This is a genomic window from Massilia yuzhufengensis (assembly GCF_900112225.1).
Taxonomy (GTDB): domain Bacteria; phylum Pseudomonadota; class Gammaproteobacteria; order Burkholderiales; family Burkholderiaceae_D; genus Telluria; species Telluria yuzhufengensis.
This window is the reverse complement of record NZ_FOLD01000008.1, coordinates 1-114491: the sequence shown is the minus strand read 5'-3', so window position 1 is coordinate 114491 and position 114491 is coordinate 1. Positions and strand designations below refer to the sequence as shown.

General features: G+C 65.8%; 100 protein-coding genes, 1 rRNA gene and 1 pseudogene (1 of these 102 running past the window's edge). 40 read left to right on the top strand and 62 right to left on the bottom strand.

The genetic code is table 11. The annotated features are described in order from the left end of the window. From BM031_RS09380 to BM031_RS25480, 3 genes are all read left to right on the top strand, one after another. On the top strand, positions 1-873 hold the 3' portion of the coding sequence (locus BM031_RS09380) for an acetate/propionate family kinase (protein WP_091874141.1). Its footprint begins 318 nt before the window's first position; 873 of the gene's 1191 nt are visible here — the last part of the coding sequence; the start codon falls outside the window, past its left edge; its stop codon occupies positions 871-873. Positions 874-1077: 204 nt separating this feature from the next. Next, positions 1078-3156 carry an ATP-binding protein gene (locus BM031_RS09375; protein ID WP_229408731.1) on the top strand — a complete coding sequence of 693 codons (2079 nt, stop codon included), beginning with the start codon at positions 1078-1080 and terminating at the stop codon, positions 3154-3156. Continuing rightward, on the top strand, positions 3156-3329 hold the full coding sequence (locus BM031_RS25480; protein WP_177207697.1) for a glycine zipper domain-containing protein: 174 nt from the start codon (positions 3156-3158) through the stop codon (positions 3327-3329). Before BM031_RS09375 ends, BM031_RS25480 begins: the two co-directional genes overlap by 1 nt. A 28-nt stretch (positions 3330-3357) precedes the next feature. On the opposite strand, the gene ruvB is transcribed toward BM031_RS25480, so the two are convergent. The 10 genes from ruvB to tyrS form a co-directional block, all read right to left on the bottom strand. Then, positions 3358-4425, bottom strand: a complete 1068-nt coding sequence (ruvB, locus tag BM031_RS09370) for a Holliday junction branch migration DNA helicase RuvB (protein ID WP_091874139.1) — start codon at positions 4423-4425, stop codon at positions 3358-3360. Positions 4426-4432: 7 nt separating this feature from the next. Beyond that, entirely contained in the window at positions 4433-5011 is a 579-nt protein-coding gene (gene ruvA / locus BM031_RS09365) for a Holliday junction branch migration protein RuvA (RefSeq protein WP_091874137.1), read from the bottom strand. Between the two features lie 20 nt (positions 5012-5031). Continuing rightward, the gene (gene ruvC, locus BM031_RS09360; RefSeq protein WP_091874136.1) at positions 5032-5568 is read right to left on the bottom strand and encodes a crossover junction endodeoxyribonuclease RuvC; all 537 of its coding nucleotides are present in this window, start codon (positions 5566-5568) and stop codon (positions 5032-5034) included. 202 nt (positions 5569-5770) lie between these two features. Beyond that, positions 5771-7357, bottom strand: a complete 1587-nt coding sequence (gene purH / locus BM031_RS09355; protein WP_091874134.1) for a bifunctional phosphoribosylaminoimidazolecarboxamide formyltransferase/IMP cyclohydrolase — start codon at positions 7355-7357, stop codon at positions 5771-5773. Between the two features lie 88 nt (positions 7358-7445). Next, entirely contained in the window at positions 7446-7679 is a 234-nt protein-coding gene (locus BM031_RS09350; RefSeq protein WP_027865797.1) for a helix-turn-helix domain-containing protein, read from the bottom strand. Positions 7680-7798: 119 nt separating this feature from the next. After that, entirely contained in the window at positions 7799-8824 is a 1026-nt protein-coding gene (gene dusB, locus BM031_RS09345; RefSeq protein WP_091874133.1) for a tRNA dihydrouridine synthase DusB, read from the bottom strand. Positions 8825-9117: 293 nt separating this feature from the next. Further along, positions 9118-9786 (bottom strand): histidine phosphatase family protein, encoded by a 669-nt coding sequence (locus tag BM031_RS09340; protein WP_091874131.1) that lies wholly within the window; start codon positions 9784-9786, stop codon positions 9118-9120. Positions 9787-9822: 36 nt separating this feature from the next. Then, positions 9823-10479: a YbhB/YbcL family Raf kinase inhibitor-like protein gene (locus BM031_RS09335; protein ID WP_091874129.1), complete on the bottom strand. Its 657-nt coding sequence runs from the start codon at positions 10477-10479 to the stop codon at positions 9823-9825. Positions 10480-10539: 60 nt separating this feature from the next. Continuing rightward, positions 10540-10998 carry a D-aminoacyl-tRNA deacylase gene (gene dtd, locus BM031_RS09330; protein WP_091874128.1) on the bottom strand — a complete coding sequence of 153 codons (459 nt, stop codon included), beginning with the start codon at positions 10996-10998 and terminating at the stop codon, positions 10540-10542. Further along, positions 10995-12260: a tyrosine--tRNA ligase gene (gene tyrS / locus BM031_RS09325; RefSeq protein ID WP_091874126.1), complete on the bottom strand. Its 1266-nt coding sequence runs from the start codon at positions 12258-12260 to the stop codon at positions 10995-10997. Before tyrS ends, dtd begins: the two co-directional genes overlap by 4 nt. 149 nt (positions 12261-12409) lie before the next feature. Between tyrS and BM031_RS09320 the strand changes: the two genes are divergently transcribed. Next, positions 12410-13774, top strand: coding sequence for a M23 family metallopeptidase (locus BM031_RS09320; RefSeq protein WP_091874125.1), 1365 nt, complete (start codon positions 12410-12412; stop codon positions 13772-13774). An 87-nt stretch (positions 13775-13861) separates the two neighbouring features. On the opposite strand, the gene BM031_RS25475 is transcribed toward BM031_RS09320, so the two are convergent. The 6 genes from BM031_RS25475 to BM031_RS09295 form a co-directional block, all read right to left on the bottom strand. Next, positions 13862-14029, bottom strand: a complete 168-nt coding sequence (locus BM031_RS25475) for a hypothetical protein (protein WP_177207696.1) — start codon at positions 14027-14029, stop codon at positions 13862-13864. Between the two features lie 134 nt (positions 14030-14163). Further along, the gene (locus BM031_RS09315; protein WP_091874123.1) at positions 14164-15789 is read right to left on the bottom strand and encodes a di-heme oxidoredictase family protein; all 1626 of its coding nucleotides are present in this window, start codon (positions 15787-15789) and stop codon (positions 14164-14166) included. Next, positions 15786-19418, bottom strand: coding sequence for an NIDO-like domain-containing protein (locus BM031_RS09310; RefSeq protein WP_177207695.1), 3633 nt, complete (start codon positions 19416-19418; stop codon positions 15786-15788). The genes BM031_RS09315 and BM031_RS09310 overlap by 4 nt, the downstream gene beginning before the upstream one ends. A 77-nt stretch (positions 19419-19495) precedes the next feature. After that, positions 19496-20710: a hypothetical protein gene (locus BM031_RS09305; RefSeq protein ID WP_091874119.1), complete on the bottom strand. Its 1215-nt coding sequence runs from the start codon at positions 20708-20710 to the stop codon at positions 19496-19498. Continuing rightward, positions 20710-24294 carry a choice-of-anchor X domain-containing protein gene (locus BM031_RS09300; RefSeq protein WP_143084543.1) on the bottom strand — a complete coding sequence of 1195 codons (3585 nt, stop codon included), beginning with the start codon at positions 24292-24294 and terminating at the stop codon, positions 20710-20712. The genes BM031_RS09305 and BM031_RS09300 overlap by 1 nt, the downstream gene beginning before the upstream one ends. Before the next feature lie 100 nt (positions 24295-24394). After that, entirely contained in the window at positions 24395-25015 is a 621-nt protein-coding gene (locus tag BM031_RS09295) for a PEP-CTERM sorting domain-containing protein (protein WP_091874115.1), read from the bottom strand. Positions 25016-25318: 303 nt separating this feature from the next. On the opposite strand from BM031_RS09295, the gene BM031_RS09290 reads away from it, so the two are divergent. Then, positions 25319-26416 carry an anhydro-N-acetylmuramic acid kinase gene (locus BM031_RS09290; RefSeq protein ID WP_091874114.1) on the top strand — a complete coding sequence of 366 codons (1098 nt, stop codon included), beginning with the start codon at positions 25319-25321 and terminating at the stop codon, positions 26414-26416. An 81-nt stretch (positions 26417-26497) separates the two neighbouring features. On the opposite strand, the gene erpA is transcribed toward BM031_RS09290, so the two are convergent. The 7 genes from erpA to rplM form a co-directional block, all read right to left on the bottom strand. Then, positions 26498-26866 carry an iron-sulfur cluster insertion protein ErpA gene (erpA, locus tag BM031_RS09285; protein WP_091874112.1) on the bottom strand — a complete coding sequence of 123 codons (369 nt, stop codon included), beginning with the start codon at positions 26864-26866 and terminating at the stop codon, positions 26498-26500. Positions 26867-26928: 62 nt separating this feature from the next. Further along, complete coding sequence (locus BM031_RS09280; protein ID WP_091874110.1) at positions 26929-27330, bottom strand: bactofilin family protein; 402 nt, start codon at positions 27328-27330, stop codon at positions 26929-26931. A gap of 189 nt (positions 27331-27519) precedes the next feature. Continuing rightward, positions 27520-28557 (bottom strand): N-acetyl-gamma-glutamyl-phosphate reductase, encoded by a 1038-nt coding sequence (gene argC, locus BM031_RS09275; RefSeq protein ID WP_091874286.1) that lies wholly within the window; start codon positions 28555-28557, stop codon positions 27520-27522. Between the two features lie 356 nt (positions 28558-28913). Continuing rightward, positions 28914-29648 carry a hypothetical protein gene (locus BM031_RS09270; RefSeq protein WP_091874109.1) on the bottom strand — a complete coding sequence of 245 codons (735 nt, stop codon included), beginning with the start codon at positions 29646-29648 and terminating at the stop codon, positions 28914-28916. 14 nt (positions 29649-29662) lie between these two features. Continuing rightward, a complete protein-coding gene (locus BM031_RS09265; protein ID WP_091874107.1) occupies positions 29663-30409 on the bottom strand; it encodes a helix-turn-helix domain-containing protein in 747 nt (248 codons plus the stop codon). 179 nt (positions 30410-30588) lie between these two features. After that, a complete protein-coding gene (gene rpsI / locus BM031_RS09260; protein ID WP_027865814.1) occupies positions 30589-30981 on the bottom strand; it encodes a 30S ribosomal protein S9 in 393 nt (130 codons plus the stop codon). Positions 30982-30990: 9 nt separating this feature from the next. After that, on the bottom strand, positions 30991-31419 hold the full coding sequence (gene rplM / locus BM031_RS09255; protein WP_091874105.1) for a 50S ribosomal protein L13: 429 nt from the start codon (positions 31417-31419) through the stop codon (positions 30991-30993). Positions 31420-31690: 271 nt separating this feature from the next. On the opposite strand from rplM, the gene BM031_RS09250 reads away from it, so the two are divergent. From BM031_RS09250 to BM031_RS09235, 4 genes are all read left to right on the top strand, one after another. Then, positions 31691-33151 carry an alpha/beta fold hydrolase gene (locus tag BM031_RS09250; RefSeq protein ID WP_091874103.1) on the top strand — a complete coding sequence of 487 codons (1461 nt, stop codon included), beginning with the start codon at positions 31691-31693 and terminating at the stop codon, positions 33149-33151. 10 nt (positions 33152-33161) lie between these two features. Then, positions 33162-33893 carry an ABC transporter ATP-binding protein gene (locus BM031_RS09245; RefSeq protein WP_091874101.1) on the top strand — a complete coding sequence of 244 codons (732 nt, stop codon included), beginning with the start codon at positions 33162-33164 and terminating at the stop codon, positions 33891-33893. After that, positions 33890-35074, top strand: coding sequence for an ABC transporter permease (locus tag BM031_RS09240; protein WP_091874100.1), 1185 nt, complete (start codon positions 33890-33892; stop codon positions 35072-35074). The genes BM031_RS09245 and BM031_RS09240 overlap by 4 nt, the downstream gene beginning before the upstream one ends. Positions 35075-35148: 74 nt before the next feature. Next, the gene (locus tag BM031_RS09235) at positions 35149-35571 is read left to right on the top strand and encodes an OsmC family protein (RefSeq protein WP_091874098.1); all 423 of its coding nucleotides are present in this window, start codon (positions 35149-35151) and stop codon (positions 35569-35571) included. A gap of 305 nt (positions 35572-35876) precedes the next feature. Here the strand turns inward: BM031_RS09235 and coq7 are convergent, their stop codons facing one another. Beyond that, positions 35877-36521 carry a 2-polyprenyl-3-methyl-6-methoxy-1,4-benzoquinone monooxygenase gene (gene coq7, locus BM031_RS09230; protein ID WP_091874284.1) on the bottom strand — a complete coding sequence of 215 codons (645 nt, stop codon included), beginning with the start codon at positions 36519-36521 and terminating at the stop codon, positions 35877-35879. Between the two features lie 45 nt (positions 36522-36566). Further along, on the bottom strand, positions 36567-36992 hold the full coding sequence (locus BM031_RS09225) for a hypothetical protein (RefSeq protein ID WP_091874097.1): 426 nt from the start codon (positions 36990-36992) through the stop codon (positions 36567-36569). 209 nt (positions 36993-37201) lie between these two features. On the opposite strand from BM031_RS09225, the gene BM031_RS09220 reads away from it, so the two are divergent. From BM031_RS09220 to BM031_RS09210, 3 genes are read left to right on the top strand one after another with little or no spacing between them, the layout of a single operon-like run. Further along, complete coding sequence (locus tag BM031_RS09220) at positions 37202-38095, top strand: ABC transporter ATP-binding protein (RefSeq protein ID WP_091874095.1); 894 nt, start codon at positions 37202-37204, stop codon at positions 38093-38095. Positions 38096-38098: 3 nt separating this feature from the next. After that, positions 38099-41677 carry a M1 family aminopeptidase gene (locus tag BM031_RS09215; RefSeq protein WP_091874093.1) on the top strand — a complete coding sequence of 1193 codons (3579 nt, stop codon included), beginning with the start codon at positions 38099-38101 and terminating at the stop codon, positions 41675-41677. Positions 41678-41720: 43 nt separating this feature from the next. Continuing rightward, positions 41721-41927, top strand: coding sequence for an addiction module protein (locus tag BM031_RS09210; protein ID WP_091874092.1), 207 nt, complete (start codon positions 41721-41723; stop codon positions 41925-41927). Between the two features lie 65 nt (positions 41928-41992). Here the strand turns inward: BM031_RS09210 and BM031_RS09205 are convergent, their stop codons facing one another. The 6 genes from BM031_RS09205 to BM031_RS09180 all read right to left on the bottom strand — a co-directional run bounded on the left by BM031_RS09205 (position 41993) and on the right by BM031_RS09180 (position 50551). After that, positions 41993-42547: a hypothetical protein gene (locus tag BM031_RS09205; RefSeq protein WP_091874090.1), complete on the bottom strand. Its 555-nt coding sequence runs from the start codon at positions 42545-42547 to the stop codon at positions 41993-41995. Between the two features lie 90 nt (positions 42548-42637). Further along, positions 42638-44341, bottom strand: coding sequence for a methyl-accepting chemotaxis protein (locus BM031_RS09200; protein WP_091874088.1), 1704 nt, complete (start codon positions 44339-44341; stop codon positions 42638-42640). A 392-nt stretch (positions 44342-44733) separates the two neighbouring features. Beyond that, complete coding sequence (locus BM031_RS09195) at positions 44734-47394, bottom strand: DNA topoisomerase III (protein ID WP_091874086.1); 2661 nt, start codon at positions 47392-47394, stop codon at positions 44734-44736. A 244-nt stretch (positions 47395-47638) separates the two neighbouring features. Next, a complete protein-coding gene (locus tag BM031_RS09190) occupies positions 47639-48097 on the bottom strand; it encodes a Smg family protein (RefSeq protein WP_091874084.1) in 459 nt (152 codons plus the stop codon). A gap of 223 nt (positions 48098-48320) precedes the next feature. After that, positions 48321-49445, bottom strand: a complete 1125-nt coding sequence (gene dprA / locus BM031_RS09185; RefSeq protein ID WP_091874083.1) for a DNA-processing protein DprA — start codon at positions 49443-49445, stop codon at positions 48321-48323. An 8-nt stretch (positions 49446-49453) separates the two neighbouring features. Further along, positions 49454-50551: a LysM peptidoglycan-binding domain-containing protein gene (locus tag BM031_RS09180; RefSeq protein WP_091874081.1), complete on the bottom strand. Its 1098-nt coding sequence runs from the start codon at positions 50549-50551 to the stop codon at positions 49454-49456. Positions 50552-50831: 280 nt separating this feature from the next. Between BM031_RS09180 and def the strand changes: the two genes are divergently transcribed. Next, positions 50832-51377: a peptide deformylase gene (def, locus tag BM031_RS09175; protein WP_091874079.1), complete on the top strand. Its 546-nt coding sequence runs from the start codon at positions 50832-50834 to the stop codon at positions 51375-51377. 11 nt (positions 51378-51388) lie between these two features. After that, complete coding sequence (gene fmt / locus BM031_RS09170) at positions 51389-52336, top strand: methionyl-tRNA formyltransferase (RefSeq protein ID WP_091874077.1); 948 nt, start codon at positions 51389-51391, stop codon at positions 52334-52336. Between the two features lie 40 nt (positions 52337-52376). Here fmt and BM031_RS09165 read toward each other — a convergent pair whose 3' ends face one another. Beyond that, positions 52377-52607, bottom strand: coding sequence for a BrnA antitoxin family protein (locus BM031_RS09165; protein WP_091874075.1), 231 nt, complete (start codon positions 52605-52607; stop codon positions 52377-52379). A 251-nt stretch (positions 52608-52858) separates the two neighbouring features. On the opposite strand from BM031_RS09165, the gene metH reads away from it, so the two are divergent. Continuing rightward, positions 52859-56629, top strand: coding sequence for a methionine synthase (gene metH, locus BM031_RS09160; RefSeq protein WP_091874073.1), 3771 nt, complete (start codon positions 52859-52861; stop codon positions 56627-56629). 107 nt (positions 56630-56736) lie between these two features. Here metH and BM031_RS09155 read toward each other — a convergent pair whose 3' ends face one another. The 8 genes from BM031_RS09155 to rsmB all read right to left on the bottom strand — a co-directional run bounded on the left by BM031_RS09155 (position 56737) and on the right by rsmB (position 65054). Continuing rightward, positions 56737-58014: an EAL and HDOD domain-containing protein gene (locus tag BM031_RS09155; protein ID WP_091874072.1), complete on the bottom strand. Its 1278-nt coding sequence runs from the start codon at positions 58012-58014 to the stop codon at positions 56737-56739. Positions 58015-58126: 112 nt separating this feature from the next. Further along, positions 58127-58903: a class II glutamine amidotransferase gene (locus BM031_RS09150; RefSeq protein WP_091874070.1), complete on the bottom strand. Its 777-nt coding sequence runs from the start codon at positions 58901-58903 to the stop codon at positions 58127-58129. Between the two features lie 100 nt (positions 58904-59003). After that, positions 59004-59261, bottom strand: a complete 258-nt coding sequence (locus BM031_RS09145) for a BTH_I0359 family protein (protein ID WP_091874068.1) — start codon at positions 59259-59261, stop codon at positions 59004-59006. Positions 59262-59393: 132 nt separating this feature from the next. Then, complete coding sequence (locus tag BM031_RS09140; RefSeq protein ID WP_091874066.1) at positions 59394-59771, bottom strand: GTPase; 378 nt, start codon at positions 59769-59771, stop codon at positions 59394-59396. Then, positions 59772-60512 (bottom strand): response regulator, encoded by a 741-nt coding sequence (locus BM031_RS09135; protein WP_091874064.1) that lies wholly within the window; start codon positions 60510-60512, stop codon positions 59772-59774. It abuts the gene before it with no gap. A gap of 54 nt (positions 60513-60566) precedes the next feature. After that, complete coding sequence (locus BM031_RS09130; protein WP_091874282.1) at positions 60567-62861, bottom strand: sensor histidine kinase; 2295 nt, start codon at positions 62859-62861, stop codon at positions 60567-60569. A gap of 4 nt (positions 62862-62865) precedes the next feature. After that, positions 62866-63429, bottom strand: a complete 564-nt coding sequence (locus BM031_RS09125) for a DUF4390 domain-containing protein (RefSeq protein ID WP_091874063.1) — start codon at positions 63427-63429, stop codon at positions 62866-62868. A 53-nt stretch (positions 63430-63482) separates the two neighbouring features. Beyond that, positions 63483-65054, bottom strand: a complete 1572-nt coding sequence (rsmB, locus tag BM031_RS09120) for a 16S rRNA (cytosine(967)-C(5))-methyltransferase RsmB (protein ID WP_091874061.1) — start codon at positions 65052-65054, stop codon at positions 63483-63485. A 177-nt stretch (positions 65055-65231) separates the two neighbouring features. Here rsmB and argS point away from each other — a divergent pair, with 177 nt between their 5' ends. The 9 genes from argS to BM031_RS09075 all read left to right on the top strand — a co-directional run bounded on the left by argS (position 65232) and on the right by BM031_RS09075 (position 72504). Next, complete coding sequence (gene argS / locus BM031_RS09115; protein WP_091874059.1) at positions 65232-66971, top strand: arginine--tRNA ligase; 1740 nt, start codon at positions 65232-65234, stop codon at positions 66969-66971. 30 nt (positions 66972-67001) lie between these two features. Beyond that, complete coding sequence (locus BM031_RS09110; RefSeq protein WP_091874058.1) at positions 67002-67682, top strand: SPOR domain-containing protein; 681 nt, start codon at positions 67002-67004, stop codon at positions 67680-67682. 16 nt (positions 67683-67698) lie between these two features. Continuing rightward, on the top strand, positions 67699-68361 hold the full coding sequence (locus BM031_RS09105; RefSeq protein WP_091874056.1) for a thiol:disulfide interchange protein DsbA/DsbL: 663 nt from the start codon (positions 67699-67701) through the stop codon (positions 68359-68361). Further along, positions 68358-69152 (top strand): SDR family oxidoreductase, encoded by a 795-nt coding sequence (locus BM031_RS09100; RefSeq protein ID WP_091874054.1) that lies wholly within the window; start codon positions 68358-68360, stop codon positions 69150-69152. Before BM031_RS09105 ends, BM031_RS09100 begins: the two co-directional genes overlap by 4 nt. Further along, positions 69149-69913, top strand: a complete 765-nt coding sequence (locus BM031_RS09095; protein WP_091874052.1) for a biotin--[acetyl-CoA-carboxylase] ligase — start codon at positions 69149-69151, stop codon at positions 69911-69913. The genes BM031_RS09100 and BM031_RS09095 overlap by 4 nt, the downstream gene beginning before the upstream one ends. Further along, the gene (locus tag BM031_RS09090; protein WP_091874050.1) at positions 69910-70641 is read left to right on the top strand and encodes a type III pantothenate kinase; all 732 of its coding nucleotides are present in this window, start codon (positions 69910-69912) and stop codon (positions 70639-70641) included. The genes BM031_RS09095 and BM031_RS09090 overlap by 4 nt, the downstream gene beginning before the upstream one ends. Before the next feature lie 14 nt (positions 70642-70655). After that, positions 70656-71351, top strand: coding sequence for an SPOR domain-containing protein (locus tag BM031_RS09085; RefSeq protein ID WP_177207693.1), 696 nt, complete (start codon positions 70656-70658; stop codon positions 71349-71351). 160 nt (positions 71352-71511) lie between these two features. Beyond that, positions 71512-71940 (top strand): hypothetical protein, encoded by a 429-nt coding sequence (locus BM031_RS09080; protein ID WP_091874048.1) that lies wholly within the window; start codon positions 71512-71514, stop codon positions 71938-71940. A 12-nt stretch (positions 71941-71952) separates the two neighbouring features. Further along, on the top strand, positions 71953-72504 hold the full coding sequence (locus BM031_RS09075) for a hypothetical protein (RefSeq protein WP_143084541.1): 552 nt from the start codon (positions 71953-71955) through the stop codon (positions 72502-72504). A 12-nt stretch (positions 72505-72516) separates the two neighbouring features. On the opposite strand, the gene BM031_RS09070 is transcribed toward BM031_RS09075, so the two are convergent. The 6 genes from BM031_RS09070 to BM031_RS09045 form a co-directional block, all read right to left on the bottom strand. Further along, on the bottom strand, positions 72517-73527 hold the full coding sequence (locus BM031_RS09070) for a septal ring lytic transglycosylase RlpA family protein (RefSeq protein ID WP_091874043.1): 1011 nt from the start codon (positions 73525-73527) through the stop codon (positions 72517-72519). A 16-nt stretch (positions 73528-73543) separates the two neighbouring features. Then, positions 73544-74659, bottom strand: coding sequence for a rod shape-determining protein RodA (gene rodA / locus BM031_RS09065; RefSeq protein ID WP_091874042.1), 1116 nt, complete (start codon positions 74657-74659; stop codon positions 73544-73546). A 3-nt stretch (positions 74660-74662) separates the two neighbouring features. Continuing rightward, positions 74663-76648, bottom strand: a complete 1986-nt coding sequence (gene mrdA, locus BM031_RS09060; protein ID WP_091874040.1) for a penicillin-binding protein 2 — start codon at positions 76646-76648, stop codon at positions 74663-74665. 16 nt (positions 76649-76664) lie between these two features. Next, on the bottom strand, positions 76665-77183 hold the full coding sequence (gene mreD, locus BM031_RS09055; protein ID WP_091874038.1) for a rod shape-determining protein MreD: 519 nt from the start codon (positions 77181-77183) through the stop codon (positions 76665-76667). After that, complete coding sequence (gene mreC, locus BM031_RS09050) at positions 77173-78393, bottom strand: rod shape-determining protein MreC (protein WP_091874037.1); 1221 nt, start codon at positions 78391-78393, stop codon at positions 77173-77175. Before mreC ends, mreD begins: the two co-directional genes overlap by 11 nt. Before the next feature lie 119 nt (positions 78394-78512). Then, the gene (locus BM031_RS09045) at positions 78513-79556 is read right to left on the bottom strand and encodes a rod shape-determining protein (protein WP_091874035.1); all 1044 of its coding nucleotides are present in this window, start codon (positions 79554-79556) and stop codon (positions 78513-78515) included. A 325-nt stretch (positions 79557-79881) separates the two neighbouring features. Here BM031_RS09045 and gatC point away from each other — a divergent pair, with 325 nt between their 5' ends. Genes gatC through gatB form a run of 3 tightly spaced genes read left to right on the top strand, consistent with a single transcriptional unit; the run spans position 79882 to position 83177 of the window. Then, complete coding sequence (gatC, locus tag BM031_RS09040; protein ID WP_091874034.1) at positions 79882-80181, top strand: Asp-tRNA(Asn)/Glu-tRNA(Gln) amidotransferase subunit GatC; 300 nt, start codon at positions 79882-79884, stop codon at positions 80179-80181. A 30-nt stretch (positions 80182-80211) separates the two neighbouring features. Next, complete coding sequence (gene gatA, locus BM031_RS09035; protein ID WP_091874032.1) at positions 80212-81687, top strand: Asp-tRNA(Asn)/Glu-tRNA(Gln) amidotransferase subunit GatA; 1476 nt, start codon at positions 80212-80214, stop codon at positions 81685-81687. A gap of 29 nt (positions 81688-81716) precedes the next feature. Continuing rightward, positions 81717-83177: an Asp-tRNA(Asn)/Glu-tRNA(Gln) amidotransferase subunit GatB gene (gatB, locus tag BM031_RS09030; RefSeq protein WP_091874031.1), complete on the top strand. Its 1461-nt coding sequence runs from the start codon at positions 81717-81719 to the stop codon at positions 83175-83177. 137 nt (positions 83178-83314) lie between these two features. On the opposite strand, the gene pyrE is transcribed toward gatB, so the two are convergent. Further along, positions 83315-83974 carry an orotate phosphoribosyltransferase gene (gene pyrE, locus BM031_RS09025; RefSeq protein WP_091874279.1) on the bottom strand — a complete coding sequence of 220 codons (660 nt, stop codon included), beginning with the start codon at positions 83972-83974 and terminating at the stop codon, positions 83315-83317. Between the two features lie 161 nt (positions 83975-84135). Here pyrE and BM031_RS09020 point away from each other — a divergent pair, with 161 nt between their 5' ends. After that, on the top strand, positions 84136-84906 hold the full coding sequence (locus tag BM031_RS09020; protein WP_091874028.1) for an exodeoxyribonuclease III: 771 nt from the start codon (positions 84136-84138) through the stop codon (positions 84904-84906). A 194-nt stretch (positions 84907-85100) separates the two neighbouring features. Further along, positions 85101-88085: an Ig-like domain-containing protein gene (locus BM031_RS09015; protein ID WP_091874026.1), complete on the top strand. Its 2985-nt coding sequence runs from the start codon at positions 85101-85103 to the stop codon at positions 88083-88085. Here BM031_RS09015 and BM031_RS09010 read toward each other — a convergent pair. From BM031_RS09010 to gshB, 8 genes are all read right to left on the bottom strand, one after another. After that, positions 88082-89032 (bottom strand): pseudouridine synthase, encoded by a 951-nt coding sequence (locus BM031_RS09010; protein WP_091874024.1) that lies wholly within the window; start codon positions 89030-89032, stop codon positions 88082-88084. The two genes, BM031_RS09015 and BM031_RS09010, sit on opposite strands and share 4 nt — an antisense overlap. After that, complete coding sequence (locus BM031_RS09005; RefSeq protein WP_307186353.1) at positions 89032-89913, bottom strand: M48 family metallopeptidase; 882 nt, start codon at positions 89911-89913, stop codon at positions 89032-89034. Before BM031_RS09005 ends, BM031_RS09010 begins: the two co-directional genes overlap by 1 nt. A 154-nt stretch (positions 89914-90067) precedes the next feature. Then, positions 90068-90685: a methionine biosynthesis protein MetW gene (metW, locus tag BM031_RS09000; protein WP_091874021.1), complete on the bottom strand. Its 618-nt coding sequence runs from the start codon at positions 90683-90685 to the stop codon at positions 90068-90070. Beyond that, positions 90682-91833, bottom strand: coding sequence for a homoserine O-succinyltransferase MetX (metX, locus tag BM031_RS08995; RefSeq protein ID WP_091874020.1), 1152 nt, complete (start codon positions 91831-91833; stop codon positions 90682-90684). Before metX ends, metW begins: the two co-directional genes overlap by 4 nt. Positions 91834-91889: 56 nt before the next feature. Continuing rightward, positions 91890-93668 (bottom strand): phosphoenolpyruvate--protein phosphotransferase, encoded by a 1779-nt coding sequence (ptsP, locus tag BM031_RS08990; protein ID WP_091874277.1) that lies wholly within the window; start codon positions 93666-93668, stop codon positions 91890-91892. A gap of 41 nt (positions 93669-93709) precedes the next feature. Further along, positions 93710-93979, bottom strand: a complete 270-nt coding sequence (locus tag BM031_RS08985) for an HPr family phosphocarrier protein (RefSeq protein WP_091874018.1) — start codon at positions 93977-93979, stop codon at positions 93710-93712. 33 nt (positions 93980-94012) lie between these two features. Next, positions 94013-94420 carry a PTS sugar transporter subunit IIA gene (locus tag BM031_RS08980; RefSeq protein WP_091874016.1) on the bottom strand — a complete coding sequence of 136 codons (408 nt, stop codon included), beginning with the start codon at positions 94418-94420 and terminating at the stop codon, positions 94013-94015. A gap of 1 nt (position 94421) precedes the next feature. Beyond that, positions 94422-95393, bottom strand: a complete 972-nt coding sequence (gshB, locus tag BM031_RS08975; RefSeq protein WP_091874014.1) for a glutathione synthase — start codon at positions 95391-95393, stop codon at positions 94422-94424. A gap of 194 nt (positions 95394-95587) precedes the next feature. Here gshB and BM031_RS08970 point away from each other — a divergent pair, with 194 nt between their 5' ends. Together BM031_RS08970 and BM031_RS08965 are read left to right on the top strand one after the other, a co-directional pair. After that, positions 95588-96301 (top strand): class I SAM-dependent methyltransferase, encoded by a 714-nt coding sequence (locus tag BM031_RS08970; RefSeq protein ID WP_091874276.1) that lies wholly within the window; start codon positions 95588-95590, stop codon positions 96299-96301. Positions 96302-96367: 66 nt separating this feature from the next. Continuing rightward, on the top strand, positions 96368-97012 hold the full coding sequence (locus BM031_RS08965) for a DUF4272 domain-containing protein (protein WP_091874013.1): 645 nt from the start codon (positions 96368-96370) through the stop codon (positions 97010-97012). Between the two features lie 7 nt (positions 97013-97019). Here the strand turns inward: BM031_RS08965 and gshA are convergent, their stop codons facing one another. From gshA to BM031_RS08945, 4 genes are all read right to left on the bottom strand, one after another. After that, positions 97020-98321 (bottom strand): glutamate--cysteine ligase, encoded by a 1302-nt coding sequence (gshA, locus tag BM031_RS08960; RefSeq protein WP_091874011.1) that lies wholly within the window; start codon positions 98319-98321, stop codon positions 97020-97022. Between the two features lie 256 nt (positions 98322-98577). Continuing rightward, positions 98578-99978, bottom strand: coding sequence for an ammonium transporter (amt, locus tag BM031_RS08955; RefSeq protein ID WP_091874009.1), 1401 nt, complete (start codon positions 99976-99978; stop codon positions 98578-98580). A 10-nt stretch (positions 99979-99988) separates the two neighbouring features. Next, positions 99989-100327 (bottom strand): P-II family nitrogen regulator, encoded by a 339-nt coding sequence (gene glnK, locus BM031_RS08950; RefSeq protein ID WP_005667790.1) that lies wholly within the window; start codon positions 100325-100327, stop codon positions 99989-99991. A 20-nt stretch (positions 100328-100347) separates the two neighbouring features. After that, entirely contained in the window at positions 100348-101085 is a 738-nt protein-coding gene (locus tag BM031_RS08945; RefSeq protein ID WP_091874007.1) for a TorF family putative porin, read from the bottom strand. Between the two features lie 265 nt (positions 101086-101350). Between BM031_RS08945 and BM031_RS08940 the strand changes: the two are divergent. The 4 genes and pseudogenes from BM031_RS08940 to BM031_RS08925 all read left to right on the top strand — a co-directional run. After that, positions 101351-101578, top strand: a pseudogene (locus BM031_RS08940) (accessory factor UbiK family protein); the annotation flags it as partial. A 135-nt stretch (positions 101579-101713) separates the two neighbouring features. Next, a complete protein-coding gene (locus tag BM031_RS08935) occupies positions 101714-104173 on the top strand; it encodes an adenosylcobalamin-dependent ribonucleoside-diphosphate reductase (RefSeq protein ID WP_091874004.1) in 2460 nt (819 codons plus the stop codon). A gap of 238 nt (positions 104174-104411) precedes the next feature. After that, a complete protein-coding gene (locus BM031_RS08930) occupies positions 104412-106655 on the top strand; it encodes a DUF4214 domain-containing protein (protein ID WP_177207692.1) in 2244 nt (747 codons plus the stop codon). 35 nt (positions 106656-106690) lie between these two features. Further along, entirely contained in the window at positions 106691-107071 is a 381-nt protein-coding gene (locus BM031_RS08925; RefSeq protein ID WP_091874000.1) for a SirB2 family protein, read from the top strand. 1 nt (position 107072) lies between these two features. Here BM031_RS08925 and BM031_RS08920 read toward each other — a convergent pair whose 3' ends face one another. After that, positions 107073-108212, bottom strand: a complete 1140-nt coding sequence (locus tag BM031_RS08920; RefSeq protein WP_218147579.1) for an acyltransferase family protein — start codon at positions 108210-108212, stop codon at positions 107073-107075. A gap of 30 nt (positions 108213-108242) precedes the next feature. After that, positions 108243-108941, bottom strand: coding sequence for a hypothetical protein (locus tag BM031_RS08915; protein ID WP_091873998.1), 699 nt, complete (start codon positions 108939-108941; stop codon positions 108243-108245). A 207-nt stretch (positions 108942-109148) separates the two neighbouring features. Between BM031_RS08915 and BM031_RS08910 the strand changes: the two genes are divergently transcribed. From BM031_RS08910 to BM031_RS08890, 5 genes are all read left to right on the top strand, one after another. Next, positions 109149-110666: a YifB family Mg chelatase-like AAA ATPase gene (locus BM031_RS08910; protein WP_091874272.1), complete on the top strand. Its 1518-nt coding sequence runs from the start codon at positions 109149-109151 to the stop codon at positions 110664-110666. A 54-nt stretch (positions 110667-110720) separates the two neighbouring features. After that, positions 110721-111215 carry a hypothetical protein gene (locus BM031_RS08905; RefSeq protein WP_177207691.1) on the top strand — a complete coding sequence of 165 codons (495 nt, stop codon included), beginning with the start codon at positions 110721-110723 and terminating at the stop codon, positions 111213-111215. After that, complete coding sequence (locus BM031_RS08900; protein ID WP_229408727.1) at positions 111212-111952, top strand: ABC transporter ATP-binding protein; 741 nt, start codon at positions 111212-111214, stop codon at positions 111950-111952. Before BM031_RS08905 ends, BM031_RS08900 begins: the two co-directional genes overlap by 4 nt. Further along, the gene (locus BM031_RS08895; protein WP_091873994.1) at positions 111949-113508 is read left to right on the top strand and encodes a hypothetical protein; all 1560 of its coding nucleotides are present in this window, start codon (positions 111949-111951) and stop codon (positions 113506-113508) included. The genes BM031_RS08900 and BM031_RS08895 overlap by 4 nt, the downstream gene beginning before the upstream one ends. A gap of 72 nt (positions 113509-113580) precedes the next feature. Continuing rightward, entirely contained in the window at positions 113581-113922 is a 342-nt protein-coding gene (locus tag BM031_RS08890; RefSeq protein ID WP_091873992.1) for a DUF1840 domain-containing protein, read from the top strand. Positions 113923-114254: 332 nt separating this feature from the next. On the opposite strand, the gene rrf is transcribed toward BM031_RS08890, so the two are convergent. Then, a 5S ribosomal RNA gene (gene rrf / locus BM031_RS08885) occupies positions 114255-114367 on the bottom strand. Positions 114368-114491 lie beyond the last annotated feature (124 nt).

Here is a 114491-nt window from a genome sequence, read left to right as displayed (position 1 = left end):
GACGAGACGGTACTGGCCGAGCTGGAAACACTGGTGCCGCTGGCGCCCTTGCACCTGCCCCACAACCTGGCGGCGGTGCGGGCGGCGATGCAGATGGCGCCGGGCGTGCTGCAGGTTGCCTGCTTCGACACTGCCTTCCACCGCTCCCAGCCCGCGCTGGCGCAAGCCTTTGCGCTGCCGCCCGCGATCACGGACCGGGGTATCCGCCGGTATGGCTTCCACGGCCTGTCCTACGAATACATTGCCAGCCGCTTGCCGGATGCGGAACCGGCGCTGGCCGGCGCCAGGGTGGTGGCCGCGCACCTCGGCAATGGCGCCAGCATGTGCGCCATGCATGCGGGACGCAGCATCGCCAGCTCGATGGGATTTACCGCCATCGACGGCTTGCCGATGGGGACCCGCTGCGGCGCGGTCGATCCGGGCGTGGTGCTGTACCTGATTGACCAGCTCGGGATGGATGTGGCGGCAGTCCAGGACCTGCTTTACTTGAAATCGGGCTTGCTGGGGGTGTCCGGGATCTCGGCCGACATGCGCGAGCTCGAAGCGAGCGACGCGCCGCGCGCGCGGCTGGCGATCGACCTGATGGTGTACCGGATCGGCCGCGAGCTCGGTTCGATGGCGGCCGCGCTCGGTGGCATCGACGCACTGGTGTTCTCCGGCGGCATCGGCGAAAACAGCGTCGCCCTGCGCGCCGCCGTATGCCGCGACGCACGCTGGCTGGGGGTGGAGATCGACAAGGATGCGAATGCCGCCCCGGGCACGGGCGTCGCGCGCATCAGCGCGGCAGCGAGTCCGGTATCGGTGTGGGTGGTGCCCGCGAACGAAGAGCTGATGATCGCCCGCCACACCATGGATCTGCTGCACAAGCGTTGACACGCCCGATGGCAATCCTGCAGCAAACGCTGAACGAATCGACGGTGCAACCTGGCCGGATCCGGATCCACGAAGGAGCCGACAAGATGCTATTGTCTTGCTATTTCCAATCCAGGCAGGCTACCTGTCTACTCTGCGATGCAAGATTCAGCCCCAGCCAGCCTTCTTCCTCCAAGCCCTGGCTTCGTTTCCGGCGGCGGCGGCATGGGCGTGGTATTCCGCAGCTTCGACTGGGCGTCCACGGCGCTGGGCGCCCTGGACACATGGCCGCAATCGCTGCGCACCGCGGTCAGCATGATGCTCAGCGCGCGCCACCCCATGTATATCGCGTGGGGGCCCGACCTGCTGCTGCTCTACAACGACGGCTATCGCGAGATCCTGGGCGCCAAGTCTGCGGATCCGCGGCAGGTGCTGGGCCGGCCTTTCTGCGAAGTCTGGCATGAAGTATGGGATGTCGTCGGTCCCATGCTGGCCGCAACGCTGCAAGGCGACACGCTCTGGTTCGAGGACCAGGAATTCACGTTGACGCGCAATGGCTTCGCGGAGCAGGTGTTCGCGAGTTTTTCGACCAGCCCGATTCGCGCCGAGGCCGGCGAGATCGCCGGGGTGCTGTGTGTCTGCAGCGAGACCACCGGGAAGATCCGTTCGCAGCAGGAGCGCCTGCGCCTTCTCGATGCGATCGGCGAAGCGACCCGCCTGGCCGACGAGCCGAAAGCCATCATGGACCACAGCACCCGGCTGCTCGGCGAGTACCTGGGCGCGACCCGGGTCGCCTACGCCGACCTGGAAGAGGACAACGACCGCTTCACGATCCGCCACGACTGGCGGGTCGAAGGGGCGATCAGCACCGTTGGCGAGTACTCGCTCGACCTGTTCGGCTCGCGCGCCACCTCCAACCTGCGGGTCGGCCGCACGCTCCTGATCAATGACGTCGACCGCGAACTGGCGGCGCAGGACGGCGCCGACATGTTCAACCAGATCGGCATCAAGGCGATCATCTGCTGCCCCCTGGTCAAGCAGGGCCGGCTGGTGGCCATGATGGCGGTGCACCAGCAGCAGCCACGCAACTGGAGCGCGGACGAGGTGGCGCTGGTCGAGGCGGTCGTCGACCGCTGCTGGGCCCACATCGAACGGGTGCGCTCGATGGAAGCGCTGCGCGAAGCCGACCGGCGCAAGTCCGAATTCCTCGCCACCCTCGCGCATGAACTACGCAATCCGCTGGCGCCGATCCGCACTGCGCTCGAACTGCTGCGCCTGAGCGGCGACAAGCCACAGATGCTGGAGCGGGTGCGCGGGACGATGGAACGCCAGGTCGACCAGATGGTCCATCTCATCAACGACTTGCTGGACATCGCGCGCATCTCCAGCGGCAAGATGGACTTGCAGGTCAAGCGGGTCGACCTGCAATCGGTGATTGCGAGCGCCGTCGAAACCAGCCTGCCGCTGATCGAGGCCGGCCGCCACGCGCTGGCGCTGGATGTGCCGCCCGAACCGCTGTGGATCGATGTCGACACGGTGCGCCTGAGCCAGGTGCTCAGCAACCTGCTGTCGAATGCGAGCAAGTACACCACCGAGCCAGGCCGGATCACGGTGAGCGCAGGCACGCGCGGCGACAGCGTGGTGATCGAGGTGGCCGACACCGGGATCGGGATCGCCAAACAGGACCTCGGCCGCGTGTTCGAGATGTTCTCGCAGGCGCCGCACAGCATCGTGATATCGAAGGGTGGCCTGGGTATCGGCCTGTCGCTGGTGCGCCACCTGGTGACGCTGCATGGCGGGACCGTGACCGCATCGAGTGCGGGTCCCGGTCAGGGCAGCAGCTTTACCATTCGCCTGCCGCGCGCGCTGGAGACCGCGACGGAGGCGCCTGCCCCGGCCGGCATGGCGGGCAACGCCGCGCCTTCGGGCCAGCCCGGGCTGCGGGTACTGGTCGCCGACGACAACGTCGACGCCGCCGATACCCTGGCCTTCCTGCTGCGCGAAAAAGGCCATGAAGTACGTGTGGCCTACGACGGCGAAGAAGCCGTGCAGGCCGGCGCCGTCTTCATACCGGAGCTGGCCTTCCTCGACCTTGGCATGCCGCGCATGGATGGATACGGGGCGGCCCGTGCCCTGCGTGCGCTGCCGGGGCTGGGAAACCTCGGCCTGGTCGCCTTGACCGGTTGGGGCGCGCAGGAAGACCGGGCGCGCACCCACGCTGCCGGCTTCGATCACCACCTGCTCAAACCCGCCTCGCCGGAGGGGCTCGATGCCGTCCTGGCATCCGTTACCAAGGAGAAGTAATGTCGGCTGATGACGATGCGAAGAAACGCAAATATATTGGCATGGGCCTGTGCTTCGGCGTCGCGATTGGATGCGGCATCGGTGTCGCCATGGGCAATCTTGCGCTGGGCATTGGTCCCGGCATTGCGATTGGTATTGGAATCGGCGCCTTGCTGTCGAAGCGCCGGGGCTAAGCGGCCTGGTCCAGCGCTGGCGCAAAGTTCACGCCGGCGGCAGGTTATCCCACAAATCGCCCGTCGGGCTGATGCGCGGCGCAGCCACGCCGAAGTGGTGGTAGGCCAGCGGCGTGGCGATGCGCCCGCGCGGAGTGCGCTGCAAATAGCCCTGCTGGATCAGGAAGGGTTCGAGCACGTCTTCGATGGTGTCGGCCGCCTCGCCGATCGCCGCCGCCAGGTTGCCGATGCCGACCGGGCCGCCACTGAACTTGAACAGCACCGCTTCGAGCAGCTTGCGGTCCATGACGTCGAAGCCGACCGAGTCGACGTCGAGCATCTTGAGCGCGAGGTCGGCGATGGCCTTGGTGATGTCGCCGTTGCCTTTCACTTCCGCATAGTCGCGCACGCGGCGCAGCAGGCGGTTGGCGATCCGCGGGGTGCCGCGGGCGCGGCGCGCCACTTCGCGGGCGCCGTCCTGGTCGATCGGCGCCCCCAGCAGCGCGGCGCTGCGGGTGACGATCTTGGTCAGCTCTTCGACGTTGTAGAACTCCAGGCGCGCAACGATGCCGAAGCGGTCGCGCAGCGGGTTGGTCAGCATGCCGGCGCGGGTGGTGGCCCCGACCAGCGTGAACGGCTGCAGGTCGAGCTTTACGGAACGCGCGGCCGGGCCCTCGCCGATCATGATGTCGATCTGGTAGTCCTCGAGCGCCGGATACAAAATCTCTTCGACCACCGGCGACAGGCGGTGGATCTCGTCGATGAACAAGACGTCGTTCGGTTCCAGGTTGGTCAGCAGCGCGGCCAGGTCGCCCGGGCGCTCCAGCACCGGGCCGGAAGTCTGGCGCAGGTTGACGCCCATCTCGCGCGCGATGATGTGGGCCAGGGTGGTCTTGCCCAGGCCCGGCGGGCCGAACAGCAGCGTGTGGTCGAGCGCTTCCTTGCGCTTGCGGGCCGCGTGGATGAAGATTTCCAGCTGGTCGCGGATCTTTTCCTGGCCGACGTACTCTTCCAGCTGCTTCGGACGCAAGGCGCGTTCGATCGCCTCCTCGTTGGGCGAGGCCGGGGCCGCGTCGATGACGCGGTGCTCGGTGAAATTGTCGGTCTGGATGCTCATCTTTTAATTACGCTTTGGACAGGGCCTTGAGGGCGAACTTGATACCGTCGGACACGGTCGCGCCGGCCGGCATGTTCTTGATGGCCAGCAGCGCCTCCTTGTCAGAATACCCCAAAGCGGCCAGCGCATTGAGGACGTCGACCTGCGCATCGTCGCGCGCCACGCCGCCCACCACGCCGATGTCGGCGCCCAGCTTGCCCTTGAGTTCCAGCAGCAAGCGCTCGGCGGTCTTCTTGCCGATGCCCGGGACCTTCACGAGGCGCCCGGTTTCCTGCAGCGTGACGGCCTGCGACAGGTCGGCTACCGTCATGCCCGACAGGATCGACAGCGCCATGCGCGCGCCGATGCCGGTGATCTTGATCAGCTGGCGGAACAGCGCCCGCTCCGACGCGCTGCCGAAGCCGAACAGCAGGTGCGCGTCTTCGCGCACCACCAGGTGGGTGAACAGCACCACCCGTTCGCCCGTATGCGGCAGGTTGTAGAAGGTACTCATCGGCACGTCGACTTCATAGCCGACGCCATTGCAGTCCACCAGCACGTGGGGTGGCGCTTTTTCGAGCAGGGTTCCGGACAGACGACCGATCATCGAGGTTTCCTTGGTTGTTCTTAAACGAGGCGGCTGCGTTTCATGCTCAGCGTGCCGGACGCCGGCGCCAGCGCGCCGATCAGCGCCAGCGCATCCATGCTGTGCGCGTGGCAAATGGCCACCCCGAGCGCATCGGCGGCATCGGTGCCGGGCAGGCCCGGGAGTTTCAGCAACCGCGCGACCATGTCCTGCACCTGCGCCTTGGCCGCCTTGCCGGTGCCGACCACGGCCTGCTTGACCTGCACGGCCGTGTATTCGGCCACATCAAGGTCGGCGCCCACCAGCGCGGTGATGGCCGCGCCCCGGGCCTGGCCGAGCAGCAGCGTGGAATGCGGGTTGACGTTGACGAAGACTTTTTCGATGGCCGCGCAGCCGGGCTGGTAGGCGGCGACGATGTCGCTCACGCCTTTCAGGATCACCTTCAGGCGCGGCGGCAAGGCGCCTTCCAGGCCGGTCTTGATGGTGCCGGAGGCGATGTAGCGCAGTGTGTTGCCGTGTTTTTCAATGACGCCGAAGCCGGTGGTGCGCAGGCCCGGGTCGATGCCGAGAATAATCATTGTGGAATGATATACGGCTGGTGGGTGTTCGTGGGAAAAATACTGGGTAAAAACACAGGTGATGCGGTGGTCGTGTTGCTTGCAGAGCTTTGAGGTGTGCGACGAACTTGGGTTCCGGCCTTCGCCGGAACGACGCTGTTTGAGTTTACCTTTAGCCCAAAGACCGTCGTCCCGGCGCAGGCCGGGACCCAATTTTGCGTGATCAGTGACGGAAGTGGCGCGTCCCCGTATACAGCATCACCACCCCCCGCTCATCCGCCGCATCGATCACTTCCTGGTCCCGCATCGACCCACCCGGATGAATCACGCAAGTCGCCCCCGCATCCACCACCACGTCCAGCCCGTCACGGAAGGGGAAGAACGCATCCGACGCGACGGCCGAACCGGCCAGCGACAAACCAGCATTCTGCGCCTTGATCGACGCGATGCGCGCCGAGTCGATGCGGCTCATCTGCCCTGCCCCGACGCCGAGGGTCATGCCATTGGCGCAGAACACGATCGCATTCGATTTCACGAACTTGGCCACGCGCCAGGCGAACATCATGTCTTGCAGCTGCTGCTGGGTCGGCTGCTTCTTGCTGACCACGCGCAGTTCGCCCAGGCCAACGTTCTTGGCATCCGGCGCCTGCACCAGCACGCCGCCGCCGACGCGCTTGACGTCGTAGGCGTTCTGGGCGTCGCCCAGCGGGATTTCCAGCAGGCGCACGTTCTGCTTGGCCGACATGATCTGGCGCGCTTCAGCGGTGAACGATGGCGCGATCAGCACTTCGACGAACAGTTTCGACACCGCTTCCGCGGCGCGCGCATCGACTTCCACGTTGAAGGCGATGATGCCGCCGAAGGCCGAGGTTGGGTCAGTCTGCAGCGCGCGCGCGTAAGCGTCCAGCGCATCGACGCCGATCGCCACGCCGCACGGATTGGCGTGCTTGACGATGACGCAGCCGGCCGGCTGGCCGAGGCCGCCGAGCGACTTGACGCATTCCCATGCCGCGTCGGCATCGGCGATGTTGTTGTACGAGAGTTCCTTGCCCTGCAGCTGAGTATAGGCGGCCAGCGCGCCGCTGGCGGCGCTCAGGTCGCGGTAGAAAGCGGCGCTCTGGTGCGGGTTCTCGCCGTAGCGCATGTCCTGGACTTTTTCGAACGTCATGTTCAGGGTCTGCGGATAGCTGGCGCGGGTTGCGTGCGCGCGGTCTTCGCCCAGGCTGGTCAGGTAGTTGGTGATGGCGCCGTCGTATTGCGCGGTGTGCGCGAACACTTTCTTGGCCAGGCGGAACTTGGTCTCGTAGCTGACCGGGCCGGCGGCTGCGCCCGTGCCCTTCATTTCCGCCAGCACCACGCCATAGTCGGCCGGATCGACGATCACGACCACGTCGCGGTGGTTCTTGGCTGCCGAACGCAGCATGGTCGGGCCGCCGATGTCGATGTTCTCGATCGCGTCTTCCAGCGAGCACTGTTCCTTGGCGACGGTCTGCTGGAACGGGTACAGGTTGACCACGACCATGTCGATCTGCGGGATGCCGTGCTCGTCCAGCTTGGCGACGTGCTCAGGCAGGTCGCGGCGCGCCAGGATGCCGCCGTGCACCTTTGGGTGCAGGGTCTTGACGCGGCCATCGAGCATTTCCGGGAAGCCGGTGTAGTCCGCGACTTCAGTGACTTGCACGCCATTTTCCTGCAGCAGCTTAGCGGTGCCGCCGGTGGACAGGATGTTGACGCCGAGGCCAGCCAGGGCCTTCGCAAAATCGAGGACGCCGGTTTTATCGGAAACGGAAATCAGTGCTTGTTTGATCATGGTGGGGCCTGTTGTTGAGAATTCTTGCGTCCGGGCGCACGGACCTTGATCGGCCGCGCCCAGACGCACGGCCACGCCATGCGGATGCTTAGAGCAGTCCGTGCTCCTGGAGTTTCTTGCGCAGGGTATTGCGGTTAATACCCAGCATCTGCGCGGCATGCGACTGGTTGCCGTCGGCGCGCGTCATGACCACTTCAAGGACCGGCTTTTCCACCGTGAGCACCATCATGTCGTAGATGTTCGTCGGTTTTTGTTCGCCCAGATCATTGAAATAGTCCTCTAGGCTCTTCTGGACGACTTCCTGGATACTTTCTTTGCTCATGTTCTCTGCTGCTCATCCTGGTTAATGATTGCTCGCTGCTGGCGCAGCGTGTCCCCGGTTTGTTCTCGTTCTTATGCACTGCTTTTATATACTGCTGGCTATACTTGTATTACCTGTACTTATGCCGCCAAGGCGTCATCGGCCGCAAGCGCGGGCCGGTATTGTAACCGCTCGCCATGCCGGTGTTGTGATTTGAAAAATTGGTCCACGGCGTGCAGCTGCTCGGCCGTCGACTCCAGCAAGTTCATGCGCTGGCGGAATTCCTCACCGCCAGGCAGGTCCTGTACATACCAGCCGATGTGCTTGCGCGCCGAGCGCACGCCAATAAAATCACCATAGAAGGCGTAGTGGGCCGGCAGGTGTTCGTTCATCAGGGCGCGTACCTCTTCGACCATCGGCGCCGGCAGATGCTCGCCGGTGCGCAGGAAATGGTCGATTTCGCGGCAGATCCACGGGCGGCCCTGGGCGGCGCGGCCGATCATCACGGCGTCGGCGCCGGTGTAGTCGAGCACGAACCTGGCTTTTTCCGGCGTGGTGATGTCGCCGTTGGCGACTACCGGGATGCCCACCGATGCCTTGACGGCGCGGATGGTGTCGTATTCGGCGTCGCCCTTGTAGCCGTCGGCGCGGGTGCGGCCGTGCAGGGTCAGCATCTGGATGCCGGCCTGCTCGGCCAGGCGCGCGATGCGCAGGGCGTTCTTGTTCTGGCGATCCCAGCCGGTGCGGAATTTCAGGGTGACGGGCACGTCCACCGCGTCCACCACCGCGTGCAGGATGCGCTCGACCAGGTCTTCATGCTGCAGCAGCGCGGAACCGCACCAGCTGTTGCAGACTTTCTTCACCGGGCAGCCCATGTTGATGTCGATGATCTGGGCGCCACGCTCGACATTGAACTTCGCACAGTCGGCGAGGTCTTTGGGGTCGGCGCCGGCGATCTGCACGGCTTTCGGTTCCATCTCGCCGGAATGATCGATGCGGCGCGAGGTCTTCTCGCTGGCCCACAGGCGCGGGTTCGACGCCGCCATTTCGGACACGGCGTAACCGGCGCCGAGCTGCTTGCACAGCTGGCGGAACGGACGGTCCGTTACCCCGGCCATGGGGGCGACGAAGACGTTATTACGCAGGATATAGGGACCGATTTGCACAGCAGAAAGTCTCAGAAGTTTCTCGGGGAACCTATTATTTTACCTCAATCGCTGCTCAAAATATCGGCAGAATTTTTGGGGTGTGTTGTTTGTGTGATATTGGCAGGGGGTGGGAGAGGGGGTAAGCGGTGCGCTTGGGTGCAAGCTTGCGTTATCGCTGCGTGACGAACTTGGGTTCCGGCCTTCGCCGGAACGACGGTCTTGAGATGAGCAGTTAGAGATACGCAGGGGGCTTTCAATCGTTAGCAGTAGAACCGTCGCAGGCCGGAACCCAATTTCCCCAACCAAATTCCCTACATCAAATCATCCAGCACCGCCGGCCGAAGGTGTCCCACCTCCCCCCAACTCAACAGCCGCAAGCGCCCCTCCTTCACCACAAACCGGTTCACACTCGCATTGAGCACCTTGAAATCCCGCGGCGTCTCCAGCGATAGCCCCAGCGCGGAACGATACGCACACTCCAGCACCCCGCCATGCGCCACCAGCGCCACCGTCTTGCCCGGATGCGCGGCCGCGTAAACCGCGATCGCGCTGGTTACCCGGTCATAAAACTCCCGAAACGTTTCGCCCCGGTTCGCTCCCGGCGGCAGCACCCCGTCCACGTCGCGCGCCTGCCAGGCCGCGAATTGCAAGGGAAAGCGCGCCGCGATCTCGCTGTACAGCAAACCTTCGAAGCCGCCGTAGCAGCGCTCGCGCAGCCCGGCGTCGACACCCACCTTCGTACTGCGCACGGCAGCAATGGCCTCCGCAGTCTGGCGGGCCCGCTGCAGGTCGCTGGAAACGATGTGGTCGATGCGTTCGCCGGCCAGGGCGGCGCCGAGCAGCGCGGCCTGGCGTTCGCCTTCGGCATTGAGGGGGATGTCGAGGTGGCCCTGCAGCCGTTTTTCGGCGTTCCAGGCGGTCTCGCCGTGGCGGATCAGGAGGATGGTGGTGGGGTGCGCTGCGTTGTCGTTCGAAAGCATGAGGTCCGTTCGCCCGAACCTCGGGGCGTGTATCAATTAAGTGAGTGCAAGTTGCGGGTTGAGCGAATACACGCCGAAGGTAAGCGCTTCGTCCAGGATATGGCCGCGGATGGCCAGCCGCAGCTCGGGGCCGGTGAAGCGGCCAACCAGCGGCAGGCGCGGGATGTCGAGCGCGTACAGCGTGAAGACGTAAGTATGCACCCGTTCGTCATTCCAGGGCGGACAAGGGCCGTCATAGCCGTAGTATTCGCCCACCATGTCCGGGTTGCCCGCGAACCGGCCGGTGTAGTCGTTGATGCCCTGGCGCAACTGGTGTTCGGTCCCGTTCCGGATGGCGTAGGGCACCAGCGGGCCCGGCTTGCCGTGCGGGGTGACCATGTCGGAGAACCTGCCTTCGCCCAGGGACTGGATAACCACGGGGATATCGACCAGTATCCAGTGAAAGAAATCCCGACGCGGCAGGGAATCGGGAACGGTACGGCCTTCCTGGTCGACGTCGCCGCCGCTGGCGGGCACATCGGGATGGTGGCAGATCAGCACCAGGGATTTGGTGCCGGCAGGCACGTCGTCCCAGGCGATATGCGGGTTGCGGTTGCTTGACAATTTGATGTGCGCGCCGGGATCGACAACCCCGAACGCGTAGTCGGGCGGAATCGCCTCGCCTTCGATGAATGAATCGCTCCAGACTCGCATACGGCCTCCCTGCCACCTACTGCTATTGACCTGCGGCGGCGGCACGGGTTTCAGCCTCGATTAGCGCGGGACACCGACGGGATCAACCCGAAGCCAGAATGTCACGGGACCATCGTTAACGAGCGCCACTTTCATGTCCGCGCCGAAACTGCCGGTCTCGACAATGCGATGGCGTTCGCGGGCTTGTCGCACGACATGATCGAACAGGCGGCGGCCGTCTTCGGGCGCGGCGGCCGGCGAAAACGACGGGCGGGTGCCCGATTTGGTATCGGCCGCCAGGGTGAACTGCGGCACCAGCAGCAGGCCGCCGGCCGTGTCCGTGATGCTGCGGTTCATCTTGCCGGCCTCGTCCGAAAAAACCCGGTAGCCCAGCAGCTTGGCCAGCAACGCGTCGGCTTCGCGCTCGGTATCGCCTTTTTCGGCGCAGACCAGCACCATCAAGCCGGCCCCAATCGCGCCAACGACCTCGCCTTCGACGCGGACACTGGCCTCGCTGACCCGTTGCAGCAGCCCGATCATGCGCCGAGCGTGACGCGGGCGAACTTGCGCTTGCCCACTTGCATGACGAAGGTGCCAGCTTGTAGCTGCAGGCCCTTGTCGCTGACCACGGCGCCATCGATGCGCACGCCGCCCTGGTCGACCATGCGCATGGCTTCCGAGGTGGACGCGCACAGGTTCGCCTGTTTCAGCAGCTGGGCTACGCCCAGCGGCGCGCCGGACAAGGCCACTTCCGGCACCTCGTCCGGGATCCCGCCCTTGGAGCGGTTGACGAAATCGGCCAGCGCATCGTCGGCAGCCTGGGCCGAGTGGAAACGGGCGACGATTTCCTTGCCCAGTGCCACTTTTGCATCGCGCGGGTTGGCGCCACCGGCCACTGCCGCCCTCAATTGTTCGATGTCGGCGATCGAGCGGAAGGACAGCAAATTAAAATACTTCCACATCATATCGTCCGAAATGCTCATCAGCTTGCCGAACATGGTGTTCGGGGCTTCGGTGATGCCAATATAGTTATTCTTGGACTTCGACATCTTCTCGACACCGTCCAGGCCCTCGAGCAGGGGCATGGTCAGGATACACTGCGGCTCTTGCCCGTAATCTTTTTGTAGCTCGCGGCCCACCAGGAGGTTGAATTTCTGGTCGGTGCCCCCAAGTTCGAGATCCGCCTTTAAAGCGACCGAGTCGTAGCCCTGCATCAAAGGGTAAAGGAACTCATGCACCGCAATCGGTGTCCCACTCTTGTAGCGTTTGGTGAAGTCATCACGCTCCATCATCCGGGCCACGGTGTAGCGCGAAGCAAGCTGAATCATGCCGCGCGCACCCAGCGGGTCGCACCACTCCGAGTTGTAACGGATTTCCGTGCGCGCCGCATCCAGCACCAGTGAAGCCTGGCGGAAATAAGTATTCGCGTTGTCTTCCACCTGCTCGCGCGTCAGCGGCGGACGGGTTGCATTGCGGCCAGACGGGTCGCCAATCATCGAAGTGAAGTCGCCAATCAGGAAAATCACCTGGTGGCCCAGGTCTTGCAATTGACGCATCTTGTTGAGCACCACCGTATGGCCCAGGTGCAGGTCGGGCGCGGTCGGGTCCAGGCCCAGCTTGATGCGCAGTGGCGTGCCGGTGTGCTCGGAACGCGACAGTTTTTTGGCGAAATCGCTCTCGACCAGCAGTTCATCGGCACCGCGCTTGGCGATGGCCAGCGCCTCGAGCACCTTGTCCGTCAACGGCAGTGGGGCGGATGAGTTTACCGGGGCGCCGTCACCGGACGAAACAATTGAAGTCATAAAATTCGTGTAGGAAAATAGCCAAAGCGGTTGTAGGACCACTTCTTTTGATATAATGCCCGATCCGGTTCTAGTTGCCTGCAGATAACTTTGCAAGGTGATAAGAAGCTGGGGTCCTGATAGTTCAGCCGCAAATTTTAACTGATTGCATGAATCCTATACAGAAAATCACCCGTCATAGCCTGCTCCAGCTGGTGCCATCAACCCGCAAGGCGCGCATTGTCAGCGCCGGCGCTGTGTTCATGAGCATGTGCGCCTTTGGCGCCATCGGCGTGGCACCGATCGCAAATGACCCGGCAGACCTGCCGGTCACTTCGGTCGAGCAAAATCTGGAACTGCCAAACCTGGCCGACCAGATTGCCGCCCTTCAGCAAGACGAGCAGCAGTTCATCCGCGAGGAGCGCATTCGCCCAGGCGATTCGCTCGGCTCCCTCTTCAACCGCCTTGGCGTCGACGACGCCGATGCTCAAAAGTTCGTCCGTACCGATAAAACCGCCCGCCGCCTGCTGTCGCTCAAGAACGGCAAGCGCGTCCAGGCCGAAACCGATGAAAATGGCCTGCTGCTGTCGATGCGCGCCACCATCGTCGACGGCAAGGGTGGCGATGCACGCCAGGTCTCGGTCGAGCGCAAGGGCGACAAGTTCGTCTCCCTCGATACCCCGGCCAAGCTGGAACGCCGCGTCGAGATGCGTTCGCGCGACATCCAGAGCTCGCTCTATTCGGCGACCGACTCCAACATCGACGGCGGCAGCATGCCTGATTCGGTGGTGGGGCAGATCATCGAGATGTTCTCGACCAACATCGACTTCCGCTCGGACATCAAGCGCGGCGACCGTTTCAGCGTCGTGTACGAAACCTACTGGCTGGACGGCGAACTGGTGAAAACCGGCCGCATCCTGGCGGGCGAGTTCGTCAACCGCGGCGTGAGCTACCAGTCGGTCTGGTACGAAGACCCGCTCACCAAGCAGGGCGGCTACTACAGCCTGGACGGCAAGGCGCTGAAAAAGGCCTTCCTCAAGTCGCCACTGGAATTCTCGCGCATTTCGTCGGGCTTCTCGATGCGCGTGCACCCGCTGTCGGGCAAGTGGAAGGCGCACAAGGGCGTCGACTACGCGGCCACCTCGGGCACCCCGATCCGCGCAGCTGCCGACGGCACCGTCGATTTCGCCGGCAACAGCGGCGGCTACGGCAACCAGGTGGTCCTGAAGCACTGGTCGAACTACAGCACCGCCTATGCCCACATGAGCCGTTTCGCTCCAGGCGTGCGCAAGGGCAGCAAGGTCAGCCAGGGCCAGGTCATCGGCTACGTCGGCTCGACCGGCTGGTCGACCGGCCCTCACCTGCACTATGAATTCCGCGTTGCAGGCGACGCCAAGGATCCGAACAAGTTCAAGTCGCTGGCCCAGCAACCGCTGAGCCAGGCCGAACTGTCGCGCTTCCGCATGGCAGCTGCCGAGATGAACCACCGCTTCTCGCTGCTGGCACCGAGCGGCAACGCCATGGCTGCCCGCTAAGCAGGCTTCCCTATATAAAACGCCCCGCGGCAAGCAATTGCCGCGGGGCGTTTTGTTTTTGGGGCGCGCTGGCGCGACGCGGCGTGTTCAGCAATCCTGCAGCTCCTGTTCGCGGGCCCGGAATGCCAGCGCCGCATAGGCCGTGGCCAGCGCGCCGAGTCCACCGCCGAGTCCGAGGTGGTGTGCCATCAAAAAACCGGCGCTGCTGATGCCAAAGGCAATCGCGGCGAATGCGAAGTGCTTCGATTTTTTCATTATGTGTCCTGAAAAGCAGGCGCGTGCGCATGGTCGGGAATACGGCAAAACCAGTCTAGCACCCGGCTGCATCAAAAAATTCACACATTGCCACAAGACAGAAAGATGTACGTACAGCGCGCTTGACCGTGCCATCAGTCTGCGCCACCCTTCCCGGCGACGGTCTTTTCACCCCAGCGCTTCGGGCGGAAATGTTCATCGACCACCAGCGCGGGCGTACCAGGCGGAAGCACTTGCAGCGATTTGAGGAATTCGATCAGGGCATCCTGGTCGCCTTTGGGCGCGGCCTGAAAAGCCTTGCGCGACGCCAGCGCTTCACCCGCATGCCCCAGCACGGCCTGGCGCATGGTGGAGAACATGCCGTGATGGAAATACGGACCAGAGTTGGCGATTCCCCACAGGCGGCGTGTCAGGAAGCGCTTATTGCCGGCTGGGAACTTCGCCGCCCACACCGGCCAGTTCATGTCGAGCGCCTCGGCCGGCATGTCGTCGGCTTCGCCGGACACGTCGTGCAGCTTGAAGTCGGTATAGGCGGGAATCATCATCACGTCGTCGCGCGCGTCGCGCGGCGCCAAGCGCGGCAAGGGCAGGCTGCGGTCGTTCAGGTCCACCCGCAGGGTGCGCGTATCGCCGGTCCGCAGGTTGCCCATCGGGTTGAACGGTCCAGGTTCGGTGAAGGTCCAGCCCTGGCGGCTCAGGGGCAGTTCCGGCACATGGCAGGTGGCGCACTGCATCTTGTTGAACATCTGCTGGCCGCGCAGGATGGCGCGCTCCACCACCGGGTCGTTCGGAATGACCTGTCCCGGGACTGCCATGACCGCCTGGAACACCGTCGCCGCTGTCACGTCGGCACGCGTCATTTCATTGCTGTAGCCGTCGCCATCCGGGTCGACGTTGGCGCCGAAGCGCTCGATCGCCTGGATGCCGTGGTGGTGGTGATAGGAAGTATTGGTGAAGTCGCGCAGGGACACCGAGTTGCCGGCCTGGTGCCATGGCCGCACGATCAGGCTGGGCGGGTCGAGCGGCGTGGCGGTGATCAGGCTCTGGCGTGGGATGCCGGTCACTTCGCGCACGTCCCACAAGCCGTCCTCGCGCCGGGTGATGCGCCCGAAGTCGATGCCCTTGGCCAGCAGCACGCGGGTCTCGCCGCGCCGCATCCCGTCGCGGATGCGCTGCAGGTCCATGGTGATCTCGCGCGCCAGCATTTCGATGTAGCCCGCGCCGAACATGCCCGGCGTGTGGCGCGAATTACCGATGCTGGTCAGGGTCACCGGCTTGCCGCGCTCGTCGACCGCGCCCCGGGTCGGCACCATGTCGGCGCGTTCGAAGGTGGCGAAATCGAAGCGCTGGCCCTGCACGAACACATTGGCGACGAAATCGCCGCTGCCCCCGGCCACCCCATAGGGCTGGCTGTGGCAACCCATGCAGGAATTGGCGTCCGGACCCGAGATGCGGTTGAACGAACGGGCGCCTTTCAGGGGCGTCGCGATGTCCGACAGCGTACGTCCGTTGCCTTTGGCGAGGGGCCGCCCTCCTCCCTCGCTGACGGTCCAGTTGGCCGAAAACACCTTGCGTCCATGTTCGACCAGCTCGGCCAGCGGGATCACGAATTCCTGGTCGTCTGCCAGGTGCCGGTTCAGCCCGAACTCATCGCCTACGCCCATCTTCTGCAGCGATGCGTCGACCTGGGCCAGCGCCCAGCCCGCGACGCCCAGGGCCATTGCACCGGCGACGGCGCTCCATGCAAGCCTGCGTGTCATTTCTTCCCTCCCGATTTTGGCTGCAGCTGCGGTGCGCGCAGTTCGATATTGAGCAGGTCCGCGCTGCTGCCGCCGCGCGTGATGCCCGCTCCCCTCCCGATCAGCTGGCCGTCGCGCCAGACCTCGACCGTGACGCCGCCGGCCGGAACGCCCGCCAGGCTGAAGCGGCCCTGGCCGTCGGTATTGGCCATGCCCAGGTAGTGTGGATTGCCCGACGAACGGACCCTGACCTCGGCGTTCGCCATGCCCGCCTGGCCGTCGCTGCCGCTGGCCTGCTGCACGCTGGCGCTGCGCAGCTGGGCCGGCGCGCTCATCGCCTGCAGCGGGCCCGCGCCGACCACCGTGGCCGCCGGCGCCGCCACCGGCGGCAGGATGGTGCGAACCTGGTAGCCGCCGCCAGAAGCTGGCGTGAACAGGATGAATGCCCCGTCCAGGTCGAACGGACTGCCGCCGGTGAAGTATTCGTATACCGCCTGGGCCGGCGCGACCGCCAGCACCGGGGTGGCGCTGAAGTCGACCTGCTGGAAGGGCGAGCCTGGCCCCGGGCTCAGGCCGGTGATCGAACCCGTATTGAGCGCGGTGATGCCCTTGTAGGCAAACGCGATGCGGCCATCCCGGAACAGCTGGATCTGCAAGGTGTTGCTGCCCCCGAAGGAAAAATGCGCCGTGCGGTCGTAGGTGACGATGAAACGGTCGGGCAGGCTGTCGTTGATGAACACGCCGCCACCGCCAATCAGGTCGTCGAAGAAGGCCGAGATGCGCTTGCGGTTGTTGAAGGCATTGACGTTTTCGGTGAAGGTGGTGTCGCCCGACACGAAGGTAATGTAGCCATTGGTGCCGATCCAGGCGCTGGCGTGGTTTTCGCCGTAGAACGGGAAGCTGAACGGCAGGTTGCGCTGGACAGCGCAGTCGTCGCAGGCGGTCCAGAAGCTGCCGTAGTCCGTTTCGAAGCGCACCTCGATCACGGTGATGGTCCCGGCCTGGGTTTCGCCACCTGGCACCGGCGCCACCGCCGCCGACGTGCCGTTGCGCGCGCCCCCGCCCGGCGGCGTGTACTGGGCCTGCACCACCAGGTTGCCCAGCACGGTCGGCACGCCGACGATCTGGAAGCGGCCGGCATCGTCGGTCGTGGCCGAGCGGCCGCCGGCCGCGGTAACGAGCGCGCCGGCCAGCGCTGCGCCATTGCCATCGACCACCATCCCGACCACCGTGGTGAGCGGATCGGGAACCACCGACACCGACACCGTGGCGGCGCTGCCTTCATTGCCGCCCAGGTCGCGCGCCACAGCCCCCAGCGCCAGCGAGCTGACGCCGGACGGCACCGTGAACGTGTACTGGTAGGGGGCGACGGTGCTGGTGAACACGCCCTGGCCATCGACCGTGAAGCGGACCGATGCCACCGCCACGTCGTCGACCGCGTCCACCGCGACGGTCAGCGGCGCGCCCTCGAACACCTGGTTGCCATCCACCGGCAGCGTGATGGCCGCGGTCGGCGCCACGCCGGCCAGGTCGGCGCGCGGCTGGTACTGGCCGATGTACAGGCGGCTGTTGCCGCTGCTGCCGCCACGCTGCAGGCCGGTCCAGTCGGCAGCCAGGTAGATGTAGCCCTCGTCGGCGGCGATTCCCATGCCGTTGTCGTCGCGGGCGGGGAAGCTCAACACCGCACGCGGCTGCAAGGCCGCGGGGTTGGTGATGTCGACGATCGGTACGCCATTGACGAACAGCACGTCGGCGCCCAGCGCGAAGTTACCCTGCAAGACCACGTTGTTCAGCAGGCCGCCCAGCGACTGCTGGGTGCGCGACAGGATGGCGGGGCTGGCCAGGCTGGCGATGTCGACCGCGGTCATGCTGTTGACGTAGTCGGCCACGATCGCGGTATTGCCGCGCAGTGCGACGCCGCGTGCATCGCCAGTGGAGGCGGTCCCCCGCAACAGGGGCGCCGACAGGTTGCTAACGTCCACCAGCTTCAGTCCGGCGCTGCCGGCCGCCACCGCAGCCAGGTTGCGGGTCGGGTCAAGGTCGAGGTTCCATGCGGTGCCGCCCAGGTTGACCGAGCCGGCCAGGATCATCGCACCCGGGTTCGCCACGCTGACGATATAGAGGCTGGAGCCTGCGGCGACATAGGCGGTGGTACCGCGCACCTTGACGCCCATCGCGTTACCGGTGCCGGCGAAGGTACCGAGCAGGCGCGGCGCGGTGGGCGCGGATACGTCCACTACTTTCAGGCCGCCACTGGTGGCCAGGTAAGCGATATTCCCGGCCAGCGTGATGTCGTTGGCATTTGCGCCCAGGTTCAACGCAGCGACGACCGCCGGCGAGCGCCTGTCGCTGCTCAGCCTGACCACCTGCATGCCGGTACTGCCGGAGGCCACGAAGGCGTAGTCGCTGTTGACCGCCACGCCGTTGGCATAACCGGGAATGGCGACGAAGGACAACTGGGTCGGGGCGAAATCCTGCACCGTGCCGGCCACCGACGCGCGCTTGCCATTATTGGATACCGTGATCAGGCAAACCCCGGCCTGGCTCGCATACACGCGGCCATCCGGTGCACCAAAGTTACACGAGGCCAGGTTGTCGCTGGCATAGGTGGTCTGGCGCTGGGCGCCGGTCAGGTTGATTTCCTGGCCGTCGACCAGGGTACCGGTGACGGTCAGCTGCACGCTGGCGGTGCCGGTCAGCGCATTGACGATCAGCGTGAAATTGCCCGGGGTGACGCGCAGGAACACCAGCGCCGCCGCCAGGTTGAAGCTGGCCGGATTGCCAGGATCGCTGCCGGTCGCGATCTCGGTGCCGTCGCGGATCCCGTCGCCATCGGTATCGGCCAACATCGGATTACTGCAGGGCCCGCGCGTGCAGCGCGCTTCTTCGCCGTCGCTCAAGCCGTCGCCGTCGCTGTCGGCATTGCGCGGGTCGGTCCCGGCCAGGAATTCGTCGCGCGCGGTCAGTCCGTCGTGGTCGCTGTCGAGCAGCGCATCGGCCGGGTTCGACGGGTCCATGCCGAGCCGCAGCTCGTCGTCGTCGGAGATGCCGTCGTTGTCACTGTCGGCACCGGTGAGCGCGACGCGCAACTGCGCGATGCCCTGGGTTCCCTCGTTGATGGCCTGGACCACCACGGTGCCGCTGCGCAGCGCCGTGACCACGCCCGCCGGCGTGATGGTAGCGATAGCGGGGTTGCTGACGCTGTAGCTGGTGCCGGTGGCGCTGACGTCGACCTGCGCCGGGCTGCCGGTGAAGGTGGCCAGCGCCTGCACCTGGGTGGTGGCGCCGGCCGTGGTCAGCACCGGGGTCGGGACGCTGACCCGCAGCGAGGTCGGGATCCGGGTGGTCGGGCCCAGCACGATCGGCGGCAGCGTGACCGAGCCGTTGGTCGGGATCGTGAAGGGCGCCGACTCACCGTAAGTCGTGACCCCGGCTTCCACGCAGGTGGCGCGGGCGCGCAGGCTGCCGAAGTTGGCGGGGATATTCGGCAGCACCCAGGTGCCGTCGGGCTTGGCCTGGACGTTGCGGTTGAGGACGCTGACGACGCAGTTTTCGTTGAGCTGGGCGTGGGCTGGCGCGCTGGTAGCCGCAACGCCTGACAGGGTCACGGCCAGCGCCATCCTGACGAGCCTGTTGTAGAGTGATTTCATGTCAAGTGCCCCTTGATTGACTGCCATGTCCACGTTAAAACCAGGGAATGCCCACTGCCTGGAGAGTGCGCGTGCGCTTACTTTGTCTTTGCCAAGGCATTAACGATGGTCGGGGCAACGACTTGCCTTATAAACAATTCACGGCTTTTCAGGAAATCCGAGAGAAAATCCTCGGCGTAAAAATTGGCCAATTTTGGCGCCTGTTCCGGCGTGGTCAGTACATATTCGATCCGATATTGCAATGCAGCCAGTGCGGCACCAGCTTCAGCACCGGTCAATTCACCACGACTGATCGATGCAGCGATTTCGCGATAGCGTTGTGCCTGCTGGTTTTCCAGATAAAAAATCACGCGTACTGGATCGGCGAACAATTGATATGCGACTTGTCGGTCTTCCAAGCTCTTGCGGAACGCTTCGGCCTCGGCAGGAGTACGACCGTTCCACCATTTGTTGAATTTCACTTGGCCGGGCAAGGTCAACACCGCAGCAAAAGCCGCAGCATCACCCGCCTTCAGGCGGGCATAGGCTGTATCAAACAGGGTCAGTAAGGGGTCGGTGCGCTGAGGCCGGGAAAGCGCATTGACGCTGGCGGTGACTGCAACCCCATGCACCCGCACCGCCAAGTCCATGCCCGCAGCGGCGGCCATCGGCAGCTTCAGCGCTACCTCAGTCATGTCGGCCGCAAGCGCAGGCGAGCGAGGCTTCACGGCACCATTTGCAAGTACCTGGAATGCCGAACGCAACAAGCGCCCTACCATCGTGACTGAGCTGGCATCATTCCGCGCTGCTTCGGTGGAAGGCTGAACGGTGAACTGGCGAACGTACGGGCCACGAGGAGTATCAACCTGCCAGTAAAACAAGGAATGTCCGCCAAGGCATACTTTAGCCAACACACTTACTGTCTGCAAATTCAAGGACTTGCTCCACAAGTCCAGGAAAGCGGCTGGCTGGCCGGACTCCTCAAGCTCGGCCAAGCGCCCGCCGTGCGCAGCCAAGGCGGCGAGATCGCGCCTGCGCAAGGCATCCATGACACCGGCGAACACGATATCGTCGGAGGCTTTGGCAGCGGTACGGAAGCGTTCAAACGGCTGGTCAAAGGTGACACTCGAAACACGTAAGTCGCCGGACATTTGCATAGGGACCATGTCGACATCTCCCACCAGCGGTAGCGCGCGCATGTTGGTGGAGGGACATGCTGCGATCGCACCAAATGGGGCGAGGCAGACTCCAAGCAAGGTCAGGGTCCCGATATGGCGCAGGCCGGACTCAAAAGTAGTAATAAGATTTAGCATTAGAATATCCCACCCGCATAGACTTCGACACTGAACCTGTATCCGGCTGATCCTGGGATGCCAAGCTGGAAATGGGAAAATGCTTCGATCTTGCCCAGCGTGACTGACCCCTTGAAACCATCAGTACATTTGCTTTCGTTGTAAGACACGCCTGACCTGAAATTGACATCAAAACCCAGCGGCGTGAAGGTGATCCCGGCGCAATGCTGGTCCGTCCACAGTGTCACCTCGCAGGCGATTGCTTCAAGCGTCGCCTTTGGCGTCACGGTGATTCCAGCATTGATCGCGCCGAAGAAGCAGTTATCTCCGGCGCAGGCATCAGCGCGCTGTCCTGCAGACGCGGCGAGTACAGCATTGTTGTCAACTTTGACGCCGACCTGGACATCTACAGTAATTTCGACGATCTTAAAGTCCATTTTGCGGTGGATGTTCGGCGGCCCCCAAATCGTCAAGCCTCTCATTTCGATGTTAATGGCCCCCTCCCCCTGGGTCTCGGACATGCCGTCTTTCTGTACATTGCCGGTGGTAGGGTTACAGCAGTCCTTCGTCCTGCGAGAAGCGGTGAACGTAGATGTCTTGATCGCGACAGCGCCCATGCCGAGAGCGTTGAATCCAGCCTGGATTTTGTCCGTGATCCCGCGCAGCCCCGCCGTAGAATCGAAGGTGACCGAGTGAGTCGGCCCCCATTCTTTTGGCGCTTTTTCAGTCGGCACCCCGTTCTTGCACATCATGCATTTGTCGGTAGGCTGTTCGCTGTCCTTGAACCGGTTGGCGATTGCGCCGCCGCTGCAGAACTGTTCCTTACAATCTCCTGTCGACTCCTGCTGCGGGACCATCGAATTGTCGGCCACGCAACTGGCGCCCTCACATTTCTTGCAAGTCGGGCAGGTCCCCGCCGACCCCGTCGTATTCGGATTCCCCCCGCAATGCCACCCCGCCTTGATCACGCCCGATCCAAGGTCCGACGTAATGGTCGACCCATCCGCACTGACCGTCGCGCTGCCGATCGCCACGAAGCTGGCCAGGTCATGGTCATAGGAATACATCTCGGTCACCGCACGCGGCGCCAGGCCGTCGACGTTGGGCATGGTCATGCGCGCCGCCGGGCTGAAATGGGTGCCGGCCGGCTGGATGGTGACGACGAAGCGCGGCTGCTGGCCGAAGCCCGGCGACATCGGGACCTTGTCGATATTGACCGGGGTGACCGACACGCAGCCGCTGCGCGAGCCGCCGGGGAAAGTGGCTGAACCGGGGGCGATGGTCAGGGCAAAGCCCGGCACCTCGGGAATGGTCACGGTGCCGCCGGTGGTCTCGTTGACGCACACGCGGTTGGCGGGGTTGACCTCGGGGAGGAAGATCGGCATCCCCACCGTGTTGTCGCGGCCGGAGACGGTGATCATGTCGAAGTCGAGCGTCGGCCAGACCCCGGCGCGCTGCGCGGTGCCGCCGTCGGCCATCAGCTTGAAGATCCCGACCGGGACCCCGGTCATGACAAACTGCCCCTGCGCATTGGTGCGCACGGCAGGCGCCATCTCTTGCGGGATGTTGCTGGCATTGCCCTGGTTGATCTGCAGCAGGCGCATCGTCACGCCCGGCAGCGGCTGGTTGCTGTTGTCGAGCACGACGCCACTGATGCGGGTCTCGTTCGCGGGCCCCGGCACCATCGCGGTGGCGCTGAATGCGGCCGCGGCGCCGGTATTGCCGGTGAAGCTGACCTCGACCACATTATTGTTCACGCCCGGCTCCGGCCCCAGGAACAGGTTGGTCGCCACCCGGCCATCGCTGTCGCTGGTTGCCTGCATTGTCGGGCTGCGCGCTGCGCCAAAGCCTCCGCCCCCGCCGATGACCTTGAACGTCACCGGGATGCCGCGCAGGCGGTTATTGCTGGCATCGGTCACGATGGCGATGAAGGGCAGCGGCAGGGCCTGGCCGACCACCCCATACTGGTTGTTGCCCGAGTCGACCACCACCAGCTGGGCGCCGCCGGGACTGCCGCTGGCAACGAAGTCGGCGGTGCTGGCCACGCCGGCCGCGCTGGCCTCGACCAGGTTGTTGCCGGCGCCGGCGCGGCTGCCCAGCTTGAAGTAAGCCTTCGCCTGCCCTTGCGCGTCGGTGTTCACCGCAATGGCGCTGGTGCCGGCGCCAGCCGCGCTGGCGGCACTCAGCGTGCCGTCGAGGCCGATCACGCGGAACACGATCGGCTTGTTCACTTCCGGTGCGCCCTGGTTGTTGGTCAGTTTCGCCACCAGGGGCGCAGGCAGTGCGCTGCCGACCCGCGCGGCCTGGTTGTTACCGGACAGGGCCGCCAGCGACAGCAGGCCGGGCGCGGCGCGGCTGACGCTGGCCGTGGTCGTGGCGCGGTTGCCGGCGCGGTCGGTGGCGACCGCCTGGATCGTGTTGGCGCCCACCGCCAGCGGCACGTCGCGCGCCATGAACGTCCGGTTCACCACCTCGGCCGCGATGCCGTTGACGGTGACCGTCGCCTGCTGCGGGTTGACGGTGCCGACCACGATGTCGTTCACCACGCCGGTCACGGTGACGGTGGCGGCGCCAGTACTGCCGCCGGCCGCCGGCGAATAGATCTCCACCTTGGGCGGGGTGGTGTCGAGCGTGACGAGGATGCTGGTGGTGCTGGTGCTGCCGTTGCTGTTGGCCGCCACCGCGGTGAGGATGTTCGGGCCTTCGTTGAGCGGTACCGACGCGGCGAAGCTCTTGTTGCTCAGCGGTGTGGCGATGCCATTGATCTTGACCTGGGCCGCGCTGTCGCCGACGTTGCCGTGCAGGGTCAGCACCGGCGTGTTCAGATAGGAGCCATTGCCCGGCGAGGTGATCGTGATGCCGGTCGCCGTGCCGGTGATGGCGATCGACAGCGGCGCCGAATAGACTGGCGACGAGGTGCCCGGGAAGGTCGCTGCTACCCGGTAGTGCACGGTGCCGGCCTGGTTTTCCAGCACGGTGGTGCGCAGGGTATAGGTCTTGTCGCCGGCGGCGCTGTCGCCCTCGGCGCCGTCGTCGTGCAGCTGGCCCAGCGTGGCCAGCACCGCGCCGTTGGCGTCGAGTTTTTGCAGCGCCACGCTGGAGGCGACCGTCGCGCCGTTGTCGATCTGCGCGGTGACGGTGGCGAGCAGGCCGACGCCGGCCGGCGTCGCGGCCGGCGCCAGCTGGACCGCGCCGATCACCGGCGTCTGGGCACTGGAGACGGTCAGCGCCAGCGGTCCGGCAAAGCTGCGTTTGAGCTCGCCCTTGAAGCCGGCCGAGACCTGGAACATCATCGTTCCCGGATCGGCCTGCTGCAGGGTGGTGCGCAGCGTATAGATCCTGTCGCCGGCCTGCGCGTCGCCCTGCGTGCCGTCGTCGCGCAGGTTGCCGACCACGGAGGCGATGCCGCCCGCCGCAGTGAGGCGCTGCACGTTGGCGGTCCCGGCGGTGTAATTGGGATCGGTAATACTGACGGTAAACGTGATCTCGCTCGCCGTGCGCGCCGGGATGCTGGCCGGGCTCATGGACGGCGCGCCGAGCGTGCCGGCGGCGGCCGTCCCGCATGCCAGCGCACCAATCAGACAGACGACAACGACCGACCTCATGCTGCGAAGGCTCGCCACTATGTTCATCATCGCCTCTCTAGTTGCGATTGAACTGCGCTGGAATGGGCACGCCTGCGCCCGGATCAGGAAGTAGGGGAATTCAGGATCGGCGCGGCCTGCGGCGGCGCGCCAGTGCGGCGCCGAGGGCGCCAGCCATCAGGGCGATGGTGGAGGGTTCGGGAATCGCGGCGCCGGCATCGACGACCAGGTCGTCCAGCACGAAGGAGCCGCCACCCAGCTCGGAACTGAAGGTGACCCGCGAAATCAGGCCGCCGACACTGGAGAATTGCAGGAATTCGTTGGGGCTGCTGCCGAAGTCGCCGCTGCCGTCGGCCAGGTTGATCGTGAAGGCCGAGGCTACCGTCCCCAGCAGGTTGCCATCGATGTCGTAGGCCGACAATGTCAGCCCATTCAGATAGGTGAAGTAGCCGCCGACGCTGAACACCGGACCGGAGAAGTCGATGCTGATCGGCCCGCCGTCGTCGAACACGACGCCGTCCAGCGAGCGCGGGGGAAACGCGGACTCGTTGAGCGACAGGCCTGCCTTGAGCACAGTGGCCTGGCTAAACTGCAGCCCGGCATACTGCCCGGTGACCGACACGCTGTCGCCGAGGTCATCGAAGCCGACCATGATCGGCGCCGCCAGGGCAGCCGTCGGCATGGCGACCGTGCACAGTGCCGTGACGATAAAACGGGCCAGCTTCTCTTTTCCGTTCGACATGTCTGCTCCCTGGTATTGGTAGAGTTATGCCGGAGCCAGAAGCAGTTTTCGTACCAGAGATGTAAATACATGATTCTTATACAGATTGAATTCCGAGAACATTACTACTGTAAAAATTACCGACAGTTACACGATGATGTTGAATTGCAGTGCGGATTCTAGAGTTGCATTTGGGCACGAAAGCGGCGTCCACAGCCTTTACTTTTCCCGGCAAACATTTAGTATGGAGCGCCGGCCGGAGCCCCGGCCTGCATCCTGCGGCTGCGGCGCGCATTGCGCCCGCCACTTACCAGTCAATAAGTCATGAGCGATACCTCTTCCCTGTACATCGGCCTGATGTCCGGCACCAGCCTCGACGGCGTGGACGGCGTGCTGGCCGATTTCGCCGATGGCGCCATCCGCAGCATCGCCGCCGCCTTCACGCCCTTCCCCGCCGGCCTGCGCAGCGAGCTGATGGCGCTGCAGGCCGCCAGCGAAAACGAGCTCGAGCGCGAGGCGCTGGCGGCCAACGGCCTGGCCCTGTGCTACGCGGAGTGCGTGCGCCAGCTGCTGCCCTCGGCCGGCGCGCCGGTGGCCGCGGTCGCCGTGCATGGCCAGACCATCCGCCACCGCCCGGAACTGGGCTTCACGCGCCAGACCAACAACCCCGCCCTGCTGGCCGAGCTGACCGGGGTGGACGTCATCGCCGACTTCCGCAGCCGCGACATCGCGGCCGGCGGCCAGGGCGCGCCGCTGGTGCCGGCCTTCCATGAAGCGGCCTTCGGCAAGCCCGGCACCGCGCGGGTCGTGGTGAATATCGGCGGCATCGGCAACATCAGCATGCTGCATGGCGACGGCCGCGTGACCGGCTTCGATACCGGCCCGGGCAATGTGCTGATGGACTTGTGGATCGGCCGCCATCTGGGCAAGCCCTACGATGAAGACGGCGCCTGGGCCGCGGGCGGCAGCGTCCACCAGCCGCTGCTGCAGGCCCTGCTGGACGAGCCCTACTTCCGCCAGCCGGCGCCCAAGAGCACCGGGCGCGACTTGTTCCATGACCAATGGTTAAACAGCAAGCTGGCGGACTTCGGCGACGTGGCGCCGCAGGACGTGATGGCCACGCTGACGCGCCTGACGGCCGTCACCATCGCCGATGCGATCCGCGCCGACAACGCGGCGGTGGACGCGATCTACGTGTGCGGCGGCGGCGCCTACAATGCGACCCTGCTGGGCGAGATCGGCACGGCACTGGGGGGCGTGAAAGTGGAATCGACGGCGGCGCTCGGCGTGGCGCCGAACCGGGTCGAGGCGCTGGCCTTCGCCTGGCTGGGTTATCGATTTGTCCAGCGTGAGCCGGGCAATTTGCCGGCGGTCACAGGCGCGCGCGGCCCGCGCATCCTCGGCGCGCTGTATCCGGCGTAAACCGGCGCCGCAAAAAGGAACGGCCCGGATCAACCGGGCCGTCGACTGCCCGGGCTAGCCGGGCGGCCTGGGGGAACTGGCTCAGGCGGAGAACGAGGAACCGCAGCCGCAGGTCGACTGGGCGTTCGGGTTCTTGATGACGAACTGGGCGCCTTCGAGGTCGTCCTTGTAGTCGATCTCGGCGCCGACCAGGTACTGGTAGCTCATCGAGTCGATCAGCAGCTGGACGCCGTTCTTTTCCATCGTGGTGTCGTCTTCGTTGACGATTTCGTCAAACGTGAAGCCGTACTGGAAGCCGGAGCAGCCGCCGCCCTGCACGAAGACGCGCAGCTTGAGGTCGGGATTGCCCTCTTCCTCGATCAGCTGTGCAACTTTCTCTGCGGCGCTGTCGGTGAAGTTGATCGGAACTGGGATCGTGTCGTGCTCTAGCACTTCGGCGACTGCGGTCATTGACTACTCCTGTTGAATTGCGCGAATTACGCTACATGCCCATTATAGACCGTTGGCGCAAGTCATGCTGCCGTTCCAGCCTCGACGTCGGCCAGATGAAACACCGGTTCGCCCGCTGCTTCGTGGGTCAGTTTCCCCGTCACCAGGGCGCCGCCGTGCATTTCGAGCAAACGGTAATGGACATCACCATGTATGCGGCCTTTCGGCTGTAATTCAAGCAGTTCTGACGAATATACCGATCCGGCGATATACCCGTTCACCACCAGGCTGGCGCAGCGCACTTCGCCTTCGATCCGCGCATGTTCCGACACGATCAGCATGCTGTCGGCGCCGTCGGCCGCCACCACGTTGCCGTGAACCTCGCCATCGATGCGCAGGCCGCCGGTAAAGCACAGGTCGCCCTCGATCCGGGCCGAGATACCGACCAGGCTGTCAATCTCGCTTTTTACTTGTCGACCGAACATGATCCACCTCTCCTGTAGGGCGCCGGCATCGTTGTGGCGGCGGTCGCCGCGACGCAGAATTCGACCTGTGCATTGGTCAATTTACCGTGCTCAACAAGAGCGGCCTTGATCTAGATCGGGTAGGACGGAGTGTTGCCAGAATGCAGCGAGAGGCAGCCGCGCGGAGGCCCCGCGCGGCTTGTAAGAATATTACGGCAGCAGCGCGATGTGCTTCAGGCCGGTGGCTTCGTCGAAGCCGAACATGAGGTTCATGCACTGCACGGCCTGGCCGGAAGCGCCCTTCACCAGGTTGTCCTGCACTACCAGGATGACGACGGTGTTGCCGCCTTCTGGACGGTGCAGCGCCAGGCGCAGCATGTTCGAGCCGCGGGTCGAGCGGGTTTCCGGGTGCGAGCCGAACGGCATGACGTCGACGAACGCGCTGTCCTTGTAGGCGTCCTCGAACAGGGCCTGCAGGGCCGCGTCGTCGATGTCCTTGGTCAGGCGCGCGTACAGGGTCGCGTGCATGCCGCGGATCATGGGCACCAGGTGCGGGGTGAAGATCAGGCCGACCTTCTGGTCGGTGTAGCGCGCCAGCTGGGCCGCGGTTTCCGGCGTGTGGCGGTGGCCGTGCACGCCGTAGGCCTTGAAGTTGTCGCTCGACTCCGAGAACAGCGTGCCGATCTCGGCCTTGCGGCCGGCGCCCGAGACACCCGACTTGGCGTCGGCGATCAGGCTGCCCGCGTCGATGATGCCGGCTTTTAGCAGCGGGTAGAAGCCCAGTTGCATCGTGGTCGGGTAGCAGCCCGGATTGGCGATCAGGCGCGCCTGTTTGATGTCGTCGCGGTTCAGTTCCGGCAGGCCGTATACGGCTTCCTCGATCAGCTCGGGGGCGGTGTGCGGGATCTTGTACCATTTCTCGAAGGTGGCCTGGTCCTTCAGGCGGAAGTCCGCCGCCAGGTCGATCACCTTGACGCCGGCCGCCAGCAGCGCCGGCGCTTGCGCCATGGCGACGCCGTGCGGGGTGGCGAAGAACACCACGTCGCACTGGGTCAGGTCGGCCTTGTCCGGGCTGGTGAAGGCCAGGTCGACGACGCCGCGCAGCGACGGGAACATGTCGGCCACCGGCAGGCCGTCTTCCTTGCGCGACGTGATCGCAGTCAGCTCCACGCCGGGGTGCACGGCCAACAGCCGCAGCAATTCCACGCCCGTGTATCCGGTTCCGCCAACGATGCCAACTTTGATCATGTTCTGTTCCTTAATGATGTGCAAAAGACCTTTCCAGGACGAGGCTGCATTTTAACAGCCATGAAAAATGCGTGCGTTTGGAGGGGGGTGGAATGAGGCGGGAATTGCAGGGGGTGCAAAGGAAATTTGCAGTTTTACCGCTGGATGCAAATATTGTTTGCACGCCTTCTGGTGCGCGTTACCGCGCCTTTCCCTCTCACCACTCCCCTATGCTCCGTCGTGCCGGCGAAGGCCGGCACCCAATTCTGTGTGAGCACCCACTACGCTCGCGTGCAGCGCTGCGCGACGACATTGGGTCCCGGCCTGCGCCGGGACGACGATGCTTCTGCTAACGATGGAACGGCTGCGGCAGCGACCTACTCCTTCGACCCCGGCGTAATCGACTTGCTCACCTTCCCCGTCTCATCGAGCATCTGGATCTCCGCCTTCCCATCCGCCGTCACCAGCAGCATCATGCGCGTGCGCCCCCTGGCATCTTTCAACTGCAGCGCCGAGCCCTTCGCGCCGGTATTGCCGAGCCAGATCCGGTTCTGGCTCAGGCGCCCCGCCTCCGCCAGTTTCTGCCGGTAAGCCCGCTGCTCCGCCTCCGGCAGCTTGCCGGCCTCTTCCCCGAAGCGCTCGATGTCTGCCATCGACGTCAGCGCGAAATGCGGCACGTCGTTGATCTTGATCCCCGTCATCTGGTAGGTGGCGCTGTCGTTGTTCATCAGCTGCAGCGCCTGGTCCTGCCTGAAGCGGTCGAAGGTCAGCGACAGCCCCGAATCGATCTTGCCGTCGGCGCCCACGCTTCCCTTCTGGATCAGCCCGCCATTCTCCGTCCCTTCTTCGTTGATGAACAACATGCCGGCGAACGCGCGCCGGTCCGGGCGCGCGCCCTCTTTCCCCTGCATGAAGTCACCCGGGAACTGGGCCTTGTTGGACAGGATGATGCGCTTGGTGCCATCCGGTTCGACGATATTGATGCGCCCGACGGTGATCTCGTCGAAGCTGGCGCGGCGGCCGGGATCGGCAGCGCCGCTCAAGGCCGCGATGGCGGCAAGCAGCGCGGCCATGGTGGTGGCGCCGGCGAGAAAGGTGCGAAGTTGCGACATGAAGTACTCCTCGATTAGCGAAGTTTGTGTTTGAGGCGGCGCAGGCGCCACTCGATGAACAGCCCGACAAAGCCCGACAGCAGCACGATCGCACCCAGGTATTGCAGGATGCGGTTGCCCGGCGCCTGCACGTGGGTGGTGCGCTGCAGGTCGAACTGGCGGTAGCCCTGGCCTTCCGGCGCCTGGTAGGTGGTCCCGCGGCTGTGTGGCGTTTCGACCGTGACAAGCCTGATCCGCTTGTCGCGGAACGCCGCGACCTGCTGTTCCATGTCCTGGGGCGTGATGAGCTTGGCGTCGCGCTGCCGGGTAAACCACCCGACATAGCTGTCGAGGATGTCCTGCGACTCGCCGGCGTACAGCACGCCCTGCGACACGTAGCGGTACAGCTTATTCGAGAAGAAGATGCCGTCGTTCGCCGCCAGCATCATGGCGAAGCCGAGGATCCAGGCCGCCGCCGATCCGAACAGCCAGCGCTTCGTGTGCTGAACCTGGGCCGCCACTTCGCCGTTTGAAAACTGCGTGACCTGCGGGATATGGCGCAGGATCGACGCCAGCACCTCGCGGTCGATGCCGGCCAGGAAGGCTGCCGCGTCCATCTCGAGCGCGGCCACGATGGTGCCGAACATCTCGCTTGAAGGCACCGATTTGTCGTTTTCCAGCTTCGAGAGGTAGGACTGGTCGATGCCCGCCATCGCCGCGAACTGCGGCTGGGTCAGGCCCTTGTCGGTCCTGATCTGCTTGAGTCTTTCGCCAAAATTCATAGCAACCTTTCCTGAACATCAATGGAATGGTCGTATTCTTGGCTATTCATGCAAGACTTGGAAGATGAATATCAGCGAATAAGCATGAATAATCCGGGCGCATAAAACAAAAAGCCGCCCGAGCTTGCGCTGGACGGCTTTCGCAGCAGCGGCGTGACGCCGCTGCCAGATGAAACGAATTAACGCTTCGAGAACTGCTTTGCGCGACGTGCTTTACGCAGGCCGACTTTCTTACGCTCGACTTCACGGGCGTCACGGGTGACGAAACCGGCACGTGCCAGGTCGCCCTTGAGGCCTGCGTCGTAGTCGATCAGTGCGCGGGTGATGCCGTGGCGCACTGCACCAGCTTGGCCGGACTCGCCGCCGCCGTGCACGTTGACCTTGATGTCGAAACGCTCGACGTTGCCGGTCAGTTCCAGCGGCTGGCGGATGACCATCAGGCCGGTTTCGCGCGAGAAGTATTCGTTCGCAGGCTTGCCGTTCACGACGATCAGGCCGGTGCCGGCTTTGATGAACACGCGAGCGACTGCACTCTTGCGACGGCCGGTGCCGTAGTTGTAGTTACCGATCATGTCAGTTCCTTAGAGGGTCAGTGCTTGTGGTTGCTGAGCTGCGTGCGGGTGCGAACCTTCCGCGTACACTTTCAGCTTCTTGATCATTGCATAGCCCAGTGGGCCCTTCGGCAGCATGCCTTTGACAGCTTTTTCCAGGGCGCGGCCCGGGAAGCGCTGTTGCATTTTCAGGAAGTTGGTTTCGTAGATGCCGCCCGGGTAGCCCGAGTGACGGTAGTACGTCTTGTTGGTGGCCTTGGTGCCGGTCACGCGCAGCTTGCCTGCGTTGATGACGACGATAAAGTCACCGGTGTCGACGTGCGGAGTGAATTCTGGCTTGTGTTTGCCGCGCAGTCGGAGTGCCACTTCGCTGGCAACACGTCCGAGGACCAAGTCCGTCGCGTCAATCACAAACCAGTCGCGCTGGACTTCATGGCCCTTAGCGGAAAAAGTTTTCATGTTGACTTCCTAAATAGGTAAATGCTCACTGTGGTGGTTCCGCCCTTGCTGCAACGGACTCTGCCTTATTATCTTCCCCGAGCAAAGGGAAAGCCCACGATGATAGCCGAACAGGAGCCATCGCGTCAATCCGCGTGGCGCCTCCTGTCGCATTTTCCGCGCCGGCGCCGGCGCCCTTCCCCGCTCGCATAATTTCGTGCGATGGCGCAACTAATCCATTGACCGCCAAAACGATGCCAATCTACTATGCAGCATCCTTTGAGGAGACTGTGTGAAGACAAGAACGATTTTCCCCGCTGCCGCCCTCTGGCTGGCAGCATCGGCGGCCAGCGCCGCGGCGCCCGGCGCCGCCGCACCCGCCGCCGGCGCCAAGCCCACCGTCGCGACCCGCAGCTGCCACTTGCCCGGCGTCGTCGATGCCCTGCGCTGCGTCACCATCAACGTCCCGCTCGACCACGCCAAGCCCGGCGCCGGCAGCATCAAGCTGCACGTCACGGTCGCCCCGGCGCACCGCGAAGGCACGCGCGGCGACCCGGTGTTCGTGCTGGCCGGCGGTCCCGGCCAGGCCGGCAGCGACGTGATCCAGGTGCTGCCGCTGGTATTCGGCCGGGTGCGCGCCACCCGCGACATCGTGTTCATCGACCAGCGCGGCACCGGCCTGTCGGGCAAGCTCGATTGTGCGAGCAAGCCGGAACATGAGCGCATGACCGAAGAGCAGCTCAAAGCCGAACTGCTGGCCTGCATCGGCACCAGCAAGGCGCCGTTCGGCGCCTACACCACCGACGCCTCGGCGCGCGACCTCGAGGCGGTGCGCCGCGCGCTCGGCTACGGCGCCGTGAACGTCTGGGGCGGCTCCTACGGCACCCGCCTGGGCCAGGCCTATGCGCGCATGTACCCGTCCAGCGTGCGCACCCTGGTGCTCGACGGCGTGGCCGCACCCGACCAGGTGATCCCGGCCGGCGCCCGCGACGCCCAGGCCGCGCTCGACAAGCTGTTCGAGCTGTGCGCCAAGGACGCCGGCTGCAACAAGGCCTTCCCGACCGTGCGCGCCGACTTCAACGCGCTGGTGGCCAAGCTGGAAGCGGGCGGCATCAAGCTGTCGCTGCCCGATCCGCGCACCGCCAAACAGGTCGACTTCACGATGACCGCGCCGCGTTTCCTCGGCACGGTGCACAACATCCTGTACTCGCCGGCCGACGCGCGCCGCCTGCCCTTCCTGATCCATAACGCCGCCCAGGGCCGCTGGCAGCCTTTCATCGCGCGCCAGAACCTGGCCACCGATTTCGGCGCCGAAGGCAATATGGCGGTCCTGATGCACCTCGCCGTGGTGTGCGCCGAAGACGTGCCGCGCCTGACGCCGGAGCTGCGCAAGCTCGATGTCGGCCAGCTGACCAAGACCCTGGCCGAGGAAATGCCGGCCATGTGCCAGGCCATGAAGGTGCCGGTCGCCGCGTTCCAGGCCCCGACCCGGATCGAGGCGCCGGCGCTGCTGTTCTCGGGCGCGCTCGACCCGGTCACGCCGCCGCACCGCGCCGCCACCGCCGCCAAATACATGGCGCGCGCCCAGCATATCGTGGTCGATAACGCCGGGCACGGCGTGTCGCAGCTCGGCTGCGCCCCGCGCCTGCTGCGCGAATTCCTCGACAAGCCGCAAGCCACGCTCGACGTGGCCTGCATGAAGTCGATTCCGGCTCCGACCTTCCAGCTCGGCAGCGCCGGCCCGCAACCTTAAGGCGACAGACATGATTGAAGTCCACGATGTACGCAAACAGTTCGGCGCCGTCAAGGCGCTGGGCGGCGTCAGCTTCACCGCGCGCGATGGCCAGATCACCGCGCTGCTCGGCCCCAACGGCGCCGGCAAGACCACCCTGCTGCGCACCCTGGTCGGGCTGCTCAAGCGCGACCACGGCACGATCTCGATCGACGGCGTCGATCCCGAGAAGGACCCGATGGCGGTACGCCGCAGCATCGGCTTCCTGACCGACCAGTTCGGGCTCTACGAGCGCCTCACCACGCGCGAATACCTGGTGTATTTCGGCGAACTCAATGGCATGGCGCGCGCCGGCCTGCACCAGCGGATCGACGAAGTGTCCGAGCTGCTCGGCATGGAAGACATCCTGGCGCGCCGCACCAAGGGCTTCTCGCAGGGCCAGCGCATCAAGGTGGCGCTTGCGCGCACCCTGCTGCACCGCCCGCGCCACCTGCTTCTCGATGAACCGAGCCGCGGCCTGGACGTGATGAGCACGCGCGCGCTGCGCACCGCGCTCGGCGCGCTGCGCGCCGACGGCTGCTGCGTGATCATGGCCACCCACGTGATGCAGGAAGTGACCGCCCTGTGCGAGGACGTGATCGTCATCGCCGGCGGCCACACCGTGGCCCAGGGCTCGCCCGATGAACTGTGCCGGCGCACCGGCATCGCCAACCTGGAAGACGCGTTCGTGAGCCTGGTCGGTACCGAAGAAGGAATCGCATGAAATCCAAGCTCCTGATTATTTTCCTCAAAGAGCTGCGCGAGACGCTGCGCGACAAGCGCACGCTCGGCATGCTGGCCATGTTCACGCTGCTGTACCCGGCGATGATCGGCTTCATGCTGCACCAGGGGATCGACCGCAGCACCAAGACCGAGCGCGAAGGCATCGAGCTGGCCGTGATCGGCGCTGCCCGCGCGCCGACCCTGATGGCGCAGCTGGGCCAGAAGAACATCACGGTCAAGGACACGCCGGCGATGGACGAAGACGCGATCGCCGACCTGCTGCGCGAGAAGAAGTTCGTGGCGGTGCTGCGCCTGCCGGACGACTTCACCGAGAACTACTACGCGATGCGCCCGGCGCGGATCGAGGTCTGGTTCGACTCGGCCACCGACCGCGACCGCCAGCGCGGCGACGTCGAGGACGTGCTCAAGCTGTACGGCGCCAACATCGCCAGCGCGCGCCTGCTGGCGCATGGCGTGTCGCCGGCGGCGCTGTCGCCGATCCAGGTGCAGCGCTACGACACCGGCACCAACGCCGCCCGTTCGGCGGTGGTGGTGGGCAGCATCATGGGCATCCTGTTCTTCCCGGCCTTCATGCTGAGCATGTCGGCGGCGGTCGACAGCACCGCGGGCGAGCGCGAACGCCGCTCGCTCGAAGTGCTGATGGCGCAGCCGGCGCGCACCTGGGAACTGGTCGGCGGCAAATGGCTCGCCGCCAGCATGCTGGGCATCGTCGGCGTGACCCTGGAGCTGATCCTGGCCCACATCATCCTCAAGTGGCTGCCGCTGGAAGAACTGGGCATGTCCTGGAGCCTGGGCTGGGGCGAGCTGATGCTGGTGTGCCTGGTGACGGTGCCGCTGTCGCTGCTGGCCGGCGCCATCCACATCGCACTGGCGATGAACGCCAAGACCTTCAAGGAAGCGCAGACCATCCTGAGCATCGTGCTGATCGTGCCCTTCATCCCCGGCTTCATCGTGTCCTTCCTTGAGCTGAAAACAGCCGACTGGATGTACCTGGTGCCGATGATGTCGAACCAGACCCTGGTGAAAGAACTGTCCAAGGGCGGCGACATCGGCTCCCTGCCCTTCCTGCTGACCTTCCTGTGCTCGGCGATTCCCGCGCTCCTGCTCATCGCGTTTGCGAGCTGGCGCATGAAGAGCGAGCGCTACGTGCTGGCGGTGTAAAAAAACGGGGCGCCGGCAAAGGCGCCCCGGCTGCCTTACAATCCACGGCACAGCATCCTCAGCGGAGAAATCGAATGGAAGTGAAAGTCAGCTGGAATGGCCCGTCGGGCATGAGTTTTCGCGCCGAAACCGGCACCGGCCACATGGTGGCCATGGACGGCGCCCCGGAAGCCGGCGGCCACAACCTGGCCCCGCGCCCGATGGAGATGGTGCTGGTCGGCACCGGCGGCTGCACCGCCTACGACGTGGTCCTGATCCTCAAGCGCGGCCGCGAAGACGTGCGCGGCTGCGACGTGACGCTGCAGGCCGAGCGCGCGGAGAGCGATCCGAAGGTGTTCACCAAGATTAACTTCCACTTCGTCGTCACCGGCCGCAACCTCAAGCCGGCCGCAGTGGAACGGGCCGTCACCCTGTCACACGACAAGTACTGCTCGGCGTCGATCATGCTGGCCAAGACGGCGGAGATCACGCATACGGTGGAGATTGTGGAGGTTTAACGCCAGGCGTCAGGTAATCATGCCGTCACGCGGCGTGCACTGTGACCACCACCCTCAAGACCGTCGTTCCGGCGAAGGCCGGAACCCAATTTTTGTGAGCAGCGGTAACGCACGCAAATTGGGGGTGGCAATGCCAGTGGCATTGCCACCCCTGCGCGGGAACGACGTGCCGAAGTTGCGGAATCAATCGATACGGCGCCGGGACGTACACACACTTGGGTTCCGGCCTGCGCCGGAACGACGTTGTTCTAGTGTGTAGCGGTTAGAAGTGTGCGGCGCCTTCAAGTGCGCCGTCTTTCGAAAAGCTAAATGTGATACGCCGTCGTCGTCATCACCTTCGACATCGCCTGCATCACCATCCGCACCGGCGCCGGCATTTCGGCCGCGCCCAGCGCCTGCGCCGAGGCGCCGTGGGCGATTTCGTCTACCCGCATCTGCTCCACGATCGCGCGCGAGCGCGCGTCCTGGGGCGGGAGCTGTTCGAGGTGCTCGTTCAGATGCGCCTCCACCTGGCGCTCGGTCTCCACCACGAAGCCCAGGCTCTTCGGATCGCCCAGCTTGGCCGCGATGCTGCCCAAGACGTAGGAACCCGCATACCACAAGGGGTTGAGCAGGCTAGGCTGCGAGCCCAGTTCCGACAGGCGCTCGGCCGTCCAGGCCAGGTGGTCTTCTTCCTCGCGCGCCGATTTCTTGAACTGGGCACGGATCGTCTCGCTCTTGCCGAAGCGCGCCTGGGCGTCGTACAGGGCCTGGGCGCAGACTTCGCCGACGTGGTTCACGCGCATCAGGCCGGCGCTGTGGCGGCGCTCGTCGTCGCTCAGTTCGTAGTCGTTGGCGTGGGCGCCGGGATTGGGGCGCGACGATGACGCCACGCCGCCGACCACGCGCAAGGCCTTGTCGAAACCGGTGATCAAGTCGTCGAAGGGGGAGCTGGAACGGTTTGCACTCATGATGTGGTCGATGCAGGTGGCCAAAACGTCATTATAGGCCTTGTGCTAACTGCCCGGCGCCGACGCCTTCGTGCGCGCGATCCAGTCGGCCAGGGGGCCGGCCGGGTCCAGCCCCGAGATGTTCTTCGCCACGCCCAGGTTCAGGTCGAGGAGGAAGGGAATCGAATCGACCGGCACCTCCGGGCAGTGGCGCCGGAAGGCGTCCATGAAGCGCGCCGATTCCACCGTCGGCATCACCTTCTCGCCGCTCATGTACTGCAGCACGCTGGCGATGCTGTGGCCCTGGCCCAGCGTGTGGTAGAGGAAGCGGTTGAATTCGCGGTCGACCTTCTTGAAGTCGATCGCCTCCTCCGTCATCAGCGCAGCCAGGTAGAACAGCCCCAGCCCGACCCGGAACCAGTCGGTCGCCTCCGCCCGGCCGCGGCCTTCGTGCATCAGCGCCAGCAGCTTGTCCTGGATGAGCTTGTTCATTCGTCCATTATCCACGTTTTGGGGCCCAAGGCGAGCAATGTTTATATAGGGAAAGTTTTGGTGCGCCCTATCACCGGATTATGCAGTCTGGGCCAGCAAACTGACCGTGCGTCGCAGAGATACCACAAGGGGGCACGCAATTTAATACAATGCAAGTGTTGAGGATGGTTTACACGCGCAGCGTCATGACTGCGACATGGGAGCATGGCATGGAATTACGTATCAGGAATTTGTCGAAGACCTACGCCAATGGCGTGGTCGCGCTCGACCGGGTCACGCTGACCATCCCCGCCGGGATGTTCGGCCTGCTCGGCCCGAACGGCGCCGGCAAATCCACGCTGATGCGCATCCTCGCCACCCTGCAGGAATGCGATTCCGGTTCGGTGTTCCTGGATGATATCGATGTGCTGGACGAAAAGGATGCGGTGCGCCGCATGCTCGGCTACCTGCCGCAGGATTTCGGCGTGTACCCGAAGGTCACCGCCTACGACATGCTCGACCATTTCGCCCAGCTCAAGGGCCTGTCGCACAAGCACCGCCGGCGCGAAGTGGTGGACGGCCTGCTGCAGCAGACCAACCTCTGGGAAGTACGCAACCAGCGCCTCGGCACCTTCTCGGGCGGCATGCGCCAGCGCTTCGGCATCGCCCAGGCGCTGCTGGGCGACCCGCGCCTGATCATCGTCGACGAGCCCACCGCCGGCCTCGACCCGCAGGAACGGGTGCGCTTCCACAACCTGCTGTCCGAGATCGGCGAAGACAAAACCGTCATCCTGTCGACCCACATCGTGTCCGACGTGGCCGACCTGTGCGCCAACATGGCGATCATCAACAAGGGCCATGTGCTGCTGTGCGGCGACCCGCAGGACCTGGTCTACGAGATCGAAGACTACATCTGGGCGCGCTTCGTCACCAAGCAGGAGCTGCCGGTATTCCAGAAGCGCCACCAGGTCATCTCGACCCGCCTGCTCACCGGCCGCACCCTGATCCACGTGTATGCCGAAAAAGACCCGGGCGACGGTTTCGAGCCGGCCCGCGCCAGCCTGGAAGACGTGTATTTCGCCACCATCGCGGGCCGCCACAACGCCGCTGCGGGGAACTGTTAAGCAATGCGCACCCTGCTTGCCATCGCCGGCTTCGAAGCGCGGCAGCGGCTGCGGCTGCTGTCCACCTGGATCTACTTCGGCATGTTCCTGGCGCTGGCGATGCTGTGGATGGCGGCGGCCGGCGGCGTGTTCCGCGACGCCCTCGTCACCTTCGGCGGCCGGGTCCTGATCAACGCCCCGCGCCAGGTGGCGCTCACCGCTTCCTTCCTCGGCTGCTTCGGCGTGGTGGTGGTGGCGGCCGTGATGGGCCGCTCGGTGCAGCAGGACTTCGAATACGAGATGCAGCACTTCTTCTTCAGTGCGCCGATCCGCAAGCACCACTACGTGCTGGGCCGCTTCCTCGGCGCCTTCCTGACGCTGGCGGTGATCCTGTCGAGCATCGTGCTGGGCGCCTGGCTCGGCTGCTTCATTCCCGGCGTGGAGCCGGACCGGCTGGGACCGAACACGCTCTCGAACTACCTGCTCCCCTACCTGTTCACGCTGCTGCCCAACACCTTCATCTTCGGCTCCCTGTTCTTCGTGCTGGCCGCGCTGTCGCGCCGCATGCTGCCGGTGTACGTGGCCAGCATCATCATGATGGTCGGCTACATCATCGCGCCTTCGCTGGCACGTGACCTCGACTACAAGACCCTGGCCGCGCTGATCGACCCGTTCGGCACCACCGCGCTGATCCGCCTTACCGAGTACTGGCCGATCGCCGAGCGCAATACGCGCGTCGTGACGCTGGAAGGCGTGTACCTGGTCAACCGCCTGCTCTGGGTGGGCTTCGGGCTGGTGGTGCTGCTGCTCGGCTACTGGCGCTTCCACACCACCGTCAGCGTCGACACGCGCCAGCGCAAGGGCCAGCAACTGGTCGAAGCGCCGGCCCCGCTGACGCACGCCGCCATCGACACCGTCGAGGCGCCCGACTTCGAGCGCCGCAGCCTGGCCATCCTGCTGGGCAAATCGGTCTGGTACAACCTGCGCGAGTCGAGCAAGAACGTGTACTTCCTGGCGCTGGCGGTCGCGGGCGTCCTGATCCTGGCGGCCAGCGCGCTCGACCTCGGTTCGATGTACGGGACCAGCACCTACCCGGTCACCTACATGGTGCTCGACCTGATCCGCGACGTATTCGAACTCTACATGCTGGTGGTGACCACCCTGTTCGCCGGCGAGATGGTGTGGCGCGAGCGCGAAGCGCGCATGTCGCAGATGCTCGACGCCCTGCCCGCGCCGACCTGGCTGCCGCTGGCCGGCAAGACCCTGGCGCTGGTCGGCCTGCAGGCCCTGCTGCTGGCGATGGCGATGGTGGTCGGCATGCTCATTCAACTGTTCAAGGGCTGGTTCGGGCTGGAGCCGGGGCTGTACATCCGCTTCCTGTTCACGGTGCTGCTGCCGCAGTACGCGCTGCTGGCGGTGATGGCGATCGCGATGCAGGTGATCGTCAACAACCGCTACACGGCCTACTTCATCCTGATCGCCCTGTACCTGGTCGCCGGCACCGCGCAAGGCTATGGCCTGGACCACCCGATGCTGGTGTTCGGCTTCACGCCGCCGTTCACGTATTCCGCCATGAACGGCTTCGGCCACTACCTGCTGCGCGAGCACTTGTTCCAGCTGTACTGGGGCGGCATGGCCATGATGCTGATGGTGGCGGCGCGCGTGCTGTGGGCGCGCGGCGTCGACACCGGCTGGCGCGAACGCCTGCGCCTGGCGCGCCGCAACCTGTCGGCGCCGGTGCTGGCCGGCTTCGGCGCCGGCCTGGCCATCTTCGCCGGCACCGGCGCGCTGCTGGCCTGGGAACTGCACGCCGGCGACTACCAGACCACCGGACAGCAGGAACAACAGCGCGCCGAGTACGAGCTGCGCTACCGCCGCTACGCCGCGCTGCCGCAGCCGCGCATCGCCGACGTCAAGCTGCAGGTCGACATCCGGCCCGCGCAGCGCGCGCTGGCGGTCAAGGGCAGCTACCAGCTCGAGAACCGCAACGCAACGCCGCTGCGCGACATCATCCTGTACCAGCAGCGCGGCGCCAAGCTGGAGGTGCGCTTCTCGCAGGCGGCGCGCCAGGTCGCGGCCGATCCGGAGCGCGGCTTCTACCACTACCGCCTGGCCAGCCCGATGCAGCCGGGCCAGCGCATGGCGCTCGATTTCACCGTGAAGTACGCCCCCGGCGGCCTGCTGGGACTGGGGCGCGACACGCCGGTGGTGGGCAACGGCAGCTTCTTCACCAACGACGTCATGCCCCGCATTGGCTACCAGCCGGCGGTGGAGCTGCTGGACGACCGCGACCGCAAGAGCCGCGGCCTGGGTCCGAAGGCCCCGATGGCCGCGCGCGACGACCCGGCCGGGCGCGCCAACAATGGCGTGGGCGTGGACGCCGACTGGATCGGTTTCGATGCGGTGGTCAGCACCAGCCCGGACCAGGTCGCGATCGCGCCGGGCACGCTGGAAAAGGAATGGATGCAGGGCGGCCGCCGCTACTTCCACTACCGCATGGACAAGCCGATCCTGAACTTCTACGCCTTCCAGTCGGCGCGCTACGAAGTGCGGCACGACCGCTGGCAGGACGTGACCATCGACGTGTTCTACCATCCGGGCCACGAGTACAACGTCGAGCGCATGATTCGCGGCGCCCAGGCGGGCCTGGACTACGCGGCGAGGCGTTTTGGCCCCTATCAGTTCCGAGAGTTGCGCATCGTCGAATTCCCGCGCTACGCTAGTTATGCACAGGCCTTCCCGGGCACCATCCCGTTCTCGGAAAGCATGGGCTTCATCGCCCGCATCGACAACGATTCGCCGAAGGACATCGATTATCCGTTCTACGTCAGCGCCCACGAAGCCGCGCACCAGTGGTGGGGCCACCAGCTGGTGGGGGCCAGGACGCGCGGCGCAACCGCGCTGTCGGAGAGCCTGTCGGAGTACACTGCGCTGATGGTCATGAAGCGCACGGTGGGAAGCCAGAAGATGCGCCGTTTCCTGCGCTATAACCTCGACGCCTACCTGATGGGCCGCGCCACCGAGCGCCGCAAGGAACTGCCGCTGGCGCTGAACGAAAACCAGGACTACGTCCACTATCGCAAGGGCAGCCTGGCGCTCTACCTGTTGCAGGACCTGCTGGGTGAGGACGCCGTCAACGGCGTGCTGCGCGGTCTGCTGAAGGAACACGGCTTCCAGGGCGCGCCCTACCCGAGCGTGTCGGTGCTGGTCGACGGCCTGCGCGCGGTGACGCCGCCGGACAAGGCCTACCTGATCGACGACCTGTTCGAATCGATCGTGCTGTACGAGAACCGCGCCGCCAGCGCCAGCGCGCGCCAGCGCCCGGACGGCAAGTTCGACGTGACGATCAAGGCCCATGCAGGCAAGGTACGCGCGGGCGAACTGGGCGACGAGAAGCCGGCGCCCTTGAAGGACTACATCGAATTCGGTGTCGACGACCGCAACGGCAACCCGCTGGCGCGCGAACGGCGCCTGGTGGACAAGGCCGAACAAAGCGTCACGCTGGTGGTCGACGGACGCCCTGGAAGGGCCGGTATCGACCCGGATAACAAATTAATCGATCGAAAACCGACCGACAATATGGTTCCGGTCGACAACCTTTGAAACTAGAGCTATTATTTCAAAAATATTACTGGAAGGAAGCATCATGTCGAACCTGGTTGCCGAGATCGCAGAACAGATTCAGCTGCTGAGCGCAGGTGAAAAGAATTCGCTGTTGCGTATGCTCCTCGAGGACATCGACGGCGCCGACGAGGACGCCGACGAAGCATGGCGCAACGAAGTCGTGCGGCGCGTGAAGGCGATCCGCAACGGCGAAGCCGCGATCCGGGCACTGCAGGAGTGGCAGGAGTAGGAACGGGAACGCGCCTTGTGCGCATCCATTTAAAAAAACCGCGGTCATGCCGCGGTTTTTGCATTTCACGGCTGGGTGGATGGCGCGGGCCGGATAGCGCCGGCCTTGCCGGCGTAGGCCGCCGCTGCGATGAACACATCGCTGATCGCCTTTACCGCTTCGGCGGGCAGCGTGGCGCTGCGCCGCTTCATCAGCATGTCCGGCGGTTTCGGGCCTTTGCACGCCAGGGTGGCCGAAGCACCGTCGTAACGGCAGGCGACCCGTATTTCCTCGGGCGGTGGCATCCTGTCGCCGGGCATCCCGAACGGCTGCGCGCTCAGTACATCGCCCTCCAGCGTCGCGCGCAAGGGCACACCCAGGACGACGCGCATTGTCGGGTCGGGCTTGCCCTTGTCGGCGCCGGTGGCATGCAGCGCCGGCGCAGATGACCCGACCAGCATGCCGGTGCCGTCCGCCTGCAGGTACAGTTCGGCCTGGGCGGTGGTGCCGGCATACAGGGATTCGGCCGTGCCCCACACGCCCACCAGATGGGCGGGAATGACGTCGGCCGCCGTGGCCGACAGCTGCCACGCGGCCAGTGCGAACAGGATTGCGCGTTTTGCAAGTGGCGTGGCCGGCATGACGTTCCTTGTGTTTGGTCGTTCCGCACGCCCACCCGGAACTGTCCGCGGAAGCGCGTTCTACCAGGTTCGGGTGGAACGCAAGTAGGTTCAGGCCACGGCTTCGGCCTCGGCTTCAGGCGCTACTGCGCTGGCGCTGCGCGGGCCGGGCTTGCGCGCCTGGCGCCCGCCCTTGCGTGCGGCCGGCAGGGCCAGGCGCTGCGGCGCGGCCGGCGCCACCACGGGCGCGGGCACGGCCTGCGCGTCCTTGGCCAGCTGGAAGGTCCCCACCAGCTGCGCCAGCCCCCCGGCCTGCTCGCGCATCGCTTCGGCTGCGGCAGCGGCCTGCTCGACCAGCGCGGCGTTCTGCTGGGTGACCTCGTCCATCTGGACGATGGCCTGGTTCACCTGTTCGATGCCGTCGCGCTGCTCTTCGCTGGCGGCGGCGATCTCGCCGATGATGTCGGACACCCGCTTCACGCTCGCCACCACGTCTTCCATCGTGCGGCCGGCCTGGTCGACCAGGCGCGAGCCGGCTTCCACGCGCGACACCGAGTCGCCGATCAGTCCCTTGATTTCTTTCGCCGCGGCGGCCGAGCGCTGCGCCAGGTTGCGCACCTCGCTGGCCACCACGGCAAAGCCGCGTCCCTGCTCGCCCGCGCGCGCCGCTTCCACGGCGGCGTTCAGCGCCAGGATATTGGTCTGGAAGGCGATGCCGTCGATGACGCTGATGATGTCGGCAATCTTGCGCGAGGCCTGGTTGATCGAACCCATGGTGAGCACGACTTCGGCCACCACGTCCCCGCCATGGGCGGCGGTGTCGGCGGCGCTGGCGGCCAGCTGCTTGGCCTGGCGCGCATTGTCGGCGTTTTGCTTGACGGTGGAGGTGAGTTCTTCCATCGACGAGGCGGTTTCCTCGAGCGAGCTGGCCTGCTGCTCGGTGCGGCTCGACAGGTCCTGGTTGCCGGCCGAGATTTCACCGGCCGCGGTCTCGATGGCGCCGGTGCCGGTGCGCACCTTCGAGACGATCGCCACCAGTGACGCATTCATGTCCTTCAGCGCCGCCATCAGCTCGCCCGCTTCGTCGTTGGTGCGCACCTTGACGTCCAGCGTCAGGTCGCCCTCGGCCACCGAGCGCGCCAGCTTGACCGCGCGGCGCAGCGGGATGCTGATGTTGCGGCCCAGCTGGTAGGCCATGAACAGCGCCAGGATGCCGGCGATCAGGCCGCCGCCCACGAGCGTGCGGCGCATGGCCGAACGGGCAGCCGCGATCTCCGCCGTGCGCTGCGCGAGCACGGTGTTTTCAGCCTCCCTGACCTGGGCCACCACGCCGCGCATGGCGGTCATGCCGGCCCTGCCCTTGCCCTCCTGGACCGCGGCGACCACCTGCGCGATGTCGCCGTCGACCGCCGCGCGGCGCAGCGCGACCACGGGATCGATGGCCTTGGCCAGCCAGTTGCGCTGGTGCTGGGCCAGCGCGTTCAGGCGCTGCTGCTGCGCTTCGTCGCCACCCGTGAGCGCGAGCGCTTGGGCGAGGTGCTGCTGGAAGGCCTGCTTGCCGGCCGTGTAGGGCTCCAGCGAGGCGTCCTGGCCGGTGAGGGCGAAACCGCGTTCGCCGGTTTCGATATTCACCAGCGCCTGCATCGCGCCGTCGACCTCGGCCAGCGTCTGGTAGGTGCGCACATTGGCGTCGTTGGCGGCATCGAGTGCGCTGACCTTGGCGTAGGCGATGGCGACGACAATGCCGGTAATGCCGATCAGGACGCCGTAGCCGAGGTAGAGGCGGGTCGCAATTTTGAGGTCGGAGAGCTTCATGGGTTCAGACGGGTCGAATAGTTATAGGAGTGATGCCTGCGTTTGCAACAGGGGACCGAATGATGAAACTTTATGCGTCAATTACTTGTTCGATTATTACCGGGAAAAGTGATTAATGAAAAGCAAATTCTTGTGGTGGGGAGGAATGATGCGGGTGGGGTAAGTGGGGCGTGGATGCGATGTTGGTATGCGACGGAATTGGGTTCCGGCCTTCGCCGGAACGACGTTGTTTGATGATGGAGAGATTCAAGAGCTGCCGGCGCCGGAAAAGATCCTCGCCCTAAAAACCGTCATCCCGGCGCAGGCCGGGATCCAAGTTACCCCGCAAACCACCCGCGCAAAAAAAACGCGAACCCCAAGGAGTCCGCGTTTTTTACCACCGGGTAAAAAAATTACTTCTTTGCCGCCGCAATCTTCTTCGCCGCCGGCTTGCGCGCCGCCGACTTGGCCGGGGCCTTCTTAGCTGCGGCCTTGGCCGCCGGCTTGGCGGCCGCCTTGCGCGCCGCCTTCAACGGTGCCGCGCCCTCGCCCTCGGCGCCCTCGGCGCCCTCGGCCGCAGCCGCCTTGGGCTTGGCGCCCGGCTTGGCCTTGCGCTCTTCGAACTCGAAGCTGATCTTGCCGTCCTTGCCGCGGACCAGGAAGGCCTTGAAGGCGCGGCGGGTGCGCTGCGACACGAAGCCCGGCATCAGGTCGGTCTTGCCGTCGACCAGCAGCTTGGTCATCTGCTCGGGCAGGATTTCCTGCTGCAGGATGATGCGGCCGCTGCGGAAGTCGCAGGCCTTCGGCTTGGCGACCGTTTTTTCGCACACGTAGGCCAGGCCCATTTCGTACACGCCGGACGCGCACTTCGGGCACGGTCCGAGCGCGGTCTGGCCGGTGAAGTCGACGCCTTCGCCGTCTTCGTCGTCCTGGTCCTGGCCGAAGTCGAACTCCAGCTTGAAGTTCTTGATCTCTTCGTCGCGCACGATGCGCAGGATCGCCGCAAACGGGCGGCCCATCTTGGAGCGGAAGCCCTGCAGCGGACCGATGGTGCGGTTCTTCAGCAGTTCCTCGACTTCGGCGATCTCGAACTGGCGGCTGCCCGGCGTCTTGCTCATCGAGAATTCGCACTTGGTACAGGCGAAGCGGCGGTAGTTTTCCTTGACCACGCCGCTGCAGTTCGGGCACGGGGTGACCAGGGTCGCGTAGTCGCCGGGAATCGTCTCGTTGTCGTATTCCTTGGCGCGCTTGACGATGATCTGCGTCATCTGCTGGATCTCGCGCATGAATTCGTCGCGCGAAATCTTGCCCTTCTCCATCTGCGACAGCTTGTATTCCCACTCGCCGGTCAGTTCCGGCGCGGTCAGTTCGTTCACGCCCAGGCCGCGCAGCAGCGTCATGAGCTGCGACGCTTTCGCGGTCGGGATCAGCTCGCGGCCTTCGCGCAGCAGGTATTTCTCGTTCAGCAGGCCCTCGATGATGGCCGCGCGGGTCGCTGGCGTCCCGAGGCCCTTGCCGGCCATGGCGTCGCGCAGCTCGTCGTCGTCGATCAGCTTGCCCGCGCCTTCCATTGCCGACAGCAGGGTCGCTTCCGAGTAGCGTGCAGGCGGCTTCGTCACCAGGCCGTTGGCGCTGAGCTTGTCGGCCAGGACCTTCTCGCCCTTTTGCACCGGCACCAGGGTGGCGCTGTCCTTGTCGTCGCCCGTGGTGTCCTTGCCGTAGACGGCGAGCCAGCCCGGATTGGTCATGACCTTGCCTTCGGTCTTGAACTGGTGGCCCGACACTTCGGTGAAGCGGGTGGTCACCAGGAACTCGGCCGGCGGGAAGAACACGGCCAGGAAGCGGCGCGTGACCAGGTCGTACAGCTTCTGTTCCGGCTCGCTCAGGTTCTTCGGTGCGACACCGGTCGGGATGATCGCGAAGTGATCCGAGATTTTCGTGTTATCAAAAATGCGCTTGTTTGGCTTGACCCAGCCGTTCTTGGTGACCTGCTTGGCGAACTGGTTGTAGTTATTGGTGTCGGCCAGCGCGACCATCGTTTCCTTGACGGTCTGGACGTAGTCTTCCGGCAGGTGGCGCGAATCGGTACGCGGGTAGGTCAATACTTTGTGCTTTTCGTACAGCGCCTGGGCCAGGCCCAGCGTGTTCTTGGCCGAGAAGCCGAAGCGGCCGTTGGCCTCGCGCTGCAGGCTGGTCAGGTCGAACAGGGCCGGCGCCATCGAGGTGGTCGGCTTCGATTCCTCGGTGACCACGCCCTGCTTGCCGCGGCAGGCGGTGGCGATGGAGTCGGCGGCGGCCTTGCTCCACAGGCGCTCGGCGCGCTTTTCCGGGTCATTCTCGTCCTTCTTGAAAGCCTGGTCGAGCCAGCGGCCTTCGTACACGCCGGCGGCGCACACGAATTCGGCGCGCACTTCCCAGTAGTCGCGCGAGACGAATTTCTTGATCTTTTCTTCGCGCTCGACCACGATCGACAGGGTCGGCGTCTGCACGCGGCCCACGGTCGTCAGGTAGAACCCGCCCTCTTTCGAATTGAAGGCGGTCATGGCGCGGGTGCCGTTGATGCCGATCAGCCAGTCGGCTTCCGAGCGGCAGCGCGCGGCGTCGGCCAGCGGCAGCATTTCCTCGTCGGTGCGCAGGTTGGCGAAGCCTTCGCGGATCGCGCCGGCCGTCATCGACTGCAGCCACAGGCGTTTCACCGGCTGCTTGGCCTTCGCGTTCTGCGCGATCAGGCGGAAAATCAGTTCACCTTCGCGCCCCGCGTCACATGCGTTGATCAGGGTGGTGACGTCCTTGCGCTTGATCAGCTTGTTCAGCACCTTCAGGCGCGACTCGGTCTTGGCGATCGGGTTCAGCGCGAAGTACGGCGGGATCATCGGCAGGTGGGTGAAGCTCCATTTGCCGCGCTTGACGTCGAATTCTTCCGGCACCGCGATCTCGAGCAGGTGGCCCACCGCGGACGACAGGACGTATTCGTCGGATTCGAAGTACTCATCGTGCTTGGTGAAGCCGCCCAGCGTCTTCGCGATGTCGTTCGCGACCGACGGCTTCTCGGCGATGATGAGGGATTTGGTCATATGTTTCTCTGATGCTCTATATATAAGTGGCTTGGCTCGCGCATCATACATGCTTGTGCGCCGGTCGGTTGCCAAAAGCCGTAGTGTCTGATTGGTAACAGTCTGGATTGAGCGGCCAATGATAAGCGCGATGCCGCGCCTCCCGCAAGTGCACATGGCTTCCGCCCGCCGCCCGGGACGGGCCGTCGGGCCCAGAAACGACAAACGGGGCATGCAGCCCCGTTTTGCCTGATCGCCCTGCTGGCTAGTGCAGCAGGCGCGGCGCCTGGTCGTCGTCGTCGCCGAACAGGTCGTCGAACATGAGCGCGTCCGGCTCCTTGCCCTGGCTCCACAAGACCATCAGCACGATGATCTTGAGCTTGCCCAGCGCCACCGGCGACTCGTCGCAGGCGAGCGCGCGCTCGATGACGATCTCGCGCTGCGTCGGGCTGAGGACCTTGGCGCTTTCGAGGAACTGGATGAAGCCGATCGCGGCGCTGCCCAGCTCGATGTATTCCTCATCCACGTAGTAGCGGATGCCGGTGCAGGCATCGATGGCGTCGGAAACTGCCGCTTCGGTCAGCCCGGACAGCCAGTCCAGCGCCTCGGAGATTTCGAAATCATCGAAACCGACGGCGGACAGCTTGCGTGCCAGGGCAGCCGGCTCGGGGCAGGCGTCAGGACGATAGTACGTCTCGTAAAGGTAGACCAGGATGTCGAACATAGTGACGCTACTGTAGCAGTTAAGCTCGTTCCGGTACAAGTCCAGCACGCGCACCCATGTGCCCGGCGCAAAAAACGTTGTATCGTGGCCTTATCCGTTCGCTCAGTTTTCTCAATTTCCAATGAAATCAAGGGGATGCATTCCATATCGGCATCTCAAATAGAACATTCTTTTTTGCATTACCCCATGCAGGCTGCATGGCGTAGAACCGGCATGCTACGCCTTATGTGGCCCGCACCACCCGTTGCAGCGCCCCGCCAGGCAGGCGTTCCACCACCCCTGCCAGCTCCAGCGCCAGCAGTTCGCCGGCCAGCGCCGCGGCATCGCCACCGATGCGCGCCAGCAGTTCATCGGGCCCGACCGGGTCGTGGCCGAGCGCGGCCAGCAGCGCGTCGTTGCAGGCAGGCGGGGGCGCCGCCTGCCGCACCAGCGGCGACACCCGCATCGCTTCCAGCACCTCGTCCACGGTCTCGACCAGGCGCGCGCCTTCGCGGATCAGCTGGTGGCAACCCTTGGCCAGCGCCGAATGGATCGAGCCCGGCAAGGCGAACACCTCGCGCCCCTGCTCGGCCGCCATCTGCGCCGTGATGAGCGAGCCCGACTGCGCCGCCGCTTCCACCACCAGCACGCCGGCCGTCATGCCGCTGATGATCCGGTTACGGCGCGGGAAATTGCTGGCCACAGGTGGCGTGCCCAGCGCATATTCGCTGACGATGCAGCCCTGTTCGGCAATGCGGTGGGCGAGCGCGCGGTTGCGCGCGGGGTAGACGCGGTCGGGCCCGGTGCCGATGACGGCGATGGTCGAGCCTTCCCCGCGCAGCGCGCCTTCGTGGGCGGCGGTATCGATGCCCAGCGCCATGCCCGACACCACGCACAGCCCCGCCCGCGACAAGGCTTCGGCAAATCCTTCGGCGTTGGCCTTGCCCTGGCTGCTTGCGTTGCGGCTGCCGACCACGGCGATCATGGGCGCGGACAGCAGCGCGCGCCGCCCGTTTATATAGAGCAGCAGCGGAGGATCGGCGATGTGGCGCAGCGCCTCCGGGTAATCAAGGTCGTGCAGGGTGACGATGGCGTGCGCCGGGTCGCGCAGCCAGGCCAGCGTGGCCTCGACGATGCGTGCGGTGTCGAGCGACATGGGTGCGCACAACGCGGCGGCCTGCGCCGCCGGCACGTGCGCGGCCAGGGCCGCACGGCCGGCGCGGAAAATGGCCGCGGGCGAGCCGAAAACGTCCAGCAGCAAGTGGGCAGTGCGGCACCCCACCCCGGCCACCCCTTCCAGGCGGATCCAGTCGGCAATGAGGGCGTGCTCGTCACGGCTGCTGGCGGGTTGGGGGGCCGTGTCGTGCACGGGTGGATTTACTCCGGTGAGCGCGCCACGTCGCCGACTTCCACCGGCGCCGTCACTTGCATGATCAAGCCGTACGAGACGTTCTTGAACACGCGGAAAATGAACAGGCTGCCATATTGCTCGTCAGGCAGCTTGATCTGCTGTTTGCGGAAGCCGAGCACGCCTTTGCTGGCGGGATCCGGCACCGTCTTCCCGAGATGATAAAGCTGCAGCACGGCGCCGACATCGAGCCCGTCAATCGAACCCCGATTGACGGTGACCACCTGGCTCTGGCCGGCATAGGTCACGCCCGCGTAGATCGACATCACGCGCGCATCGATGGTGTGCGCCGGCGCATGCGGCACGTAGTTGCGCACCGGGCTGGGCGGCATCGGGATCAAGAGGTCGTTCACGCCCATTTCCTGGCGCGTCTCGGTGACGCGGAAGGTATGGGCGTCGACACCCGGCGCCGCTTCCTTGTCGAGCGTCACGCTGCCCAGGTAGGCGGCTTCGCGCGCCAGCACCTTGCCGGTTTGCGGATCCTTCAGCACGGTGCCGGGACGGAAGACCTGGAAGGTCTTGCCGCCCTGCAGCTGGCCGGTGACATAGACGCGGTCGCCGGTACCCAGGTAGACCCGGCCTTCCTGGGACGCGACGATGCGCGGCGCGCCGGCCAGTTCGTCGTTCTCGACCACGAGCGGCTGGGTCAGGTAGGGTTCGATCATGCCGGCCGGGATCGACTGCACGGCGTCGCGCTCGAGCGACTCGGTGCGCACCTGGGGCGACAGTTTCGTGATCGGCGGCTCGCCCCGGCCGTCGCCGCCGCTGCCCGGACGGGTCAGCGACAGGCGGCCGCGGCTGCGGTCGAAGTAAATGATTTGGCCCGGATAGATCCAGTGCGGGTTGCGGATTTCCTCGCGGTTCATGCCCCACACCTGGGGCCAGCACCAGGGGTTCTGCAGGAAGTGGCCGGAAATATCCCAGAGCGTATCGCCCTTGACCACCACGTGCTGGTCGGGTGCGTTGGGGCGGAAGCTGCATTCGGCGGCGCTGGCCGGCGCGGCGAAGGCACACGCAACGAGCGCCACGGCAGCAGCACGGGTCGCGACTGTGCTAAAATTTTTCATTGAAACGTCCGTCATTGCGTCCGTAAGTTGTGGCTTTGACACCGGATGGCTGGCAGCCCGCGGTTCTTTCCGCTGGCCTGCCGCAAGAAACTGCACGAGACAGCACGATGCGCCGCTCCCTTCTACCGTAAAAGGGTTGCCGTACTGAATCAAATTCTGCACACAATTCCTGGAACTAGCAAGACAAACCGCGTCCTGCCAGGCCGGGAATGTGTTGCATTTCTGTTCGTGCTGGCCCGACTCTTATTGAACTGATATCCACCCCTGACTCTCCCTGACTATGGCCTTACTCACTATCCTCCGCTACCCTGACCCGCGCCTGCACAAGCTCGCCAAGCCGGTTACCGAATTCGGCACCGAGCGCCTGCGCCAGCTGGTCAAGGACATGGCCGAGACCATGTACGACGCACCGGGCGTCGGCCTGGCTGCCACCCAGGTGGATGTGCACGAGCGCGTGATCACCATCGACGTGTCCGAGACCAACGACCAGCTGATCGTCTTCATCAACCCGGAAATCACCTGGGCCAGCGACGACAAGCTGGTGTACGACGAAGGCTGCCTGTCGGTGCCGGGCGTGTACGACGGCGTCGAGCGCCATGCGCGCGTCAAGTGCAAGGCCTTCGACGTCGAAGGCAAGGAGTTCGAGGTCGAGGCCGACGGCCTGCTGGCCGTGTGCATCCAGCACGAGATGGACCACCTGGTGGGCAAGGTCTTCGTCGAATACCTGTCGCCGCTCAAGCGCAACCGCATCAAGGCCAAGCTGCAGAAGGAAGAGCGCGGCGCCGAGCGCGAAGCCGCCCTGAGGTCCGCCGGCCGCCGCTACTGATCGCGGCCCCCATGAAAGTCGTTTTCGCCGGCACCCCCGAGTTCGCCGCCGTCGCCCTGCGTGCCCTGCACGAGGCAGGCTTCGAGATCCCCCTGGTCCTGACCCAGCCCGACCGTCCCGCCGGGCGCGGCATGCAGTTGCAGGCGTCGAGCGTGAAGCAATACGCGCTGGCGCACGGCATCCCCGTCGCCCAGCCGCTGTCGCTGCGCATGGACGCCAAGGACCCACAGCGCGCGCAGGAAGCCCGCGCCGCCCACGAGCGCCTGCTGGCGCTCGAGTACGACGTGATGGTGGTGGCGGCCTATGGCCTGATCCTGCCGACCAGCACCCTGGACATCAAGCCCTGCATCAATATCCACGGTTCGCTCCTGCCGCGCTGGCGCGGCGCGGCGCCGATCCACCGCGCGATCGAAGCCGGCGACCTGGAAACCGGCGTGACCATCATGGGCATGGAAGAAGGCCTCGACACCGGGCCGATGATGCTGATGGAGCGCGTGGCCATCGCGGCCACCGACACCACCGGCAGCCTGCACGACAAGCTGGCCGCGCTGGGCGCGCGCATGATCGTCGATGCGCTGCGCAAGATGGAGGCGGGCGGGCTGCCGGCCACGCCGCAGCCGGAACAGGGCGTGACCTATGCCGCGAAAATCGCCAAGGAAGAAGCCAGGCTGGACTTCACCCTGCCGGCCGAGCTGCTGTGGCGCCGGGTGCGGGCCTTCAATCCCTTCCCGGGCGCGCACGGGCTGGTCGATGGCGTGACGGTGAAGGTGTGGAATGCCGAACTGGCGCCTGGCAGCGGTACACCGGGCCAGGTACTGGCGGCCGATGCCGGCGGCATCGTGGTGGCCTGCGGCGAAGGCGCGCTGCGCATGACCGAACTGCAAAAGCCGGGCGGCAAGCGCCTGCCGGCTGCGGAGTTCCTGAAAAGCTTCCCGCTGGCCGGGCTGAACTTCTCGTAAACCATCCGCCAAATAAAAATCGGGGCATCCGCCCCGATCATCACTTCTCTTGTGCTTCCGTGCGCTGCGCATCCATGTATTCGCGCAGCACCTGGTTGATACGGGTCTGGTAACCCGGGCCCGCCGACTTGAACCATTCCAGCATGTCCACGTCCAGGCGGATCGTCACGATCTGCTTCACACCATTGATCGTCTGCGGCTTGACGGCAAATGCCGGCTCTTCAATGCGGTTCACCGATTGATCCCAATCCGGCTCATATTCTTTGTTCATGCAATCATCCCGTTAAAAGCTGCGCCAACACTGTGGCGACGGGGTTAATTGTCGTCCGTGTATGTAACGTAAAGATTGCGGATGTGCCGGGTTTTGTAACACCGTGTAACAGTCTACGATTTCCATACATAAAGATACAAACGCAAAACCGCATTTTGGTGCATCCCGGAGCGACCGGACGTCATGACGTATAATTTCAGACCGCCCAACAGTAACGGCCTGTCAAGCCGCTTATCGAGAAAGACGCCCACATGAACGCCCCACTTCGCACCCTCTCCCCGATCGACGCCCAGCTGCGAGACATCATGTCGCGCCGCATCATGATCCTGGATGGCGCGATGGGCACCATCATCCAGCAGTACAAGCTCGACGAAGCGGCCTACCGCGGCGAGCGTTTCGCCACGTTCGCCGCCCCGGAAGGCGCGGGCCACCGCGAGCTGTTCGTCAAGGGCAACAACGAGCTGCTCACGCTCACGCAGCCGCAGATCATCCAGGAAATCCACGAGCGCTACCTCGCAGCCGGCGCCGACCTGATCGAAACGAATACCTTCGGCGCCACCGGCGTGGCCCAGGACGACTACCACATGGCGCATCTCGCCTACGAGATGAACGTACAAGCGGCCAGGCTGGCGCGCGCCGCCTGCGACAAGTACAGCACGCCCGACAAGCCGCGCTTCGTGGCCGGCGCCCTGGGACCGACCCCGAAGACCGCGTCGATCTCGCCAAGCGTAAACGACCCGGCCTTCCGCAACGTCACCTTCGACCAATTGGTGGCCAGCTACCACGAGCAGGTGCGCGGCCTGGTGGCCGGCGGCAGCGATGTGCTGCTGGTCGAGACCATTTTCGATACCCTCAACTGCAAGGCCGCGCTGTTCGCGATCGACCTGTACTTCGACGAGCACCCGGCCACCCCGCGCCTGCCGATCATGATCTCGGGCACCGTCACCGACGCCTCGGGCCGCATCCTGTCGGGCCAGACCGTCGCCGCCTTCTGGAATTCGGTGCGCCACGCCCGGCCGCTGACCATCGGCCTGAATTGCGCGCTGGGTGCGGCGCTGATGCGCCCCTACGCCGAGGAACTGTCGCAGATCGCCGATACCTTCGTGTGTATCTACCCGAACGCCGGCCTGCCCAACCCCATGAGCGACACCGGCTTCGACGAGCTGCCGGCCGACACCTCGGCCCTGCTGCGCGAATTCGCCGATGCCGGCTTCGTGAACATCGCCGGCGGCTGCTGCGGCACCACGCCCGAGCACATCGCCGCCATCTCCAGCATGCTGGAAGGCCGCGCGCCGCGCGCCGTGCCAAGCATCCCGGTGGCGATGCGCCTGTCGGGCCTGGAGCCGTTCACGGTGGACGAGACTTCGCTGTTCGTCAACGTCGGCGAGCGCACCAACGTCACCGGTTCCAAGGCCTTCGCCCGCATGATCCTGAACGAGCAGTTCGACGACGCACTGTCGGTGGCGCGCCAGCAGGTGGAAAACGGCGCCCAGGTCATCGACATCAACATGGACGAGGCGATGCTCGATTCGCAGGCGGCCATGACGCGCTTCCTGAACCTGATCGCCTCCGAGCCCGACATCTCGCGCGTGCCGATCATGATCGACTCCTCGAAATGGAGCGTGATCGAGGCGGGCCTCAAATGCGTGCAGGGCAAGGCCATCGTGAACTCGATCTCGATGAAGGAAGGCGAGGAAGAATTCATCCGCCAGGCCCGCCTGTGCCGCCGCTACGGCGCCGCCGTCATCGTGATGGCCTTCGATGAACTGGGCCAGGCCGACACCTTCGCGCGCAAGACCGAGATCTGCGGCCGCGCTTACAAGGTGCTGGTGGAACAGGTGGGCTTCCCGCCGGAAGACATCATCTTCGATCCGAACATCTTCGCCATCGCCACCGGCATCGAAGAGCACAACAACTACGCCAACGACTTCATCGAAGCCACCGCCTGGATCCGCAAGCACCTGCCGCATGCGAAGGTGTCGGGCGGCGTGTCGAACGTCTCGTTCAGCTTCCGCGGCAACGACCCGGCGCGCGAGGCGATCCACACCGTGTTCCTGTACCACGCGATCAAGGCCGGCATGACCATGGGGATCGTCAACGCCGGCATGGTCGGCGTCTACGACGACTTGCCAAGCGAATTGCGCGAGCGCGTCGAAGACGTGGTGCTGAACCGGCGCGAGGACGCCACCGAGCGCATGATCGAATTCGCCGGCACCCTGAAGGCCGGCGGCGGCAAGCAGGAACAGAACCTCGAATGGCGCAACGCCCCGGTCGAGAAGCGCCTGGCGCACGCGCTGGTGCACGGCATCACGCAGTGGATCGTCGAGGATACCGAAGAGATGCGCCAGCAGGTCCTTGGCGCCAATGGCCGCCCGATCCACGTGATCGAAGGCCCGCTGATGGACGGCATGAACATCGTCGGCGACCTGTTCGGACAGGGCAAGATGTTCCTGCCGCAGGTGGTGAAATCGGCGCGCGTGATGAAGCAGGCCGTGGCCCACCTGGTGCCCTTCATCGAAGAAGAAAAGGCGGAGGAAGAGCGCCGCACCGGCATCGTCGCCAAGCCCAAGGGCAAGATGGTCATCGCCACCGTCAAGGGCGACGTCCACGACATCGGCAAGAACATCGTCTCGGTGGTCCTGCAGTGTAATAACTTCGAGATCGTGAACATGGGCGTGATGGTGCCCTGCTCCGATATCCTGGCCAAGGCCAAGGCCGAAAACGCCGACATCGTCGGCCTGTCCGGCCTGATCACGCCTTCGCTCGAGGAGATGGCCCACGTGGCGCGCGAGATGCAGCGCGATCCTTACTTCCGCGAGAAGAAGATCCCGCTGCTGATCGGCGGCGCCACCACCAGCCGCGCCCATACCGCCGTCAAGATCGCGCCGCACTACGACGGCCCGGTGGTGTACGTGCCGGACGCCTCGCGCTCGGTATCGGTCGGCCAGTCGCTGCTGACGGACGACACGCGCGACGCCTACATCATCGAACTGGCCCAGGACTACGAACGCATCCGCATCCAGCACGCCAACAAGAAGGCGCTGCCGATGCTCACGCTCGAGCAGGCGCGCGGCAACCGCGCGCGCCTGGCATTCGCACCGGTCAAGCCGAAGTTCATCGGCCGCAGGCTGTTCAAGAATGTCGATCTCGCGCTGCTCGCGCGCTACATCGACTGGGGCCCGTTCTTCCAGACCTGGGACCTGGCCGGGCCCTACCCCGCCATCCTCACCGATGAGGTGGTCGGCGAAGCCGCCTCGAAAGTGTTCGAGGAAGCCCAGGCCATGCTCAAGAAGATCATCGAAGGCCGCTGGCTCACCGCCAACGGCGCCATCGCGCTGCTGCCGGCCAACTCGGTGGACGACGACGACATCGAGATCTATACCGACGAAACGCGCAAGGAAGTTGCCTTCACCTGGCACGGCCTGCGCCAGCAGGGCGTCAAGCCGATGGTCGACGGCCAGCAGCGCCCGAACCAGTGCCTGTCCGATTTCATCGCCCCGAAAGACTCGGGCGTGGCGGACTACATCGGCATGTTCGCGGTGACGGCCGGCCTGGGCATCGAGAAGCACGAGCAGCGCTTCGAAGCGGCGCACGACGACTACTCGTCGATCATGCTCAAGGCCCTGGCCGACCGCCTGGCCGAAGCCTTCGCCGAGTACCTGCACGAGCGCGTGCGCACCGACCTGTGGGGCTATGCGGCGGGCGAAGACCTGAGCTGCGAAGCGCTGATCAAGGAAGCCTACAGCGGCATCCGCCCGGCGCCTGGCTACCCGGCCTGCCCGGAGCACACCGTCAAGGCCGAGCTGTTCCGCACGCTGCAGGCGGAAGAGATCGGGATGGAGCTGACCGAATCGTTCGCGATGTACCCGGGCGCGGCCGTGTCGGGCTTCTACCTGGCGCATCCGGAATCGAAGTACTTCGTGGTGGGGAAGATCGGCGACGACCAGGTCGAGGACATGGCCAAGCGCCGCGGCCTGGACCGGGAAGATGTGGAGCGCTACCTGGCGCCGAACCTGCAGTAAGCTGTTGTGCGGCGCCGGGACGGTCTGTCTGACAGCCGTTGGCGCCAGGAGGCTGTCGTAGGGTGGACGGGTCTCCCGTCCACCCTACGTACAGCGTTCAGCGCGCGTCAAATCGCGTACCGCACAACCTTGTCGCTCCACTCGAAGGCATTCACCTCGAGCTCGGCCAGGTCATCCCCGTCGATCGACAACTCGTGCAGCGCCGGCATCACCTCGTCCTGCGCATCTTCCATGCGTTCGATCGATTCCGCCAAACGCAGCAGCTCGCCGAAGAAGCCGCGGCGCACCAGCAGTGCGTGGCGCACTTCGTCGATGACCGGGATCTGTTCGACGATGTCCTGCATCGGAATGCAGAACAGCGTATCCATCAGCGACATCATGCCCACCGTGAAGGCCACGTCGGCCACATTGCGCTGCCCCGGGCGCAGGCGCTGCGCGAGCAGTTCCATCAGGCGCGCGCGCGTCGTCGCCAGCATCAGGAGCGGGCTCAGGTTGTGGCCGCGCACGCCCGGTTCGGCGTACAGCAGGATCTGCAGCCAGCGCTGCAGCTGGCGGCGGCCCAGCAGCATGATAGCCTGGCTGATCGATTCGATGCGGCGCCCGCTTCCTGCGGCCGGCGTGTTCACCAGGCGCAGCAGGTTCAGGCCGAGGGTGATGTCCTTCTTCACCGCGCGCTCGATCTCGGCGTTGTCGGCGTCCGAGGTCACCAGGTTCATCAGGTCCATCACCGCCGCCTGCGAAGGCGAGAGCTTGCGGCCGGCGATGACGGTCGGCTTGGCGAAATAATAGCCCTGGAAGTAATCGAAGCCGATGTCCAGGCAGGTGCGGTATTCGTTGTGGGTCTCGACCTTTTCGGCCACCAGGCGCTTGCCCGTGCCGCGCAGGCGCGGGGCCAGCGACAGCAGGGTCACCACCGGCAGCTCGCGCAAGTCCATCTTGACGTAGTCGATCACGGGCAGCAGGCGCGCCAGCGAAGCACCGTGGGCCGATGCTTCGGCGGCGAAGCGGAAGCCATGCGAGGACAGTTCGGTCATGCGCTGGATGACGGCATCGTTCGGCTCGACCGAGCGCACGATCTCGAGCACGGTGCGCTCGCGTGGCAGGAAGGCGAACATGTCGCTCATGAGCACGTCGGTGTCGACGTTGATGAAGGCGGTGGCGTCGCCGATCGCGCGCGCCAGGCCCAGCTGCGACGCGTGATGGATCACGCTGGCGCTGGCCGACAGGCCCGATTCGATCTGCGCCGGGCCCTGCGCACTGCCGCGGAACAGCAGTTCATAGCCGAACAGCGCCTGGTTACGGTCGAGCACCGGCTGGCGCCCGAGGTAAAAATTGCGCAATTTCAGCGGCTGGTTGGCCTGGTCAAGGCTGGCGGTATCGGTCATGTCGTCTGGTTGGGCTCGCGAACATCCCTACTTTACCGTATCCGTCAGATTTAGTGGCTTATTGGCACTAATTTATCGGAGGAAGGATGATATTTTTGCCATTGTGCCATGATTACTGTGGCAGGCCATCCACGAAGAGCATCAGCTCGCCCGGCGCGAAATGGGTCCAGGTTTCATTCGTGGTGAGCGGTTCGGTCACAATGATGGCCACCCGGTCGTCCGGCGTGGTCACTTCCGAAAAGTCCACCGACAGGTCTTCGTCGGACAGGCTGGCGGTCACGAACGGGTACTTGCGCACCACGTAGCACAGCTTGGTCGAGCAATGGGTGAACAGCGCGGTGCCGTCCGACAGCATCATGTTGAAGGTGCCGTGCGCGGCCACTTGCGGCACCAGGCGTCCGAGCGCGGCGTGCAGCTCGGGCAAGGTGGGCGCGGTGCCGGACGAGCCGTCGCCGAACTCCTCGCGCAGGCTCTGCATCAGCCAGCAGAAGGCCAGCTCGCTGTCGGTGGTGCCCACGGGGCGGAACGGCCCGTGCAGGGCGGGCGCGAAATCCTTCAGGTCGCCGTTGTGCGCGAACACCCAGTAGCGGCCCCACATCTCGCGCACGAAGGGATGGCAGTTCTCGAGCGCCACGTGACCCTGCGTGGCCTTGCGGATATGCGCGATGACATTGGTCGACTTGATCGGGTAGCGCTTGATCAGTTCGGCGATCGGGGAGGCGATGGCGGCCTGGTGGTCGACGAAGTGGCGCACGCCCTTGCCCTCGAAGAAGGCGATGCCCCAGCCGTCATGGTGGGTATCGGTGCGGCCGCCACGGTGGGCAAAACCGGTAAAGGAGAAGACGATGTCCGTGGGGACGTTGCAATTCATTCCGAGGAGCTGGCACATGGGCGCAGCTTACCATGGGGATGGTGCTACTGGTGCAGGTGAAAACCGGTAGGAAGTCAGGGGCGCCACTGCGGCCGCGGCCGCAATGGCGAAGGACGAATCAATGCAGCACCACCGGCTGGCTCATCAGGGTGTCGTAGGAACCGAGGAAGTCGTCGATTTCTTCCATGGTCGGCTCGCTCGCGATGAGGTTGTTCACGTCGCGCCGGAACGACTGGGCCAGCTTGCCGCCGATGAATGCTTCGCGCCGCCCGGCCTTGTCGACGATTTCATAGCCGCCGAAGCGCAGGGCCTCGAGCTCGCGGTCAATGCCGAACTCGACGACGCTGTACTGTTCGCTGTTGTAGATCATGTTCATGATGACTCCTTCTCTCGATCAGAGTGGTTGTGCGCTCTAACCGCGCGGCGGCGGGCGGTTGGCAGTTCACTTCGGTAAAGAGGTGGGGCTCCCTGGGGCGATTTCAAGTGCGCGCAAGCTCGGGGCTCGACTTTACAGGCGCACAACCGGATCCAGTGCCAACAGCTGATCGTATGGCGCGTCTTGCAGCCACGATCGCAACTGATCAAGGTGTTCGCTGCCTGCCAAACCGATGAACAGGCGTTCCGGTCCTTGGCGTAACAGTCGATTCAATGTTACACGCAAAACCAGGTTCCCGGCGCAGCACGGACACCCGCCAGCGAGTCGGACGAGTCTTACGGAAGAGGAATCAGGGATGGGCGTGGAGCCCGGGGCGAGACCTTCGAGGATGACGGCGCTCAAACCGCCCGGCGGCGCCGCCCGCAGCAGCGCGGCGATGCTGTCTTCGCGCGCGGCGGCCGAGGCGCCGGCGACCAGGGTGGTGGCCACCCGCACGCGCGCTACGGCCAATCAGACGCCTTTCTTGGCGAGCTTGCCCGGTTCGACGCCGAGCTGCTTGAGCTTGCGGTACAGGTGGGTGCGCTCGAGGCCGGTCTTCTCGGCCACGCGCGTCATGCTGCCGCCCTCGCGGCCCAGGTGGTGTTCGAAGTACATGCGCTCGAAGGCGTCGCGCGCTTCGCGCAGCGGCAGGTCGAAGGACAGCGTGTAGCCGGTGCCCTCGCCTTGCGACATCGCATGGACCATGCGCGAACCATTGCCCAGCTGCGGCGCCGGCGGCGCGAACATCGGGGCGGCCGCGGCGGCGGCCGGGGCGCCCATGTCGGCCATCGGCATGGCCGTGGTGGCGACCGGACGCGGCGGCGCCAGCGGCGCGCGCGCCACTTCCTGCGCCCGCGTCAGGCCCTGCTGCACGGCCTTGAGCAGCTTTTGCAGCGCAATCGGCTTCTCGAGGAAATTCAGGGCGCCGATGCGGGTCGCTTCGACTGCGGTGTCGATGGTGGCGTGGCCCGACATCATGATGACGGGCATGGTGAGCAAGCCATCGCGCTGCCATTCCTTGAGCAGGGTCACGCCGTCGGTATCGGGCATCCAGATATCGAGCAGCACCAGGTCGGGCGCGCCGGCGGCGCGCGCCTCGCGTGCCTGCTGTGCATTTTCCGCCAGGGTAATGGCGTGGCCTTCATCGCCCAGGATTTCCGAGAGTAATTCCCGGATACCCATTTCGTCATCAACTACGAGTATGTTCGCCATCAGTGTGCCTTTTTGATCTCTTACCCGTGATAGTGAGATTTTATGCGTGTTTTATCATTCGGCCAAGTTCGCCTCGGGGGCTAACTTTAACAGCAAAATAAATACCGACGCGCCACATCCGTTTGCCTGGTTCCCGATGTCGATCCGGCCACCGTGTTCGTCGATGATCTTCTTGACCATCGGCAGGCCCAGGCCGGTGCCGCGCGCCTTCGACGTGACATAGGGTTCGAAGGCGCGCGCCAGGATGCGCGGCGAGAAGCCGGGGCCGTTGTCCGTGATCGCCAGGCGCACCGCGGTGCCGGCGGCGCCATCGGCTCCTTCGTAATGGATAGCTTCGGTCACGACGTCGACCCGCGCCGGCTCGCCGGAGTCGCGGTCGGCCAGCGCGTCCTGGGCATTCTGCACCAGGTTGTGGATCACCTGGCGCAGCTGGGTCGGGTCGCCCATCACGCGCGGCAGGTTTGCCGCCAGGTTGGCGTGGATGACGTCGGTGCCGTCCTCGGACAGGTAGAGCTGCAGGATTTCGTCGATCAGGGCGTTCAGGTCGAGCGGCTCGAGCACCGCCGGCGGCGTGCGCGCATAGTCGCGGAAGTCGTCCACCATGCGCTTCATGGCGTCGACCTGGTTGACGATGGTGGTCGTGCTCTTCTTCAGCAGTTCGGCTTCCAGCGGCGGCAGGCTGCCCTCGAGCTTCATCTGCAGGCGCTCGGCCGACAGCTGGATCGGGGTCAGCGGGTTCTTGATCTCGTGCGCCAGGCGGCGCGCCACTTCGCCCCAGGCCACCGAGCGCTGGACCGAGATCACGTCCGAAATATCGTCGAACACCACGATGAAGCCGCTGCCGGTTCCCACCGGCAGGCGCGAGCCGCGCGCCAGCAGCGTGATGTCGTGGTCTTGCTCGTCGCCGCTGCCGCGGCGCGCTATCTCGATCTGCTGCTGCCAGTGGGCGCGGCGGCGGCGTTCCACGCCGGCGCTGCCGGCCGCGCTCTGCGCGCTCTGCGCCGAGATCGCGCGCGTGATGCAGTTATAGAAGGTATCGAGGCCGGCGATGCTGGCCAGCGGGCCGGCCAGTGCACCCGGCTCGACCTGCAGGATGCGGTAGGCCGCATCGTTGGAATTGACCACCCGCCCTTCGGCGTCGAGCACGATCACCCCGGCCGACATATTGGCCAGCACCGACTCCAGGTGGGCCTTGGCGTTCTGCAGCGCGGTGCGGTTGCGCTCGACCGCGCTGCGCGCCTCGAACAGCTGGCCGGTCATGGCATTGAACGAGCGCGTCAGCGTGCCCAGTTCGTCGTTGGTCTCCACCGTCGGCCGCGGCGACAAATCGCCCTCGGCCACCGCCTGCGTGCCTTCGGCCAGCACCAGCAGCGGCTGGGCCAGGTTGTCGGCGATCAGGAAGGCGCTGCCGATGGCCCCGAAGATCGCCAGCAGCAAGGTCAGGGTGAGCGTCTCGATGTACATCTTGCGCAGGCCGCTGCGCTCCTGCGAGCGCGAGCGGTATTCTTCGGAGGCGCTGCGCAGCACCACCGCGTTGGAGGCCAGGTTGACCGGCACCGACTGCAGCAGCTGCAGGTAGCGCGGTTCGATGCCGTGCGACTCGGGCACGGCCAGCACCACGCGCAGGCGCAGGCCGGTAGCGGCGTCGAGCGCGCTCGGGCCGTTGCCGGCCACGTCGCTGGTGCCTTCCGGGCGCGCATAGCCACCCGGCAGCGCGGCCGACTTGAGCATGTCGGGCGTGGGCCGGTCCATGTCGAGGTTCAGGTTGCGGTCCTGCGCGCTCGAGGCCAGCACCGTGCCGTCCGGCGAGAGCAGGATGGCGCTTTGCAGGCCGCTGATGTCGTTCACCAGGCTGCTCAAGACGCCCTGCACCATCACCGCATCCTGGCCGGCCAGGGTGGCCGCCGCGGTCTGGCCGCTGGCGCCCAGTTCGGCCACGGCTTCGTCCAGCGCGGCGCGGCCCAGGTTGAGGCCCGATTCGATGGCGGCCTCGATCTTGACGTCGAACCAGGAGTCGATCGAGTGCGACACGAAATTCACCGACACCATGAAGATCACCAGCCCCGGCAGGATGCCGATGCCGGCGAACAGCAGCACCAGCCTGGCCACCAGGCGCGAGCCGAACTTGCCCGCCTTGTAGCGCGAATACAGGCGCGCCAGCGCGACGATCACGAGGATCAGCAGCAGCACGGCCATGCCGGCGTTCACGCCCAGCAGCCAGGTGTAATACTTGTCGAAGAAGCCCGAATTGTCCGATGCGGACGCGAGCAGGAACAGCAGGATCGATACGATCGCGCCGCCGACCACGAGGGCGTAGCGCAAGGCCTGGTTGACGGATTTACCGCGCACGAACTTACTCCGCACGGTAGGCGAAATACTTTTTGTTGGACGCGAGGCGCCAGCTCGAATCGTTGATCGCATTCACCTGCAGCGGCTTGGACAGGAAGTCACGGTCCATGTACATGCGCAGCGTCACGTTGTAGACCTCGCCCTGCTTGAGCGCGCCTTTCGGTGCGATCAGCCAGCGCGCCGGGCGCCGGATCAACGACAGCGCGTCGTCCAGGGTGGTGAAGGGCTGCGGCACGCTGCCGTTGGTGGCGACGATGTACTGGCGCGTGAGCACGTCGTAGGAGATGCCGATGGTGCGCTTGGCCAGCACGGCTTTTTCGTCGCGCCACCACCAGCGCGGGCGCGTCATTTCGATCTCGGTGGTGAAGTGCAGCTTGACGCCGTTCTGCACCGCGTCCTGCAGCTCGTGGTTCAGGTCGAAGGCGTAGGCGGTGTTGAGGCGATAGCCCTCTTCGCTGGACTGGATCTCGGCCTTGGTGATGTCGATCACGTCGTTCGCCCGTGCCTGCGCGCACGCGAAGACCAGCAGCAGCTGGCAGGCGAGGAGGCAGAAAAATCGTAACGTCACGGGTGAGCCGGAGCCTTAAGGTTGAAGCCGAATCGATTCGAGCGGGGTGGCCATCACGCCGGTTTCTGGAACAGGGCGTAGAACAAGCCGTCATGATCCTGCCCGGCTCCGCTGGCTGGCAGCAGCTGGCCCGGCGCGTCGAGGCGGATGGCGTTGTGGCGCGCCGCAAACGCGGCGGCCTGCGCCTCCGATTCCTGGGGCCAGAGCGAACATGTCACAAACAACAATTTACCATTGGGCAGCAACATCTGCCAAAGGTTGTCGAGTATTTTGCTTGAAAGTGTTGCAAGTTGGAGCGTGTCGGACTTGCGGCGCAGCCAGCGGATATCCGGATGGCGGCGCACGATGCCGGAGGCCGTGCAGGGCACGTCGGCCAGGATGCGATCGAAGCCCTGGCCATCCCACCACTCCGGTTGCTGCGCTTCGGCGACCACCAGTTTCGCTTCCAGGCCCAGGCGCCCCAGGTTGTCGCGCACGCGCGCCAGGCGCAGGGCGTCGGCATCGACCGAGGTCAGCTGCACGTCGGCCATCTCGAGGATGTGGCCGCTCTTGCCGCCGGGGGCCGCGCAGGCGTCGAGCACGCGCATGCCGTCTTCCAGGCCGAGCAGCGGCGCGGCCAGCTGGGCGCCGGCGTCCTGCACCGACACCCTGCCTTCGTGGAAGCCCGGGATCTGGCTGACGTTGACCGGCTGCGCCAGGCGCACCGCGCTTGGGCCCACCTGCGCCGCTTCGATGCCTGCCTCCTGCAGCACCTGCAGGTAGGCCTCGACGCTGCCCTTGCGGGTATTGACGCGCAAGGTCAGCGGCGGGTGCACATTGCCGGCCGCAAGGATCTGTTCCCACTGCTCCGGATAGGCGGCGCGGGTCGTGTCGATCCACCATTGCGGATAATTCCAGCGCGCCAGCGGCTGGCGCAGGGCCTCGGCCACCAGGCTGTCCTTTTCGCGCAGGAAGCGGCGCAGCACGGCGTTCACCATCGCCTTGGCGTGGGCAAAGTCGGGGTGGCTGGAGGCCGCATGCACGGCCTGGTCGACCACCGTGAAGGCTTCATAGGGCGCGGCGCCCTCGAGCGGGTCGAGCAAGGCCAGCGCGGTGCACAGCAGGCCGCCCAGCATCGGCGGCTCGGGCGCCTTGCTGGTCATCAGGCCGAGCAGGGTTTCGCTGCGGCCGAGCTGGCGCATCGTGCGGTAGGCGATGTCCTGGATCGCGCCGCGGCCCTGCGGGGTCACGTCGTAGGCCGCGAACACGCTGCTCAAGGCCTGCGGCAGCGCGGTGCCGCCGCGCACGCGGGCCACGGCATTGGCTGCGCCCAGCAGCGCCAGCGCGAGCGAGTCGGCCTTCAGGTCGGGCCGGTAGTCGCGCTGCGGCGCGACCTTGACCTCGTGGCTGGCGCGCAAGGGACGTTCGGCCTCGGGACGATAGACTTCGCGGCGCGGCGGCGGATTGCGCTGGTCGCGGTTCTGCTCACCTGCCTGCGCGCGCTGGTCCTGGGCTGGCTTCGCACCCGGCTTGCCGGACTGCGCCTGCCCTGGCTTCGGGCCCGGCCGAGCCGCGCCCTTCGCGTGGGTCGAGCGCGCAGGTTTGGCGGCAGGCTTCAGGGAGAGCGTCGGGCGCTTGTCGGTCATGGCAGGGTCAATACGGTCGAAAAAGGCCCTCATTGTACCGGCTTACGCTTTGGCGTCGCTTAAGCATCGCACCACAACTTGCCGGGGCGAACATATTGCGTATTGCGCCAAACCAGTATAATGACCGCTGTCCGCCTGCCCGCAGGCCCGCCTCATTATTCAGACCAACTACCTCCCATGCTCGCCCAACAAAAACAACAAATCGTTGCCCTGTTCCAGGCTGCGCTCGCACCGATCGTCGCCGGCACCGACCTGACCCCCACCATCCTGCTGGAGCGTCCGCGCGACCCGTCGCACGGCGACGTCGCCTGCAACATCGCCATGCAGCTGGCCAAGGCCCTGAAGACCAACCCGCGCGAACTGGCCACCCGCCTGGTCGCCGCCGTGCTGGCCGACCCGGGCGCGCAAGGCCTGGTAGAGTCGGCCGACGTGGCCGGCCCCGGCTTCATCAACCTGCGCGTGGCCCCGGCCGCCAAGCAGGCGGTGGTCAAGACGGTACTTGAACAGGGCGCGGCCTTCGGCCGCGGCGATTCCGGCAAGGGCCACCACGCGATCATCGAGTTCGTATCGGCCAACCCGACCGGCCCGCTGCACGTCGGCCACGGCCGCCAGGCCGCGCTGGGCGACGCGCTGTCCTCGCTGTTCGAGTCGCAGGGCCATGACGTCACCCGCGAGTTCTACTACAACGACGCCGGCGTGCAGATCGCCACCCTGGCCAACTCGGTGCAGGCGCGCGCGCGCGGCTTCAAGCCGGGCGACACCGGGTGGCCGGAATCGAGCTACAACGGCGACTACATCCAGGACATCGCCGACGACTTCATGGCCAGGAAAACCGTGGCCGCCACCGACGGCGAGCCGGCCACCGCCAGCGGCGACAGCAACGACCTCGAATCGATCCGCCGCTTCGCCGTGGCTTACCTGCGCAACGAGCAGGACATCGACCTGCAGGCCTTCGGCGTCAAGTTCGACAACTACTACCTCGAGTCGTCGCTGTACGCCGACGGCAAGGTCGAGCAGGCGGTGCAGGCCCTGGTCGACGCCGGCGTGACCTACGAGCAGGACGGCGCGCTGTGGCTGAAGACCACCGACTACGGCGACGACAAGGACCGCGTGATGCGCAAGTCCGACGGCACCTATACCTACTTCGTGCCGGACGTGGCTTACCACATCCAGAAATTCCGCCGCGGCTTCGACCAGGCCATCAACGTGCAGGGCAGCGACCATCACGGCACCATCGCGCGCGTGCGCGCCGGCCTGCAGGCGGTGAACATCGGCATCCCGCAGGGCTACCCCGACTACGTGCTGCACAAGATGGTCACCGTGATGAAGAACGGCGAAGAGGTCAAGATCTCCAAGCGCGCCGGTTCCTACGTCACCGTGCGCGACCTGATCGAATGGTCGGGCAATGGCGACATCACGCGCGGCCGCGATGCGGTGCGCTTCTTCCTCATCTCGCGCAAGGCCGATACCGAGTTCGTGTTCGACGTCGACGTCGCGCTGGCCACCAGCGAAGAAAACCCGGTCTACTACGTGCAGTACGCCCACGCGCGCATCTGCTCGGCCCTGTCCAACTGGGGCGGGGACGAAGCCCGACTGGGCGGCGCCGACCTGTCGCTGCTGGACACGCCGCACGAAGCCAGCCTGCTGGCCAAGCTGGCGGCCTACCCGGAAGTGCTGGCGCGCGCCAAGCTGGAACTGGGCCCGCACCAGGTCGCGTTCTACCTGCGCGAACTGGCTGGCGAACTGCACAGCTACTACTTCGCGCACAAGTGGCTGCTGGACGACGACGAAGCCTTGAAGCTGGCGCGCCTGGCCCTGGCCACCGCCACCCGCCAGGTGCTGCGCAACGGCCTGTCCCTGATCGGCGTGTCGGCCCCAGCCAAGATGGAACGCGCCCCGGCCGAAGCGCAAGCCTAATCATCCTTATCAAGCAACCATAAGCGTCCCATGACCGCCAACCGTCCTTTCCCGTCCCTGCGCCAGCGCGGCAGCACCCTGACCGGCATCATCATCGGCCTGATCGTCGGCCTGGGCATCGCGGTGGTGGTCGCGCTCGTGATCACCAAGGGCCAGTCGCCCTTCACCGACCGCTCCACCAAGATGGGACGCCCGGCCGACCTGGACCCGACCCAGGCCAGCGACCCGAACAAGCCGCTGTACGGCAACCGCGAAGCGGCGCGCGAAGCGAACCGCCAGATCGCCGAGCGCGCCAACAAGCCGGAACCGGCGCCCGCGCCTGCGCCGGCCGCCGCCGAAGCCGATCCGCTGGGCCAGGCGATCGCCGGCATGCAGGCGCCACCGGCGGCGCCCGCTCCGGCGGCTGCGCCCGCCGCAGCGGCGCCGGCGGCAGCTGCCCCGGCGGCCGCGCCTGCGCCCGCAGCCGGCGCCGAAAGCTACATCTACTACCTGCAGGCCGGCGCCTTCCGCGAAATGTCCGACGCCGAGAACACCCGCGCCAAGCTGGCCCTGCTCGGCTTCGAAGCGGCCATCAGCGACCGCAGCACCGACGGTGGCGTGCTGCACCGCGTGCGCGTCGGCCCGTACAACGGGGTCGAATCCATGAACAAGGCGCGCGCCAAGCTGCTCGACAGCGGCATCGACGTCGCCATCGTCCGCAACCAGCGTTAAGCCCCCCGGGACCCGCATGAACCTGCTTCGCCGCCTGACCTGCTCTACCGTGCTGCTGGCCCTGTCCGGCAGCGCCGCCGCCTCCCCGTCCGCGCCCAAAGAAGGCGTGGACTACCAGCTGCTGCCGTCGGCCCAGCCGACCGACGGCGGCCGCAGAATCGAGGTCCTCGAGTTCTTCGCCTATTACTGCCCGCACTGCTACGCGCTGGAGCCGCAGCTGGCCGAATGGGTGAAAAAGCAGGGCGACAACATCGTGCTGCGCCGCGTGCACGTGCCGCGTGGCGCCCCGGTGCAGGCGCAGCAGCGCCTGTTCTTCACGCTCGAGTCGCTCGACCTGCTGGAGCAGTACCACGGCAAGGTGTTCAACGCGATGCACGTCGAGCACCTGCCGCTGGCACAGGACGAGCAAGTGTTCGACTGGGCCAGCCGCGCCGGCATCGACCGCGCGCGCTTCGTCGACGCCTACCGCTCGTTCGGGGTACAGGCCAAGGTGCGCCGCGCGCAGGCGATGGTCGACGCCTACCGCATCACCCACTGGCCGATGCTGGCGGTGGACGGCCGCTTCATCACCTCGCCCGGCATCCTGGCCGAATCCGGCGTGCCCTCGGGCGACGCGCTGCAGGCGACCCTGCAGGTGATGGACAGTCTGGTCGCGCGCGCGAAAGCGGACAAGAAATGACCGCTGCGCCGGGCCGCGCGGACCGGGTGTTCATCACCGGCGCCTCGAGCGGCATCGGCGCGGCGCTGGCGCGCGAGTACGCGGCGCGCGGCGCGGTGCTCGGCCTGCTGGCGCGGCGCCGCGAACCGCTGGCCGAGCTGGCGGCATCCCTCCCCTACCCTGAACGCCACCGCATCTATGCGGTCGATGCGACCGACGACGGCGCCGTCGCGCTTGCCGCGGCCGACTTCATCGCGGCCAAGGGCGGCGCCGACATCGTCATTGCCAGCGCCGGCATTTCGCACGGCACGCTCACCGAACGCGCCGGCGACCTGCCCGTGTTCGAGACCGTGTTCGCCACCAATGTGGGCGCCACTGTCGCCACCTTCGCGCCGTTTATCGGCACCATGAAAAGCCAGGGCGGCCCGTGCCGCCTGGTCGGCATCGGCAGCGTGGCCGGCATCCGCGGCATGCGCGGCGCCGGCGCCTATTGCGCCTCCAAGGCGGCCGTGCACAGCTACTGCGAATCGCTGCGGCTTGAACTGCGAGGTTCTGGCATCAAGGTGGTGACCATCGCCCCCGGCTACATCGACACGCCCATGACACGCCTGAATCGTTTTCCCATGCCCTTCCTGATGCCGGCCGCGCGCTTCGCCGCGCAGGCGGTCGAGGTGATCGCGCGCGGCCACAGCTACCGCGTGCTGCCCTGGCAAATGGGCGTGGTGGCCAAGCTGCTGCGCCTGCTGCCCAACGCCCTGTTCGACCTGGCCTTCTCGCGCGCGCCGACCAAGCAAGGCAAGGGTGAAGCATGAACGCCGCCCACATCGCCTCCCTCTCGCATGCGAAGGTCGCCGTCGAGGTGGTGCCGGAGACCGGCTCCACCAACGCCGACCTGCTGGCGCGCGCCCCCACGCTGACTGAACCGGTGCTGCTGGTGGCCGGCCACCAGAGCGCGGGACGCGGGCGCGCGGGACGCAGCTGGCTGTCCTCGCCCGAAGGCTCGCTGACCTTTTCGCTGGCCTGGAAATTCGACGGCGGCCCGCAGCAGCTGACCGGCCTGCCGCTGGCCATCGGCGTGGCCCTGGGCGACGCGCTGGCGCAGCTGGGCGTGCAGGTGCAGCTGAAGTGGCCGAACGACGTGCTCAAGGATGGCGACAAGCTGGCCGGCATCCTGATCGAGACGCAAGGCGCGCCTGGCGGCGGCACCTGGGCCGTGATCGGGATCGGCCTGAACCTCATCATGCCGGACGAGCTGGAAGCGCGCCTGGGCCGCAGCGCCGCCGGTGCGCCCTGGCTGGCGCGCATGGAGCGCGACGTGCTGCTGGCCGCCCTGCTCGACGCGCTGGCCGACAGCCTGCGGCTGTTCGCCGCCCAGGGCTTCGGCGCCTTCTGCGCGCGCTGGAACCTGCGCCATGCGTGGCAGGGCCAGGTCGTGACCATCATCGACAACGGCCAGGTGTTGCACGAAGGCCTGGCGGCGGGCGTCGACGACACGGGACGGCTGCTGCTCGACACCGCTGAGGGCCGCATCGCGGTGCTGGCGGGCGACGTGTCGCTGCGGGTCAAGGAATGACGCTGCTGCTGATCGACGCGGGCAATACGCGCATCAAGTGGGCGCTCGCTGCGCCCGGCGCTGCGTTGGGCAAGTGGGAACAGTGCGGGGCGGTGGAGCACGCGGGCCTGGACGCCGTCGGAGCAGGCTGGCGCCACGCTGGCATCACGCGCGCCATCGTGTCGAACGTCGCCGGCGCGGCCGTGCGCGAACGCATTGCGCAGGCGCTGCCGGCCGGGATCGACGTCGAATGGTTCGCCTCGGTGGAGGAACGCGCCGGCCTGCGCAACGGCTACCGCAACCCGGGCCAGCTGGGCTGCGACCGCTTCTCCGCCGCCATCGGCGCACGCGCACTGGCGCCGGGGCAGGACGTGATCGTGGCGACCTGCGGCACCGCGACCACGGTGGATGCAATCAGCGCGGACGGCCGCTTCATCGGCGGCATGATCCTGCCGGGCCTGGCCTTGATGGCCGGCGCGCTGGCCAGCAATACCGCCCAGCTGCCCCAGGTGGCGCCAGGCGCGGCTCCGCCGCCGGTCTTCGGCGACAATACACATGACGCCATCGTTTCCGGCTGCCTGTCGGCCCAGGCCGGCGCGATCGAGCGCGCCTGCGCCGCGCACGGCGCCACCGCCTGCATCGTGTCGGGCGGCGCCGCGCCCTATATCGCCCCTGCCCTCACGCTGGCGCACCGGGTGGTCGATAATATCGTGCTGGTCGGGCTGCATGCAGCCGCCGGCGCCGATTGACGAGGAGAGCGCACTTGTTGAAATTCGTATTCTGGGTCCTGCTGGCGGCGAACGCCGTGCTGTTCGCGTATGGCCACGGCTATCTCGGCAAAGTGGAAGGCGGCGAACATGAGCCGCAGCGCCTGAAGAACCAGCTGGCGGCCGGACGCATGGTGATGCTGACCGCAGCCGAGGCACGCGCGGCGGTCGACAGCGCTGCGCCGGCAGCGCCCCCGACTGAGCCTGTCGCGGCTGCGGCACCTGCCACAATCGCCTGCACCCAGGCCGGCGCCTTCTCGGCCACCGACGCGCGCCGCTTCGAACCGCGCATCGCCCGGCTGGCGCTGGGCCCGCGCGTCATCCGCACCAGCGTGCCCTTCCAGGAAGTCACCAGCCACCTGGTCTACCTGCCGCCCAATGGCGGCAAGGAAGGCGCCGACCGCCGCGTGGCCGAACTGAAGGAAAAAGGCGTCACCAACCTCTTCGTGATGCAGGGCGACTCGCCGCTGCGCTGGGCTGTGTCGCTGGGCGTGTTCAAGACCGATGCCGCCGCGCAGACCCTGGTGACGTCGCTGGGACGCCAGGGCGTGCGCGGCGTGCGGGTGCTGCCGCGTGGGCCGCAGGGCGCGCGCTCGGTGTGGCAGTTCAGGAACCTGACGGCGGAGGAGCGTGGACGGGTTGCCGGGATCGCTGATGATTTTTCGGGGGTGCAGCTTCGGCCGTGCGAGTAAGGGGATCACTTTGTACAAAACACGCGACAAACGACCATGTGCAATCATGCGCATGTTGTCAGGAAATCGCGTAATGGCTGCTTTGCTGCTATCAATCGCATCGCCGACATATGCAATACCTCCACCACCGCACAAACCTCTATTATTGCGTGAAGCACGAATGACCGTGACGGTTCAGCTGATCGAAGCAAAAAATGGAATCGTCAGCAAAACCAGCAAGCTCTGTAAAGTGAAGGGAGCCATCCCGGTCTACGCAGACGACGGGAGCGCAGCGCTTTTCCACGCGCGGGATATCACTGGCTGCAGCATGGTTCGCAACGGAGAGAAGCTGATTGTGTACGTGCGGGGCGCGAAAGCGATATCGAAGGCGCGCGTCACCTACGCCACCGCCAGCGTCGGGGTCATACCTCCCGATGCCGTCCCGCTCTGTCCGATGTGCGGGCCGCAACCATGGGCCGATTCTCAAGCTGACATCCGCGTCAGCGGCAATCCCAAGTCCCTCGCGTTCAGCCTGACCCCCAACCCCGTGTCCATCCTCAACGCCAAACCAAGCGTTTGGCTCGAGGCCGATGTAGAGATCATTGACTGAGACAGACATTCGATGACGACATTTTTCCGAAGTGTGCTCATGTGCCTTGTTGGAGCAATGAATGCGGGTTGCATCGTCAATTCATCCAATGCACTGCCGGATGGCGGTATACCTTCTGCCAATCGTGCAGTGATCGTCTACGGGGTGAAAGTCGAGGGCGCGTGGCCCCATCCCGCCTTCCCCCTGGATTTGGCCGAGTACGATATCGGGCAGCAGAACATCACCGGTAACTGTTTCCGTTTCAACCGCACCGAAACACGCGTATCTCCGCTTCCCGGGACGGTGAAGTATGTTGCCTTCGACGTTCGGCCCGGCTACTACATTTACAGTCCATTTAATGTCGCGCCATTTGAAGTCGAAGTGGTTTCGTTCGAAGCCCGGGCGGGGAAAACTGTGTATATAGGCGACTTCATCTATGAAAAAAGCCAGCAGGTCTCCCTTGTCCGACAGCTCGATACTGCCAGGGAAGTCATCGTGCAGGCACTGCCGAAACTGAAAGGACAGATCACGCTGGCCACGGCGGCGGCAGCGACAAGGCCGCGGGCGTTCGTTTGTACTCCGTGAGCGCAAGCCGCGTCAGCGTCTGACAACGATCGGCTTGAGCCCAAACGATTCCGGCACCGAGCGCGCCGCCTCCAGTGCATCCTCGCGGCTCTCGAACGGCCCGCCGAACAGGCGACTAAGCGCCCCCACCTTCACCACTTCGAGCTTGCCGACTTCCACATTGGCCTGGGACAGGCGCTCCCCCAAGGCTTCGGCCGTGCCGGCCCGCCCATACGAGCCGAGCTGCACATAGAAACTCCCGCGCGGCACCAGCTTCGGCGTGACCTGCGCCACCGCCGCGCTGTCGGTCCGCACCCGGTCTTCGAGCATCAGCGCGGCGATCTCCGGTGGCGCCGACTGCGCCGCCGAGGTGGCGGCGCGGCGCACCGTGGCGATGCGGGTGGGGTCGTTCGGGAACAGGCGCTCGATCTCGACCTGGTGGCTGCCCTTGCCCAGGAGGCCCAGCTTGAGCGCGGCCGTATACGACACGTCGACCACGCGGCTGGCATGGAAGGGGCCGCGGTCGTTGATGCGCACGATGACCGACTTGCCGGTTTCGACGCTGGTGATGCGCGCATACGAGGGAATCGGCAGCGTCGGGTGCGCTGCCGTCATCTTGTACATGTCGTAGGGCTCGCCCGACGAGGTCTTCTGGCCGTGGAACTTGACGCCGTACCAGCTGGCCACGCCGCGCTGCACGAACGGGTCTTCGTGCAGGATCGGGGTGTAGGTCTGGCTGAACACCGCATACGGGCGGTTGGCCCATTTGGCGTAGGGCTCGTTCTTGACGATCGCGTCGGGCAGCTCGAGCAGGCCGGGCGGCGGGTTGGCGCCGGGGCCGTCGTCCTTGTAATAGCCGCCGCGCCCGGAGTTGGCGGGCGGCAGCTTGGGGGCGTCCGGATGCCTGGCCGTGGGGTGGTGGCCCCAGGGCAGCGGGATCAGGCTGCGGTGCTCACCGGTGGGCGTGGTGGAGCAGCCGGCCAGCAGCGCCAGGGTGATGACCGTGCCAATGGTCGTAGCAAGTTGTTTTCTTGGAACGGCCATGCCTGTCCTCGTTCTATTACGTCTGCACCAGTTTACGATGCCTTTGAATACTCATCAATATACCAGCGCCGAGACCGAGCGTAATGAACGCGGTTCCGCCATAGCTCATGAACGGTAACGGAACGCCGACCACCGGCAGGATCCCGCTCACCATGCCCATGTTGACGAAGGCATAGGTGAAGAACATCATCGTGATGGCGCCGGCCAGCAGGCGGCAGAAGGTGTTGGGCGCATTGGCCGCGATCATCATGCCGCGCCCGATCAGCATCAGGTAGACCACCAGCAGAAAGCAATTGCCGACCAGCCCGAATTCTTCCGAATACACCGAGAACAGGAAGTCGGTGGTTTGCTCGGGAATGAACTCCAGGTAACTCTGCGTGCCCTTGCCATAGCCCTTGCCCACGATGCCGCCGGAACCGATGGCGATCTCGGACTGGATGATATGGAAGCCCTTGCCGAGCGGGTCGGAGGTGGGGTCGATCAGGGTCATCACGCGTTCGCGCTGGTAGTCGTGCAGCATCGACCAGGCGATCGGCAGCGCCGCGGCGCCGGTCACGCCCAGGCCCATCAGGGCGCGCCACGGCAGGCCGGCCAGGAAGATGGCGTAGAAGCCCGAGGCGCCCACCATCAGCGCGGTGCCGAGGTCCGGCTGCTTGGCGATCAGGGCGAAGGGCACCCCGAGCAGCAGCGCGGCGACCCCGAACGACTTCCAGCTGTGGGCGTTGGCGCGCTGCTGGAAATACCAGGCCAGCATCAGCGGCGTAGCGATTTTCAGGATTTCGGATGGCTGGATGTCGACGCCGACGTGCAGCCAGCGCCGCGCGCCCTTCTTGATGATGCCGAACATCGCCACCGCGATCAAGAGCGCGACCCCGAAGGTATAGATGGGAACCGCAAGCCGCATCAGCATCTGGGGCGGCACGTTGGCCGCGATCCACATGACGGCGAAGGCGAGCAGGAAGTTGCGGATCTGGTGCTCGACCCGGTCGGGGAAGTCGGCGCCGGCCGAGGTCATCGTGATCACGCTGGTCATCATCAGGATGAACAGCACCAGCCCGAGCGGCCAGTCGAAGACCGTGAAATACGGCCGCAGGCGGCGCCGCAGCGAGCGGCGTTCTGGAATGCGTGCCATGGCTTATTCCTTTCGAATGGCGGGGGCGGCGGCCGGCGCGGCGGCCTGGACCACCGGTGCGGCGGCAGGCGCCGCCGGCGCGGCCGGCTTCGGCGCGGGGGCCGGCGCGCCATCCTTCGGCTTCGGCGGCGCCGGGCGCTTGCCCAGCAGGTAGTAGTCGATCGCCTTGCGCGCGATCGGCGCCGCGAACGAGGCGCCAAAGCCCACGTTCTCGACGATCAGCGCCAGCGCGATGCGCGGGTTGTCGGCCGGGGCAAAGGCGACGTAGAGCGCGTTGTCGCGGTGGCGTTCGTCGATGGCGTTGGCGTTGTACTTCTGGCCTTTCAGGCCGATCACCTGCGCGGTGCCGGTCTTGCCGCCCGAGATGTACTCGGCGCCCGCGAAGGCGCGGCGGCCGGTGCCGTAGGCTTCCTGGGTCACGCCCACCATCGCGCGCTTGATGAAGTCGACGTTCTCCTGCTTGAGCGCGATGCGGCGGGTTTCCTTCGGCACCGTCAGGCTGCGCTGCTTGGTGGCGCCGTCCTCGATGATCTTCACCAGGTGCGGCTTCATCACCACGCCGTTGTTGGCCAGGGTCGAGACCGCATGCGCCAGCTGGATCATCGAGTAGTTGTTGAAGCCCTGCCCGATCGACACCGAAATGGTGTCGCCGCCCACCCACTTCTGGGCCGCGCGGTTCTTGGAGAAGCGGCGCGCCTTCCATTCCTTGGACGGCAGCACGCCGGTCTTCTCGTGCTCCAGGTCGATGCCGGTCGGGTAGCCGAAGCCGAATTCGCCCATGAACTTGGAGATGTTATCGATGCCCATCTCATTGCCAAGCTGGTAGTAATAGGTGTCGCAGGATTCGGCGATCGAGCGGTACATGTCGACGGTGCCGTGCCCGCCAGGCTTGTCGTCGTTGAAGCGGTGGCCGCCCAGCATGAAGAAGCCGGGATCGCGGATCGCGTTTTCCGGGCGGCGGAAACCCAGCTCCAGCGCGGCCAGCGACATGAAGGGCTTGAAGGTGGAACCGGGCGGATAGGTGCCCGACAGCGGGCGGTTCATCAGCGGCTTGTCGAGCGAGGTATTGAGTTCGTTCCAGCTCTGGGTGTCGATGCCGTCGACGAACAGGTTCGGGTCGTAGCCGGGGCGCGAGACATAGGCCAGCACGTCGCCGGTGGACGGTTCGATCGCCACCAGCGCGCCGCGGTTCTCGCCGAAGGCCTCTTCGACCACCTTCTGCAGTTCGATGTCGACCGACAGGATCAGGTTGCTGCCCGGGACCGGCGCGGTGCGCGACAGCGTGCGGATGGCGCGCCCGCCCGCGGTGCGCTCGACCTGCTCGTAGCCAGTGGTGCCGTGCAGGTAGCTCTCGTATTTCTTCTCGAGACCTTCCTTGCCCATGTGCTCGGTGCCGTTGTAGTTGGCGTCCAGGCCATCTTCTTCCAGCTTGGCCGCTTCTTTCTGGTTGATGCGGCCGATGTAGCCGATCACGTGCGAGGCGGTTTCGCCCAGCGGGTACTGGCGGAACAGGCGCGCCTGCACGTCCACGCCCGGGAAGCGGAAGCGCTGCGCGGTGAAGCGCGCCACTTCGTCGTCGGTCAGGCGGGTGCGCAGCGGCACGCTGGCGAAGCTGCGCGACTCTTCCAGCAGGCGCCGGAAGCGGCGCCGGTCGCGCTGCTCGATGGTGACCAGCTTGGCCAGCTCGTCGATCACCGATTCCATGTTCGATTGCAGCTTCGACGGCGTGATTTCGAGCGTATAGGCCGAGTAGTTGCGGGCCAGGACCACGCCGTTGCGGTCGACGATCAGGCCGCGGTTGGGGACGATCGGCACCAGCGCGATGCGGTTGCCTTCGGCCTGCAGCGCGAACTGGTCGTGGCGCAGCACCTGCAGCCACACGAAACGGGCCAGCAGCAGGCCGAAGCAGACGAACACCAGCGCCACCAGCACCGTGAGGCGGGTACGGAACTGGTGGATCTCGCGGTCGTTGTCCTTGAATTCGGTCACAGCGTCTGCTCGTACATCAGATCGGGCGCGTATGGTCGCGGTCGACGGCGCGGCGCTGCGGCGCCAGCAGCAGCCAGGTGATCACCGGCCACAGGGCGACGGCGACCACGCTTTCGGCGAAGTGCAGCAGGCCCGGGAAGCGGCCGGACGCCGTGAAATGCACGAAGGCCTGCACCGCCTGCGCCAGCAGCAGCAGCGGGAACACGTGGATCGCCTGGGTCATGCGGGTGAACCACAGCACGCGGCGGTGGATCATGATGGCGAGGTAGGACAGCAGCGTGTAGGCCAGCGCATTCTCGCCCAGCAGGCTGGCGTCGTGCACGTCCATCAGGAGGCCCATGACGAAGGCGACGCCGATGCCGACCTTGCGCGGCTGGTGGATGCCCCAGAACACCAGCACCAGCGCGACGAAGTCGGGCGACCCGACCCAGCGGCCCATCGGCATCAGGTTGAGCATGAAGGCGCAGACCAGGCTGAAGGTGATGAACAGCGGGCTGACGGGCAGCAGGATGTAATGCGGACGGTTACCGGGCATTGGCGGGGCCTCCCTGTTGGCCTGGCGCGGGCGCGCTCACTTGCGCCGGCGGATTGCTGGTGGTGGCCGCCGGGACCGGACGCTGCGTGGCCGGGGCCGCGGGCGTCACGCGCGCCGGGGCCGGGCTTGCGGGCTGGGTGGCGGGCGGGCGGGCCGTCGCTGCCGCGCCAGGAACCGGCGTGGCGGCCGCCCCCTGCACCGGCACACCGCCGACGGCGTTGGCCGGGCCCTGCCCTGCGGCCTGCCCTGCCGGTGCGCCCTGCGGCGGCAGCGGCGCGGGCGCCAGCGGCGGCGCCGGCACCGGCGCCATGTCCGGCAGCTTGCGGCGCGCGGTGGTGGCGGCAGCCTGCACTTCGGCTTGCGGCCGTGGCGGCAGCTCGGACTGCGACATGATGATCAGGAGCTGGCGGTTGCGGTCGATGCCGGCCAGCGGCTGGCATACCACGCGGCCGAAGGCGCCGGCGGCGACGTTCTCCACCTGCACCACCTTGGCCACCGCCAGGCCGGCCGGGTACATGCCGTCCAGGCCCGAGGTCACCAGCACATCGCCCACCTGGATGTCGGCGTTGGCCACCACGAAGCGCAGGTCGAGCAGGCCGGACTGGCCGCGGCCATAGGCGATGCTGCGCAGGCCGCTGCGCAGCACCTGCACCGGGATCGCCTGTTCCTTGTCGGTGAGCAGCGTGACTTCGGACGTGAACGGGTACACGCGCGTGACCTGGCCGACCACGCCGGCATGGTCGATCACCGGCAGGCCGGGCACCACGTCGTTGCGCGAGCCGCGGTCGATCACGATGCGGCGGGTGGAAGGGTCGCGCGCGTCGTACAGGATCTCGGTCATCTGGGCCTTGACCGGCAGGTGCTGGCGCGCGTCCATCAGGCGCCGCAGCTGCAAGTTCTCGGCCTGCTGGTACTGGGCCTGCTGCAGCACCGTGGCCTGGGCCAGCTGCTGGGTCTTGAGCTCGCGCACTTCGCGCTGCAGGGTGGAGATCGAGGAAAAATACCCGCCCATGTTGCCGACAGCTTCGCGCGGCATCAGCGCGGCCATCTGCAGGGGGTAGAGCACGGTGGCGGCCACCTGGCGCACCGCGCCGAGCGTGTGATAGCGCGCATCGACCACCAGCAGCACCAGGGAAATGAGGGCGAAGACGATCGCCTTCACCCGTGCGGGGGCGCCTTGCTTGAAGAGCGGCGGAGGACTGTATTCCATGTCCTGGCGAGTATCCTGTCTAGTCTGCGCGGGCGGCGAATGTCAAGACGGGCAGACGCATGCGGAGGTTTCCGCACGCCCTGCCCGCCCTGGATCGGCCACGCCGTGTCTCGCTGTGTTTATTCGTAGGAGAAGATCGAGCCCAGCTTGTCCATGCGCTCGAGCGCCATGCCCGAGCCGCGCACCACGCAGGTCAGCGGGTCTTCAGCCACCAGCACCGGCAGGCCGGTTTCTTCCATCAGCAGGCGGTCGAGGTCGCGCAGCAGCGCGCCGCCGCCGGTGAGCATCATGCCTTTTTCGGCGATGTCGGCGCCCAGCTCGGGCGGGGCCTGCTCCAGGCCGTTCTTGACGGCCGAGACGATGTTGTTGAGCGGGTCGGTCAGCGCTTCCAGGATCTCGTTGGACGAGATGGTGAACGAGCGCGGGATGCCTTCGGACAGGTTGCGGCCCTTGACTTCCATTTCCTTGACTTCCGAACCCGGGAAGGCCGACCCTATTGCCTTCTTGATGGCTTCGGCGGTCTGCTCGCCGATCAGCATGCCGTAGTTGCGGCGGATGTAGTTGACGATGGCTTCGTCGAACTTGTCGCCGCCCACGCGCACCGAACCCTTGTAGACCATGCCGCCCAGCGAGATGATGCCCACTTCGGTGGTGCCGCCGCCGATGTCGACCACCATCGAGCCGGTGGCTTCCGACACCGGCAGGCCGGCGCCGATCGCCGCGGCCATCGGTTCTTCGATCAGGTAGACCTGCGACGCGCCGGCGCCGAGCGCCGATTCGCGGATCGCGCGGCGTTCGACCTGGGTCGAGCCGCAAGGCACGCAAATGATGATGCGCGGCGACGGGCGGAAGAACTTGGAGTCGTGCACCATGCGGATGAACTGCTTGAGCATCTGCTCGGTGACGGTGAAGTCGGCAATGACGCCGTCCTTCATCGGGCGGATGGCCTCTATATTGCCCGGCACCTTGCCCAGCATTTGTTTTGCTTCCTTGCCGACTGCCTGGATCGTTTTCTTGCCGTTCGGGCCGCCTTCCTGGCGGATCGCCACGACCGATGGCTCGTCCAGCACGATGCCCAGGCCGCGCACATAAATCAGGGTATTGGCGGTGCCGAGGTCGATCGCCAGGTCATTCGAGAAGTAGCTGCGTAAAGAACCAAACATGTGTGTCCTGATGGCGCGCCGGGGCGCGCGTGAATATTGGTCGGGATTGTCCTTGCCGCGCCTGCACAGCGCAAGGGCTGGAAGCAGCGCGGTCTTTCATGCGGAGGGCCGAGTCACAGCCCGTCAGCGCATTAGCCCGCCATTCTACCTTATAATTTGCCGATTAAATGCTGAAAACGGGTGGTTTTCCACCCCAATTCCAAGACGAGATCGACGGTGTTTCCAAGGTTTTATCGGACGTAGCGCGCCGTTCGCTGACTGCTTGCCAACATTCATTATTAGTCCAACCATATTTTTCGTGCGGCCCGCGCCGCGCCTATTTGCCATGTCCCTGACACTTTCAGACGTAAAACGCATCGCCAACCTGGCCCAGCTCGAGATGGATGAGGCCCACGCGGAGACCGCGCTGGTTGAACTGAACGGCATTTTCGCCCTGGCCGAGCAGATGCAGGCGGTGGACACGACCGGTGTTGCGCCGCTGTCGCAGCCGCTGGCGGCCATCCTGGCGCTGCCGCTGCGCCTGCGCGACGACGTCGTGACCGAGGAAAACCGCCGCGAGGACTACCAGGCGCCGGCGCCGAAGGCGCAGGATGGCCTGTACCTGGTCCCGAAGGTCATCGAATAATCCGGCAACGTTTCTAGAATCGATACGCACATGCATAACAAGACCCTCAAAGCGCTGTCCGCGCTCCTGCATTCGAAGCAGGTCTCGAGCACCGAACTGACCCGGCACTACCTCGACCGCATCGACGGCAATGGCTGCAACGCCTTCCTGCACGTGGACCGCGACCGCTCGCTGGCCCAGGCCGCCGCGGCCGACGCCCGCTTCGCCGCCGGCACGGCAGGACCGCTGACCGGCGTGCCGATCGCGCACAAGGACATTTTCGTCACCCGCGGCTGGCGCACCACGGCCGGATCGAAGATGCTGGCCAACTACGAGAGCCCGTTCGACGCGACCGTGGTCGAGCGCTTCGGCACGGCCGGCATGGTCACGCTGGGCAAGGTCAACCTCGACGAATTCGCCATGGGCTCGGCCAACGAGAACTCGGCCTTCGGCGCGGTGAAGAACCCGTGGGACACCCGTGCAGTGCCGGGCGGCTCCTCGGGCGGCTCGGCCGCGGCGATCGCCGCGCGCCTGGCGCCGGCCGCCACCGCCACCGACACCGGCGGCTCGATCCGCCAGCCGGCGGCCTTCTGCGGCGTCACCGGCATCAAGCCGACCTACGGCCGCGTGTCGCGCTTCGGCATGATCGCCTTCGCCTCCTCGCTGGACCAGGGCGGCCCGATCGCCCAGACCGCCGAGGACTGCGCCCTGCTGCTCAATGAGATGATCGGTTTCGATGAGCGCGACTCCACCAGCCTGACGGTCGAGCAGGGCAACGTGGCGGAAGACTACACCCGCGACCTGAACAAGCCCCTGACCGGCTTGCGCATCGGCGTACCAAAGGAATACTTCGGCGAAGGCCTGGCAAGCGACGTGGAAAGCGCCGTGCGCGCGGCGCTCGACGAATTCGTCAAGCTGGGCGCCTCGCTGGTCGAGATCTCGCTGCCCAAGACCGCGCTGTCGATCCCGACCTACTACATCATCGCCCCGGCCGAAGCGTCGAGCAACCTGTCGCGCTTCGACGGCGTGCGCTATGGGCACCGCGCGGCCGAGTACAAGGATCTGCAAGACATGTACCGCAAAACCCGCGCCGAAGGCTTCGGCCGCGAGGTGCAGCGCCGCATCATGGTCGGCACCTACGTGCTGTGCCACGGCTACTACGACGCCTACTACGTGCAGGCGCAGAAGATCCGCCGCCTGATCGCCGACGACTTCCAGGCCGCGTTCGCCGACAAGTGCGACGTGATCATGGGCCCGGTGGCGCCGACGGTGGCCTGGGACCTGGGCGACAAGGCCAACGACCCGGTGGCGAACTACCTGGCCGACATCTTCACGCTGTCGACCAGCCTGGCGGGCCTGCCCGGCATGTCGATCCCGGCCGGTTTTGGCCAGGGTGAGAAAAACGGCAAGCGCCCGGTCGGCCTGCAAATCATCGGCAACTACTTCGCCGAAGCCAAGCTGCTGAACATCGCGCACCAGTACCAGCAGGTGACCGACTGGCATACCCGCGCGCCCGAGGGCGTGTAAGCCCGCACAGAACAAAGAGAGAACACATCATGCAATGGGAAGTCGTCATCGGTCTTGAGAACCACGTGCAGCTCACGACCCAATCGAAAATCTTCAGCGGCAGCTCGATCCGCTTCGGCGCCGAGCCGAACACCCAGGCCAGCCCGGTCGACCTGGCGTTGCCGGGCGTGCTGCCGGTCCTGAACCGCGGCGCCGTCGAGCGCGCGATCCGCTTCGGCCTGGCCGTGGGCGGAAAAATCGCGCCGCAGTCGGTGTTCGCGCGCAAGAACTACTTCTACCCCGACCTGCCGAAGGGCTACCAGATCAGCCAGTTCGAAGACCCGGTGGTCCAGGGCGGCACGCTCAGCTTCGCCTATGAAAAAGACGGCAAGCTGGAGACGAAGACCGTCAACCTGACCCGCGCCCACCTGGAAGAAGACGCCGGCAAGTCGCTGCACGAAGACTATGCCGGCATGAGCGGCATCGACCTCAATCGCGCCGGCACGCCGCTGCTCGAGATCGTGTCGGAGCCGGAAATGCGCAGCGCGGCCGAGGCGGTGGCCTACGCCAAGGCGATGCACTCGCTGGTGGTGTGGCTGGGCGTCTGCGACGGCAATATGCAGGAAGGCTCGTTCCGCTGCGACGTCAACGTCTCGGTACGCCCGGTCGGCCAGAAGGAATTCGGCACCCGCTGCGAGATCAAGAACCTGAACTCCTTCCGCTTCATGGAAGAAGCCATCCACTACGAAGTGCGGCGCCAGATCGAACTGATCGAAGACGGCGGCCGCGTGGTCCAGGCCACCCGCCTGTGGGACCCGGACCGCAAGGAAACGCGTTCGATGCGCACCAAGGAAGACGCGCAGGACTACCGCTACTTCCCGGACCCGGACCTGCCGCCGCTGGTCATCGGCCAGGACTGGATCGAGCGCGTCAAGGCCGACATGCCCGAACTGCCGGGCGCCCTGCGCGCACGCTTCACGGGCGAGTACGGCCTGCCGGACTACGACAGCCTGGTGCTGACGTCCTCCAAGGCGATGGCGACCTACTTCGAGGCCGTGGTCGCTGCGGCCGGCAAGGAAAACGCCAAAGCGGCGGCCAACTGGATGATGGGCGACGTGTCGTCGACCCTGAACCGCGAAGGCGTGGAACTGGACCAGTCGCCGGTGTCCGCCGCCCAGCTGGCACTGCTGCTCAAGCGCATCGCCGACGGCACCATTTCGAACAAGGCCGGCAAGGAAGTGTTTGCGGCCATGTGGGAAGCGAAGTCGGATGACGCCGGCCTGGCCGACACCGTAATTGAACAGAAGGGCCTGAAGCAGATTTCGGACACGGGCGCGCTGGAAGCGATCGTCGACGAAGTGCTGGCCGCAAACGCCAAGTCGGTCGAGCAGTACCGCGCCGGCAAGGAAGCCGCGATCAATGCGCTGATCGGCCAGGCCATGAAGGCGTCGAAGGGCAAGGCCAATCCGGCGCAGGTGACGGAGTTGTTGAAGAAAAAACTGGCTGGTTAAGCGGAGCGGGCCACGCCGAGCAGGCCACCGGCACCGATGAGTAAGCAGCACACAGCACGTCGTTCCCGCCTCCGCGGGAACGACGTTTTGACGTTAACGAAACAAGGAATCTTGCGTGTTCACCTGTTTCGCCAGCTTCACACCCCGTACTGCTTGCGATAAGCCGCCACCGCGTCCTTGTGCGCACCCAGGTCGGCGCCGGCCTCGTTCGACAGGTAGGTAAACAGGTCGTCGAGGTTGGCGATCGAGATCACCGGGATACCGAATTCCTTTGCTACCTGCTGCACCGCCGAATGTTCGGACAGCGCGCCATCCTTGCCCGAGCGTTCCATGCGGTCCAGCGCGATCAGCACCGCCGCCGGCTCTGCGCCCGCGGCGCGGATCATGTCGACCGACTCGCGCACCGAGGTGCCGGCCGAGATCACGTCGTCGATGATGACAACCTTCCCCGCCAGCTTGGCGCCGACGATGGTGCCGCCCTCGCCGTGGTCCTTGGCTTCCTTGCGGTTGTAGGCGAACGAGGTGTCGCGACCCATCGCGGCCAGTGCGACGGCAGTCGCCGAGGCCAGGGTGATGCCCTTGTAGGCCGGGCCGAACAGCATGTCGAATTCGACGCCGGAGGCGAGCAGGGTCTGCGCATAGAACCGGGCCAGCTGGCCCAGCGTGGCGCCGTCGTGGAACAGGCCGGCGTTGAAGAAGTACGGCGACTGGCGCCCTGCCTTGGTCGTGAATTGACCGAATTTCAAGACTTCGGCCTTCACCGAAAACGCAATAAACTCCTGGCGCAGATCGCTCACGTGCTTCTCCAAAAATATCCGAAAGAGCGCATTGTAAACCTTAATGCAGCCGGCTTTACAGGGCCGGCATGCCGGCCCGCCGGTTCCGGGCCGGTGCAAAACGCGCTACACTGTCGCGCTCCGGCGTTGACGCACCCGCTTCCACTCTTCCATCACGATCCATGCCACGAATTATTTCCGCAAACCTGAACGGCATCCGTTCGGCGCACAAGAAAGGCTTCTTCAACTGGCTCGCCACCCAGTCCGCCGATTTCATCTGCGTGCAGGAACTGAAGGCGCAGGAAGCCGACATGACCGAGGAATTCCTCGCGCCGCACGGCTACCACGGCCACTTCCACTACGCCGAGAAAAAGGGCTACTCGGGCACCGGCGTCTACAGCCGCAGCGCGCCCGACCAGCGCCGCATCGGTTTTGGCTGCACCGAATTCGACGCCGAAGGCCGCTACACCCGCTGCGATTTCGGCAACCTGACCGTGATTTCGGTCTACTGCCCGTCCGGCTCCTCGTCGCCCGAGCGCCAGCTGGCCAAGTTCCGCTTCATGGAAGTGTTCCTGCCGCACCTGGCCGAGCTCAAGGCCGAAGGGCGCGAAGTGGTGATCTGCGGCGACTGGAACATCGCCCATAAAGAGATAGACCTCAAGAACTGGAAGAGCAACCAGAAGAACTCGGGCTTCCTGCCGGAAGAACGGGCCTGGATGACCCGCATTTTCGACGAGATCGGCCTGGTGGACGTGCACCGCGTGGTCGCGCCGGACGCCCCCGACTACACCTGGTGGAGCAACCGCGGCCAGGCCTATGCCAAGAATGTCGGCTGGCGCATCGATTACCACGTCGCCACCCCGGGCATCGCCGCGCGCGCCAAGAAGGTCTCGATCTACAAGGACGAGAAATTCAGCGACCACGCCCCGCTCATCATTGATTACGATCTCTAATAAATAAGCTCTATTTAGAAGCTTAGCTTCTGGATCATCCCCCCAACCCGGGGGGATTCGATCCTGATTTGATGCAAAAAAGCAGCACTTCGGCGCCTTTGCCGAAATGGCATGCCGGTTTATTGATACTATCCGTGTGGTAACTTTCCAAACAGAATGTTCTGTTGACGAAAAATCAATAAAGCCCAGCCGCCATGACCTCGACCAGCACGCCCGTCTCTTCCGCCCTGCCGACCACCTCCGCCCGGACCGAAGCGGGCGTGACCCATGTCGACCTGAATTTCTCGACCGCGATGGCGAAGGGCGCCGGATCGATTTTCGTGACCGACGGCGCCGTGCAGACCGTGATCGACCGCGTCACCGGCCAGCCCAAGCTGCGCGTGGTCGGCGCCACGTTCACGAAAGAGATCGCGCTCGACCAGGTCCAGGTCAGCGGCAGCCACGTGATGTTCGACGCCATCGGCCTGCCGCCGGGCGCCGAGCTGAATATCTACATGGGCGCCGGCGCCCTGATCAGCGGCGGCAAGCCGCTGGCCGCGATCACGGTCCCGGGCAGCGCGGCCTTCACCACGCCGGACGTCGTGGTCGAGCCTCCCCCGCCCCTGCTGGAAGCGAGCATCGCGGTGCAGGACAAGACTCTCACTGCCGGTACCGACATCACGGTCACGGTGAGCTTTTCGAAGGCCCTCGCCAGCCTGGATCGGGCGGCAATCGTCGCCGAACATGCCAGCGTGAAGGACATCGCGCACAGCGTGGATGGCCGCACCTGGACCATTACACTGGGCGCCGCCGACAGCGTCGATTCGCCGGCCAACGTGCTGCGCCTGGACATGTCCCAAGTGGTGAGCTCGGACGGCACGCGCGGCAACGGTACGCTTGTCTCCAACCCTTACTCGGTCGACACCGACGCACCCGAAGTCGTGGGCTCGCCCAACGAAGTCACTGACTTCGCCCTTGACGCCAACATCGTGGTGGCCTTCGACCAGTCCATCTACTGGGCTGCCGAAGCGGGCGATGCGGACATGCTGTACCTGCACGGCGATGACGGCTCCACTATCGAAATCTACCTCGGCGAGAGCAACTTCTCGGAAGGCGAAGGCGGCACCGTACTCACCATTGCGCCGGACCAACATCATATGCAGGCCGGCGTCACATACACGCTGGTGCTGCCCGAGAACCTGATGGACATCGCGGGCAACCCGGTCGCGGGCTACGAGATCGCGTTCACCACCGCCGGCGACAATGGCGGTGGCGACACCGTGGCGCCCAGCGCGGTGAAGGTATTCGTCGATGGCGACGGCTATTACCGCGCCGGCGACACGATCACTTTCCGCATCCGCTTCGACGAAGACGTCCAGATGGCGAGCGACGCCATCGTGTCGATCGGCCTCACCGGCGGCCGCACGGCGACCCTCGACCGCGTCAGCGGCGACGAACTGGTATTCGAATACACCGTCGCAGCAGACGATAACGTCGCGTCGCTCGCGGTGACCGACCTGTCGCAACTGGTCGACAACGTCGAAGACTTCTCCAACAATCCGCTGGCGAGCGCGCACCTGGCATACGAAGGCCTCTACGGCACGACCGGCTACGGCAGCATGATCGAGGTGGTGCTCGACACCAGCGCGCCCGCCGCGCCGGCGGCGCCCGCGCTGGCAGCGGCGAGCGACAGCGGCAACAGCGGCGACGGCATCACCAACGATGCAACCCCGACCCTCACCGGCACCGCGGAAGGCCGTGCCTGGGTCGCGCTGTACGAGGGCGAAACGCTGCTGGGCGAAACCCGCGCAGCGTCGAACGGCAGCTGGAGCATCACCGTGGACTCCGGCAAATCGCTAGCCGACGGCGCGCGCAACCTGACGGTGGTGCAGACCGACCGCGCCGGCAATACCAGCGCCGGATCCGCCGCGCTGGCATTGAGCATCGATACCATTGCGCCGGCGCCCGCGGCGCCTGTACTGGTGGCCGGAAGCGATTCCGGCAGCGCCGGCGACGGCATCACCAACGACAATTCCCCAACCCTGAGCGGTGTGGTGGAAGCCAACGCCACGGTCGAGCTGTTCGACGGCACGACGTCGCTGGGCACCACCATCGCCAGCGGTTCCGGCGCCTGGAGCATGACCCTGGGCTCGAGCACCGCGCTGGCCGATGGCGTGCACACCATCACGGTCCAACAGACCGACATTGCGGGCAATATCAGCGTCGCGTCGGACGCGCTGGAGCTTACCATCGACACCAGCGCGCCGAACGCGGCACTGGCCCCCGTGCTGCTCACCAGCGACGGCACCCCATCGCCCGACGGCATCACCCGCAATGAGGCCAGGCTTGGCGGCAGCGGCGCGGAAGCGAACGGCCAGGTCAAGATCATGCTCGGCGCCGCGACCGTCGGGGATGGCAGCGCGGACGGCAACGGCAACTGGACCGCCACGTTCACGTCCGCGCTCGCGGATGGGCTACACAGCTTCACGGTGCACCAGGTCGACGCCGCGGGCAACCTCGGCGCCGGGTCGGCGATCTCGTTCACGGTCGACCGGACGGCGCCGGCAAGCACGGCATCGACGCCGCTGCTGGATGCGGCGAGCGATACCGGCTCCTCGAGCAGCGATGGCATCACCAAGGATGTCACGCCGCTCTTCAGCGGCACCGCTGCTGCCGCCAGCACCACCCTGGTGCTCTACGCCGGCACGCGCGAAATCGGCCGCACGACGACCGACGGCGCCGGCGCCTGGTCGATCGAAGTCAGCGAGGCCAACAAGTTCACGGCCGACGGCAGGTATGCGATCACGACCCGCCAGATCGATACTGCGGGCAATGTCAGCGAGGCCTCGGCCGCGTTGGAGATCGAGATCGACACCACCCGCCCGCTGCTGACCGCTTTCACCAATAACCGCACCGACAAGCAGTTTGAACTGACCTTCAGCGAGGCTATCGTGTTCCACCCGGACCGCGAATTCCTGTTGCTGCGAAACGGCACCGAGCGTCGTGTGTACGCAGGCGACGATGACAGCAACTGGAACATCGTGACCAACGGCAGCGGGAAGCCCGTGCTGATCCTCGAAATTGGGAATAACGGCACATTCAACCTGACCATGGACAGTGACGATGCGATCCAGGACGTGGCCGGCAACATCGCCATCGTTACCGGCGCGCCGGCCTGGCTGGTCGACCTGGTGATTTAAGCCGGACGGGTTGTGGGCCAGGCCAGCCGGAAGCCGCTGTCGAAACGGCGCGGTTGGCCGCTGAGCGGATCGTCGAATGCGATGGAGCGCGCCAGCAGCTGCAGCGGCGCGCTGAAGTCGTCTCCCTTGCAGGGCAGCGCCACCGGATAGAAGGCGTCGTTCAGGATCGGCGCGCCGAGCGCCGACAGGTGCAGGCGCAGCTGGTGCTTGCGCCCCGTATGCGGGTGCAGGCGGTAATGCGCCACGTCGCCCCGGCGCTCGAGCAGTTCGATCAGCGTTTCGGAATTCGGCTCGCCTGCCACTTCTTTACTCAAGAAGAACTGCTCCGCATCCTGCATGCGGCTACGGTAGGTAAACGGGAATGCCCTGCCTTCGATCGGGCCGGCCAGCGCCTCGTACACCTTGTTCACCACCCGCTTCTGGAACATCGACTGGTAGGCGCCGCGCGACGCCGGATTGTGCGAGAAGATCACCACGCCCGCGGTCTCGCGGTCGAGCCGGTGGATCGGCGTCAGGTGCGGCAGCTCAAACCGTTGTTTCAGGCGCACCAGCAGGGTCTCGTGCAGGAAGCGGCCGGTCGGGATGGTGGGCAGGAAGTGCGGCTTGTCGGCCACCAGCAGGTGCGCGTCCTGGAACAGCACCTGCTCGCGGAACGGGATCGGTGTTTCAGGCGCTTCCAGCTCGCGGTAATACCAGATGCGCATGCCCTGGCGCACCGGGCTGGCGGCCTCCAGCCGCGCACCTCTGGCATCGACGATCTCGCCGCGCGCCAGGCGGCCGGCCCACGCGGCCTCGGACACGTCGGGAAAGCGCTCGGCCAGGAAGCGCAGCAAGCCGCCGGCGCGGGTTTCGGTCAGCCACAGGTAGCTGGGCGCGACCCCGGCGCGGATCGGCAGCGGGACATGGGCGTTGGCTTCGGCCTGGAAGCCCTTCCTGCTGCCACTCATTAACGCAGGGCGACGTTGGTCCGGTACGGCGGCAGCTTGGCGGCGGTGGTGCCCTTGGTGCGCGCGTACAGCGGCAGCAGCAGGTTCATGTGCGCTTCCATGTCCTTGATGCGGGTCTCGCCGCCCGGGTGGGTGGACAGCAGTTCGATCGGGGCGCGCTTGTCCAGGGCCGCCATCTTGCGCCACAGGACAATGCCGGCACGCGGGTCGTAGCCGGCGCGCGACGAGATGTCAAGGCCCACCAGGTCGGCTTCGCGCTCTTCGTCGCGCGAGAATTTCAGGCCGATGAACTGGGCGCCGTAGCTGGCGATGGTGCCGGTAATGCCCGGGTCGATCCCGAAGATGCCCGAGATCAGCGCGCCGCCGGCGCGCGCGGCGAAATTGGTGCCCATCTGCTTGGCCATCTTTTCGCGGCTATGCTCGCGCAAGGCATGGGCGATCTCGTGGCCCATCACGGCCGCCACTTCGTCGTCGGTCAGTTTCAGCTGGGTCAGGATGCCGGTGAAGAAGCCGATGCGCCCGCCCGGCATGCAGAAGGCGTTGACGTCCTTGGAGTCGATCAGGTTGACCTGCCATTCCCACTTGGTGGCCAGCTCGTTCCAGCGCGGCGTATGCGGAATGATGCGCTGGGCGATGGCGCGCAGGCGCCGCACCTCGGGGTGCGAGGGCGGCAGCAGCACGCCCTTCTGCTGCGCCTGGCCCATCATCTGGGTGTATTGCTGGGCTGCCGCCTGGTTGAGCTGTTCTTCCGGAATAAACTTGCGCGCGCGCGACAAGGGTTCGACGGCGATGCCATCTTGTACGACCCGCTTGCCGGCGTCCTGGGCGCCGGCCAGGCCGGTGGCGGCAAGCAGCGACAGGCACAGGACCAAATGCTTCATTTTTTTCATGTAATCAACGATAGGCTGTTCTTAGCAGCCCATCCTCGCGAAAAGTAGCTGTGGAAGGACCCACGAATAGGTCGATCATCGCGCAAGCACAGCCCGCAAACAAGCCGCCACCGCACATAAGCCGTGAAGACGGGCTCAGGCTAACCTAGCCAGTAGCGCCCGCTCTCTTGCGCAATCGAAATACCGCCAGGCTCCCGCGCAGGTTCGGCAGGAAGCTCACCGGCTTGCCCTCGGCCAGCGCCACATATTCCAGCACTTCCAGCCCGCACTTCTCGGCCAGGTCCTTGAAGTCGTGGATGGTGGCATAACGTACGTTGGGCGTGTCGAACCACTGGTAAGGCAGCGAGCGCGAGACCGGCATGCGGCCGCGGATCAAGGCGATGCGGTGCGGCCAGTAGGCGAAGTTCGGGAACGAGACGATGGCTTCCTGCCCCACCCGCACGATGTCGCGCAGGCGCGCTTCCACGTGCTGCATCATCTGCAGCGAATTCAGGCACAGCACCATGTCGAAGGCGTTGTCGCGGAACAGGTCCAGGCCCTGTTCCATGTCGTGCTGGATCACGCTGATGCCGCGCGCGGTGCTCTCCAATACCTTGTCGTCGGCGATCTCGACGCCGTAGCCGGTGCAATTCTTGGCCAGTTCGAGGTAGCGCAGCATGGCGCCGTCGCCGCAGCCCACGTCCAGCACGTGCGCGCCCTCGCTCACCCAGTGGGCGATGAAGGCCAGGTCGGGCCGCAGGGAACTCAGGTCGGTGAAATTCATGCTGCCTCCCCTGCGAATTCCTGCGCGATCCTGTCGTAGTAGGCGCGCACCACGCCGAGGTAGCGCGGGTCTTCCAGCAGGAAGGCGTCGTGGCCGTGCGGCGCGTCGATCTCGGCGTAGGTCACCTTGCGGCGGTTCGACACCAGCGCTTCGACGATCTCGCGGCTGCGCTCGGGCGAGAAGCGCCAGTCGGTGGTGAAGGACGCGATCAGGAACTGCGCGCGCGTGCTCGCCAGCGCCTTGGTCAGGTCGCCGCCGTGGGCGCGCGCCGGGTCGAAGTAGTCGAGCGCCTTGGTGATCAGGAGGTAGGTGTTGGCGTCGAAGTATTCCGAGAACTTGTCGCCCTGGTAGCGCAGGTAGGATTCGATCTCGAAGTCGACGCCGAAGTCGAAGGCATAGTCGTCGGTTTCCGCCGCATTGCGCAGGCGGCGGCCGAATTTCTCCGCCATGTCGTCGTTCGACAAATACGTGATGTGGCCGACCATGCGCGCCACTTTCAACCCGTTTTTCGGCACCACGCCGTGTTCATAAAAGTCGCCGCCGTGGTAGTCGGGGTCGGTCAGGATGGCCTGGCGCGCGACGTCGTTGAAGGCGATGTTCTGGGCCGACAGCTTGGGCGTGGAGGCGATCACGATGCAGTGGCGCAGGCGCTCGGGGAAGTTGATGCTCCACGAGAGCGCCTGCATGCCGCCGAGCGAGCCGCCCATCACCGCGGCAAACTGTGCGATGCCGAGGCGGTCGGCCAGGCGCGCCTGGGCACTGACCCAGTCTTCCACCGTCAGCAGCGGGAAGGCCGCGCCATAGGGCTTGCCGGTGGCCGGATTGGCGTGCATCGGGCCGGTCGAGCCGAAGCAGGAGCCGGGGTTGTTCACGCCGATGACGAAGAAACGGTTGGTGTCGAGCGGCTTTCCCGGGCCCACCATATTGTCCCACCAGCCCACGCTTTTCGGCTTGTCGGCATAGGTGCCGGCCACGTGGTGCGAGGCGTTGAGCGCGTGGCAGACCAGCACCGCGTTCGACTTGTCGGCGTTCAGGGCGCCATAGGTTTCATACACCAGCGTGTAGTCGGCAAGCTGGGCGCCGCTTTGCAGGCGCAGGGGCTCGGCGAAGTGCATCGCCTGCGGTGTGACTGTTCCGATCGATCCCATGGGGGTGTACGTGGTCTTCTTGTGTGCTGCAGCCTGCGCGGCCGCAGTGGTTCAATTTAAAGTAACTGGAGCTGCTCGACGGCGGTGGCGATCTCGTTCGGTTCCATGGAGCGCAGGATGCGGCGGGTCCGGGTGGTGATCGCGGCCAGGTCGCTGTTCAGGATTTCCTGCTTCACTGACAGGATCTGCCCCGGATGCATCGAGAATTCGCGCAGGCCCATGCCCAGCAGCAGGCGGGTGAGCTTGGTGTCGCCCGCCATCTCGCCGCACACGGCCACGTCGAGGCCAGCCTTGTGCCCGGTGGCGATGGTCTGGGCGATGAGCATGAGCACAGCCGGATGCAACGGGTTGTACAGGTGGGCCACTTCGTAATCGACGCGGTCGATCGCCAGCGTGTACTGGATCAGGTCGTTCGTCCCGATCGAGAGGAAGTTCATGCGCCGCACGAACAGCGGCAGCGCCAGCGCGGCCGCCGGGATCTCGATCATGGCGCCCACTTCCACCGCCGGGTCGTACTTGAGGTTCTCGTCGCGCAGTTGGGCCTTGGCCTGCTCGATCATGCTGAGCGTCTGGTCGATCTCGAAGGCGTGCGCCAGCATCGGGATCAGGATGCGCACCTTGCCGAAGGCGGAAGCGCGCAGGATCGCGCGCAGCTGGGTCAGGAACAGCTGGGGCTCGGCCAGGCAGTAGCGGATCGCGCGCAGGCCCAGCGCCGGGTTCAGCGCCGTGTGTTCAGTGGGGTCGAGCGGCTTGTCGGCGCCGACGTCGAGGGTGCGGATCGTGACCGGGCGGCCCTTCATGGCCACCACCGCCTTGCGGTACTGCTCGAACTGCTCGTCCTCGCTCGGAATGCGCAGCGCGTGGCCCAGCACATTGGCGCGGCCCATGAACAGGAACTCCGAGCGGAACAGGCCCACGCCGTTGGCGCCGGCTTCCAGCGCCGCCTGGCAGTCTTCCGGCAGCTCGATGTTGGCCATCAGCTTGATGGCGGTGCCGTCCTTCGTGACGGCCGGGGTCTTCTTGAGCTTGGACAGGCGCTTGCGCGCCTTGACCAGCGCGGCCTGGCGCGCGCGGTACTGTTCCAGCACCAGCTGGCTCGGGTTGCAGATCACCACCCCGGCGTCGCCGTCGATGATGATCCAGTCGTCCTGCTCGATCAGGCGCGAGGCCTGGCTCATGCCCACCACCGCCGGGATGTCGAGCGAGCGCGCGACGATCGCGGTGTGCGAGTTCTGGCCGCCGACGTCGGTGACGAAGCCGATGAAGGAGCGGGTTGCGCCATCGCGGTCGCGGAAGGCCAGCATGTCGGCCGGCGAGATGTCGTGGGCGACCACTACCATTTGCGGCGGCGCGTGGTCGTCGCCGCTCGCGGCGGGCGGGATCGCCAGCGCGGTGCCCATCAGGACCTTCAGCACGCGCTCGGCCACCTGCTGGATGTCGTGCTTGCGCTCGCGCAGGTACTCGTCCTCGATCTCGTCGAACTGGGCCGACAGCTCGTCGATCTGGGTCACCAGCGCCCATTCGGCGTTGTAGTGGCGCGCGCGGATGATGTCGAGCGGCGCTTCCGAGATCATCGGGTCGGACAGGATGAGCGCGTGCACGTCGATGAAGGCGCCCAGTTCGGTCGGAGCGTCCTTGGGCAGCTCGGTCCACAGGGCCTGCAGGCCGCGGTGCACGGCGGCGATGGCGTCCTGCAGGCGCGCCACTTCCGCCTCGAGCTGTTCTTCCGGGACCAGGTAGTGCTTGACGTCCAGCGCCGCGGGCGTGAGCAGGTGCGCGCGGCCGATGGCGATGCCGCGCGAAACCGGAATGCCGTGGAGCGTGAACGATGCCATCGATGGTCCCGTGTGGCGGGGAGCTGCCGCTTCGCGCGGCATTACTCGCCTTCGCCGAACTTGTCGTTGATCAGGCCACTGAGGGCGGCGATGCACGCCTCTTCGTCCGCGCCGTCGGCCTCGAGCTGCACCTTGGCGCCCTTGCCGGCGGCGAGCATCATGACGCCCATGATCGACTTGGCATTGATGCGGCGGCCGTTGCGGGTGAGCCAGACGTCGCTCTGGAACTTGGCCGCCAGCTGGGTGAACTTGGCGGAGGCGCGGGCATGCAGGCCCAGTTTGTTGATGATCTCTAGTTCTTGTTGAATCATATGGTCGTTGTCGTCTTAAACTGAGGTCACGTCTTAGTTCGATCCCACCCGGATCCGGTTATCCACCCGCACCGCGCCGTTCTGCGCGCCGGCCAGGGCCATTTCCACCACCACGTCGAGGGTGTCGCGACGGTAGGTGATCGCACGCAGCAGCATCGGCAGGCTGATGCCGGCGATGATTTCCACGTGGCCGGCGTCGGCCAGCGAATTGCAGCAATTCGATGGCGTGCCGCCCTTGATGTCGGTGATGACCAGCACGCCGTCGCCGTCGTCCAGGCGCGCGATGGCGTCCTTGGCCAGGCAGTTCACCTCGGCCAGGTCCTGGTCGGCGGCCACGTCGATCGCCTCGAAGCGCTCGGTGGGGCCACGGAAGACGTGGGCCACCGCCGTAATGAATGCCTGGCCCAGCGGAGCGTGGGTCATCAGCAGGATGCCTACCATGTCAGTGTCTGCCTGCGGTCGTATCTAGCGTGTGGGTGAGCTGCTGTTCGACCGCGTCGATGAACATCGCGGCCACGTCGAATCCGGTCTGGTCGAAGATCTCCTGGAAGCAGGTGGGGCTGGTGACGTTTACTTCAGTCAGGAAATCGCCGATCACATCCAATCCTACCAGCAATAAGCCACGCGCGGCCAGCACCGGGCCGAGGGCCTCGGCGATCTCGCGGTCGCGCGCCGTGATCGGCTGGGCCACGCCGAGGCCGCCGGCGGCCAGGTTGCCGCGCACTTCGTTGCCCTGCGGGATGCGGGCCAGCGCGAAGGGCACCGGCTTGCCGCCGATGACCAAGACCCGCTTGTCGCCTTGCTTGATTGCCGGGATGTACTTCTGGGCCATGATGGTGTGCTTGCCGTTGTCGGTCAGCGATTCGATGACCGATCCCAGGTTCATGCCGTCTTCCTTGATCCGGAAGATGCCGGCGCCGCCCATGCCGTCGAGCGGCTTGAAGATGACGTCGCCATGCTTGTCGTGGAAGGCGCGCAGGCGCGCCGGGTTGGACGACACCAGCGTGGGCGAGGTGTAGCCGCTGAACTGGGCGATGGAGAGCTTCTCGTTGTGGTCGCGGATCGCGCCCGGGCGGTTGAACACGCGCGCGCCCTGGCGCTCGGCAAGTTCCAACAGATAGGTGCCGTAGACGTATTCCATGTCGAAGGGCGGGTCCTTGCGCTCGATGACGGCGTCGAAGGCCGACAGCTTGAGGATTTCCGGCGCATCGGCGCGGTACCACTCTTCGGCGTCACCGGTGAGCGTGATGGGGGTGACTTCCGCCGTGACGACGCCCTCTTCCAGCACCATGTCGCGCTGCTCGAAGGCGTAGATGCGGTGGCCGCGCTTGGCCGCCTCGCGCATCATCGCAAAGGTCGAGTCCTTGTAGATCTTGAAAGTGGAGAGCGGATCGGCGAGGAAGGCAATTTTCATGGGGCGTCCAGTGCGGGGAATGCCTCGATTTTAGCCGGAAACGCGGATTCTCGCGGGCGGGCCCTGTACTGCCCGCCTGGGCCGCGCACGGGCATGGTGCAATGCGAAAATGCTGGATTGCAAGTTGTGCCGGGTCAGCCGTGCGCATGAGGCAGCGCAAGCCTTCCTGCCGGTGGCTGCGCGACCATGACAACATGAGCACACATACCGACAAACAGGCGGAACTGGACCGCATAAAAGATGTCTACAAGCAATGGCATGGCGGCGCCGCCCTCTCCCGCTATGCCTGGCACCGGCAGGAAATCCAGCAGCAGGTGGCCGCCCGCAACCGCGCCTTTGCCGCCCTGCTGCCGGCCACCGTGGGCAGCGACCTGTCCGGCCTGCGAGTGCTCGACGTCGGCTGCGGCACCGGCGGCTTCCTGCGCCAGCTCATCGACTGGGGCGCCGATCCCGGCAAGCTCACCGGCACCGAGCTGCAGCAAGACCGGCTCGACTACGCCCGCCACTTCACCGCGGCCGACGCCAGCTGGCGGCTCGGCACGCTGGACGCCATGCGCCTGCGCGACTTCGACCTGGTCAGCGCGCAAACGGTGTTTTCGTCCATCCTCGACCCGCTGCTGCGGCGCGAGCTGGCATCGCAGATGTGGCGCAGCCTGCGGCCGGGCGGCTGGTGCCTCGTGTTCGATTTCCGCTACGACAACCCGCGCAACAAGCATGTGCGCAAGGTCACGCGCGCCGAGCTCGACGGGTACTGGCCCGGGGAGCGCAGCCGCTACCGCACCCTCATGCTGGCCCCGCCCGTCCACCGGCTGCTGGCAGGCGCGCCCTGGCTGGCCGCCGACATCCTGAGCGCCATCGCGCCACCGCTGCGCTCGCACTTCGTCTATATGGTGCAAAAGGGCGGCTAGCGCCGCGTGCACGGTCCAAACGATTGATGGTGTTATTGTCCGGCAAACGATTTCCGGAGGCCGGGCATGACAGCAGAAGAACGCAGGGCAGCAAGCGAAGCGCTATTACGCGACTACGCGATTCCCATCAATCCCAACCTGCCGTCAATCGACGATGGCGATGTCACGCTGCGCTCGGAAGATGCGCTGTGGTGCCGGCTGGTGGCGTTGTGGGGCGTGGTCGGAGCCGCCATGCTGCGCCGGAACGATTTTTTCAAGGAGTATTTTGCGGCTGACGAACGGCGCGCCATGCTCTCGGATGACGAAGCCGCCTTCCTGTTCAATGACGCGCCTCCCGAGGAAGACCGGATCCGTTTCTCATGGCGCCTGGAAGCGCTGATGTTCCTGGCATGGTGCGCGGGCCTGGTGGAAGACTCCGGCCTGCCGGTGAAACCGTCGAGCGCCGAGGCGATTTTGCCGCTCTACCCGCACGACCTGGGCGACGCGGCCATGCTGCGCGATGCGATTCGCCTGCGCAGCAAGGACGAGATCCTGGACCAGGCCGACCTGTTGTATCGCCTGCACTGGGCGGTACGCGACGCCCAGCTCAACAGGCGCGAGCCGCCTCCTGGCATCAACCCCGGCATGGTGCTGGAGTGGCACCATGCGGTCAACTGGATGACGGGCTACGACGGCGAAGACGACTGGGACGCCGTCCCCACCGACACCTGAGCCGGTCTTAATACACTTCCGGATTCGGGTCGGTGCGTTCCAGCTCGAGCGAGGCCGCCAGCAAGCCCAGGCGCGCCACCACGCCGTACACGTAGAACCGGTTCGGCGCCGCCGTGCCCGGCTTGGCTTTCAGATCAGGCACCGCGTGCTGCTGGGCGAATGCCAGCGGCACGTACTGCGAGCCCGGCGCGTTCAGGTTCTGGTCGATGCCGCGCTCGGCGTGCACGCGGTAGAAGCCGCCCACCACGTAGCGGTCGATCATGTACACCACCGGCTCGGCCACCGCGTCGTCGATCGATTCGAAGGTGGGCACGCCTTCCTGCACGATCATGTCGGTGACCGCCACGCCATCCTTGATGACGGTCATCTTGTTGCGCTGGGCGCGGCTCAGGTCGCGCACTTCGCTCGCGTCCTTCACGGTCATGACGCCCATGCCGTAGGTGCCGGCGTCCGGCTTGACGATCACGAAAGGCTTCTGCTCCTTCATGCCGTATTCCTTGTACTTCTTCTTGATCTTCGACAGCAGTGCCGACACCGCATCGGCCAGCTGCTCGGTGCCGACGTCTTCCTGCAGGTCGATCTCGCCGACCTTGCTGTGCAGCGGATTGACCAGCCAAGGGTCGATGTCGATCAGCTTGCCGAATTTTTTCGCCACTTCATCGAAGGCCTTGAGATGGTTGCTCTTGCGGCGCAGCGCCCAGCCCGCGTGCACCGGCGGCAGCAGCGACTGTTCGTGGATGTTTTCCAGGATGGACGGGATGCCTGCCGAGAGGTCATTGTTGAGCAGGATGGTGCAGGGGTCGAAGTCGGCCAGGCCGACCCGGCGGCCGTTGGGCGAGCGCACCAGCGGCTCGACTACCAGCATGTTCCCGTCCGGCAGCGCCAGCGGGGTCGGCTGGGTGACGTCCGGCGACAGCGAGCCCAGGCGCACGTGCAGGCCGGTCTGGCGGAAAATCTGCATCAGGCGCGCGACGTTCTGCAGGTAGAGCGGGTTGCGCGTGTGCGTTTCCGGGATCATGAGCAGGTTGCGCGCGTCCGGGCAATACTTGTCGATCGCCGCCATCGCGGCCTGCACCGTCAGGGGCAGCATTTCGGTGGACAGGTTGTTGAAGCCGCCCGGGAACAGGTTGGTATCGACCGGCGCCAGCTTGTAGCCGGCGTTGCGCAGGTCGACCGAGCAATAGAACGGCGGCGTATGTTCCTGCCACTCGAGCCGGAACCAGCGCTCGATGGCGGGCGTGGCTTCGAGGATTTTCTTTTCCAGGTCGAGCAAAGGCCCGGTCAGGGCGGTGGCGAGGTGCGGAACCATGAGGTGGACGTCCTAGTTGTGGCTTGTTTGAATTATATCGGTAGCCTTATGTGGGACCGATGTTGCCATTTTAAAGACGATCTCATTCTTCCGTTAGCATAAAAACGTCGTCCCGGTGAAGGCCGGGACCCAAGTTCTGCTTGCGTTACCGTAACGCTGGCAAAATCGGGCGGGACAATGCCAGTGGCATTGTCCCGGCCTGCGCCGGGACGACGTGCTGAGTGAGACGTAAATTGTTACGTGCGCAGTCTGCTAATTACGAATGATACGCCGACTCCCCATGGCTCGTGATGTCCAGCCCTTCGCGCTCCTGCTCTGCCGGCACGCGCAGGCCGATCACGATATCCACCAGCTTGAAGGCGATGAAGGCCACGACGCCCGACCACACGATGGTGATGCCGACCGCTTGCGCCTGCACCCACACCTGGCTGGCGATCGAATAATCCGCCGAGCCCTTGTTGGCGATGTAGTCCCAGATGCCCTGGCCGCCGAGGGCCGGCGACGCGAACACGCCGGTCAGCAGCGCACCGAGGATGCCGCCCACGCCGTGCACGCCGAACACGTCGAGCGTGTCGTCGGCGCCCAGCAGGCGCTTCAGGCCCGTCACGCCCCACAGGCAGATGACGCCTGCCAGCAGGCCCATCACCAGGCCGCCCATCGGGCCGACGAAACCGGCGCCCGGGGTGATCGCCACCAGGCCCGAGACGGCGCCCGACACTGCACCCAGCAGCGAAGGCTTGCCCTTGACCATCCACTCGCCCAGCATCCACGACACGGCAGCCGCGGCGGTTGCCAGCAGGGTGTTGATGAAGGCCAGCGCGGCCACGTCGCCCGCTTCCAGCGCCGAGCCGGCGTTGAAGCCGAACCAGCCGACCCACAGCAGCGAGGCGCCGATCATGGTCATGGTGAGCGAGTGCGGGGCCATCGATTCGCGGCCCAGGCCGATGCGCTTGCCGATCACATAAGCGCCGACCAGGCCGGCGACTGCCGCATTGATGTGCACCACGGTGCCGCCCGCGAAGTCGAGCGCGCCGTGCGACCACAGGTAACCGGCGTTCGCGGTGACGGTCGCCAGGGTGGTGGCATCCGAAATCGCATCGGGACCGGCCCAGAACCAGACCATGTGCGCCACCGGCAGGTAGCCGAAGGTGAACCACAGCGCGACGAACAGCAGTACCGCCGCAAAACGCACGCGCTCGGCGAAGGCGCCGACGATCAGGGCGCAGGTGATGGCGGCGAAGGTGCCCTGGAAGGCGACGAAGATGAATTCAGGAATCATCGTCTCCTTGCTGAAGGTTGCCGCCTGGCTGAAGGTACCGGCGCTGGCGTCGTAGATGCCGTTCAGGAACACCCGGTCGAAGCCGCCGATGAAGGCATTGCCCTGGGTGAAGGCCAGCGAGTAGCCGTACAGGCACCACAGGACGATGATCACACAGAACACCATGAACACCTGCATCAGGACCGACAGCATGTTCTTGGCGCGCACCAGGCCGCCGTAGAACAGCGCCAGGCCCGGAATCGACATCATGATGACCAGCAGCGTGGCGACGAACATCCACGCGGTATCTCCCTTGTTGATGGATGGCGCCGCGAGCGCCGGCAGCGCAAGGCTTGCGGCCGCGAGGCCGGCCAGGACTTTTGTTATGGTGTTCTTCATCGTGTTCCCCTTACAGTGCGTCGTTGCCGGTCTCGCCGGTACGGATACGGATGACCTGGTTGAGGTCGGCCACGAAAATCTTGCCGTCACCGATCTTGCCGGTGCGGGCCGCGCCCTGGATGGCGTCGATCACCTGGTCGACCACGGCGTCGTCGACGGCCGCTTCGATCTTAATTTTCGGCAAGAAATCGACCACATACTCCGCGCCGCGGTACAGCTCGGTATGGCCCTTCTGGCGGCCGAAGCCCTTCACTTCGGTCACCGTCATGCCCTGTACGTTGATCTCCGACAGCGCTTCCCGAACTTCGTCCAGCTTGAAGGGTTTGATGATGGCGGTAATCATTTTCATGGTGATGCCTCTTTGCTCTCTCAGAAGGTTTTGGACAGGGTCACGATGGCGCCCGACTTGCCAAGGTTCTTGCCCTGCGGGCTCAGGTAGGCATCGGTATTGGCCTTGATCCAGGCCAGCGACAGGGTGGCCACGCCGAAGTCCTTGGTGACGCCGACCTTGTAGTCGGAATACGAGTACTGGCTGTTGTGGGCGACTTTCTGGTGGCCCGCATGCAGGTTCAGGAGGAAGCCGCTGCCCACGTCGATGTCGGCGCCCACGTCCAGGTAGCCGCTGCCCTTGCTGTCGGCGGTGCCGAACAGGTTGGTGGTCGAGTGCGAGTACTTGACATAGGCCGGGCCAAAGCCGAGGCGGCCATACAGTTCGAAGGTGTTGGCGCGCGGGTTCAGGTCGTTCGACGGGTACCAGTAGTACAGGCCGCCGATGTCGTAGGTGACCGATTCGCCGAGGTTGCCGCGCTTGCCGCCGTAGACATCCCATTCGAGGTTGCCGTCGCCGCCAAGATCCTTGGTCCATTTGATGGTGGACAGCCAGGTGCCTACGTACAAGCCGGATGGGCTGTGCGTGTAGTCGGCGCCGCCTTGCAGCGCCGGGTCGAACCGGGTTTGCGACAGGCCGCGGTAACGGTAGTCGCTGGTGATGGCGGCGTTGTAGCTGACCTGGTGCTCAGGGGTGGCTTCCTGCGCGAATGCAGGCACGCTCGAGAGGGCAAACACGGCCCAGACTGCGGCTGCTGCATGTGAGGTATTGCACTTCATGACATTCCCCTTATCTTCAACGGTCAGTGCCGTTGCGGTTTACAATCTTGTTTGCTACACGCCTGACAACTCTTTAGCAGGATGCGTGCCAGCCGAAAAACCGCGCATCGGGTGCTTGTTTTCTCATCCATCCGCCCCATTTGCGATTCGAACAACCCCGGAAACCCGTGCAGCACGCGTTTGATGCGATCGAACGCACCCGGCACGCACCAAAGCGGATTGCGGCGCACCTTCTTGGTGCAACGTGGCGCTTATCGAATAGGAATTGGATATGAATAGCTTCTTCAACGACATCCAGGGCAAGATCAACCAGGCCCTCGAGAGCACCCCGGCCAAGGACATCGAGCGCAACGTGAAATCGATGGTGACCCAGGGCTTCTCCAAGCTCGACCTGGTCACCCGGGAAGAATTCGACATCCAGGCCCAGGTGCTGGCCAAGACCCGCGCCAAGCTCGAAGCGCTGGAGCTGCGGGTGGTCGAGCTGGAAGCGCGCCTGTCGGCCCAGGGCGGCCCGGCTGCATCGACCGCTGGCGGCGGCGCCGTCCCCGGCGCCACCGATCCGGCGGCGCCGCATATCATCCTCGACAAACCCTGAGCCACCGGCATTCATGCCGGAGCGCGAGCCACCATGAATGCCATCGACCACCCACCCGGGCAGCTGCCGCCGCAGCAGGTCTCGCTCGACGTGCTGCGCGAGAAGTACGCCAAGGGCGATGAAACCAGCATCCAGGACGTGCGCCGGCGCGTCGCGCGCGCCCTGGCGGCGTTCGAACCCGAGGCCCGGCGCGCCGAATGGGAGCAGCGCTTCCTGTGGGCCCAGGAACAGGGCTTCGTTCCGGCGGGCCGCATCAACTCCGCCGCCGGCCTCGGCCTGCAGGCTACCCTCATCAACTGTTTCGTCCAGCCCGTGGGCGACTCCATCTCCGGCGTCGACAACGGCCTGCCGGGTATCTACACCGCCCTGCTCGAGTCTGCCGAGACCATGCGCCGCGGCGGCGGCGTGGGCTACGACTTCAGCGCCATCCGCCCCTTCGGCAGCAAGGTCCACGGCACCCGCTCGCGCGCCTCAGGCCCCGTGTCATACATGGAAGTGTTCGACGCTTCCTGCCGCACGGTGGAATCGGCCGGCGCCCGCCGCGGCGCCCAGATGGGCGTTCTGCGCATCGACCACCCGGACATCGAACGCTTCATCGCGGCCAAGGACGCGGGCGCGCTCACCAACTTCAATCTCTCGGTCGGCGTCACCGACGCCTTCATGCGCGCGGTGCAGGCCGACGCCTCCTTCGCGCTGGTGCACCGCGCCGAACCCGGCGAGCTTGAACCCGATGCACGCCGCCGCGACGACGGGCTGTGGGTCTACCGGGAGGTAGCGGCGCGCGCGCTGTGGGAGAAGATCATCGCTTCCACCTACGACCACGCCGAGCCGGGCGTGCTGTTCGTCGACCGCATGAACCTGGAAAACAACCTCTGGTACGCCGAGGAGCTGCGCGCCACCAATCCCTGCGGCGAGCAGCCGCTGCCTGGCTACGGCTGCTGCGACCTCGGTTCGCTCAACCTCACGGCCTTCGTGGGCGAGCCGTTCAGCGACAGCGCCAGTTTCGACTTTGCCCACCTGCGCGAAGTCGCGGCGGTAGCCGTACGCATGCTCGACCTGGTGCTCGATGCGACCGAATGGCCGCTGCCGCAGCAGGCCGCCGAATCCCGGGCCAAGCGCCGCGTGGGCCTGGGTTTCCTGGGGCTGGGCAGCGCGCTGGTGATGCTGGGCCTGCGCTACGACAGCGACGAAGGCCGCGACATGGCCGCGCGCATCGCCGAAGCCCTGCGCGACGCGGCCTACGCGGCCTCGGTCGAACTGGCGCGCGAAAAGGGCGCCTTCCCATTGTTCGATGCCGACCAATACCTGCGCGGGCAATTCATCGGACGCCTGCCGCAGGCGCTGCGCGAGGCCATCCGCACGCACGGCATCCGCAACTCGCACCTGCTGTCGATCGCGCCCACCGGCACCATCTCGCTGGCCTTCGCCGACAACGCTTCGAACGGCATCGAGCCGCCCTATTCCTGGACCTACCAGCGCAAGAAACGCATGGCCGACGGCGCGATGCGCAGCTACGACGTCGAAGACCACGCCTGGCGCCTGTACCGCGAACTGGGCCACGACACGGCCAGCCTGCCGCCGGCATTCGTCACCGCGCTGGAGATGCGCGCCCTCGACCACCTGCGCATGGTGCAGGCGGTGCAGCCCTTCGTGGACACGGCAATCTCGAAAACCGTCAACGTCCCGGCCGCCTATCCGTTCGAGGACTTCCGCGAGCTGTACAGCCAGGCCTGGCATGCGGGACTGAAGGGACTGGCGACCTACCGGCCCAACACGGTGCTGGGCAGCGTGCTGTCGGCCGCTCCGGACGCGGACGCGCCGGCGCCGCCGGATGACGACCCGCTGCGCAAGCGCTTCGAACGGCGGCCGCTGGGCGAACTGGAATCGGTCACCTCAAAAATCGAGTACTCGACCCAGGAGGGCCGCAAGACGGCCTACCTCACCGTGAGCTTCATTCGCGCCGATGGCGTGCATGCAGGCAGGCCGGTGACGGTCGAACGGCCCTTCGAGTTCTTCATGCCGACCAACCAGCGCCTTGGGGGCCAGCAGTGGATCACCGCCTCGATGCGCCTGCTGTCGATGGTGGCGCGCGCCGGCGGCCCGATTGCGCGGGCGCTGGCCGACATGCGCGAGGTGGTGTGGGAAAAGGGGCCGGTACGCTGCGGCACCCTCACGCGCGAAGACGGCGCCCAGGTGCCGGTGTACCACGATTCCGAAGTGGCGGCGATCGCCTTCATGCTGCAGCGCGTGCTGATCCGGCGCGGCTTCCTCGACGCCTGGGGCAACCAGGTGGCGCTGCCGGAGCTGGCGCGCCGCTTCGATGCGCGCGGCGACGCCCCCGCGCCCGAGCACGAACCGCAGCCGCCGGCAGTGCCAGGCGCCCTGCCCCAGGCTACCGGCGCCAAGTGCCCCGAATGCGGCGCGCGGGCACTGCGCAAGGTCGACGGCTGCACCCGCTGCGACGAATGCCACTACGTGGGCGAGTGCGGCTGAGGCGGCAGTACATGATGGCGCCGGCAATGCAGGGCGCATGATCTACGGCGGCGTCGGCAGGCTGGTGCCGGCACGCCCCGGCTTGTCTGTATCATGCGGGGTCGCCCACCCACGTCTCCCCTGTGCCATGAACCGTCCGCGAATCCTCCTCCTCAGCTTCGCTGCCGCCCTGATCGGTGGCTGCGGAGCCGGCACCCCGGACCAGCCGGCGGGCCAGGCATCCCCCAGCCGTGTCTCCATGCAGCTCGACCAGCCGCTGACCGACGCCGCGCTGCGCGAGGCGGCCCGTATACGCGACAGCAGCCGGCGCAGCTCGGCCGACCTCGCCCTGCCGCCGGCCCTGTCGATCGACCCGGAAGATCGCGAAGCCGTGCGCGTGCTCTACAACGGCCACTACAGCCTCCCGGCCGGCCCGATGAATTGGACGGGCAATTATGCGCTTGGTACGGCCGGTACCGTCGGCGACGGGTTCCAAGACGCGACGGTGCGGCGCCTGAACTGGTACCGCGCGATGGCTGGCGTGCCGGCCATGGTCGGGCTGTCACGCGAATTCAGCGTGAAGGCCCAGCATGCGGCGCTGATGATGAGTGCGAACGGCATGCTGTCGCACTACCCTCAGGCGGACTGGAAACTGTATTCGCCACTGGGTGCAGAAGGCGCGGCCAATTCGAACCTGGCCCTGGTAAACACGGGCGCAAACGCCATCGACGCGTATATCCAGGACTACGGCGGCACCAACTACTTTGTCGGTCACCGGCGCCACTTGCTGCGCCCCCAGTTGCGCACGATCGGTTCCGGCGACGTGCCGGCCATGCAGGTGGGCGGCGTGTCCTATCCGGGGGCGAACGCCTTGTGGGTCTCCGACGGGACCTATGGCGCGACGCGCCCGCCGGTACGCGATGGGTACGTCGCGTGGCCGACGAAGGGCTACACGCCCTACCAAACCGTGTTCCGGCGCTGGTCGTTCTCGCTCCCGGATGCCAACTTCAGCGCCGCGACGGTGACCGTGTCAAAGGGCGGCGTGCCGCTTGCCGCCGCCCTGGAACCGGTCCTTGGCGGCTATGGCGAAAACACCCTGGTGTGGACGATGCCCGACGCGCCGGCCTACGGCGCCTACACCAAGCCCGCTGCGGATGTCCGCTACACGGTGACGATATCGAACATCGTTGTCGCGGGCCGGCAGGTCAGCCATTCCTATGACGTGGTGATGTTCGACCCCGCGTCCCCCACCCCGGGGCAGATCAATACCAGCCTGACTGCGCCGGTCTTGGTTTCCAAAGGCCAGGCATACGAGGTGCGGGTGGCGCCGATGGCTGCGGCGACCGGATATGAGCTGGTCGAATACCGGCGCAAGGTGCTGGCGCAAGTGTTTGGCACCGATACCGCCGCCACTGACTGGATAGCCAGCAATGGCGGGGCGCATGCCATGGTGGCGGGCGCCCAGTTCCGCTTCCGCCAGAGCACAAGCGACTTCGGTCCGCAGCGGCTCAACTTCGCGCGCAAACTGCTGGTGGCGCCGGGAGGCACCGTGGCGTTTACACTGGCAACCGGCTACGCGACGACCGACCAGGTATTCCATGTCCAGGTGTCGCTCGACGACGGCCAGTCCTGGCAGGATGCGTACACCCGTCCTGGACAAGCCGGGGTACTGGAGGGAGCCAGGCCCGTCTCGGTATCGCTCGACGCCTTTCGCGGGCAGCACCTGCGACTGCGTCTGATGTCCGACGTGGCTCCCGGCAGCAGCGCCTACATCGACGATGCATCGGGCTGGTCGGTATCAGGCATCAGCTTCAATGGTGTCGACGAATTGCTCGACGAACGACGCCTGGCATCGGTAGACGGAAGCTTTGCGCTGGCCGCCGGCGCGCCGGGCCGCCTCGTGTACGTCGCGCGTTCGCAGTACCAGTCCAGTTACTACGGCGGCTTCGGGCCGGCGGCGTTCACCGACATCGACGGCGCCGTGCTGCGCGGGCCACGCTCGTCCTACACCATCACCCGCAACGGCGCCGCCATCGTCATCGTCGACAACCGCGGCGCGGACGGCACCCAGACAGTGCAGCAACCATTCCGGATCGACTTCACCGACCTCACACTGGCGTTCGATATCGACGGCAACGCAGGCAAGGCTTACCGGCTGTACCGGGCAGCATTCAAGCGCGCCCCCGATACCGGCGGACTGGGATTCTGGATCGCCGCCCTCGATGGCGGGCTGCCCCTGGCGGCAATGGCCGGCGGCTTCACCGGCTCAGCGGAATTCAAGTTGCTGTATGGCGCCGCGCCAACCCACGCCCAGATCATCACTGCGGCTTATCTCAACGTGCTGCACCGGGCCCCCGACAATGCAGGGCTGGCGTTCTGGCTGGCACAGATGCAGGGCGGGATGTCGGCCGATGACCTGCTGCTGTCGTTCAGCGAAAGCGCCGAGAACAAGACCCAGGTTGCGGCCGAGGTCGCGCTCGGGATCGCCTACCTGCGTCCTTGAGGCATACTGCAGGCCTTTACCCTGAAAGCCAGCCAATGAATTACTTCGCCCTCAAGCACATCCACATGACGTTCGCCATCCTCAGTGGCCTGCTGTTCCTGGTCCGCGGTACCTGGATGCTGTCCGGCTCGCAGCGCCTGCAGGCGCGCTGGGTGAAGATCGTGCCGCACATCGTCGACACGCTGCTGCTGGTGAGCGCCATCGGCCTGGTGGTCGTGAGCGGCCAGTATCCGGGCCAGGCGCCGTGGCTGACCGCCAAGCTGGTGGCACTGGTGGGCTACATCGTGCTGGGTGTGATCGCCCTCAAGCGCGGACGCACGCAGCAGGTTCGCACCGCCGCCTTCTTCGGCGCGCTGGCCTGCTTTGCCTACATCGTGGCGGTCGCCGTGACGAAGAACCCGCTGCTCGTGCCCTGATTCAGGCCGCCTCAAGCCGCAGCGCGCGGCGCGGCCTGGACAGGCGCGCGCGCAGCTGCAGGCCGGGACGCTCCACCGCGAGGTGGAGCAGCGCGCCGATCAGCAGCGCAGCGCCGGCGTAGGCCACCAGAGCGGCGGGCCCGCCGGCGGACCACTCGCCATGCGTGCGCACCAGGTGGTAGGCGCTCTTGTGAGTCAGGTAAAGGCTGAACGCGAGCGTGGCCAGCAGGCGCGCGCCGGGGATGCGCAGGCGTCCCGGCGGCGACTGCGGGCTGGCGAAGGCGAGCAGGATGCAGGCCAGGCCCAGCGCCACCAGGGGATAGCCGGCCAGTGCGGTGGCCAGGCGCGGCGGCCCGACAAACAGCAGCAGCGTGGTGCTCGCCGTGATCGCCAGGCCGGTGGCCAGGAATAACGCAGCCCGCGCCGTCATCCATGCCCACCAACCCGGCCGGAACTGGCGCAGCGCCGCCAGCACAACGCCGGCCAGCAGGCCGTCGAAACGCGCCCAGGTCGGGTTGTAGATATGCTCGACGAAGCGCAGCACCCAGTCGTCCCGGCCGCCGCTGATATGCAGGTTGGGCGCGACCTCCAGCTGCCACGCCAGCGCGCGCGCCAGCACGCCGCCCACCAGGATCGCCAGCACCAGCGCCACCGGCTTCCATGCGGCCGGGCGCCAGGCCAGCAGCGTGACCGCCAGCGGCAGCAGCAGGTAAAAGTGTTCTTCGACGCACAGCGACCACACATGCGAGAACGCGCGGTTGTTGAAGTAATCCGGGAAGATATTCGCAGTGAAGCTCAGGAACTGCCAGGCCGGCTGCATGCCGGCGCTTTCGCGCCAGCCCGGCACCCACAGGTACAGTGCCAGCACGGCGAGATAGGCCGGCAGCACGCGCAGTGCGCGCCGCAGCATGAAGTCCTTCCAGCGCGGACCTTCCGCGCTGGCGCACTGTGCGAACACCTGGCCGCCGATCAGGTAGCCACTGAGCACGAAGAACAGGTCGACGCCCATCCAGCCGACTTCGGCGATCGCGGGCAGCTTCACGCCGTAGCTGGTGACGTGGTAGGCCATGACCCACAGGATCGCGATGGCGCGCAGCAGGTCGAGGCCGGGAACGCGGCCGGGGTGATGCGCTGCTTGCAAGGACGGCCCCGATGGAAAAAAGAATCGATTCTACTCGCTGGCCACCGCGCAGTGGGCGCCAGCTGACGCCGCCCGGCGGCGCAGGCGGAGCTCGCGCCAGATGAAGAGGGCTATGGCCAGCATGCCCAGCACGGAAGGCAGCAGCTGCGACCAGGGTTGCCCCACCCTCACCAGGTTGCCCACCGCCGCCGACAGCATGCCGAACAGCGAGGCCACCAGCTTGTAGATGTGTTCCACACGCCAGAGCGACGCATGCCAGCGCGTGGGGAAGCACCAGCGCGCCGCATCGTAGGCAAGCAGGAAGGCCAGCGCGCCAAGCGAGGCGTGGATGACCGGCGGCGCCGCGCCGCCCTTGTCGCCGGCCGCCAGCAGCACCGGGACCAGGCCGATCGTCCAGGCTGCGGCGCACACGCCCAGCAAGGCGTCGAAGCGGTTCGGGCCGGCGGCTTTCGTGTACACGACATGCCAGCCGCTGAGCAGCTGGTAGGTGACCAGCACGGTCAGCACCGCGAACACCGGGACGAAGCGGAAGAATACGTTGCCGATGATCGCGGTCCCGCACACGGCCAGGGTCAGCGCGGCAAATAGCCTGCCCCGGCTGCGGTGGGTCGGCGTACCCTTGGCGCCGGCCAGCATGGCCATGCCGAGGCAGATCGCGGCGATGCCGGCGCCGATGTGGGCGGCAAGATTGAGCAGTTGCGGCAGCGGGAAGTCCATGATCGATGGCATCTGCGATTCCTTCAGGTGGATTAAGTGGTGTTCCTGAAGTCAATGTACAGACGCGAAGTTATCGGGGAGGCCTGATGTCGCCGATTGCGGGATTGTGGGATCGAACGCCGCTTTTTCGCCCTGGCTGGCTCACCATTGGTTGCGCTCAACAAGGCGTTTCGCATGACTGGCACCATCGGCCGGGTCCTCATCAATCCAAGCATCCCTATGAGCCTGGCCGTATTACGCAGCCGCGCGCTGGCCGGCATGGAAGCGCCCGCCGTCAGCGTCGAAGTCCACCTTGCCAACGGGCTGCCGGCCCTCACCATTGTGGGCCTGCCCGATGCCGAAGTGCGCGAGGCGAAGGACCGCGTGCGCGCGGCCCTGCAGAATTCCGGCTTCACCATTCCGCCGCGCCGCATCACGGTCAACCTGGCGCCGGCCGACCTGCCCAAGGAATCGGGCCGCTTCGACCTGGCGATCGCGATCGGCATCCTGGCGGCCTCGCAGCAGCTCCCGGGCGAGCAGCTGGCGCACTACGAGTTCGCCGGTGAACTCTCGCTATCCGGCGAGCTGCGGCCGATCCGCGGCGCGCTGGCCATGACCTTCGCGATGCACCGGCAGGCCGATGGCGGCGCGCGCGCCTTCATCCTGCCGCTTGCCAATGCCGACGAAGCCGCACTGGTGACCGACGCCGCGATCTACCCGGCGCGCACGCTGCTCGAGGTCTGCGCCCACTTTGCGCAGGGCGCCGGCAATGCGCGGCTGGCGCGCCACCAGGGCCTGCCCTCGCTGGCGCCGGTCGACTATCCGGACTTCGCCGAAGTCAAGGGCCAGCAGGTGGCCAAGCGCGCACTGGAAGTGGCCGCCGCCGGCACCCATTCGGTGCTGCTGGTGGGCCCGCCCGGTGCGGGCAAGAGCATGCTGGCCTCGCGCTTTCCCGGCCTGCTGCCGCCGATGAGCGAAGACGAAGCGCTGGAATCGGCCGCGGTGCAGTCGATTTCCGGCAGCTTCTCGCCGCAGCGCTGGCGGCGCCGCCCTTTTCGCAGCCCGCACCATACGACGTCGGGCGTGGCCCTGGTCGGCGGCGGCAACCTGCCGCGTCCCGGCGAGGTATCGCTGGCCCACCACGGGGTGCTGTTCCTCGACGAGTTGCCGGAGTTCGACCGCCGCGTGCTCGAGGTGCTGCGCGAGCCGCTCGAATCGGGCCAGATCACGATCTCGCGCGCGGCCCACCAGGCCGACTTCCCGGCCCGCTTCCAGCTGATCGCGGCGATGAACCCCTGTCCCTGCGGCTGGCTCGGCCACCCATCCGGCAAATGCCGCTGCACGGCTGAGGCGGCGCAGCGCTACCAGGGGCGCATTTCGGGGCCGCTGCTGGACCGCATCGACATCCAGCTCAGCGTCGCGGCCATGCCGGCAGAGAGCATCGGCGCGCAGGCCGATGGTGAAGCGAGCAGCGCGATCGCAGCGCGTGTGGCCCAGGCGCATGCGCTGCAGCTGGCGCGCCAGGGCAAGCCGAACCAGCGCCTGGCGCCGCGCGACATCGACCGCTACTGCCATCCCGATGCGGCCGGCGAGCGCCTGCTGCGCGCCGCGATGCAGCAGCTGCAGTGGTCGGCGCGCGCCTACCACCGCGTGCTCAAGGTGGCGCGCACCATCGCCGACCTGGCTGGCGCCGACAGCGTCGCGGCCAGGCATATCGCCGAAGCGATCCAGTACCGGCGCGCGCTGCGCGAGCCTTGAGTACCCGCGCGGCATGGTGGTTGCGTTCGCAGCGCGTCCTGCTACCATCGGGGGATGCAGATCAAACAACTCCTCCTCGTATCCCTGTCGGCGGCGGCGCTGGCCGCCTGTTCGCCGGCCTACAACTGGCGCGACTACAACAGCCCTGACGGCGCATTCAGGGTGCTGTTCCCTGCCAAGCCCGCGACGCATACGCGCGACATCGACCTTGGCGGGATCCGGGTCGCCATGACGATGACGGCCGCCGAGGTGGAAGGCACGACCTTCGCCGTCGGCACCGCGGTGGCGCCCGATGCCGCCATGGCGCAGGCCACCCTGCCCGCGATGCGCCAGGCCCTGCTGCGCAATATCGGCGCCAGCGAGGAGGCCAAGCCGGGCGCGGCGCTCCTTGCCGTCGACGCGACCGGCAAGGGCAAGGGCGCGCTGCGGCTGGTAGGGCGTTTTGTCGCCAAGGGAGAGCGCGTGTACCAGGTGATCGTGGTGGGCAAGCCCGGCGCCATGCCGCCGGAACAGACCGAGCAGTTCCTGTCGTCGTTCGCGCCGCAATGATGGACAAGGACCTTTCCCCTGCGCTGCGCACTGCCAGCCTGTCCAAGTCCTATGGCCGCCCGGCGGTCGACAAGCTGGACCTGACGGTCCGGCGCGGCGAGCTGTATGCGCTGCTCGGTCCCAACGGCGCCGGCAAGACCACGACGCTGCGCATGGTGGCCGGCCTGGTGGCGCCGGACAGCGGCCGCATCGAGGTGCTCGGCATCGACCTGGCCGAGGCGCCGCGCGAGGCCAAGCGCCGGATCGCCTACCTCCCCGACGACCCCATGTTGTACGGGAAGCTCAAGCCGACCGAGTACCTCGAATTCGTGGCCGGCCTGTGGGGCGTGGAGGCCGCCGCCGCCGAGGCGCGCGCACGCGAGCTGCTCGACTGGCTGGACCTGGCCCCGCATGCGCACGAACTGACCGAAGGCTTCTCGCGCGGGATGAAACAGAAGCTGGCGCTGGCGGGGGCCTTGATCCACGACCCGGAACTGCTGATCCTGGACGAGCCGCTGACCGGACTGGATGCGGGCGCCGCGCGCCAGGTCAAGGACCTGCTGCTGTCGCACGTCGCCAAGGGCGGCACGGTGATCCTGACCACCCACATCCTGGAGGTGGCGGAACGCCTGGCGCAGCGCATCGGCATCATCCGGGAGGGCCGCCTGATCGCCGAGGGCACGCTCGACGAACTGCGCGCGCGCACCAGCGGCGCCAGCCTCGAAGACGTGTTCCTGCAGCTGACAGCGCAGCCATGAGCGCGCCACCGGGCAGCATCCGCTGGCTGTTCTGGCACGAGCTCAAGCTGCTGTGGTACAGCGCGGGGGCCGGCAAACCGGGCAAGCCGGGCAAGCCCCAGCGGCGCCCCGGTATCGCCGGGCTGGCCACCGCGGCCCTGGTGTGGCTGGCGCTGCACGGCGTAGCCTACTACGTCATCAAGCGCACCGGCGGCATCGACGTGGCCGACCCGCGCGTGCTGGTGGCGGTGACGGCGCTGCTGTTCGGCTGCATGACCTTCATGCTCTCGACCGCCCTGAAGTCGAGCGTGATGGTGCTGTTCGAACGCGGCGACCTCGACCTGCTGCTGTCCTCGCCCCTGCCCTCGCGCAGCATCTTCACGGTGCGCCTTGCGAGCGTCGCCGCAGGCACCGCGGTGATGTACCTGTTCTTCCTGGCGCCATTCGCGCACGCCGGCGCCTTGCTGGGCCACGCGCGCTGGCTGGCGGTCTATCCGGTCATCCTGGGCAGCGCAACCGTCATCGCCTGCGCGGCCATGCTGATGACGCTCGGCCTGGTGCGGGTGCTGGGTGCGCGCCGCACGCGCGTCGTCGCGCAAGTCATCGGCGCGCTGGCCGGCGCCTCGCTGTTCCTCCTGTCGCAGCTGTTTCATTATTTCTCGTCGTCGATGGAAGCCCGGGCCACAGCGGCGTTCGCGCAGGCTTTCGCGGCAAACGGGGCGCTCGGCGCGGCAAGCCCGGTGTGGCTGCCCGGCCGCGCACTGCTGGGCGAGCCCCTGCCCGCCCTGGGCATCGCACTGGTCGCGCTGGCGGCGTTCGCTTTCACCGCCGGACGCACGCACCGTTTCTTCGTCCACGGGCTACAGCAGGCGGCATCGACCGGCAGGGCTGCGCGCCGGCCCGCAGGCGGCGTGCGCTACCGGTTTGGCCGCAGCCTGTTCGCCACGGTCTTGCTCAAGGAATGGCGACTGGTCGTGCGCGACCCGCACCTGATCTCGCAGGTTGCGCTGCAGCTGATCTACCTGCTGCCGCTGTGCTTCATCGCCTTCCGGCGCAGCGAGGTGCAGCTGCCGATGCTCGCAGCAGGGCTCACGCTGCTATGCAGCTCGCTGACCGCCTCGCTGGCATGGATCACCGTGTCGGCCGAAGACGCGCCCGACCTTCTGATGATGGCGCCGGCGCGGCCATGGACGGTTCGCATCGCCAAGCTCGCCGCAGCTGTGCTGCCTTCGCTGGGGATCGTGCTGCCGCCATTGGCATGGCTGGGTATGCGCGCCCCGGCGACGGCCCTGCTGGCCGGCCTTTCGCTGACGGGCGCGGTATGCGCCGCTGCCGTGATCGTCCACTGGTGCGCGCAGCCGGGTTTGCGCAGCGACTACCTGGCGCGCGGCAGGAGCGACTATCTCACCTCGATCCTCGAGATGGTCAACAGCCTCGCATGGGGCGGGGTGACGTGGACCTTGACCGCCACGACGGCTGCGCCGTCGAAGCTGGAGACGGCCGCAAGCGTGGTGGCACCGATTGCCGTATTCCTGACACTGTTCGTATCCTGGTTGTTGCGGCGGTCGCGGCCTTGAGTGCGTGCGCGGGGTGACCGCATTACCAAGACGTGTTATCGTTTAGTCACTAACAAATCAATGGGCACAGCTATGTTGATTACATTCAAATGTAAATCGTATCCCGAAGTCTTGATGTACCAGGAACATGCCAAGCGCATCCTCGACATGCTGAACAAGGATATGGAACGCGGCGTCATCACCGCCGCAGAAGCACCCCGGGCGGTCGCTTTGCTCGAAGGCGAAATCGAAGAAAGCCGCAAGCACCAGGTGTCGGAACAAGTCGAACGCGATGTGCACGCGCACCATGGCGATGTGGAGGATAACGATCACGAACCCATCGAGCTGGTGACCTTCTCCACCCGCGCCTATCCCCTGCTCGAGATGCTGCGTTCGGCCCGGGATCAGCAGACTGACGTCCTCTGGGGCGTGTGAACGCGCTTTTTTGTCGCTGATGAGGCGGGGCGTGAGCCCCGCTTTTTTGTTTCAGCAAAAAGCCAGGTCAACTTGGGCACCCGCCTTCGCGGGTGCGACGGTCTTGGGTGTGCAGGCCAGACCATGATTCCCGGCCGGCTCCCCCCGAACCGTCGTACGCGCCACTGGCGCCTACGACTTCCGGCGCAGGCGTGAACAATGCCACTGGCATTGTTCACCCCAATTCCATCGAGCAGAGATACCGCACGCTTGATGCGATAACGCCTGAATACCCAAAACACAAACGCAAAAAAACCCGCAGAGATCACTCTGCGGGTTTTTTCTTATAACTAGCCTGACGATAACCTACTTTCACACTGGTTGCAGCACTATCATCGGCGCAAAGTCGTTTCACAGTCCTGTTCGGGATGGGAAGGGGTGGGACCGACTTGCTATGGTCATCAGGCTTTGACTTGTACGAGTCTTTGACCAACTGGTCAAAAACTCTGAATCTGGAAGAAGTAGTTTTTTTATTCTTGGGATAGCTGTATCAACAAACTTGCAGCTGTATTCCTGACTTGTCTATATCC

Excerpts from the sequence above, each read along its gene's own strand:
- BM031_RS09375 (WP_229408731.1), top strand. The coding sequence starts at position 1,078 with ATGGGCGTGGTATTCCGCAGCTTCGACTGGGCGTCCACGGCGCTGGGC.
- BM031_RS25480 (WP_177207697.1), top strand. The coding sequence starts at position 3,156 with ATGTCGGCTGATGACGATGCGAAGAAACGCAAATATATTGGCATGGGC.
- ruvB (WP_091874139.1), bottom strand. The coding sequence starts at position 4,425 with ATGAGCATCCAGACCGACAATTTCACCGAGCACCGCGTCATCGACGCG.
- ruvA (WP_091874137.1), bottom strand. The coding sequence starts at position 5,011 with ATGATCGGTCGTCTGTCCGGAACCCTGCTCGAAAAAGCGCCACCCCAC.
- ruvC (WP_091874136.1), bottom strand. The coding sequence starts at position 5,568 with ATGATTATTCTCGGCATCGACCCGGGCCTGCGCACCACCGGCTTCGGC.
- purH (WP_091874134.1), bottom strand. The coding sequence starts at position 7,357 with ATGATCAAACAAGCACTGATTTCCGTTTCCGATAAAACCGGCGTCCTC.
- BM031_RS09350 (WP_027865797.1), bottom strand. The coding sequence starts at position 7,679 with ATGAGCAAAGAAAGTATCCAGGAAGTCGTCCAGAAGAGCCTAGAGGAC.
- BM031_RS09340 (WP_091874131.1), bottom strand. The coding sequence starts at position 9,786 with ATGCTTTCGAACGACAACGCAGCGCACCCCACCACCATCCTCCTGATC.
- BM031_RS09335 (WP_091874129.1), bottom strand. The coding sequence starts at position 10,479 with ATGCGAGTCTGGAGCGATTCATTCATCGAAGGCGAGGCGATTCCGCCC.
- dtd (WP_091874128.1), bottom strand. The coding sequence starts at position 10,998 with ATGATCGGGCTGCTGCAACGGGTCAGCGAGGCCAGTGTCCGCGTCGAA.
- tyrS (WP_091874126.1), bottom strand. The coding sequence starts at position 12,260 with ATGACTTCAATTGTTTCGTCCGGTGACGGCGCCCCGGTAAACTCATCC.
- BM031_RS09320 (WP_091874125.1), top strand. The coding sequence starts at position 12,410 with ATGAATCCTATACAGAAAATCACCCGTCATAGCCTGCTCCAGCTGGTG.
- BM031_RS25475 (WP_177207696.1), bottom strand. The coding sequence starts at position 14,029 with ATGAAAAAATCGAAGCACTTCGCATTCGCCGCGATTGCCTTTGGCATC.
- BM031_RS09315 (WP_091874123.1), bottom strand. The coding sequence starts at position 15,789 with ATGACACGCAGGCTTGCATGGAGCGCCGTCGCCGGTGCAATGGCCCTG.
- BM031_RS09310 (WP_177207695.1), bottom strand. The coding sequence starts at position 19,418 with ATGAAATCACTCTACAACAGGCTCGTCAGGATGGCGCTGGCCGTGACC.
- BM031_RS09305 (WP_091874119.1), bottom strand. The coding sequence starts at position 20,710 with ATGCTAAATCTTATTACTACTTTTGAGTCCGGCCTGCGCCATATCGGG.
- BM031_RS09300 (WP_143084543.1), bottom strand. The coding sequence starts at position 24,294 with ATGAGGTCGGTCGTTGTCGTCTGTCTGATTGGTGCGCTGGCATGCGGG.
- BM031_RS09295 (WP_091874115.1), bottom strand. The coding sequence starts at position 25,015 with ATGTCGAACGGAAAAGAGAAGCTGGCCCGTTTTATCGTCACGGCACTG.
- BM031_RS09290 (WP_091874114.1), top strand. The coding sequence starts at position 25,319 with ATGAGCGATACCTCTTCCCTGTACATCGGCCTGATGTCCGGCACCAGC.
- erpA (WP_091874112.1), bottom strand. The coding sequence starts at position 26,866 with ATGACCGCAGTCGCCGAAGTGCTAGAGCACGACACGATCCCAGTTCCG.
- BM031_RS09280 (WP_091874110.1), bottom strand. The coding sequence starts at position 27,330 with ATGTTCGGTCGACAAGTAAAAAGCGAGATTGACAGCCTGGTCGGTATC.
- argC (WP_091874286.1), bottom strand. The coding sequence starts at position 28,557 with ATGATCAAAGTTGGCATCGTTGGCGGAACCGGATACACGGGCGTGGAA.
- BM031_RS09270 (WP_091874109.1), bottom strand. The coding sequence starts at position 29,648 with ATGTCGCAACTTCGCACCTTTCTCGCCGGCGCCACCACCATGGCCGCG.
- BM031_RS09265 (WP_091874107.1), bottom strand. The coding sequence starts at position 30,409 with ATGAATTTTGGCGAAAGACTCAAGCAGATCAGGACCGACAAGGGCCTG.
- rpsI (WP_027865814.1), bottom strand. The coding sequence starts at position 30,981 with ATGATCGGTAACTACAACTACGGCACCGGCCGTCGCAAGAGTGCAGTC.
- rplM (WP_091874105.1), bottom strand. The coding sequence starts at position 31,419 with ATGAAAACTTTTTCCGCTAAGGGCCATGAAGTCCAGCGCGACTGGTTT.
- BM031_RS09245 (WP_091874101.1), top strand. The coding sequence starts at position 33,162 with ATGATTGAAGTCCACGATGTACGCAAACAGTTCGGCGCCGTCAAGGCG.
- BM031_RS09240 (WP_091874100.1), top strand. The coding sequence starts at position 33,890 with ATGAAATCCAAGCTCCTGATTATTTTCCTCAAAGAGCTGCGCGAGACG.
- BM031_RS09235 (WP_091874098.1), top strand. The coding sequence starts at position 35,149 with ATGGAAGTGAAAGTCAGCTGGAATGGCCCGTCGGGCATGAGTTTTCGC.
- coq7 (WP_091874284.1), bottom strand. The coding sequence starts at position 36,521 with ATGAGTGCAAACCGTTCCAGCTCCCCCTTCGACGACTTGATCACCGGT.
- BM031_RS09225 (WP_091874097.1), bottom strand. The coding sequence starts at position 36,992 with ATGAACAAGCTCATCCAGGACAAGCTGCTGGCGCTGATGCACGAAGGC.
- BM031_RS09220 (WP_091874095.1), top strand. The coding sequence starts at position 37,202 with ATGGAATTACGTATCAGGAATTTGTCGAAGACCTACGCCAATGGCGTG.
- BM031_RS09215 (WP_091874093.1), top strand. The coding sequence starts at position 38,099 with ATGCGCACCCTGCTTGCCATCGCCGGCTTCGAAGCGCGGCAGCGGCTG.
- BM031_RS09210 (WP_091874092.1), top strand. The coding sequence starts at position 41,721 with ATGTCGAACCTGGTTGCCGAGATCGCAGAACAGATTCAGCTGCTGAGC.
- BM031_RS09205 (WP_091874090.1), bottom strand. The coding sequence starts at position 42,547 with ATGCCGGCCACGCCACTTGCAAAACGCGCAATCCTGTTCGCACTGGCC.
- BM031_RS09200 (WP_091874088.1), bottom strand. The coding sequence starts at position 44,341 with ATGAAGCTCTCCGACCTCAAAATTGCGACCCGCCTCTACCTCGGCTAC.
- BM031_RS09195 (WP_091874086.1), bottom strand. The coding sequence starts at position 47,394 with ATGACCAAATCCCTCATCATCGCCGAGAAGCCGTCGGTCGCGAACGAC.
- BM031_RS09190 (WP_091874084.1), bottom strand. The coding sequence starts at position 48,097 with ATGTTCGACATCCTGGTCTACCTTTACGAGACGTACTATCGTCCTGAC.
- BM031_RS09180 (WP_091874081.1), bottom strand. The coding sequence starts at position 50,551 with ATGAAAAATTTTAGCACAGTCGCGACCCGTGCTGCTGCCGTGGCGCTC.
- def (WP_091874079.1), top strand. The coding sequence starts at position 50,832 with ATGGCCTTACTCACTATCCTCCGCTACCCTGACCCGCGCCTGCACAAG.
- fmt (WP_091874077.1), top strand. The coding sequence starts at position 51,389 with ATGAAAGTCGTTTTCGCCGGCACCCCCGAGTTCGCCGCCGTCGCCCTG.
- BM031_RS09165 (WP_091874075.1), bottom strand. The coding sequence starts at position 52,607 with ATGAACAAAGAATATGAGCCGGATTGGGATCAATCGGTGAACCGCATT.
- metH (WP_091874073.1), top strand. The coding sequence starts at position 52,859 with ATGAACGCCCCACTTCGCACCCTCTCCCCGATCGACGCCCAGCTGCGA.
- BM031_RS09155 (WP_091874072.1), bottom strand. The coding sequence starts at position 58,014 with ATGACCGATACCGCCAGCCTTGACCAGGCCAACCAGCCGCTGAAATTG.
- BM031_RS09150 (WP_091874070.1), bottom strand. The coding sequence starts at position 58,903 with ATGTGCCAGCTCCTCGGAATGAATTGCAACGTCCCCACGGACATCGTC.
- BM031_RS09145 (WP_091874068.1), bottom strand. The coding sequence starts at position 59,261 with ATGAACATGATCTACAACAGCGAACAGTACAGCGTCGTCGAGTTCGGC.
- BM031_RS09135 (WP_091874064.1), bottom strand. The coding sequence starts at position 60,512 with ATGGCGAACATACTCGTAGTTGATGACGAAATGGGTATCCGGGAATTA.
- rsmB (WP_091874061.1), bottom strand. The coding sequence starts at position 65,054 with ATGACCGACAAGCGCCCGACGCTCTCCCTGAAGCCTGCCGCCAAACCT.
- argS (WP_091874059.1), top strand. The coding sequence starts at position 65,232 with ATGCTCGCCCAACAAAAACAACAAATCGTTGCCCTGTTCCAGGCTGCG.
- BM031_RS09110 (WP_091874058.1), top strand. The coding sequence starts at position 67,002 with ATGACCGCCAACCGTCCTTTCCCGTCCCTGCGCCAGCGCGGCAGCACC.
- BM031_RS09105 (WP_091874056.1), top strand. The coding sequence starts at position 67,699 with ATGAACCTGCTTCGCCGCCTGACCTGCTCTACCGTGCTGCTGGCCCTG.
- BM031_RS09100 (WP_091874054.1), top strand. The coding sequence starts at position 68,358 with ATGACCGCTGCGCCGGGCCGCGCGGACCGGGTGTTCATCACCGGCGCC.
- BM031_RS09095 (WP_091874052.1), top strand. The coding sequence starts at position 69,149 with ATGAACGCCGCCCACATCGCCTCCCTCTCGCATGCGAAGGTCGCCGTC.
- BM031_RS09090 (WP_091874050.1), top strand. The coding sequence starts at position 69,910 with ATGACGCTGCTGCTGATCGACGCGGGCAATACGCGCATCAAGTGGGCG.
- BM031_RS09080 (WP_091874048.1), top strand. The coding sequence starts at position 71,512 with ATGACCGTGACGGTTCAGCTGATCGAAGCAAAAAATGGAATCGTCAGC.
- BM031_RS09075 (WP_143084541.1), top strand. The coding sequence starts at position 71,953 with ATGACGACATTTTTCCGAAGTGTGCTCATGTGCCTTGTTGGAGCAATG.
- BM031_RS09070 (WP_091874043.1), bottom strand. The coding sequence starts at position 73,527 with ATGGCCGTTCCAAGAAAACAACTTGCTACGACCATTGGCACGGTCATC.
- rodA (WP_091874042.1), bottom strand. The coding sequence starts at position 74,659 with ATGGCACGCATTCCAGAACGCCGCTCGCTGCGGCGCCGCCTGCGGCCG.
- mreD (WP_091874038.1), bottom strand. The coding sequence starts at position 77,183 with ATGCCCGGTAACCGTCCGCATTACATCCTGCTGCCCGTCAGCCCGCTG.
- mreC (WP_091874037.1), bottom strand. The coding sequence starts at position 78,393 with ATGGAATACAGTCCTCCGCCGCTCTTCAAGCAAGGCGCCCCCGCACGG.
- BM031_RS09045 (WP_091874035.1), bottom strand. The coding sequence starts at position 79,556 with ATGTTTGGTTCTTTACGCAGCTACTTCTCGAATGACCTGGCGATCGAC.
- gatC (WP_091874034.1), top strand. The coding sequence starts at position 79,882 with ATGTCCCTGACACTTTCAGACGTAAAACGCATCGCCAACCTGGCCCAG.
- gatA (WP_091874032.1), top strand. The coding sequence starts at position 80,212 with ATGCATAACAAGACCCTCAAAGCGCTGTCCGCGCTCCTGCATTCGAAG.
- gatB (WP_091874031.1), top strand. The coding sequence starts at position 81,717 with ATGCAATGGGAAGTCGTCATCGGTCTTGAGAACCACGTGCAGCTCACG.
- BM031_RS09020 (WP_091874028.1), top strand. The coding sequence starts at position 84,136 with ATGCCACGAATTATTTCCGCAAACCTGAACGGCATCCGTTCGGCGCAC.
- BM031_RS09015 (WP_091874026.1), top strand. The coding sequence starts at position 85,101 with ATGACCTCGACCAGCACGCCCGTCTCTTCCGCCCTGCCGACCACCTCC.
- BM031_RS09010 (WP_091874024.1), bottom strand. The coding sequence starts at position 89,032 with ATGAGTGGCAGCAGGAAGGGCTTCCAGGCCGAAGCCAACGCCCATGTC.
- BM031_RS09005 (WP_307186353.1), bottom strand. The coding sequence starts at position 89,913 with ATGAAGCATTTGGTCCTGTGCCTGTCGCTGCTTGCCGCCACCGGCCTG.
- metW (WP_091874021.1), bottom strand. The coding sequence starts at position 90,685 with ATGAATTTCACCGACCTGAGTTCCCTGCGGCCCGACCTGGCCTTCATC.
- metX (WP_091874020.1), bottom strand. The coding sequence starts at position 91,833 with ATGGGATCGATCGGAACAGTCACACCGCAGGCGATGCACTTCGCCGAG.
- ptsP (WP_091874277.1), bottom strand. The coding sequence starts at position 93,668 with ATGGCATCGTTCACGCTCCACGGCATTCCGGTTTCGCGCGGCATCGCC.
- BM031_RS08985 (WP_091874018.1), bottom strand. The coding sequence starts at position 93,979 with ATGATTCAACAAGAACTAGAGATCATCAACAAACTGGGCCTGCATGCC.
- BM031_RS08980 (WP_091874016.1), bottom strand. The coding sequence starts at position 94,420 with ATGGTAGGCATCCTGCTGATGACCCACGCTCCGCTGGGCCAGGCATTC.
- gshB (WP_091874014.1), bottom strand. The coding sequence starts at position 95,393 with ATGAAAATTGCCTTCCTCGCCGATCCGCTCTCCACTTTCAAGATCTAC.
- BM031_RS08970 (WP_091874276.1), top strand. The coding sequence starts at position 95,588 with ATGAGCACACATACCGACAAACAGGCGGAACTGGACCGCATAAAAGAT.
- BM031_RS08965 (WP_091874013.1), top strand. The coding sequence starts at position 96,368 with ATGACAGCAGAAGAACGCAGGGCAGCAAGCGAAGCGCTATTACGCGAC.
- gshA (WP_091874011.1), bottom strand. The coding sequence starts at position 98,321 with ATGGTTCCGCACCTCGCCACCGCCCTGACCGGGCCTTTGCTCGACCTG.
- amt (WP_091874009.1), bottom strand. The coding sequence starts at position 99,978 with ATGAAGAACACCATAACAAAAGTCCTGGCCGGCCTCGCGGCCGCAAGC.
- glnK (WP_005667790.1), bottom strand. The coding sequence starts at position 100,327 with ATGAAAATGATTACCGCCATCATCAAACCCTTCAAGCTGGACGAAGTT.
- BM031_RS08945 (WP_091874007.1), bottom strand. The coding sequence starts at position 101,085 with ATGAAGTGCAATACCTCACATGCAGCAGCCGCAGTCTGGGCCGTGTTT.
- BM031_RS08935 (WP_091874004.1), top strand. The coding sequence starts at position 101,714 with ATGAATGCCATCGACCACCCACCCGGGCAGCTGCCGCCGCAGCAGGTC.
- BM031_RS08930 (WP_177207692.1), top strand. The coding sequence starts at position 104,412 with ATGCAGCTCGACCAGCCGCTGACCGACGCCGCGCTGCGCGAGGCGGCC.
- BM031_RS08925 (WP_091874000.1), top strand. The coding sequence starts at position 106,691 with ATGAATTACTTCGCCCTCAAGCACATCCACATGACGTTCGCCATCCTC.
- BM031_RS08915 (WP_091873998.1), bottom strand. The coding sequence starts at position 108,941 with ATGCCATCGATCATGGACTTCCCGCTGCCGCAACTGCTCAATCTTGCC.
- BM031_RS08910 (WP_091874272.1), top strand. The coding sequence starts at position 109,149 with ATGAGCCTGGCCGTATTACGCAGCCGCGCGCTGGCCGGCATGGAAGCG.
- BM031_RS08905 (WP_177207691.1), top strand. The coding sequence starts at position 110,721 with ATGCAGATCAAACAACTCCTCCTCGTATCCCTGTCGGCGGCGGCGCTG.
- BM031_RS08900 (WP_229408727.1), top strand. The coding sequence starts at position 111,212 with ATGATGGACAAGGACCTTTCCCCTGCGCTGCGCACTGCCAGCCTGTCC.
- BM031_RS08895 (WP_091873994.1), top strand. The coding sequence starts at position 111,949 with ATGAGCGCGCCACCGGGCAGCATCCGCTGGCTGTTCTGGCACGAGCTC.
- BM031_RS08890 (WP_091873992.1), top strand. The coding sequence starts at position 113,581 with ATGTTGATTACATTCAAATGTAAATCGTATCCCGAAGTCTTGATGTAC.